The following is a 115,343-nucleotide window of genomic DNA, read 5'->3' as shown; positions in this document are numbered from 1 at the left end:
ATCAAGCAACAACTGAACTTAATTGCTTGATAAGTATATATCTTCTTTATTTAGTACATAAATTGGGATTAGTTTTCGACTACTAGCGACGATTTTTTTTGTATGCGCGTTAATTACACGTGTATTTACAACAACAGCATCACTGCGATAAATTAATGTACCCGCTAATACATGGCTCGCCATTTGCTCTTCGCTAAGCTTTTCAATATCGCGCGAAAAAGCAAAATCACCACGGCTATTTACATCTATTGTTTGGGTTGTTTTAAAATCAACCACGCCATAACCAAACTTTTGTAACTGATGAATTAACGTTTCTGAAATTTGATTACCCAATTGATTACTTTTAGTAAGCGATGAATCAAGATCGACCAAGGTAGTAACGGCAATATTAATATTGGTGTCGGTATCACTTTCAAATTCAAGCGTATCAACCAAATCAAGTGCCATTTGCTCTACATAATTAACAAGCGTTTTATGGTGCTTAAGTGGTGTAAATTGCTGAGACGAGTCGTATTCACTTTGTGATTGTATTACTTGAGTGTTATAAACAGCATTAAGCTCATTATAACTACCGTTCACAGTGTAGTCGGTTCGCGAATCAGTATCTTCGTTATGCTCATTATTTTGTATCATTGAGCAGCCTGTTAATCCAATGAAAGTAATAAATCCAACGGTAGCATTTAGTTTATACGACATAATTAGCCTCACTTGCTCGCTTGTTTCAGCATTATTCCATCAGTGCGGTAATTACTATTAAGTGCATCAACAACTGACTGTGGGATAAAACCTTGTGCAGTGCCTACTACGGCTTTGCTTTGCAGTCCAATAATACGTGCGTTTACAAGAACTCCTCCTTGACTACTTACTAATGTGCCAGCGAGTACGTATTTAAAGTTTTGATCTTGGTTAAGCTCTAAATAATCTCGACTAAATACAAAGTCTCCTTCAGGTGTAACACGCATGTAGTCGGTTGTTTTAAAGTCAACAACAGGTATGCCAAAATTATGTAGCTCGTGCATGAAACTTTCAGCTATTTGATTTCCCAGTAAACTACTATCACTGTAGTCATCATCTAAAAATACAAAGCTTGAAACGGCTAATGGGGTTTTTGCGTTTACATATTGTAGGTTCTCAACCATGTCTTGCATTATTCCGCGTACATAATGGTTGATGTTTTTTCGCATTGGTGGAGTTGATTTTGCACGACTATTTTGTAAAACTAGCTTCGATTGAAATAAATTATCATTCGATACTGGTTCTGCAACACTGCGTTGATAGTTTGTCGATTGTGCTGTTTGGTTATCACTTCGAACCGAGGCTTCATTTGCACCTGTATTCATACCGTTTAGTATATGCGAACAGCCAAAGCCCAAAGGTAAGCAGAGGGTAATTAATAGATTTCTCATTTTGTGCTCCTGGTTAATATTCGCTGCGGTATAAATAACCGTCGCGTTGCTGTATTTTTTCATTAGCCCACATTACATTAATTGGGATCTCTGTACTGCCTGCAGACAAGATTTGTTTATTGTTAATATTTATCAAGCGTGCATTTACAATATAAGCGTGTTGCTGACGGGTTACCGTACCAGTAATAATCAAGTCAATATTCTGACGATCGCGCAATTTATTTAAATCACGACTAAGTATACTGTCGGCATTTTCTAATAAGTTTAAGTTATTCCCCAGTCTATACTCAACAATGTTATAGCCCAAAAGAGTCATTTGAGTTAAGAGGCTTTCTTGTATTTGTTGGCTTAAACCGGCACCTTGCTCTGACATTAGTTTTGAGTCGATCTTATCTGCAAGAAAAAAACTACTTACACCAATGCGCGCATTTCTGCTGAGCGGCCTTTGAAGGCTATTAAGCTGGGCTGTTAAATTATTAACGTAGTCGTTTACTGTATAAGGTGCCATAGCTGCTTTAGGAGCATTAGTACTGATACTCGGCTCTGGCTGAGGTATTAAACTACAAGCCGCTAGATTTACAAATAATATGGGCAATAACAGGCGCATAGTTGCCATCCTCTTTAAAATATACAAGGGTTAAAGCAATAATTATGCCTAAAGGACGCTAACTGTAAGGTTATTGAACGTAATAGCTAACAGCTTATGCTACTTGCTACTTTATTAGAGCTAAATAGTCACTTTTTACATCCATTTATGTTGATATAAATACCTAACTTTAATCGATAAAAAGTTATGCTATTAATCCTTACGGTTTCTACATTTATCTAAGTGGATGAGTGTAATGGCATAATTCTTTGATGTTTTCTCTTTTAATTCGACTGTTTTATTTTGCAATGTATTTTTAAGGCGATAATTTGCAAAGTAAATAATGCAGAGTGGTTTTTTAATATGCTTTTGTTATTGTCCATAGCATCATTAACACGACGATTCTGAACCTTATTTAATCATTTTAAATTTTGGCTCATTGCATTAATTTACTTTCAGGCTTAGGTGGCTATTCTATTTTGTTAAGAGCTTTGAAACTTGTCTGCAGAAATTTCCTGCTAGCCTAAATCAGACTTTTAATAAGAATAAATTGCGCAGTTATGTGATTCGTTTTAATTTTTTGAGATGAATTACATACTAATAAAATAAGTACAGCAGCTAGCACCATCGATTTTAAAATTATTACCTTCCCTCAAATGACGTTATTTTAGGAGTTTATATATCCCCCTCTAAACGTATTGAATTATGAAGGTCGTATATTAAGGATAAACAGATTTTAAGCTTACTTTTGTTTTAACTACAGCTTTACAGGCTTATCGGTGTAGTTACTATACAATCGAGTTTATACAGCTTGAATACGCCACAGTCTGCTTTGGCATTTTTAAAATTTTTATAAGAGCCAAGCTTTAACCTGTAAAAAATTTTGCCGTTTATTTTTACGGTTTCTACATTAGTCAATATTTTATCTCTAAACAACGGCGCAGCTTTAGTATTTAGCTCTTGCCATGCTTTAATCACTCTTTGCTCTGAGTCAACCGAAGCTACTTGCAAAGCAAATACATGTTTAGGTGTATTTAATTTTACCGCTTGTTTTTTATTACTGTAATTTTGTTTAACTTGTTGGCGTGATTTAACATTACGTGTGTTTCGTGGTGAGCGTACAGACTTGCTGCTATACCCTTGATTAGACTGCGCAATAGCTTTGCTGTTTATAATATCAATATGATTTACGAGGTAAGTTATTTCTTTTTCTAACCTTAAAATTCGCTCTATGCCTTCGCGTGCTTGTTGCCACTGCATTGTAGCATCTTTTAGCTGTGCAAGTTCAAGGGCTGTAATCGATACGTAATCAGGCGAGTTACTTTGAGGTTGCTCATCAATGGTTTTAATTTTTGGCGTAACACTACATGCAGTGCTAAATAAAAGCATTAGCGAGCAGAGTAAAAGCCTAGTGTAATTTTTTTCGTATATACACATGTATTAGTTGTCCTGAAAGCAGTATTTTTAGACTACATTTCAGTTAAACATTCTCACAAGAAAGCGTTTAACTTTATTTAGCTGTGAGCTATAAAACTTAGCTCTTAGTATGGCTATCAGTGCTTCGTAAAGCACTATATTCATACTCAGCATCTTCCTTGAGAATATTATTTCATAAAAAGTAAATTAACATAAACTTTACAACATAAATAACAATATGTCTGTATTGACTTAAAAACTTTTATTTTAGAGCTATTCCTTTTCTTATTTTTATCCTAATAAAACTCATAAAAAAGGCGCCGATATCGGCGCCTTTCATGTTTTAAGTTAACTGTTAAATCAGTTTTTTAATAAATGATTTTAATTCATCGGCAAATTCATCGCGACGAAGTGCAAATTCAATCGTTGCTTGTAAGTAACCAATTTTACTTCCACAATCGTGGCTACGGCCTTTTATAGCGTATGCATCTACTTTTTCGTGTTCCATTAACATCGCAATTGCGTCAGTTAATTGAATTTCGTCGCCTGCACCTTGCGGAGTTTTTGCAAGTAACGGCCAGATATTTTCGCTTAATACGTATCGACCCACTACAGCTAAGTTTGATGGAGCTTCATCTACTGGCGGCTTTTCTACCATATTAAGAATTGGCGAGCTTTCACCTTGCTTTAAGTCAACATCACCTAAATCAACCACACCAAACTGGTTCACTTGTGCCATTGGTACTGGTTCTACCATAATTTGGCTGTGCTTGGTTTTCTCAAAGTTAGCGATCATTTCTGCTAAGTTATCTTTTTTAAGATCGCTCTCTACATCATCAATAATTACATCTGGTAAAATAACTACAAACGGTTCGTTACCAATAATAGGCGCTGCACAACTAATAGCATGGCCTAAGCCTTTTGCTTCACCTTGGCGTACGTGAATAATGGTTACGTCTTTAGGGCAAATTGCTTGCACTTCGGCAAGTAGTTGCCGCTTAACACGCTTTTCTAAAGTAGCTTCTAGTTCAAAACTTGTATCGAAGTGATTTTCGATTGAATTTTTACTTGAGTGCGTTACTAACACTATTTCTTTAATTCCTGCAGCAACGGCTTCGTTTACTACATATTGAATTAAAGGACGGTCTACCACTGGCAGCATTTCTTTAGGAATTGCTTTAGTGGCTGGTAACATACGAGTACCAAGGCCCGCTACTGGGATCACTGCTTTCATTTTATGTTTTCCTTAATCTTTTATTATACTGAAAATGGATATTGAATCGCTTCATGGCATTGATAGCCTGTTACTTCAAAGTCGTCTCGTGTTACCCACGTTTCTATGTCTTCTAATGATTTAATTTTTGGATTAATTTTTAACTGAGGTGATTCAAATGGCTCACGCGTTAACTGCACGTCTCGCATCAGTTCAAGTTGGTTTTCGTAAATATGTGCATTAGCAATTTTATGATACGCCTTACCCGCTTTATGGCCGGTAATTTGAGCCACTAACGCAAGCAACACAAAACACTGAATTTGATTGAAATTAAGGCCAAGCGGTACATCACAGCTTCGCTGGTATGACGTTAAGTATAGCGTATCGCCAAGTAGCGAAAAAGTGTGCGTATGCATACACGGGCGCAAACAACCAAGCTCAAACTCACCTGGATTATAAAACGTGATTATTTCACCACGGTCATCAATGCCATTTTTTAAGTTATTAATAACTTTGGAAAGCTGATCAAGCGTTGAGCCATCTGGACGTTGCCAACCACGCCCTTGTACGCCATAAACACGCCCCATGTCATCCTCACCTTTACGGTTAGGGTTATTGAGCCATGCGTTGTTATCGTTCGCGTTGGCATCCCATGTTTTACAGCCAATTTCACGAAACTGCTCAGCGCTGTCGTAACCACGTAAATATCCTAGTAACTCAGCAATCGCTGCTTTGTAGTAACTTTTTCGCGTAGTGATCATCGGAAACTTATTATTAGCCACATCGTATTCTAAATCGGCATTAATAACGGTTAAACAACGCGTACCTGTACGTTTGTTTTCGACCCACTGACCTTCGTCAACAATACGCTGACATAATTTTAAATATTGTTTCATGCTTTTCTTATTATGCCTTAGCTGTTTTAACGTGTTGTGGTTGCTTATATGCCCAAATTAATAAACCTAAACCACCCACTATCATAGGAAGTGAAAGTATTTGTCCCATTGAAATAAAGTCGGCAAATAAACCGAGTTGTGCATCGGGTTGGCGGAAATATTCAATACAGAATCTAAACACGCCGTAACCTAATAAAAATACACCGGCTACGCTGCCTGCTGGACGTGGTTTTTTAATAAACCATTGCAGGATTAAAAACAGCACTAAGCCTTCAAAAAATGCTTCGTATAATTGCGATGGGTGACGCGCAAGCGGACCGCCCGTTGGAAATACCATTGCCCATGGCACGTCGGTAACTCGGCCCCATAACTCACCGTTTATAAAGTTACCAATACGTCCAGCTAAAAGCCCTACAGGAACAAGTGGTGCAACAAAGTCGCCCACTTGAAGCAGTGACTTTTTACGCGTCCACGAAAAAATTGCGACGGCGGTTATAACGCCAAGTGTGCCACCATGGAACGACATACCGCCCTGATCTATTCTAAATAAATACAGTGGGTTTTCTATAAAATAACTAAACTGGTAAAACAATACGTAGCCAATACGCCCACCTAGTATTACCCCTAACATACCGTAAAACAGTAAATCGCTTACTTGGTCTTTAGTCCAACTCGAATTTGGCTTTGACGCTTGACGATTAGCAAACCACATCGCAAATGCAAAACCTATTAAGTACATTAAGCCATACCAACGTACGCTTAGCGGTCCAACAGAAAAAATAATTGGATCAATTTGAGGAAACTCAAGTGCCATAAAAAATAAACCTTTAGCTAAAAACCATTTTAATTGCGATAACTACAAGCAGCACCGCGAAAACTTTCTTAATTGTATTAACAGGTAAATAGTGAGTTGCTTTGGCGCCAATGGGCGCAACAAACCACGAGGTAATAACAATCCCAAATAATGCAGGTAAATAAACAAACCCGGCAAAACCATGCTCTAAATCGGTAACATGCCAGCCTGCGCTGATGTAACCAATAGAGCCAAATAATGCAATAACAATTCCGCACGCTGCCGCGCAGCCAATTGCTTTTTTTATATCAACCGAAAAATAATTAAGCATCGGTACTATTAAAGCTCCGCCGCCAATCCCTATTAAACCTGATAACCCGCCCATTATTGCAGAAACGCCCCCTAAAATAGGACCTGCCGGCAACGGTTTTTCTGACATCGGTTTATTACGCGCGGAGAGCACCATTCTTGCTGCAATAAATACAACACTTATAGCAAACACTGTACGTAATATTTGTTCAGGGATTAAACTTGCTGCAAAGCCACTAATAAGTGCACCTAAAGCCACACCCGACATAACCCACGGGGCGATTGCCCAAGGCACATTATCATTTTTATGATGAGCCAGCGCTGAAGACGTTGAAGTAAATAAAATAGAAGCGAGTGAGGTTGCAATAGCAATTACTAATACATGATCAGCCGACGTTACATTAAATGAGAGTAGCAGAGTGGTTAGTACTGGAACGATAATTAAACCGCCGCCAATGCCTAGTAACCCAGCTAAAAACCCAACAATACAGCCTAGTAGTGCGCAGCTTGCGACTAACAAACCTAAGTCATACATAGTAATCTCAAATACCCTTTTAAGGTTTATATATTAAAGGATTATAAAACTAATAGCATCTGTGTATTGCAATTAATTAGGTGTACAAGCTTATTTTGGGGTGTAAAACAAATCACCTAATTTATGCTCTAGCATAAAGCTTCGCGTTAAACGTAGTACTTGTTTGGCTGTGGATTGCGCTAAACATTCACTTAGTAGTTGTTCCATGTCACTGACATTTAAACGCCTAAGTACCCACTTCACTTTATTAAGCGATGATAAATTCATACTCAGGCGTCTGTAACCCATGGCAATAAGTAAAATAGCCCCTTCAGGATCGCCGCCTAGTTCACCACACAAACTAAATGGCAGTTCATATTGCTCACATTCGTGCGCCACTTTATTTAGTACTCTTAGTACACCTGGGTGATAAGGGTTAAAAAGTTCGGCTACACGTGCGTTAGCCCTGTCTACTGCTAATAAATACTGTGTTAAATCGTTACTGCCTACTGAGCAAAAATCAACTTTTTTTGACCACTCTGGAAGCATAAATACACTTGAAGGTACTTCCAGCATTATTCCTATGTCGGGTCTTTCTATGGTTTGCTCTGGGTATTTTTCACTTAACTCAAAATAAGCCTGTTCAAATAACGCAAGTGACTCATCAACTTCTTCAGTGCCACTGATCATAGGGAGCATTATTTTTAAATTACCCAAACCAATATTTGCTTTAAGCATCGCTTTTAGTTGATCTAAAAATAACTCTGGATGATCAAGGCTTATACGAATACCACGCCAACCTAAAAATGGGTTTTCTTCGGTAATATTAAAGTAATCAAGTACCTTATCGCCCCCAATATCCAATGTACGCATAACCACAGGATTAGGATGATAGCTAGTTAGTACTTCTCGGTACCAATTTTCTTGCTCTGATTGCGAAGGAAACTGACCCTTTTGCATAAACCACGCTTCGGTTCGATAAAGCCCCACACCGTCACAAATATGCGCGCTACTTTGCTCGGTATTAAGCTCAAGGCCTGCGTTTAATAATAAGCTAACATGTTCACCGTCAAGCGTAATTGATTCTGAGTCTTGCTCAGCTAAAAAGCGGTTATTTAGTAGGTTATCTTGATGCTGTAACTCTGTGTATTCGTCCATCAGCATTTGTGAAGGCGATATATATAAACGCCCAGCAAATGCATCTAAAATCATCGGTTTGCCATTAAACTGCAGTAGAGGTAAATCCTCTATACCCCAAATGGCAGGGATCCCCATCGCACGCGTTAATATAGAAGCATGGCTATTTGCAGAGCCATTTACGCTTACAACGCCTGTTAAGTGACCTTTTGGCACCTCAGCAAGCATGGCGGGCGTTAAGGTATTAGCAATTAAAATAGTGTTGGGCGGATAATTTTTAACAGCGTGCTCGGTATTTACAAGGTGGTGTAATACGCGAAGGCCAATGTCTTTAACGTCAACAGCACGCTCTTTTATATAAGGGTCTTGCATTGCATTAAATTGAGATATTAAACGCTCTATTACAATTTTTAGGGCGCTTTTAGCACACCAGCCTTCTTGTAATTGCATTTCAACATTATGCCCTAAACTTTTAGCATCAAGCAGTTGTTGGTACACATCAAATACCGCAAGAGCTTCGTGCGGAATAGAATCGCTTAGCGTCATCGATAGGGTATTAAATTCTTTTCGCGTTGCAGCTACAGCTTGAGTAAACAAACGGCGCTGCTCAGTGACGTCACTGTCTTTTAAAAGCTCAATAGATTTAAAATCAAGTTTTGGTAATACAACAAATGCTTGTCCTATACCTATTCCTGGCGCACTCGATACACCTTTTAAGACAGACGTTTGATGAGATGACTCATCTTGGCGTAGTATTTCTTTAATTTCAGCATGCGCTAACTGTGAAGCAAGTTGAGCAGAAAGCGTTATTAAAAACGACTCTTCGTCTTGGCTAAATACACGTGCCATTTTTTGTTGGACAACAATAACGCCCAGTACTTTTTTTTGATGAACAACGGGTACAGATAAAAAAGCGTTGTAGCCTTCTTCGTTTACTTCGGGGGAGAGCTTAAAACGAGGATGCGATTTAGCAAATGCAATATTAATAGGTTCTTCGCGTTGCGCTACTAGGCCAACTAAACCTTCGGTAAAACCAATTCTAAACTTACCTACCGCATCGGGGTTTAGCCCTTCGGTTGCCATAAGTACAAAATTGTCCTGGCTGTAATCTGCAAAATAAATGGAGCAGCACTGGGTTTTCATGGCATCTTTAACCATTTGCACAAAGCACACTAATGCGCTGTCTAAATTCGCTTGTCGCGATACAGACTCCGCAATAGATCTCAGTGTAGCCAGCATGTCCTGCTCCTTTATTTTATTCTGAATTAACTACCTTTTACTTCGCCAATGATCTTTATGTTGTTCTCTCTTATTAAAAGGCATGGCGAAAGGAGCAAACTCTTTCATTACACGTCGATAAACATCCCGTTTAAACGATACAACCTGTCTTACAGGATACCAATAACTTACCCAGCGCCAATCATCAAACTCTGGATGATGGGTTTTAAGTAAATTTACATCTTCGTCTTTACAGCGTAATTTTAGTAAAAACCATTTTTGTTTTTGCCCAATACACACCGGACTAGAGTCTCGGCGGATTAATCGTTTGGGTAATTTATAGCGTAACCAATGTTTTGAGCTTGCGACTATTTCTACATCTTCTGGTCGCAACCCTACTTCTTCGTGTAATTCACGGTACATGGTTTGTTCTGCAGTTTCGCCATCATCAACACCACCTTGGGGAAATTGCCAAGAGTGTTGACCATAACGTCTGGCCCAAAAAACCTGTCCCTGATTATTGCAAATCACAATTCCGACATTGGCACGAAAACCTTCGGCATCAATCACCTTAGTGCCTCATTTGTAAGTCGATTTTTAATGATTGTTCCACATTAGCCGCAATACGGCAAATACTATTATACCCAAGCCAATTAGTGAGCTAAGTTTGAGCTTTTAGTATGTTGATAAATTAATAGAGAATAGGTAAATATTTAGAAAATAACTCAGCAAAGCTATTGCGGTTCTTGTTTTCCTCTAGTTACTCACAGTTTGTGCATAACTTTTGTAAAACACGCTCATTTTGCAAACAAATCCACAATATTAGATCTTAAAACTTAGCTTCTCCACAGATTCTGTGGATAAACATGTTCATATAGTTGTATTTATCCTTACAACTTTTAAATGGCTTAATCAAAACTGAACGTGCACATTTAAAAAAACCTGCAGAGTCAGTAACTTAAAGTAAAGTAGCTTAATTTCAATATGTGCAAAATTAACACAAACAACAAGCGAGTAAAAAACGTACAACCCTAAAGATATCCACGGCTTAGCCTATTTGCTATCATGGCTATGGTATTTATACAACCGAAATTAAGAATATGCGACCTACAAAACCACACTCAATAAACGACTTAATGCAACGCGTTAACAGTATTGCCGGATTAACGCTAGGACAACTTGCTAATAAGTATAATTTTAAAACGCCAGATGATTTACTACGTGAAAAAGGCTGGACTGGGCAACTCATTGAATACGTACTAGGCGCTACTGCAGGCTCAAAACCCCTCCCCGATTTTGAAGATTTAGGAATTGAGCTAAAAACACTGCCTATTTCTTATAAAGGTAGGCCACTGGAAACTACGTTTGTATCGGTTACACCTTTAATGAACGTGACAGGAATGACGTGGCATACCAGCTCTGTGCGTAAAAAACTAAATCATGTTTTATGGCTGCCAATTTTAAGCGAACGTGATATTGCGCCGTTTGACAGAACCATCGGCAGCGGCTTTTTCTGGCAGCCCTCACCTGAACAAGACGCTTTGTTACAACGCGACTGGGAAGAGCAAATGGAGCTAATTGCGCTAGGTAGAGTCGACGAAATATCAGGCCATTTAGGCGATGCTATGCAAATACGCCCCAAAGCTGCTCATAGTAAAATAGTCACTGATGCTATTGGCCCAAATGGGCAAATAATTAAAACTCTACCCCGTGGTTTTTATTTAAAAACCAGTTTTACAGGTGATATTTTAAAGCAGCAGTTTCAGCTATGAGTACGTAAGAAGTTAAAGTATGAATAAAGCGTTATACTTTTGTGTTCCACTCTTTAGTGCTGCGTACATCAACAAGCTTAAAGCCTAAAACTTATTTTCATCTCTTTGGAAAAAGTATCAGGCATAAAAAATCCCCGCATAGGCGAGGATTTTATCATCTAAATTAAAAGTTAGATTCTATATTAAATAGAATTACTGACCTTTAACTTCTTTAAGACCGTTGTACGGTGCTTTATCACCTAATTGCTCTTCAATACGTAGCAATTGGTTGTACTTTGCAACACGGTCAGAACGGCTCAATGAACCTGTTTTGATTTGACCTGCGGCCGTACCCACTGCTAAATCAGCAATTGTTGAATCTTCAGTTTCACCAGAACGGTGAGAAATAACAACAGTAAAACCAGCATCTTTAGCCATTTTGATTGCAGCTAAAGTTTCAGTTAAAGAACCGATTTGGTTAAACTTAATTAAGATTGAGTTAGCAATACCGTTGTCGATACCACGTTTTAAAATCTTAGTGTTAGTTACGAATAAGTCATCACCTACTAATTGGATTTTATCACCCATTAGTTTAGTTTGGTGTGCAAAGCCATCCCAATCTGACTCATCAAGACCATCTTCGATAGAAACGATTGGGTACTGATTAGTAAGATCTTGTAAGAAGAAGTTAAATTCTTCAGAAGTGAATTTTTTACCTTCACCTTTAAGATCGTAGATGTTTGCTTCTTTATCGTAAAACTCAGATGCAGCACAATCCATCGCTAAAGTAATATCTTTACCTAGCTCGTAACCTGCGTTTGCAACAGCTACTTTAATTGCAGCAAGAGCCGCTTCGTTAGATGCAAGGTTTGGTGCAAAACCACCTTCATCGCCAACCGCGGTTGAATGACCATCAGCTTTAAGTACTTTAGCAAGGCTATGGAATACTTCAGCACCCATACGTAGGCCTTCGCGGAAGTTTTTAGCGCCAACAGGTTGGATCATGAATTCTTGAATATCTACAGAGTTATCTGCATGTTCACCACCATTGATGATGTTCATCATTGGAAGTGGCATAGAGTAAACACCTGGCGTGCCGTTTAAGTCAGCGATATGTTCATAAAGCTCAACTTTTTTAGACTGTGCAGCTGCTTTCGCAGTTGCTAGTGATACAGCTAAGATTGCGTTTGCACCTAATTTTTCTTTATTTTCGGTACCGTCTAAATCTAGCATCACTTTATCTACAGCGCTTTGATCTAATGCACTTTGGCCTTTTAAAGCATCAGCAATTTCGTTATTGATATAACCAACTGCTTTTAATACACCTTTACCTAAGTAACGTGATTTATCACCGTCGCGTAACTCTAATGCTTCACGAGTACCGGTAGATGCGCCTGAAGGTGCTGCTGCACGACCCCAAGAGCCATCTGCTAAATGTACGTCTGCTTCAACAGTTGGGTTACCACGCGAGTCCATAATTTCGCGACCGATTACTTTTACGATTTCTGACATCTTGATTCCTCTATATTCCCAAAATGGTGAGTTCAGCTAACTTTACTACGTTTTATATAGCTTAGTCAGCCCTTAAAACAAAAAAGCCGTGCAATATGCACGGCTTTTAAAATTACGAATTCGCTTTTTGGTGGATATGCGCGGCTGCTACAAACCCTTCAAACAACGGATGACCATCACGAGGAGTTGACGTGAATTCCGGGTGGAACTGCGCGGCAATAAACCATGGGTGATCTTTATTTTCGATAATTTCTACCAGTTTTTTATCTTCTGATAAACCAGTAAAGCTTAAGCCTGCTTTTTCAAGTATTTCTACAAAGTTATTATTTACTTCGTAGCGATGACGATGACGTTCAACAATTTCGTCGCTGCCATATACTTCGCGTACTTTAGAACCTGGCGTTAAATGACATTTTTGTGCGCCTAAACGCATAGTGCCACCTAAATCAGATTTTTCGCTACGTGTTTCAACATTACCTTCAGCATCTAGCCATTCAGTAATTAAGCCAACTACTGGTGCTTCTGAATTTGCATTAAACTCTGTAGAGTTTGCATCCGTTAAACCTGCAACATTACGTGCATATTCAATTAATGCTACTTGCATACCTAAACAAATACCTAGGTATGGTACTTTATTTTCACGTGCGTATTTAGCCGCTAAGATTTTACCCTCAACACCACGTCCGCCAAATCCACCTGGTACTAAAATAGCATCTAAGTGTGAAAGTAATTCAACACCTTTGTTTTCTAAATCTTGTGAATCTACGTATTGAATATTAATTGTTAAACGGTTTTTAAGGCCCGCATGCTTTAATGCTTCGTTAACCGATTTGTACGCATCTGGTAATTCAGTGTATTTACCAACCATACCAATTGTCACTTCACCCGTTGGGTTAGACTCTTGGTAAAGCACCTGTTCCCACTCAGCTAAATCAGCTTCAGGTGGATCTAAGTGAAAACGACGACATACGAAGTTATCTAATTCTTGCGTTTTTAATAACGCAGGAATTTTATAAATGCTGTCTACATCTGGTAGTGAAATAACCGCTTTTTCTTCTACGTTTGTGAATAATGAGATTTTTGCACGCTCATTATTAGGTAGTTTACGGTCTGAACGACAAATAAGAATATCTGGCTGAATACCTACTGAGCGTAACTCTTTAACAGAGTGCTGAGTTGGTTTTGTTTTAACTTCACCTGCAGGGCCTAAAAATGGCACTAACGTTAAGTGAATAAATAGCGCGCGTTCGCGGCCAATTTCAGTTCCCATCTGACGAATTGCTTCAATAAACGGTTGTGATTCTATATCACCTACAGTGCCGCCAATTTCTACAATAGCAATATCATAACCTTCAGCACCGTCGTATACACGTTGCTTAATATCGTTAGTGATATGTGGAATAACCTGAATAGTAGCGCCTAGGTATTCACCACGGCGCTCACGACGTAATACGTCTTCATATACACGGCCTTGTGTGAAGTTATTACGACTAGTCATTTTGGTACGAATAAAACGCTCGTAGTGACCTAAATCAAGGTCAGTTTCTGCGCCGTCTTCTGTAACGTAAACTTCACCGTGTTGAATTGGGCTCATTGTGCCTGGGTCAACGTTGATGTAAGGATCCAGCTTTAAAATGGTAACATTTAAACCACGGGCTTCTAAAATAGCGGCCAGTGAAGCTGCGGCAATACCTTTACCCAACGAAGAAACAACTCCGCCAGTAACGAAGATAAATTTTGTACTCATGCGAACCCTAGAATATCAGGAATTAAAAGGAATATAACACCCAAAGAAGAACCTAAGGGTATATCATCAAGACGGGGCGAAATTGTACCAAAACACTGCTTATCAATCCAGCTAAAATTAGCTAATACGCGCACAAAAAATGTGCACTATTTAACATTAAGCCTATTTTACTTTTTTAATCGCATCCCATGCGCTGTCCATTTCTTCAAAGGTGGCTGTATCTAAGCTTTTGCCTTGCGCGTGCAAATAAGCGTGCACCTTCTCAAAACGCGCTGAAAACTTATCATTAGCGCTACGAAGCAGTTGCTCGGGGTCTCGTTTAACATGGCGTACAACATTAACAGTGGCAAAAAGTAAGTCGCCGAGCTCTTCCGCTGTATGATCAGATAACGGGTCTTGCTCAATCGCTTCTTTTACTTCAAGCACTTCTTCGCTCACTTTATCAAGTGCACCATGATACGTTGGCCAATCAAAACCAAGTGCGGCAACCCGTTGTTGAATTTTTTTGGCTTTACTTAAGCTTGGCATATTGGCAGGAATATCTTGCCAAAAAGAAGGTGATTCTGTTTGCGCTCTAGCACTGCGTTCTTGTGCTTTGATTGTTTGCCATTGCTGCGATAGCTGCTTATCTGTTAGCTCTTTTTTATCGCCAAATACATGCGGATGACGACGGGTAAGCTTATGGTTTAATTGCTCTACTACATCATTAAAATCAAATAGATTTTGCTCTTGTGCAAGCTGCGCATAAAAAATAATTTGAAATAACAAATCACCCAATTCACCTTTAAGCTCATCTAAGTTGCCTGACTCAATACATTCGGCAACTTCGTATGCTTCTTCTAGTGTATGCGGCACAATAGATTTAAAATCTTGTTTGAGATCCCACGGGCAACCGCCCTTGGGATCTCGCAGTGTTTTCATTATGCTAAGAAGTTGTGTAAGCGCTGCATTATCATTCATGATTAATGACCACGCTTGGCATCGTGTACACCTTCAATTTGGTGTAACTTAGAAAGAACACGGTTAGTACCCGATAAGTCATGTACTTCTATTTGCATCGTAAATATAGCTAACTGATTATCTTCAACCGTATTTACGTTCATGTTTAAAACATTTACTTTTTCGTTAGCAAGTACTGAGCTTATATCGCGTATTAGCCCTGAACGATCGGTTGCTTCTATTTTAATACTTAGTGCGTACGAGCCGTTAATATCTTCAGACCAACTTACCGAAATAACACGCTCTGGATGCTGATTTTTTAAGTTATTAAACGAATCACAGTCTTCCTTATGAACACCTATTCCTCGACCTTGCGTTATATAACCTATTATTTCATCGCCAGGTACAGGGCGACAGCATTTGGCGACATGGCTCATTAAGCTACCAACGCCATCAACCACTATGCCGTTTTTATCACCGGTTACTTTGCTAGGTGCTTTAATACGAATAACTGGCTCATCTTCTGTCCGATCACTTACAAAGTTAAGCATTTGATTGAGGCGTACATCGCCCGCACCAATTGCAACCATTAAGTCATCAAGCTCTTTAAAATTAAAACGCTTGATTGCTGGCTCTAAATCTTTGTATGTTAAATTGAGCTTTTGTAGTTCGCTGTCGAGAATTTCTTTCCCCGCACTTAAGTTTTTGTCGCGGTCTAGCTGTTTAAACCAGTGATGAATTTTGGCTCTAGCGCGCGATGACTTGATATACCCTAATGACGGGTTTAACCAATCACGACTTGGATTTGGTTGTTTTTGGGTTAGTATTTCTACCTGATCCCCCGTTGTAAGTTGATGCGTAAACGGCACTATTTTGCCAAATATTTTTGCACCAATACAACGATGCCCCACATTTGAGTGAATGTAGTAAGCAAAATCAAGCGGTGTAGCGCCAAGGGGTAAATCAATAATATCGCCGCTTGGGGTAAATATGTATACGCGGTCTTCTACTACTTGGTTTTTAAGCTCTTCTGCTAAATCGCCACCATCAACTACTTCTTCTTGCCATTGGAGTAACTTACGTAGCCAGCTAATTTTTTGCTCATAACCCGAGCCGCGCCCTGGTAATGCACCTTCTTTGTACATCCAGTGTGCAGCCACACCCAACTCAGCATCTTGATGCATGTCGCTAGTACGAATTTGTATTTCTACTGTTTTACCTTCAGGCCCAAATACCACGGTATGAATTGACTGATAGCCATTTTGTTTTGGGGTTGCTACATAGTCGTCAAACTCTTTATTAAGATGACGCCAATTGGTGTGCACAATGCCCAGCGCGCCATAACAATCTTGCAGGCGTTCAACGACGATACGCATTGCACGAATATCAAAAAGCTGATCAAACTCGTAGTTTTTTTGCTGCATTTTTTTATAAATGCTGTAAATGTGCTTAGGGCGGCCATAAACTTGGGCTTCAATGCCCGCTTCACTTAAACGGGTTTTTACTTGTTCAACCATATCTTCCATATAGGCTTCGCGCGTAAGGCGTTTGTCGTCAAGTTGTTTGGCTATGCTTTTATAGGTACCTGGGTGCAAATATCTAAACGATAAATCTTCCAGTTCCCATTTTAATTGCCCTATTCCTAATCTGTTTGCCAGTGGTGCAAAAATATCAGCAGTTTCTTTAGCGGCAATAACGCGGTCTTCTTCATCCGCATTTTTTACATTACGTAGATGACATACCTGCTCGGCAAGCTTAATGACCACGGCGCGCACGTCTTCGACCATGGTTAATAACATTTTTCGAATATTATCAACTTGCATAGTACCTTTACCTTGATGAGATAAAGTACTAATAGTGGCCATTTGTGCAACCCCAGTTAACAGCATGGCTATGTTACTACCAAGCTGCTCTTCTATGGTTTCAAGTGATATTAAATCGTTTAAAAAATACGGGGTTAAATACGCAGTAGCTAACGATTCGGGGTCGAGATTTAGCTCAGCTAAAATTTCAACCATTTCGATTGCAGTAGTTTGCCTGCTTTCATTATCACATTTTACGCAGAGCGCTTGCGCTTTAGTAAGTAGCTCTGTTTTTTCTTCAGACAAGGCAAGAAATGAAAGCCGAGTGCTAAAATCTGTTGTCTCATCTTGCTGATGTGATTGTCGTGTAGCTACCATAATGCGTTCTACCTCCGTTGAAATAACGCCATAGTTTCAATATGCCCTGTATGAGGGAACATATTCATTAGCCCAATTTTATTAAGATCAAAGCCAGCTTGTGAAATAATTGCGCTGTCACGGGCTAAAGTAACAGGGTCACAAGAGACATATAAAATAGTTTTAAACTGCTTTAAAGGTAATTGCTCTAATACAGCCATTGCACCAGTCCTAGATGGATCGAGTACAAGTACATCTAAGTTTTTACTAAACCATGGGGCGCTCTGTATGCTTTGCGTTAAATCAAAGCAATGAAACTGCGCATTGGTAATAGAGTTAGTTTGCGCATTTTGAGCAGCCATTGCAACCGCTGAAGTTACACCTTCTACGCCAATTACAGATTTTGCTTGTTTTGCCAGCACTAATGAGAAATTACCAATGCCACAAAATAAATCCAATAAATTTTCATCACCTTTTAAATCAAGCCAATTTGCGGCTTGCTTTAACATAGCTTCGTTAACTTGCGCATTTACCTGAATAAAATTACCTAAACCAAATTCAAATTTTAGATCAAACTCTTTAAGATAATAAAACGGCATGGCTAAGTGTGAATGCTCAATTACATCGCTCTCGCTTTGCCATACAACTTCAAACTGTTGGCTTTTTGTTATGTGCTCAACCAAAGCCTTTGTATCATCGTTAATTGCTTTAGTGTGACGAATAACAACAAAGTTTTTCTCATCACTTTGGCATAACTGTAAATGGCTTATACTGTGCAGCGCTTTGTGTTGATTAATTAAACCATCAAAAAGTGTAAAAACATCCGAAAATACTTCATCAAGTACTGCACATTTATTAATACTCACAATATTTTTTGAACCACTTGCTCTATAACCCACACGCATTTTTTTAGCCGCTTTATCAAACATAACGGCTATTCGGGCGCTGCGCCTGTAATGCACAGACTTACTTAATAATGGAGCTTGCCAGTTTAAGCTGTTTAATTTAGCAAACTTACTAAATAACTGAGTAACTGCAGTTTGTTTTTCTACAACTTGTTGGCTTACTTCTAAATGCTGTAATTGGCAGCCACCACACTGATTATAGTGCTCACAAAAAGCGTCTACTCTTGATTCACTCGCTTTAATAACTTTAATTACTTTTGCACTGCTGTGTTTAGCTTTATCTTCGACGAGCATTGCTTTAACTGTTTCATTTGGTAATGCACCGCTTACAAAACATACTTTATTATTATGCTTCGCAATGCCACGCCCTTGATGATCCATTCCCGCTATATTTAATTCTAATATTTGTTGCTTAAGCGGTTTTTTTTTCGCTTTAAAAATTTGCGCCATTAGGCATTACCTTCAGTTTATTTATGAAGCACCTATATTTAGATGCTTTAGAATGCGTGTTGAACCGTATATACTCAAATCATACTAATAACGATAAAACGCTCCCATTATGACCAAATTAGGCTTACGCGATTCTGTTTTAACACTGACCCTGATCCCAACGGTGATCATAGGATTACTACTTGGTGGCTATTTTACAATAAATCGTTACATTGAGCTTGATGAAATTTTATATCAGCAAGGTACTACTATTTCTGAGCCCCTTGCTATTGCGCTTGAGCAACCCATGCTCGAAAAAAACAAACAGCTATTGAATCGCCTTATAAGCTACACACATAACAAACACTCCCCTACAATTAAGTCGATTGCAATTTTTGATAAAAATAACGCGCTATTAATGACGAGTAATTATCACCGCTCATTTGAAAAGTTAATTAATCAAAAAACGCTCATAAATTTAAAAACGACCCATGTGCAAAAGTCAGATGAGCTTGTTACATTCTTCACCCCCATTATTAACCATACAAGTCACGACTCTAAATGGGATCCATCGGCTTTTCAGTCATCTCTGGGCACCGTTATTATTCAGCTAAACAAAGACCAAGCGGTTATAGGGCAGCAACGTGCTTTATTAATTAGCGGTATTGTAATTATTTTATCATTGGTGTTTGCAGCAATTTTAGCTTTAAGGTTAAGCCGCATGTTTATGACGCCGCTTAATAAGTTAGTACTTGCAACCGACAAGTTAGTCGAAGGTAAAAGAAGTACTGGCCTTAACGACAACATGATAGGTGAATTTGAGCTATTGCGAGAAGGCTTAAATACCATTGCTCACACTATGGTGATGCAAAAAGATGAAATGCAAAAAAATATTGACCAAGCAACTAGCGACTACCGCGAAACACTAGAGCAATACGAAACTTCAAATATAGAGCTCTCATTTGCAAAAAAAGAAGCTCAAGATGCTAACCGCGTAAAATCAGACTTTTTAGCTAAAATGAGTCACGAACTTCGTACTCCGTTAAATGGTGTTATTGGATTTACACGCCAGCTTTATAAAACACCACTAAACAAGCATCAAAAAGATTATCTCGACACTATTATGCTATCAGCAAATAGTTTAATGACTATTATTAGCGACATTCTAGATTTCTCCAAACTAGAAGCGGGTGCAATGGAACTTGAGTCGATTCAGTTTCAACTTCGTGATGCTGTAAATGAAGTGATGACGCTACTCGCTCCTAGCGCACACGATAAGCAATTAGAGCTATCCATTTACATTAACCAACAAGTACCAGATGACTTAACGGGCGATCCCACTCGCTTTAAACAAGTGCTGATAAACCTATTAAGTAATGCGATTAAATTTACTGAAAAAGGCTCAATTAAGGTCGACATAAGCCATCGGTTACTCGATGACGAACGTACTTCTTTACTTGTGTCAGTAACAGATACTGGCGTGGGTATACCTATGGATAAGCAAGACTCTTTATTTACTCCATTTGGGCAAGCAGACTCAAGCATTACACGTAAGTTTGGTGGTACAGGTCTTGGCCTCATTATTACCAAGCATATTGTTGAAGCGATGAATGGCCGCATAACATTAAACTCTGCACCAGGTAACGGTACCTGTTTTACATTCAATAGTGTGTTTAGTTTGCCCAATCATGTATTTACTAACGACTTACCTACGAAATCGCTCATTGGTAAACGTATTTTATATTTAGAGCCACACGAGCATACACATCACGCTGTACTTTCGTTATTGACTCAGTGGGAATCAAGCGTGACGGCATGTTTTAACGAGACTAGCTTTTTAGACGCTATAAAAAATACTGAACATAAATATGATGTTTGCTTAATTGGCCATATGGCATCAGTTGATGATATGCAGCAACTAAAAAGCTATGTAAAAGCCGTGCGTGAATCTACTGATTACTTATATTTAATGCTAAATACTGTATCGCACAATATGCGAGAAGCCTTTATAGGCAGCGGTGCTGATGCGTGTTTAAGTAAACCACTTAATCACCGTAAATTATGTGAAGTACTTGCCGCACCTTATAGGCTTGACCACCCTACTCATAATATTGAACAAAACGATCAAGCTTTGCTACCGTTAAAAGTATTGGTTGTTGATGATAACGATGCCAACTTAAAGCTTCTCCATACTTTATTAAGTGAACAGATTGAAGTAATAGAAACGGCACATAATGGTTCACAAGCATACAGCTTAAGTAAAAGTCATAAATACGACATAATTTTTATGGATATTCAGATGCCAATTATGGACGGTATAACCGCATGCAAGCTTATACAAGAATCATCACTTAATGAAGATACACCAATTATAGCTGTAACGGCACACGCCCTTCAAAGCGAAAAAGAGCAACTACTAAAAGATGGCTTTAAAGGCTATTTAACTAAGCCTATTGATGAAGATATGCTTAAACAAATTATTAGCGATCATAGTCCACAGAACCCGGTTAATCGCGATAAAGCTAAAACAGATACACCACAAAGTCCTGCACCATTTCAAAGTAGTCGAATTGATTGGGCGCAAGCCCTGCAGCGTGCTGGCGGAAAGAGCGAGTTAGCGCTAGAGATGCTTAATATGCTACTTCTAAGCGTCCCTGAAACTCTTACATTGCTTGCAAAAGCGATAGAGAGCAATGATTGTCAGCAAGTCTTAAGTATTGTCCACAAGTTTCATGGCGCATGTTGCTACACTGGTGTACCTAAACTTAAATCACTCGCAGAAACAATTGAAACATCACTTAAAAATAAATGCTTGTTAGAGAATATTGAACCTGAATTATTTGAGTTACAGGACGAGCTTGAAAACTTACTTGCTGATGCAAGCGTAACTGAGCTACAAAGATAAGCTTTGAATTTTAGATACAAAAAAACGCGGCATTTACCGCGTTTTTTTATTAAGCTTTTTAAATACTTATGTAGATTCGTATTACATTCTTGCTTCAATCATTAATCGTTTCATATCGCGTACGGCTTTATCGAGTCCATCTATCGCTGCACGAGCAATAATAGCGTGGCCAATATTTAACTCATAAATCTCAGGCATTGCGGCAATGGGTTTAACGTTATGGTAATGAAGACCATGGCCAGCGTTAACAATCAAACCTAAGCTTGCTGCGTATTTAACACCTTCACGAATATGCTCTAACTCTTTGTGTAAATCAGTATCATTTGTTGCATCAGCATATGCGCCTGTGTGTATTTCTACATAAGGAGCACCACATTCTTTAGCTGCATCTAATTGTGCTTTATCTGCATCAATAAATAGCGATACTTTAATACCCACGTCGGTAAGCGTTTTTGTTGCGGCTTTAATTTTATCTATATTACCCGCTACATCTAAGCCGCCCTCGGTGGTTAACTCTTCGCGCTTTTCAGGTACTAAACACACGTACTCGGGTTTTACTTCAAGCGCTATCTGTATCATTTCATCGGTAACAGCGGTTTCAAGATTCATGCGAGTTTGGATAGTTTTAGCCATCACATAAACGTCGCGATCTTGAATATGGCGTCTGTCTTCACGTAAGTGAATCGTAATACCGTCTGCGCCTGCATGCTCTGCTACACTGGCTGCATGGGCTGGATCTGGGTAACTTGTTCCACGCGCTTGACGAAGTGTTGCAATATGATCTACGTTTACACCCAAAAGAATATCTTTCATTTTCTTACCTGTAAAATTACGTTTATTGAGAGGCCATAAATAGCTCACGGCTTTTTAATGGTTTACTACCTAATAAGGGTTTTAATAAATAGCGACTTAATTGCTTTGCCATATATAGCACATCACTTTGGCTAAAGTCATGATTTGCTATGGCGTTGAGTTGTTTGCCACTAAATCCAGAACGCGTATCTTCTTGTACTAAAAAACCAAGTTCGGGGAAATAACTATACGTCTGCTTTTCATCTATTGGTTCACCACTGGCATCAAAACTAAAATCCACGCCATAACCGAGTAATTCCAATAATTGAAATTCGTACGAGCGAAGCACTTCTTGTAAATTGGCTCCGCTGTTTAGGTTTCCTAGGTGGGATTTATATAGCTCAAATACTTGTTCAATTGGCTCATTAACAGGAACGATGCGGTTAGTCAGTTCGTTCAAATAAAAACCACAATAAAGCTCATCACCTTTTAAAAAGTGCGGGTTACCATGCAGTTCAAACTTATTGATATATTTTAAATCGTACTTGCCACTGTAATTAACAAGGAGTGCCTGGAACGGCTGAAGTTGTGCTTTATGTTTAGTGGCCTGGCGACCACTAATTCGGGCCAGCATTCTTAACTGACCAACGCCTTCTACAAGCATATCTAACATTACCTGGGAGTCACTATACGGACGCCTATGTAATAAATACGCGGTGTAGAAGTCGCTATCCATTCACTAAGCTACTGCTTGGTTTAGTCTTCACTGTAACCTAAGCTTCTTAGTGCACGTTCATCATCAGCCCAACCCGACTTAACTTTAACCCAAAGCTCTAAAAATACTTTGTTATCAAGCATTTCTTCTATGTCTTTACGAGCTTCACGGCCAATGGTTTTTAGCTTTTCGCCTTTATTACCAATAACCATGCGTTTTTGTGTTTCGCGCTCAACAAGAATTAACCCATTGATGTGCCAAATACCGTTGTCTTGCCATTTAAACTGCTCAATTTCAACAGTCACAGAATACGGTAGTTCTTCACCCATAAAACGCATTAGCTTTTCACGGATAACTTCAGCTGCCATAAAGCGCATCGAACGGTCAGTTACATAATCTTCAGGAAAGTAAAATTCGCAAGGAGGTAAGCGTTTAGTTACTTCTGCTTTGATTAAATCAACGTTTTTACCTTGCGTTGCTGATACTGGCATAATTCCAACAAAATCAAACTTGTCACTTAACCACTTCATATGAGGCAATACAAGATCACGGTCTTTAACTTGGTCAATTTTATTAATAACTAATAATACAGGCTTACCACTTTGCGATACTTTATTAAGTACCATATCGTCATCTGCATTCCAATGAGTGCCTTCAACGACAAAAATAATAAGCTCTACATCGCCGATAGAACTAGACGCTGCTCGATTCATTAAACGGTTAATAGCACGCTTTTCTTCAACGTGTAGACCCGGTGTATCTATGTATACTGCTTGGTGTTTATCTACAGTATGAATACCCATAATACGATGACGTGTAGTTTGTGGTTTACGTGAGGTAATACTCACTTTTTGCTCAATAATCTCATTAAGCAAAGTCGATTTACCTACGTTTGGTCGACCGACAATCGCCACCATTCCACAAAATGTATCTACATCACGTTCATGAGGCTGTATTAAGGTATCAAGGTTCATTTTTAAGTATCTTCAATGCTTTTTCGGCAGCTTTTTGTTCGGCCTTACGGCGCGAACTACCAACAGAAATTATGCTATCCATTCCATCAACAATACATTCAACCGTGAATGTTTGATTGTGTGCTTGGCCTTTAGTATCAACTACTGTGTAGCCCGGTAACGATAATTTACGGGCTTGCAAATACTCTTGCAGCAGGGTTTTAGGATCTTTCTGGTTAAGCCCTGGTGAAATAGCATCCAAGCGTGATTGGTACCACGCCAATATAAGATCGCCACAACTGTCGATACCTGAATCTAAAAATGCAGCGCCTATAATAGCTTCTACTGCATCAGCAAGCGTTGACTCGCGACGAAAACCGCCACTTTTAAGCTCGCCCGGCCCTAAGCGTAAATAATCGCCTAAACCAAATTCAAGACCAAACTCGGCAAGTGTTTGACCACGCACAAGTGTTGAACGCATGCGGCTTAAATCGCCTTCACGCGCTTTAGGAAATTTGGCATAAAGTGCATTGGCAATCACAAAGCTTAAAATCGAGTCGCCTAAAAATTCTAGTCGCTCATTATGTTGACCTTTGTGGCTGCGGTGCGTCATTGCTTGTTCAAGTAAACCTTGATCAGCGAATTCATAGCCAATTTTTTTATATAATTCTGTTACATTTTTTTTCATCGTTACTGAATATTACCTAGGCGTTCAAAGCGAACACCAGTTGGAACCCATCCTGGTAAAATATCATCAGGGCCATTCTCAAATTCAAAACTCATCCATATAAAGACAGCTTTACCCACCAAGTTTTCTTTTGGTACAAAGCCCCAAAAGCGACCATCTTGGCTGTTGTCGCGGTTATCACCCATCATAAAATAATGTTCAGCAGGAACAGTCCATTCATCAGAAGGCGTGCCCGGTTGCTGATAGTAACGCCCTTTTCTTTCAGGCGCTTGTGGGTTGATTAATATATCATGCGTAACTGTTGTTAAATTTTCATTAACACGAGCTAGAGGCATTGGGCCTTGTTTAAATTCGTTATCATTAATTAGTTTAAAATCAATTTTATTGAATTCATTACATAAAAGCTCACCCTGTTGGGTTTCGCCTTCTTTACAGTTTGGCTGAATATATAAACGTTTATCACGATAAACAATTTTATCGCCTGGTAAACCAATCGTACGTTTAATATAGTCAACACTTTCATCTAAAGGGTATTTAAAAACAACAATATCACCACGCTCTGGCTCACCTACGTCAACTAACTGAGTACGCCAAACTGGGTCTTTTATTCCATATGAATACTTTTGTACTAAAATAAAGTCACCCACTAACAGTGTAGGCATCATTGAACCAGATGGAATTTGAAACGGTTCAAAAATAAATGATCTAAAAATAGTAATTGCTGCAATCATCGGGAAAATCGACTTTGCGGTTTCCGTTATTACTGGCTCTGGTGCAATTAATGCCGCAGTTTCTTCATCTAACGGAGCTCCAGCAGACGTTTGCGCTATCGCTAAGCGCTCCTGTCTTTTAGGTGCATACATTAAGTGATCTATTAACCATATTAAGCCTGAGCCTAAGGTTAATAGCACCAATAAAACTGAAAAATAACCAGCCATTTATAATCCTTTGTTTTTATTTACCAACTTTTAAAATAGCTAAAAACGCTTCTTGAGGCACTTCAACATTACCTACTTGCTTCATACGTTTTTTACCATCTTTTTGCTTTTTAAGTAGCTTTTTCTTACGACTCACATCGCCACCGTAACACTTAGCAATTACGTTTTTACGTAACTGTTTTACCGTAGTACGTGCAATAACGTGTTGTCCAATAGCTGCTTGAATCGCAATATCAAACATTTGACGAGGAATAAGCTCTTTTAATGCATCAGCTAATTGACGACCACGAGACTGTGCACCGTCTCTGTGAACAATAATCGCAAGTGCGTCAACACGCTCACTATTGATTAAAATATCAACACGCACCATATCTGATGTTTGAAAGTGTTTAAAGTTATAATCAAGCGATGCAAAACCACGGCTTGTTGATTTTAATTTATCAAAAAAGTCCATTACCACTTCAGCCATAGGTAGCTCGTACGTAACAGCTACTTGCTTTCCGTGATAGGTCATTTTTGTTTGGCTACCGCGTTTTTCAATACACAAAGTAATAACATTACCTAAGTATTCTTGTGGTACCAAAATATTAGCTTCAACAATCGGCTCACGAATTTCTAAAATATCGTTTACTGCAGGTAAATCAGACGGGTTATCAATCTGGAATGTACCTTCTTTAGTAACTATCTCATAGATTACCGTAGGTGCCGTTGTAATTAAATCAATATCGTATTCACGCTCTAAACGCTCTTGAATGATTTCCATGTGTAGCATACCTAAAAAGCCACAGCGGAAACCAAAACCTAATGCAGTTGAATTCTCTGGTTCAAAGAATAACGACGCATCGTTTAAGCTTAATTTATTAAGCGCATCACGGAATGATTCATACTCATCTGATGCAATTGGGAACATACCTGCATAAACCTGAGGCTTAATTTTTTGAAAACCAGGTAAACGAAGTGGAGCCGCATTTTTTTGATGAGTTATAGTATCGCCTACTGGCGCACCATGTATCTCTTTGATGCCAGCAATAACAAACCCTACTTCACCTGTTCTTAAAATACCGGTGTTAGTTTGCTTAGGTGTAAACACACCCACTTGGTCGGCTGTATGTATATGCTCATTCGACATTATTTTTATTTTGTCGCCAGTGCGTAATTCACCGTGCTTAATACGCACTAATGATACAACGCCTTGGTATGGGTCAAACCAAGAATCGATAATAAGTGCTTGTAGAGGTCCATCTGTATCGCCTACTGGCGGCGGAACATCTCTAACAATCATTTCAAGAACTTCGGCAATACCTACACCCGTTTTAGCGCTACATTGCACTGCATCAAGGGCATCAATACCAATAATTTCTTCAATTTCTTCTGCAACGCGCAAAGGATCCGCTTGCGGTAAATCGATTTTGTTAAGTACTGGAATTACTTCTAATTCCATTTCAATAGCAGTGTAACAGTTAGCTAATGTTTGTGCTTCAACGCCTTGGCCTGCATCAACAACGAGTAGTGCACCTTCACATGCAGCTAAAGAACGCGATACTTCATACGTAAAATCAACGTGTCCTGGAGTATCAATGAAATTAAGTTGATAAGTTTCGCCATCGTTCGCTTTATAATTCAACGTTACACTTTGCGCTTTAATGGTAATACCACGTTCGCGCTCAATATCCATTGAATCCAAAACTTGTTTTTGCATTTCACGGTCGGTTAAACCGCCACAAACTTGGATCAAACGATCTGAAAGGGTCGATTTACCATGGTCAATATGGGCGATGATCGAAAAATTACGGATATGCTTCATAAACTGGATTCTATACTTCTATTTTAATGGACTAAATATGAATACCTAAGTGACTTGAAAATACTTGCTGTAGGATGCCATAAGCTCAATTTGTGAATTACAAAATTTACTCACGCTTTTTAATATTGATTAAAACCATTTTATTTATTGAATAACAATAAGTTAAACTTATTTAACTTAAATAATTCAGCTAGATAAAATAATTTAAAAAACCACTATTCCCTGTATTTCCAAGTTACTTTGGTATAAAACGGCAATTTTACATTTAATTGGCGTCAATCACCATCTATTTGAGTTAAAGGGATACTAATTGGGTGAATTTTTATAACTTTTATATCGTGCTTTAGCGATTTCACGCGAGTTTTAGCTATAAAGAAACCAGTAACACCACCTAAAGCTGCAGCTAAAATTTGCCAACCTTCACAAGCCATAAATAATTGCGCTGCAATCAGTGCAAAAACCAGACTTAAAAGCAGTGGTAGCATGTATACCGCAAATGCATGCTTAACGACGTGACTATCATCAAGTGACAAGGTTACCTTTTGTCCTACTTCAACAGAGGATTCAAATTTATAAGGGAAGGTTTTTTTTGCAGTGCCAAACAGCTTACCAAACACTTGTGAGCCGCAACGACCATTGCAGCCTTCACAAGCTTGTTTTTGTTGTGCTTCTAAATGAGCAATGTGGCCATCGAGGGCCACAACAGTGAGGGTTTGTTCAATCATAACAATCCTTACGAATCGTTTATAATGCGCGGGTAACTGACTCAGCAATCGCTTTTGCGGTCATACTCGGTACATTACCAACAACCGATACATCAAAATTACCGCCATTATGCACATATACTGTCGTTGCACCAGAGGTTAGTGCACCACTTAAACGCTTACCCGGCAATGGACGCTGAATAAATACCGAAATTTCAACAAAACCATCAGAGAACAAGTAATAGTCTGTTAATTCGTTATTTAAATCGAGCTTATGTCTGTCTGATTTTAGTAATTCAAAGCCATCCGGTAACCAACTAATTTGCCAGTTAGTAGCTGTACTGTCTTCGTTTATAAGTGCATCGTTTGGTAAAGGCGTTGGAAAGTTTCGATTGAGCACTTCAAGTAACATACCTGCTGGCTGCTCTGTCACACTAATGTGAGTAAGCTGTAACTGCTCTAAGGCCTCACCTTCATGGTTAACGTACGCGGCTTTTAGTAACAACGACGACTCCATATCCAGCCAAATCCAATAATTATATTTATACTCGTCTTTAGATTCTATGCGAACTAGTTGTGCAGCACGCCCTGCAATACGACCTTTCCCACCTAGTACAAAATCATAGTGCGCGCTTAAGCGATCTATATCTTTAAAAAGTACTTCAGGGATTGGACCCGCTATTGAATCTGTTTTTAGGGAGTATGGTTCTGACTGAGGTTCAAAATAAGTAACTTGGTTGTCAATACGGACCATTTCAAGCCCAGCACCGTTAAGTAAACTTAAATGCTCAAGTTCTGTGTCACCTTGTAAAGCATGCACCCATCGGTAGGGCTCCATTGTTTTACCTTTGACAACCACAAACGAAGCGTCAAAATTACGGGTGTGAACGGCATTAGCCATTTTTAGTAATAAATCTTTGGCAGGATTTGTGTCGTTGGCAAATGCATTAAAGCTTACTACCAACGACAGAACAAAAGTGATTACTTTCATTTAATTAGTTTTTTTCCTCAGACGCTTTGGTATTAGTTTGCGCTGTTTCTAAAGAATTCGCAACTCGTGCTTGGCGTTGATGCTCAAGAACTAATGCACCAATGCGTTGTTGCTGTAATTCACGTAAACCTTGCTCTGCATTTTCAAGCGCAGGCTCAGATGAGTAACTTACTGGCGATGCCATACCTGTCAGCGGTGTGGTTTGTAGTAATGGAATTTCGCTTTGTTGCTCGTTGTTACTTTGAGGAAGCGTATTAACTCCCACAATAGCAAACATTGCCACACTGGCTGCAATTGCTAGTTGGGCAACTGGCTTGCGCCAATTAAAAGCCACTACATTATCTTGTACTGTTTCAGTGATTGCTTGGGGCTGTGTTTTTGACTGACTAAAGTCAGCATAAACAGGCTCGCTTTCTAGTGCTAATGCAACGCGATCGCTAATATCAATATGTATGTCGTTATTATTTTTTTGAGCACGCATCGCATCACCAATTAACGCATAACGGCCAAACGTAGTTACATCTTGCTCTGCAATTTTTGCATCAGTCAGATGTTGCTCGCCATCAAGTAATGCCGATAACGCTTCGTTATCTAACTTGTTAAGGTGTGCTTTTGTCATACTAAGACTCGCCTATTAATGGGTTTAATTTGTTATCTATTGCTTCACGGGCGCGAAATATACGCGAACGCACAGTCCCGACCGGGCAATCCATTACCACTGCTATTTCTTCATAGCTCATCCCTTCGATTTCTCTAAGGGTGATTGCGGTTTTAAGATCTTCAGGCAAACTATCAATCGTATTAAAAATAACAGCGCGTACTTCTTCGCTTAAAAGTAGGTTTTCAGGAGATGCATTAGATCGCATTGAATCTGCACAATCATAAAACTCGGCATCTTCAGCGTCTATATCATTTGCTGGCGGCTTACGCCCCTGGGCTACTAAATAATTTTTAGCACAATTAACGGCAATACGGTATAACCACGTGTAAAAGGCGCTGTCACCTCTAAAGTTTGGAAGTGCACGGTAAGCTTTAATAAAAGCCTCTTGTGCTACATCAGCAATATCGCCTTGGTTTGATACATAACGTGAGATCAAACCTGCAATTTTGTTTTGATACTTCTTTACTAATAGGTTGAAGGCGTTTTTATCTCCTTGCTGGACCCTTTTTACTAGCACTAAATCTAATTCCTGCTCGCTCATTCGAGCCGGTACTCCTATGTCTGATTTTTGCTTGTTATTCATATTGTCGTCATTGTTCACAAATACTCTGACCTCTTTATGAATAAAAAGTTCTGCTTAATATTATTTTTTTATAAAATAGATGATAAATAACGGCGCTAAGCCTTTAAAATCACTACGTAGTAGTATGACAAATATGGTACAACTACAGATATTAAAAACAAATATTGCTCTATACGAGCATTGTAACCGCAAAGTACCTCTGACATGAACCAAAATAAACATCACATTGCAGATGTCGCTATTATAGGTAGCGGCGCAGCAGGCTTATCACTTGCATTATCTCTAGCTAATTATTGTAACGTTACCGTGATCAGTAAAGGAGCGCTTACAGAAGGTTCTACTTTATATGCTCAAGGTGGTATAGCAGCTGTATTTGATAAACAAAACGACAGCATAGAATCTCATGTTGAAGATACACTCGATGCGGGCGGCGGTTTATGCGATAGAGACGCTGTTCATTATACTGCCAGCAATGCTCACGATTGCCTACAGTGGTTAATCGACCAAGGTGTTCCCTTTGATATGGAGTTTGATAGCAAAGGAAAAGAGCGTTTTCATTTAACACGTGAAGGCGGTCACAGCCATCGTCGTATTTTGCATGCAGCCGATGCTACTGGCAAAGCTGTGCAAACCACGCTTATTAGCAAAGTTAAAATTCATAAGAATATAACGCTCTTAGAGCAATACAATGCTATTGATTTAATTACAGATAAAAGCGCAGGAAAAACAGGCTCACACATTGAAGGTATGTATGTGTGGAACAAAAAAGCTAAAAAGGTAGAAACCATTTCAGCTAAATTTGTTGCTCTTGCCACTGGTGGCGCAAGCAAAGTGTATTTGTATACTTCTAATCCAGATGTATCAAGTGGTGATGGCATTGCAATGGCATGGCGCGCAGGCTGTAAAGTTGCCAATATGGAATTTAATCAATTTCATCCAACAAGCCTTTATCATCCAGAGCTACAAAACTTTTTAATTACAGAAGCCATGCGCGGTGAAGGAGCTTATTTAAAACGACCTGATGGCACTCGTTTTATGAAAGACTTTGACAGCCGTGAAGAACTCGCTCCACGCGATATAGTGGCGCGCGCAATCGATTTTGAAATGAAGCGTTTAGGTGCTAATTGTGTTTATTTAGATATTAGCCACAAAGATAAAGACTTTATTATTGAGCACTTTCCTACTATTTACGCAAAATGCCTAAGTGTAGGGCTTGATATAACAAAAGAAGCAATCCCAGTTGTACCTGCTGCGCATTACACTTGTGGTGGCGTAATGACCGACTTTAACGGTAAAACAGATCTCGATAACTTGTATGCTGTTGGCGAAGTCGCTTACACAGGCCTACATGGTGCAAACCGTATGGCAAGTAATTCATTATTAGAATGTATTGTATTTGCCCACGCTGCAGCTAAAGATATTTTAAGTAAAATTGAACATGCACCAGAGCCAATGGCTCTACCTCATTGGGATGAAAGTCGTGTTAGTAACTCTGATGAAGAAATTGTTATTACCCATAATTGGCATGAACTACGTTTATTTATGTGGGATTATGTAGGTATTGTACGCTCTACTAAACGCTTAGAACGTGCACTGCATAGGGTTGAGTTGCTGCAGCAAGAAATACACGATTATTATGCAAACTTTAGAGTAAGTAATAACTTGCTTGAGCTTCGTAACTTAGTACAGGTGTCAGAACTCATTATTAGAAGTGCAATGGAGCGAAAAGAAAGCAGAGGCCTACATTATACTATTGATTACCCTGAACAAAATGAAAATCCAACACCGACTATTTTGACTCCAAAACGCAATTAACCGCGCTTAAAGTAGCGCGTTTTAGACGCGCATAGCTTTGTTCATTAACACCATTGGCTGAAATTATAAGCCAATGGTTGTTACTAAAACCTTTAATATGTAGCCATATATTATTGCCATAAAAACGGCTTTTTTTACTAATTTCACCCTGAATTTTTAAACCTTCACCCTCAAACCTAAATAACTTGGGTTCTAGAATTATAACGCCATGGTTTGGATGAATTACCAACACTTTTTGCCACACCAAAAAGCCAGCAAATATATTAATTATCAAACAAAAAAGCATAGCTAGTAGCGAATCTAAAAATAAACATAATATTAAACTGAGCATGCAAAAAAAGACCACAATAGGTTTGTGGTCAGCGTTATTATTAGTAACTGTAAACCTATACACGAACTCGGTCTAAGATCAGCGAAACCATACCGTTTAACTGCTCATCTTTACATTCTTGATGACCCATAAACCATGCAAATAAGTCAGGGTCTTCTTCTGTTAGCAAACGCTGAAAAATAGCCTGTTGCTCTGCGCTTAAAGAGTCGTATGCTTCTTCAACAAACGGCATAAACAAAACATCAAGCTCTAACATGCCACGACGGCAAGCCCAACGAATACGTGCTTTACTATGAATTTCAACCATTTTAAACCTCATACTTAATTGACTCGAGTTTAACAAACACAAGCCTATTTAGCAGCTATTAATCTCTCATTAAAGAATAAACCCGCACCAATAAGCGCTTGTCTGTACCATACGTAACAACTGCGTTATTATGTCACTTCATTTATATTGCAAAGAAGGTTTTTATGTCGAGCGTTTATGCATGTCCGTTATCTCATCAACTTATTAGCCTCTGCGGTGCTGATAAATTATCTTATTTACACGGGCAAATCACTCAAGATCTAAATAAATTAACCAGCAGTAATTATTTGTGGGCTGGCCATTGCAGCGCTAAAGGTAAACTTTGGGGCGTATTTAAATTATTTTCTTATCAAGACAGCTACTACCTTACAGGCAGCGAAAACGAAGTAGAAAAATCGTTAGCTGAGCTAAAAAAGTATGCCGTATTTGCAAAAGTTGACATTAGTGCATGTTCAAAGCGATTAATTGGTCTCATTGGTGATGATTTATCGGATGTACTCGCACAACTTGATATTAACTTTGAAGGTGATGCGAGCGCGTGTGACTTTGAAAGCGGTAAAGCACTAAAATTAGCTGATAACCGTGTTTTATTGATGGTCGATAGCCAGTTTAGTATGCCTGATGACGTATCTACACTTGATAACGAAGCTCCTTGGCAACAAGCATCTATGCTTGCAGGTGAACCTCAGTTAAGTGCAGATGCAATTGGCGAGTATGTTCCTCAAATGGTAAACCTACATGCTATTGACGGTATAAGCTTTAAAAAAGGGTGTTATACCGGTCAAGAAACTGTGGCTCGCATGAAGTACCTAGGTAAAAATAAGCGTGCAATGTATATAGTCTCAGGTCAAAGCGAAGGGATACTTTCAGAGCCCGATTTAGAAACCCAATTAGGCGAAAATTGGCGCCGTGCGGGTAAACTTATTGCACAAAGCTTTAATGAACAAACAAATAAATTAACAGGCCTCGTTGTGTTGCCAAACGATACTGATGTAACTCAGGTACTTCGTGCAAAACACACACCTCAGGTGGAGCTAAGCATTCTGCCTCTACCCTACTCTCTTGAAGATGAATAAATAGGAATGACTATGATCGTTGCGGCAAACAAAGTGGTAAAAATGCATTATTCGGTAATGGATAATGATGGCAATAGCATTGATAACTCGTTCGGTGGTGAGCCACTACACTTTATCATTGGCACAGGCTACTTAATTTCAGGCCTAGAAAATGCTTTGCAAGGTAAACAACCAGGCGACACACTTAGCGTAAAAGTTGAACCTGATGAAGGTTATGGCGAACGCCACGATAACCTAATGCAAGCTGTACCTAAGTCGATGTTTGAAGGTATGGAAATTGAAGTCGGCATGCAATTTCGTGCATCAACAGATGATGGTGACCAATCAGTAATGATCATCGATATCCAAGATGAAGAAGTTATTGTAGATGGTAACAACCCACTTGCAGGCATAACACTTAACTTTGATGTAGAAATACTAGAAGTACGTGATGCAACCGAAGAAGAACTCACTCATGGTCATATACATGGTGAAGGTGGGTGTGGTCACGACCACTAATACACTGTTAAACCAAGTAAAAAAGCGCCTAGGGCGCTTTTTTTATATCATATTGTTGCGCTTAACCGTTTCAGTTTTTGCCTTACTAGGCAGCGCGATTGATACATTCTTTTCTTTTAGAGCGGCTAGTAAACCTTTTTGATCGTTTGTGCCAACTCGATATAAAGTGCCATCTTTAAGCGTTAGCTGTATTGCACTAAAGCCAGATACTGTATACACCCAACCATCGTGAGTAATTCGCATACCAATACCGTGCCTGTAAGAGTTTTGAACTGCCTTAGCTTCTATTACTTCGCCAAGCTCAATGCTTTGCCCTGCAACGCCAGGACCAAACGCCCAGCTAATTTTTTTATCATCTACTTTTACTGTTAGACCATGGAACAAAAAGCCCACCAGCACTAAAATCCCAGCAAATATCATTAAAGGTCCATCAGCGCCTAACAAGTTCCATGCAAGCGCTACAAAACCGCCTATCCACGCTAATACAAAAAAGATAAACACCGCATACTGTTTATGCTGATACATAATATTCTCTAAATTAAATAAATACTTAAAAGCTGTACACCAATGTAGCACTCAGCTCCGAGTCAAACTTGAGTTTATCATCTTCGGGTTTTGAATTATAACGATACATGTAGGCAAATTTAAGCGATACGGCACCAATCACTTGACTAATAAGCGCCGTTTCCGATTTTAAGCGAGAATTAAGCCCTGAAAGCGACTGCTCTATACTCACATCTTGATTAAAACGAGTACGCTTGGAAACCAAACGTTCCCACTGCATTGCAACACGTACTAAATAACCAGTTTTATTAACTTCATCTTCGCTCACATCCGAATCTTCATCGGCTACTGAACGGTACAAACCAGGTCCTATATCAATGTCTACTTTGTTTTTAGAGCCTTGATATACACGCGCACCATAGCCTGTCGCCACCGTACTTTTGAAATCAAGTCCACTAAATTCATCTTCTTCGTAATCACCGTAAATAAAAAATGAGGAGTTTTTAACACCTACTTTATAGTTACCTTGTGCTGAAACGAAGATACGGTTTGCAGTGACATCTGTTTCATCTGTTTCATCATTATGATCACGCTTGTAAAGGGAGTCTATTTTGAATTGATTCCGCCAATTTTCAAAGTCTTGATATAAATTCCCTTTGAGCTTAAAGCTAGTTGAATTGGTATTCCCTTTGCTTAGAATAAAGCCAAATTCAGTGTCACCGTAGAACATGTCACCTTGATGTAACTCATGAATTTCTTCCTCAGAGAGCTTGCCATATTCATGAAAATCCTCAAAGGGATCAACCGCCCAACAAGGGCTACTAATCATCACAAGAATTAAAAATAAATACTTAAGCACAGCACTCTCTCTGATACACAGTTACAAAAACAAGTAAAATATATTTACTCTGTTTCTTTCCATAAGATATGACAAAACGGAGCATCTTTATCAAGGCTAATCAAAATCTTAGCAAACAAAACATCATCATTTTCGAATTCTAAACCAACCAACACCTGAATAAAATGCTCTGGCTCTATCTCAAGGGCTACAAAGTCTTGCCACTGTTCATCTGGCTCGTCTTCTTCAATGAAGCCTAGGTCTTCTCTAAACTCATTAAAGTCTTCAACATCTTTTTCACTCAAGTTATTTGGCGCTAACTCTAAAAAAATATCATAAGCTTGGTGAGTAGCTTCTTCTACCGTATATAAACGTGGACCCGACATATGTGCTTAACCTTAAGCTTTTAAGTTGCGCTATATTATCAAATATCATCATCATTTTGATAAAAAAAAGCTTAAAACACTGACTTTTTTGTAACCGAGTCATGCTTTATTCAGTATATAACTGAAACGACGAGCAACAACTAAACTAATCTACTGAATATAAAGATTAATTTTTATTTTTTGGTTGAAAATAACAACGTGAAATATTTTTATCATCTTAGGTTCTAATTGTTCAGCTTTTTATCATCTAAAACCAATCCTTTAAGACTACGGCTTTAGCAATAAATTCCATTTATTTAAAAAATACCGTAACTTTACTTAATTCTTATAACAACATAAGCTCAATAAACAGGTCAGAGGAGTGTGTAATGATAAAACTAGAAAAACAAAATGGCATTGCAACCGTCACGCTTAGCAGAGCAAAAAAACAAAATGCATTAAGCTTTGAAATGTTTGTAGAGCTACATAAAGCCATTAAAAATATAAAAAGAGATCGCAGTATTCGTGCTGTGGTAATAAAAGGCGATGGCGAGCATTTTTGTGTAGGTCTTGATATATCCGCAGTAATGGCTACACCAATGAACATAGCAAAATTATTGTTTAAGTGGTTACCTGGTAATCAAAATTTAGCGCAAAAAGCAGTATTAGGCTGGCAGTCACTGAGTGTGCCCGTTATTGCACAAATTGATGGCAACTGTTTAGGGGGTGGTTTGCAAATAGCTTTAGGGGCAGATTACAGGGTTGTTCATATTGATGCCAAACTTGCCATTATGGAAGCGCGTTGGGGATTGTGCCCCGATATGGGAGCGAATGTAATGATGAGCAGTTTAGTTAAGCGCGACCAAGCACTTTGGCTTGCAAGCCACGCAAACCAAATCACAGCACAACAAGCAAATGAGCTAGGTTTGGTTACTCAGCTTACCGATGATACTCAGCAAGCAACGCAAAACATGCTCGATACATTACTTGAGCGTTCACCAGATACGCTTGCTGCTATTAAACGTGTTACACAACTTAGCTATAAACCAAACCAACGAAAAATACTCGCTAAAGAAACCTTCAGCCAAATTCGCTTATTGCTAAACCCAAACACTAAAAAAGCAATTGCTAAAGCAAAAGGAAAAGCGGATATAACCTACGCAAATATAAAGCACTGGTAGGCTATTGCACAATGCATAAAAGAGTTTGATTTGTTAAAGTTAAGCTCTTATCTTTTCTGTGAGCCAATTTGATGAAATATCTGCTCAGTAGCGCTATTATTTTACTATGTTTAGCCTGCGCTAAACTCATTATGCACTTTATTGGTGGAAGCTTTCCTGCACCGTTACTCGCTATGGTTATTTTATTAGTTTTACTCTTATCGGGTATTGTAAAAGAGCAACATGTAAAACCATGCGCCTCCCCTATTTTAAATATTATGCCTATATTTTTCATTCCTGCGGGTGTGGGATTTATTGAACATCTCGGCCTTATAAAGTCGCACTGGGCATTTTTAGCCTCAGTTGTGGTGCTAGTCCCTATAACTACCTTGTTGCTTGTTAGCAGTGTAATTGCGTACTTTAAGGGAAGAGAAAATAATGACTGATTTTACTTTTTCCGCTATTTCAGAGCTACAGCCTAATTTATGGTGGCTAAGTATTCCTTTTATTATTGTATTGTTTTTAGCACTAAGGGCCGTAAACCAAAGTATAAAAAACAGCGTATTTAAATCGCTCACTAACCCCGTATTTTTAAGTATTAGTATTATCGCTTTATTACTAATTAACCTAAATCTGCCTTATACGCAATTTGCCTCGCACAGCAAATTATTAAGCTGGTTATTAGAGCCCGCGATTGTGGCTTTAGCACTTCCTTTATATCAGCAGTTTACACACGTACGAAAAAATCTATTACTCATAGTCGCAACATGTAGCTTAGGTATTGTTAACGCAACCGTTGTGGCATTTTTGCTAAGCATATTATTTAATGCGCCTGTGCAGCTAAGTGCATCTGTTGCCGCACTCAGTGTCACAACCCCAATATCTTTAATTGTTACTGACTCATTAGGGGGGATTAGCTCTCTTGCTGCGGCTTTAGTTATTTTTATTGGTTTACTAGGCGCTTTATTTGGCTTTATGCTTTTTAAACTCATTAATATTTTTAATCACGAATCTCAAGGTGTTGCCATGGGCACAGCTTGTCATGCAATTGGGACTGCTGCTGCTATTGCTGAGCATCCAAAAGTAGGCGCTTACTCCTCAGTTGCAATGGCGCTAAGTGCTTTATTAACAGCAATTATAGTGCCGCTGTTATATCCATTTTTAGTCAACATTTTGCTATAGTTGGAAAAATACAACATAGCCCTAACATAGAGCGCTTTATGATCAGTTCTGAAATCGAACAGTTTGAAAAATATTACACCATGCTTACTGAGTATATGGTTACCTACAGTATGCAAATTGTTGGCGCTATTTTTATCGTCCTCATTGGTTTGTGGATAGCACAAAAGCTTGCCAAATTTGTAGCCGCGTTAATGACCCGCCATAACGTTGACATTACGCTTACTAACTTTGTCAGTAGCGTGGTAAAAGTACTGCTAATTGTAATGGTTATAATTATTGCACTTGGCAAAATAGGTATCAGCGTTACGCCATTTGTAGCAGCCATTGGTGCTGCGTCTTTAGGTGCAGGTTTAGCATTGCAAGGAATGCTCTCTAACTATGGTGCAGGCCTTGCGATTATAGCCACTCGACCTTTTGTTGTTGGTGATACTATTGAAGTTAAAAATGTAAGCGGCCAAGTTAAAACTATTGAGCTTGGCTACACTATTTTAATCAATGAAGAAAAAGTAGAAATTACCATTCCAAATAAGCACATAGTAGGTGAAATACTTCATAACTCATTTAGTTACTCATTGGTCAAAGGTGAAATAGATATAGCCTATAATGCTTGCTCTGATAACGCGATTAGTCTCATTGAGGACGTACTTAAAGCACATGAATTAGTTGCACAAAATCCGTTATCACAAGTGGGTATTGAACGTTTTGCCGATAGCGGTGTTACAATAAGCTACCGATATTGGGTGCCTACTACTAAAATTATCGAAACTAAGCTGGCTATTAACGGTGGTGTTTATAAAGCAATTAATAATGCTGATATTGAAATCCCATTCCCTCAACGCGTAGTTACCATAAATAAAAGCGATATAGAGTCATAAAACTCAGTGGGTAACTCAATATTGAATTACCCACATCAATAAACCACTTTTACTGCGTAAAAACTCTTTATCTGTTTGTTATTTTATCTGTAATATAAAGACTTGGTTAAAAAAGTCGGCAAATCACTCGCTTTAATTACATAATAACAATAATGAGCAATTATGAATCGCAGCCCTTTTTATTTAGGTGATTGGCAAGTCAACCCCCTGTCAAAGACTCTTCAGCGTGCAGAAAAAACTAAACAGTTAGAACCAAAAGCCATGGATGTATTAGTCCATTTGTGCTTACAAAAAGGCGAAATTGTTACGAGTGACGAGCTATTAGATCAATGCTGGAAAAATGTTGAGGTAGGCGATAACCCGCTGCATAAAACAATTACGCAGTTACGAAAAGCCCTTGGTGATAAAGCAAGTGAGCCCACCTACATAGAAACTATTCGCAAACGTGGTTACCGCGTTATTGCAAAACTAGAGTTTCCTCTAGCTGAAGACATAAAAACAACTGAAAACACATGGCAAGGAGGCTCTCCTTTTTTAGGATTAAGCGCCTACAACCCAAGCGATACACACCTATTTTTTGGCCGCAATCAATCTATAGAAACGTTACTCAATAGAATATCGAGCCAAGTTAAATTTGGTCGCGCGTTTTGTTTAATACTGGGTCCAAGTGGCACAGGTAAATCATCACTTGTTAATGCGGGTATATTGCCTAAATTACTTGATGAGCGAGGCTATAATGGCATTGGGGTTATTTCTTATAGCCAACTCGACTTTGCAGATGTTCATAAAAATAGACTTTTTTTAGATTTAGCTTCTACATTGCTTGATTGGGATATAAACGGCCTTCCTGTGTTTGAAGGATTAAGCGCGCAAACACTGGCAGAGCAACTAGAATTGACAATCGATGGCGTAATCAACTCCATACAAATTGCACTTAGCAAAGCCTCTACACAACTTAAAACACCACAGTTATTTTTATTTATTGACCGCTTAGAAGTACTGCTTTCTTCTCTTTTATTTAGTAGCGAAACACGCAGCCATTTTTTATCGGTTATTGAGCGCTTAGCAACCTCTAAAACAGTGATTGTATTTAGTGCGTGCCGTAACGACTTTTATCCTTTAGTGGTTGAACAACCCAGCCTAATGGCAGGTAAACCTCATGGTGCGCATTACGATTTAGCACCGCCAAACCGCCAAGAGCTTCAACAAATTATTCGCCTGCCAGCGTTAACCGCTAATTTAACGTTCTCGAATGACCCACAAACCCAAACACCACTGGATGAAATACTTTGTGCCGATACAGCCAATAACCCCGATGCACTGCCCATGCTGCAATACACATTGCAAGAGCTGTACTTGCAGCGCAGTGATAATAACGAGCTGCTGCACAGTGTTTATACAAAACTAGGTGGTATTGAGGGCGCAATCGGTAAAAAAGCAGAAGATGTATTTATCAGCCTAAACAGCGAGCAACAGCAACAACTTAATAGCGTGTTATCGCAATTAGTGACCCTAAATCCTGATGGTAAAACCATTACGAGCCGAGCAGCACGTTGGCAAACATTAAATAATAAAAGCCAAAAAGAATTTGTGCAGGCCATGGTAGAAAGCCGTTTATTTGTATCACACTTACAAAATGGCGAAGCCTGTTTTAGTCTTGCTCACGAGGCACTATTACGCCAATGGCCTCGTGCAAAAAACTGGATTAATGACCATAAAGATGCAATAGCAATAAAAAGCCGCTTACAACACCAAGCACAAAACTGGATTAATGAAGGTAAAAGTAATGCTTACCTTTTGGCGCCGGGTAAACCACTGCAAGAAGTTATTTCACTACTCAACGATAATGTATTCGAGCTTGACGATAACGAACATGCACTTATTAAAAGATCCATTAAAAGCACTAAAACTAAAACAAACATAAAACGTGGCACAATATTTTTACTCTGTTTACTCACATTTATTGCGTTATTAATGAGTTTCACCAGTTTTAAAGCACAACAGCAGGCACAGCAAAAGCGACTTGAAGCAGAAAGCCTGCTTGGTTTTATGGTCGGTGATTTTGCCGATAAATTACGTAGCGTAAAGCGAATGGACTTACTTGACGGTATTAGTAATAAAGCACTTGAGTATTTTACTAATCAAACTGACGAATCAGGTTCACTTTTTAGCTTTAGCGATGATAAAGCACAATTTAACAACCGTCTTCAGTACGCACAAACTCTTGAAGCAATGGGAGAGGTAGCCTATTCACGCGGTAAAACCGACGAAGCCTTCACCGCCTTTGAAAATGCCCGCACCCGCCTTGAGGCATTATTAAAAATCCAGCCAAACAACTTAGAGCTACTCACGCTTGCGGGTGCCAATGCCTTTTGGTTAGGGCAGCTTAGTTACGATAAAAGTGATTACGCCGCCACTGAGCCATTATTTAAAAAGTACCACTCTTATAGCGAAAAAATGTATTCATTAGCACCCAATGATTTTAACTCGATTATGGAATTGTCATATTCACATAATTCACTGGGTTCTTTATACACAGAGAAATTTGACTATATAGCCGCGAAAAAAAGCTTTACAGAGTCACTTATGCTTAAGAATAGGGCCATTGAACTAAAACCGAATAGTAAAAATTTATTACGTGATAAAGCAGATACAATCAGTTGGCTTGCAAAAACTGAAGGTAACTTAGGTAACTTTAATGTCGCAATGAATATGCTGGAAAATGCAGTTTCTGTGGTGAAAGAAATGACTAATCACTACCCTGATGACGCCAGTCTTTTTTATATGTCAGCAAATATACATATGCAACAAAGTTATTTACTAAGTTATTTACCTGATAAAAAAATGGCCTATTTAAAAGCTCGCTTTGCGAATGAAATTATAAATGAGGCTTTAAAGCAAGATCCGGAAAATAATGAATTTCAACATATGTATTATCGCTCATTAGCGCAATTGATAATGTTGTCTTATGACAAAAAGATTGATTCAAGGACAGAAAAAATTATTAGCTTCTTAAAATCACAAGGTCTTAATAGTATCAATTCTATCAATACACAAATTAGTCTAATTCACTATTTTATTGACAGAAACTTCCCCCTTAAAGCGCAAGAGTTATTAACGACCCTTGAGAATGATGGCGAATATAAACGGTACATAACCAATAAAATGAAAAATAGAGATAACTTAGCCCCCATAAATATAAACCTATTCAAAGCTAAATTAGCTGCGACCAGTGAACAACGAGAGCAATTTTGCTTAAATGTGCTTAAAGCTATTACTAAAACAGTAAAAATAAACCAAAGTATTCACGTAAAGTACCCGCAGGTACAAGCGTATACCTGCTTAAACCGAGCAAACGAAATACCAACAATAACAGCAAGCCTGTTAAAACTAGGCATTACTGACTTTAAACTATAAAACTAAATACAAAGGAAATTACATGACTACAACTATAAACAAAGTCGACATTCAAGTGCATATTGAGTTTAACGATAAAAAAGAGGCTATTTTTAGCTACACAGAAAATGGCAAAGCCGTTGATGGCGGCGGTACAGTAAGAACCGAAACTGCAGGTACTTACACTTTAACTCCTGCTGCAGTTGGGCTAGGCTTTTTTTTCACAGGAGCTACAGTTACTGATAAAATAGGAACATGTGCCCAAGACTTCAGTTATGCACTTAGTGATAACCACCAAGCAATCACTATCATCGATACAGCAAAAAACTCAGGCACTGCGTGTTTAATATTTAACGTTGAATGTAATGATAAACCTTATTCAAGCCCTGACCCACAAGTTATAAATAAAAAAAATTAATCAACAACGATTAATTATTGATTTTAAATTGCACTGGGCTGATTTATTCCTGTGCAATTTATTTAAACCCAAAAAATAAACAATAAGTAACAACAGCTTAGAAAGGAAGGTTACCGAAAGGTTTAAAAAACATAAATTAAATAAACTGCTAGACATAAAGTTTCATTAACAATAAAAATGAGCAACACCATGTCTAACAATAATGAAAATAGCAGAGCAAACAACACCGACAACGCTGTATCTGCATTAATGAGCAGCATTTCTAATACCGTTAACAATGAAAAAATAAGCGCAATTATTAATGTCACTAATGTGATGGCCGATGCTATTTTTATTGTTAATGCAGATGGAGTGTTTGAATCAGTAAATCCCGTTGCAGCTCGTTTTTTTAATGTTACGTCTGACTCGTTAATAGGTAAAAAATGGCAAGATTGTTTACAAGAACAGTATCGCGATGACTATCAATACATGTTTGAAAGTTGGAAAAACAACTATCAAACACCACTCAATCATGGCCCGAAAGAAGTTAAAATAATAAAAAACAATGGTAACTGTTTAGATATAGAGCTCTCAATTTCTTGTATACCCGCATCAACTACAAACAATATCCCTCTATTTATTTGTATTATGCATGATATTTCTAGGCATGTTAAAAAGTATAAAGTACTCGAAAACATAGCCAAAATAGATCACCTTACAGGCGTCGCTAATCGCTGCACTTTAGAAAAGGCGATTATTAAAAATTGGCAAGAATGCATAGTAGACAAACAGCCTTTGAGTTTTATCTTGATCGATATTGATTTTTTTAAACTGTTTAATGATAATTTTGGTCATGTAAAGGGTGATAAATGTTTGCAAAAAGTAGCTCAAACAATTGAAGACTGCCTCCCCTCAAAAGATAGTTTAGTAGCACGCTATGGTGGTGAGGAGTTTGCTGTTGTATTACCCCGCTCACATGTCTCAAATGCAGAAATGATCGCAAAACGTATTCAAGAAAAAATACTCAACATTAATTTTAGAGATATTGGTTTGCCAGCGAATGTAAAGATAAGTGTAAGCCAGGGTTTAGCGTGTGAATACGATAATCAGTACAGAACATCTGAGGCATTAATATGCGCGGCTGATACGGCTTTATATAGAGCGAAGTCGGAAGGTCGTAATAAATTATGTATAAGGTGATGTACTAACTATTTGGTATAGCCTTTATCTACTAAAATAAAAAACCGCAATTGCGGTTTTTTATTACTTAAGAAAAGCTTAAATGTCGATTAGCAGCCCTTCGTCTTTTTTAATCTTTTCGATCACCATATAAGTATGATGAGTGCCCACGCCGGGAATATCGACTAAGTCGCCAAGAACTTGTCTATATTCTTCCATATTAGAAACGCGGATTTTTAATAAATAATCATAACCGCCTGCCACCATGTCGCATTCAACGACTTGTTGTATTCTTAGTATATGCTCTCTAAATACCTTAAATACTGCTGTATTTGAAGCAACAAGCGACACTTGAACATGTGCTACTAAGCTTTGATTAAGCTTTGCTTCGCTAAGCTTAGCGTAGTAGCCTTCGATATAGCCTTCTTGCTCTAATCGTTTTACACGATCAAGACACGGGCTTGCACTCAAATTAACCTGTTTTGCGAGGTTAACATTTGAAATTCTGCCGTTCTTTTGTAGAACGTCTAGTATGGCTAAATCAATACGATCTAGCATGCGTAATCTATTTGGAATTGTCATAACAGAATTTTATGCGGATAAGTTAAATTTATGCCCTGTAAATTATCGTAAAACGCGAAATTTAACCAGCATATTCTGCTGAAATTTAATTAGAATGCACTCACAATATCACTGGTAATTTATTGGTAATTAATTTTACTTTAATTCTTAACACTCCTGAGGGTTGCTTATGTTATTCAACGGCGATTTAACAACGATTTGTCCTATTAGACAAAGAATCCGTGACTTCTACCGCATAGATGAAAATGCGGTTATTGATCATATTTTACCGCTTGCAGAAGTAGGCGTAAAAGCACGAAGTCGTGCCTGGGAAAGAGCCCGCCAGATTGTTTTAAACATTCGTAAAGAGCAAGATGGGCAAGGCGGTGTTGATGCGCTTTTAAATGAATTTTCACTCTCTAGTGAAGAAGGCGTTGTATTAATGTGTTTGGCCGAAGCGCTGCTTCGCGTACCAGACAAAGCAACTCAAGATGTACTGATTCGTGACAAGTTAGCGAAAGGTGATTGGAGCTCTCATTTAGGCAGCAGCGATTCTTTATTCGTAAACGCGTCTTCTTGGGGATTATTAGTTACCGGTAAAATGGTTAACTACACAGACAAAACGAAAGAACAACAGTTCGGCATGCTTAAAAAGACCATTGGTCGTTTAGGTGAGCCAGTTATTCGTAAGTCTGTAAATTTTGCTATGAAAATTATGGGTAAGCAATTCGTTATGGGTCGTACCATTGACGAAGCAATTGAACGTGCTGCCGATACAGAGCAAAAAGGTTATGTATATTCTTACGATATGCTAGGCGAAGGCGCGCGCACAATGAAAGATGCGAAGCGTTACTTTGACAGCTACATGAATGCAATTCATGCTATTGGTAAAGCGGCAAACGGCCGTGGCCCTGTAAAGAGCCCTGGTATTTCAGTGAAGCTTTCTGCTATTCACCCGCGTTATGAGTTCACTCATAAAGACCGCGTGATGGAAGAAATTGTACCAAAGCTAAAAGAACTTGCGCTTGCTGCTAAGAAATACGATATCGGCTTTACCGTTGATGCTGAAGAAGCTGACCGTTTAGATATTTCATTAGATGTCATTGAAGCGGTATTTAGTGATGAAGATCTTGGTGATTGGCAAGGATTTGGCTTAGCGGTTCAAGCGTACCAAAAACGCGCTATTTTTGTAATTGAATGGCTAACAGACCTTGCAACCCGTGTTGGTCGTAAAATGATGGTACGTTTAGTTAAGGGCGCGTACTGGGATACTGAAATCAAAACCACACAACAAGATGGTTTAGAGCATTTCCCTGTATTTACTCGTAAAGCAACAACCGATGTTTCTTACAAAGCATGTGCAATTAAAATGCTTGAAGCGCGCGACGTACTTTATCCACAATTTGCAACGCACAACGCTTACACTGCCGCGACTATTTTAGAAGTAGCGAAAGGCGACAACACCGGTTTTGAATTTCAACGTTTGCACGGTATGGGTGAATCATTATTCGACCAAATCGTTAACGAAGAAAAAATTCAATGTCGTGTATATGCACCGGTTGGTCAACACGAAGACCTACTTGCTTACCTTGTTCGTCGTTTGTTAGAAAATGGTGCTAACTCATCATTTGTAAACGCGATTGTAGATACAACAAAACCTGTTGAATCATTACTACCAGACCCTGTAGAAACACTGCAAGGCCTGCGTAACAAGTACAATACGCAAATCAAAATGCCAATTGATTTATACGGTGAAGAACGTGCTAACTCTAAAGGCATGGATTTAACCGATATTAATGTTATTACCCCTTTCAAAGAGAATCTTGAAACATGGTTTAATGAGCACTTAATTGAGCAAAGCCAAGTACCAGAAGGCTCATTGGCTGTTAAAAACCCAGCAAATCACAAAGAAATCATCGGCCACGTTAAGTTACAAACTGGCGAAGAGATGAAAGTATTACTGGCTAACGCTGAAGCGGCACTTGAATCATGGTCACAAACACCAGTAAAAGAGCGAGCTAATTTACTGCGTCGCGTTGCTGACATTTTAGAGCGTCATCATGATGAACTAGTCGCTATCTGTATTAAAGAAGCGGGTAAAGTAGCGCAAGATGGTATTGATGAAGTACGTGAAGCGGTTGATTTTTGTCGTTACTACGCAGCGCGCGCTGAAGAGTTATCTAAAGATGAGCGTTTTGAAGCCCGTGGCGTTATTTTATGTATTAGTCCGTGGAACTTCCCGCTTGCAATATTCTTAGGTCAAGTTGCTGCAGCCATTGTTACAGGTAACACTGTAATTGCTAAGCCTGCTGAGCAAACAAGCTTAATCGCAATTCGTGCTATTGAACTAATGCTCTCTGTTGGTTTACCTGAGCATGTTGTTCAGCCTGTTATTGCTCGCGGTTCTGAAGTAGGCAAAACAATTGTTCCTGATGAGCGTATTCAAGCAGTTATGTTTACAGGCTCTACTGAAACAGGCACATTAATTTCTCAAACACTTGCTGCACGTAACGATATTCAAGTACCGTTAATTGCAGAAACAGGTGGCCAAAACTGTATGATTGTTGACTCAACTGCCCTTCCTGAGCAAGTAGTTGACGATGTGATCAGTTCTGGTTTTCAAAGTGCTGGGCAACGTTGTTCCGCTCTTCGTGTGTTATTCATTCAAGATGACGTAGCGGATGGCATTATCGAAATGCTTAAAGGTGCTCTAGCTGAGTTGCACATTGGCGATCCATCGTTACTATCAACTGATGTTGGTCCTGTAATTGATGAAAAAGCACTTAAAAACTTAAACGAACACGTTGAGTACTTAAAAGGTAATTCTATACTTCATTACGAATGTAAAATTCCTGATAATACGCAAAATGGCGCATACTTTTTTGCTCCTCGTTTATACGAAATTAAAGACTTATCAGTACTTAAGCGTGAAGTATTTGGCCCATGCGTTCATATTGTTCGCTTTAAATCGAATGACATTGATAACGTAATTGACCAAATTAATAACACTGGTTACGGCCTGACAATGGGTGTTCATTCACGTATTGAAGAGCGTTGTGAGTACCTAGCTAAAATGTCACGTGCCGGTAACGTTTACATTAACCGTAACATGATTGGTGCTATTGTTGGTGTGCAACCATTTGGTGGCCGTGGTTTATCAGGTACTGGCCCTAAAGCCGGTGGCCCTAACTACCTACAACGTTTAGTGAAAGAAAAAGCATCTCCAGATAACGTACAAATGACTAACCTAACGCCTGACGAACTTGATTTACACCACTACAGCGGTGCAAATGAACAAGTTAAAAAGCTAATGGCTAACTCAATGCGCGATGAAAAAATTTGGCGTGCAACACCATTAAACGACCGTGTTTCGGCTGTACGTCAGTTGCTTGCTAAAATCGCGACGGTAGAAATTATCGACGACTTAGCAGACGATTTAGCATTAACACTATCAGAAGCACGTGCTCAGCTTAACCGCCTTGAAAAACACATGCGTAAGTTTACTACCCTGCCAGGGCCAACGGGTGAGTCTAATACACTTCATCTAGAAGCACGTGGTTGTGTAGTGTGTTATGCAGATAAGAGCACATCATTCAACTTCTGGGCACTGTCTATCATTACCGCTATTGCCGCAGGTAACACGGTAATTACAGTGGCATCTGAGTTGTTTTATGATGAAGCTGTTGCCTTTAAAGATAAGTTTATCTCTACAGGTGTTGCTGAAGGTGTTTTCCAAGTAGCTAAACCTAATCAGTTACAAGCTATTTTGGCTCACCCTCATTTAGCAGGTGCGGTAGTTGCAGCTCGCTCGTCTCGCTTAGGCTACTTTAGCCAGCAGCTTGCACAGCGTAAAGGTGCAATTTTACCAGTAATTAGCTCTGAGTATTACGATACGTTAATCAAGCGTCTTATTACTGAAAAAACAATCAGTATTGATACAACGGCATCTGGTGGTAACACATCACTAATGACACTTGTTGAAGACGATGAATAAGCGTTCTAATACTTTCTAGCTTGTTTTTTATAAAAGGCACTGAAAAAGTGCCTTTTTTATTAGATAAAAATGAATATATTTGTTAATTTAAAGGGAGATTAGTAACAGAAGTCGAAAAAATTGAAAACTATTTCTATCTCAAAGCTACTTCCGGGTATGTTTGTGCAAAGCGTTACGAAGCAAACCGGCTCCATTAAGGTCACAAATCAAGGCTGGGTTAAAACGCCGGAGAGTATCGATAAGCTTAAAAGGGCAGGAATTTTAGAGGTAATAATAGATCCTAGTAAAACTCTCGTCGATACAGTCTTTGAAAAAGATCCAATCACGATACCTCTAAAAAAAATAAAACGTGATCCTTGGCAAAAAACATTGAGTAGCGAGCAAGAAATGGGTAAAGCAAAAAAGCTTTACGATGAAGCAAAAACACTGCAACTAAAAGCATTTAAAGATATTGAAGCAGGTCGCAATATAAATATAGCTCCTTTTAGAGAACTAGCTGGTGGCTTTATGGAGTCTGTCTTTAGAAATCAAGATGCACTAGCATGCCTTACACAAATGCGTCAAAAAGATGCTTATCTCCTAGAGCACTCAATTAATGTTTCGATTTTAATGAGTATTTTTGCAAAGCATTTAGGTATAGAAAAAGACATTATTATTGAGCTAACAACAGGTGCTCTTTTGCACGATATTGGTAAAATAAAAATCCCTGATGAAGTACTTAATAAACCAGGTCGTTTTACTGAAGCTGAATTTGAAGTAATGAAAAAGCACTCTCTTTTTAGTAAGGAGATTTTAGAAGAAGCCGGCTTAACAGGTGTTGCTGTTGATATAGCGGGTATGCATCATGAAAGATTAGATGGTAAAGGTTACCCGTTTGGTAAGAAAGGCGACGAGATAAGTCAGTACGTACGTATGGCGTCAATTGTAGATGTGTATGATGCACTTACAGCTGAGCGCGTCTATAAAGCGGGTATGGAACCAATTAGAGCATTCAAAATATTAAAAGATGGCTGTCCTGATAGTTTTGACCCAGTTCTACTCACCAAATTTATTCAATGTATTGGTATTCATCCTGTAGGGACGTTAGTTAAACTGTCTAGTCAAAAAGTAGGGTTAGTGACTGAAAGCAACCCATCCAAGCCGTTAAAACCAGTGGTTAAAACATTCTATAGCGCTAAACATAGCCGTTACACGCAAATTCAGAACATTGATTTATCAAGCAAGAAAACTTTAGACACGCTTGAATCAGCTATTAAACCCAAAGAATATAATATTGATTTAGAGCGCTTTTATAAAAATTCTATTTTATCTTAGATATACTAAGCTACTTCGTTAAGCATAATTAATTGCAGAATGAAGTAGCTTAATTACTTTCTATTCAGGCCAGTCTTGTAGCGCTTTTAAGCTAAACTCATAGCCATCAAAATCAAGTACACTTTGCTCAGGTGTAATTTCTCTTACGGTTAGAGCCCCTATACTTTCCCCTTCATGTAACTCTCGGCCGTTTAACTTGATCCAACGTTTGTCAGCACTCGATGAGTAAATATGAGCCTGATATTTAATGCTAGGCAACATTGATTGCAAACCATCAGGCAGTAACTCTACAGGCTCAACACGTGATGATGTTTTTGATGCGTGGGTAACTTCATAATCTTGGTTTTTTTCGACGTCTTGTATAGCTTGCGCAAACGCATTTTTAAGCGTTGTAGGCACCGCTTCAAGTTCAGGGTCGCTCACTTGTTGGGCCTGACTACTGCCATTAATTGGCTTACCCAGCACCTTATATTTACTCATATCTAGTTGAGCAGATGATGTATTTTGATTTTGCCCAAATACCGAAGCGTTCTGCGCATCATTTGAACTGTAATTACTTTGTGGGTTAAATACTGGCTGATTATAATTTTGAACTGGCATTACTTGTTGCATGCTCTGCTGTTGATTATAACCTGCTGTACTCGCCCCCTGACTTGATGGCATAGGAATATATTGCCCGTTAGGGGTTAATAGCATTTGCTGCACACCAGTAGGCGTTTGCACGTGCACAAATTGCCCTTCAATCGTGGCTGTATTTGTTGAAGCTGCTTTGGCTGGTTCTAACTTAGCTATTTGTGTTTTTTCAACTTCATTATCTATCTGCTTAATTTCTTTTTTAGGTGCTGAATTTTCGCTCTCAGCCACCTTAATTGCAGCTGATTGTGATACCTTTAATAAATTGGTACTTTGAATCCACTTACCCGTAGTAAAGCCACCAGCTACTGCAATAAAAGCACCTAAACTAGTACCAAAAACTAATGCTAATCGTCTATAACGCTTAAGTGCTTGCTGCTGTTTTAACTGCTCTGATTGCAAGTCGTACTGTTCAGCACTCATATCTGATTGCTGCGACTGCTTTAGCGCATCTAATAAATAAGACATAACTTACCTAACTATAAAATAAATGAAAGCCCAATACCTATGGCAAATAAAGTAGCGAAAGCAAAGCTGTATGATACAAATGATATTCCTTTGCTAGTCTCATTAGCTGGCGCTACAAAATCCATGGGTAGTGATTCATGTGCTGATTTTTTTATTATATCGCTATCAACTATTAGCTGCTGCTTTGCAAAGGTGCCTACCAAAGCACGCTCACAGACCAAGTTCATTAAACGTGGTACACCACCGGTTAATTGATGAACAGCTTGCATGGCATCCATCGAAAAAATGCCTTTATCACACCCTGCAACATGCAACCGATGCTTTATATAGGCAACTGTTTGACCCTGCGTAAGTGGTAATAAATGGTAACGAGCTGTTATTCTTTGGGCAAGTTGCCTCAGCTCATTGCGCTTTAAAAGTTCTTGTAGCTCCGGTTGGCCAACCAATACTATTTGTAATAACTTTTTATGATCGGTTTCTATATTGGTTAGCAAACGCAATTGCTCAAGCACATTAGGAGCAAGTAATTGCGCTTCATCAATAATAAGTATTGTATGCCCACCCGATTTATTATTAGTCTCTAAATGCTTTTTTATAATATCGGTAAGACTTTTAAGCGTCGCATTATTAGTATCGTAACTAATGTTGAGCTCATCACAAATACTGGCTAATAACTCCAGCTCTGAAAGTGCTGGGTTATGTATCATCGCTACTTGCGTATTTTCAGGCAATTGTTCTAACATGCTGCGGGTAATTGTTGTTTTACCTGTGCCTACTTCACCTGTTAATAATACAAAACCACCGTCTTCACCTAATCCGTAGGTAAGGTGTGCTAAGGCTTCTTTATGTCGTTCACTTAAAAATAAGTAATGAGGGTTGGGCGAAATTGAAAAAGGTTTTTCATTCAGGCCAAAATAGCTTAAATACACCGTGATGTTCCTTCATAATTAAATCACGGCCTATAATGGCAAAAAAACGTGCTAAGTGACAACGTTGTAAGCGCTTTATTATTGAAATAACGTAAATTTATGTAAAACAAAAAAATGCAGCGGTTTTAAGGCTGCACTTTTGTATATCAAATTTTTTGATGTACTTTATTTTTCGTAGCGTACTAACCGTAAATACACATTACTGGTTTTGGCATGCAAGCTATTTAGCCCACTATCAAATTGATAAACCCACGCCGAGTTCATAGTGCTCACACCCGATGTATTTGACCAATAGTTTTGAAGCTTAGTACCAAAAAACACCTCTTCATTAATGCTCGGCTCGGTGCAACTGTGCTCTAGAATACTCGCTAATTCTTTAATGTTAGGCATTTGCCAATCATCGTAATCTGCGGTTGTATCATTTTTAGCACCGCGAAGCGCTTCTTGCCAAGTAAGAGAAGGTGTAGAACCTTCACAAAGCTGGGTCTCTGTATTATAAGTTTGCCCATAACTACAGCGTTGCCACATTAGGCCAGTTTCGCTATCAGAAACTGTGCCATCTGTATTTATAGTAAATCTATCTGTCGGTGTTGTGGTATCTGCACCGTCGTAGCACGTTTGCGCCGCTGCAATATTAAAGCTCAAGCTTATAGTTGCTAGTGCATAGAGTAATTTTAATTTCATTATTTTCTCCTAACGACTTCTAACTAAACGTACATAAGCGGTCTTTTCTTTTGGGTAAGCAAGGTCGTTACCATCACTCATATCTATAATATACGCTTGCGATAAACTTGTACCATCGGCTGCAGTTTGCGAGGTCCAGTACGGTAATTTAACGCCTGTTATTGCGCCATACTCAGGTATATTAGGGAAAAAGTTTTCATCTATTAATACTCTTTGCCCTTGTTTTCCGTAATCAATTAGACCTAGTAGTTCATTGTAGGTAGGTATTCGCCAATTTGTACCGCCACAAAAATCAAGCGCGTTGACGTCATTGATGTAAGTTTGTAAACCACAGTCTGTATCACTAGGGCAGGTTGTATTTGCTCCACCAGTAGTTATAATTTCTGATGTTGTATCGCCTAAATCCCAAATATAATGATTTTGCCCATCTCGTAAAACTGTACTTGGTACTATGCCCGACACCGCACTTTTCACTTCCCAAACTAAGCCTGTTAGATTGTCGCGAATACAACTAAAATTTGAGCTTTCATCTGCAACTTCATCTGCAAATTGATTAAGTTTAGTGTAATCAAATGCTAAATTCCCTTTACCTACTTTGTCTAAACGGTTTGCATAGCTATCGCGCCCAAGCTCGGCATCTTGCGCTGGAAAATCATCGCTTTCACAGTTAATGCGTTGTGTATTGCTATAACACTCACCAACACCACTATCGTTTATAAGGCCAAGCGCTTTAGGTGATACATCAACAAATAAAGAGTCTGTATCGGTACGTCCTTTTGAATCAGTTACCGTTACCTCAAAGCTTAATGTGGTCTCTGTATCTACATCAGAGGCAATAAATGTCGTTGTACATTGGTTGCTATTACCTAGTGCTTCGCCATTACCGGTAAGTTGTTGCCATTTACACTGATAGGTATCGGTAACCGTTTCGCTATTTGTTGCATCAAGCGTTACTTGTTCAAACTCTTCAATATTTTGATCAGCACCTGCGTTTGCATCCACTAACTCATTTGTTTTGTTAAGCGTCATTGAATATTGCGTACTCGCTTCACCGCCTTCATCATCGGTAACGGTTAGCTGCCAAGATAAATTTACGTTACTTTCAAGTAATGGATGAGAAAAGCTAAGCGTTGACTCATTAAAGCTCGTAATATCTAAATCAGGACCTGATAGCAATTGCCACAAGTAACTATCAATTTGGCCATTATCGTCAGGATCGCTCGACTCAAGGCCGCTCAAAGTCACCGTATCTTTGTAAACAGAAGGAAGTATTTCAGGAGATATTTGTGTAACAACAGCAACAGGAAGTTGGTTATTAGAGCTCACTGAAATAGAAATATCGTCACTAACAACACTACTACCTGTACTTTGATAGCTCACTCTTAAGATTATTTCACTATCAGTTTTTACATCAGGTGCGGTAAGTGTTTGCTCAGCGCCCTCAAGTGGAAAGCCATCTAAGCTTGGGCCGCTAACTTGCTGCCATGAAAACGTACCATCAGCGGGAGAACCTTGTGCTGTGATGGTAAATTCAGTTTTTTCGATAATTTGTAAATCGATTCCAGCATTAACAGAGGTTTCTACAACTGTATTATCGCTATCGCCGCCACCGCCTCCACACGCACTTAGCAAGCCACAAGAAATGAGAGGGATTAAAGTAAACGCTTTCATACGCAGCACCTTTTTATGTCAAATAATTACTATAGCGTAATCACAGGCAATAAATATGCCATTAAAATACTACATATAAGCATCTTGGTGGATACGTACAAACAGCTTTGTACCTATCTTACTATAATCAATTTTATACTCACGCCCATCTAAAGCTTGAATAAACAATAATTGCTTTTCCTCTCCAAACACGTCGGCGCTAGTTACATGAACCACCTCTAAATAGCGTTCTTTTGCATCTCGGCGGTTCTTAGGAAGTTCTTCTTTAAAAGGCTCTAAACCGTGCTGCGTTACTTTAATTTTGGGATGGATTTCAGAATTTATGATGACTAAATCGTATTTTCTATCTTTATGTATTATGGTGTTTCTGCCACTTTTTAAAAAGGCTCTGTCTTGGCTCATTTTCTTTCCTACGGTCGCAGCTTAATTATTAATTTGCGACGCTATAAACTGACGAGGCTCGCGCTTCCACTTATTTAAGTTAGCACTAAATGCCCAAATATCTCTATCTAATACACTGGCAGGTAATAATAAATCGTAACCTGTTAGCAGTTGAAGGTGCTTAGTTCTGTTAGCAAACATGGCTATAAGACCAGTATAGCTAACCCCTTTATGGGATGTATATTGTGTATCTTCTATTAACCATTCTGATGGGCAACTGCCATTTTTGCAATGTTTTTGAACAACTTGCATAAATAAATTACGCTGCTCTATTAAAAGTTTCCCTGCAATTCTTGGTGCAAAATTTGTTAAAAACTCATCTATGTCATTTACTTTAACACCCACCGCATTAAGCTCTAAGTAATCAAGGCCATCTTCTACTTTTGGTATACCGCTGTGATGGAAGTTACTACGAGACATGCTCCAAGCACCATATTTATGGCAATAAACAAGCTCCGACTCACTTATCAAAAGGCTATAATACGGCTCTTGAGTTTTTAAATATCCAATAAAAATAGCGGCAATACACAAACTCACTAAAAACACTTCAAGGATGCTAATCTCACCTGGCCTTAGTAAATTAAACAACATAATAAACACTAAGCCTATAGCACCGACTGCAAGCACCTCAACTGCGTTTCGCGCACCTTGTGCCCGAAATTTAATTACATTGTTAGATTTATCCATATTGGTAAAACACCATATAAAAAACAAACATTATAATGGCCCAAATTATGATCTTTCTTGTTGTTATACATAAGTTACAGGTCGTTTTAAATTTCATACATTACCGCTTTATCCTCAACAAAATAGGAACAATGAATAAATCTTATTTACTTTTACGCTTAACGCACAAATTTATGAGACACATAACCGCCTTTTCTCGGTCTTATTTCGTACAATACATATAATTAATTTTCAGGTATGAAAACGATGCACTCAAGACAATCAGGTAAAGCTCTTTTTCCATTTATTATTACATTACTACTAATATTTAGCGTTTATTTATATTTACCCGCTAGCCACGGCGAACAAGCCGATTCATCACAAATGTCTACCCAAGTTATGGCTCATACTGTTACCTCTCAGGAAAACGCAGTGATGATAGAAGCCATTGGTAGCGCACGTGCAAACCAAGCTATTTATATAAAAAGTGCACAAAATGATTATGTCACCGATATATATTTTAAAGATGGCGACCTAGTCAGTAAAGGACAAAAACTAGTACAGCTACAAAGCCAACAAGAGCAGCTTGCAGTTAAAGAGCTTGGTATTAATTTACGTGAAGAAAAACGTCAGTTAGATCGCCTAACCGAACTTTCACGTTCGCAATCAACGGCAAAGTCATTACTTGAAGAGCAGCTATCTCGCGTAGATGCAACAGAGGCTCAACTAGAAAGCGCTAAAACCAAATTAAATGAAATGACTATTACCGCGCCATTTTCGGGCCTGTTAGGTAAGCGTGAAATATCAGTTGGCGCCTACGTAAGCAACACAACAATAATAACCACACTTGATGATATTAGTATTATTAAAGTTGACTTTAAAGTGCCTGAAAAATATTTAGCACAATTAAATATGGGTATGAAGGTGCTTACCCAAAACGACGCCTACCCAGGGCAGACATTTACTGGCAAGGTAACGCATATTAGCTCGCGTATTGATTCGGTAACACGCAGTGTTGAAGTAACTGCAAGTTTTGCTAATAAATCAGGCTTATTACGCCCTGGTATGTTACTAAATACAGCGCTTGAGCTTAGTAGTAACCAAGCTTTAATGGTGCCAGAAAAAGCTGTTATCCCTTTACAAGACAAACACTTTGTTTTTCAAATTCAAGACGGAGTAGCCAATAAAATTGAAGTGCATGTTGCTGGCAGAAATAATGGCTGGGTTGCTATTGACGAAGGTTTAACCGATGGCGAGCAAATTATTACTGAAGGGCTAATTAAAATTCGCTCTGGTAGTAAAGTAAGCGTAAAGGGGTAATACGTGAAAATTACAGATACTAGCGTTAAACGCCCCGTTTTTGCCATTGTAATTAACTTACTCCTCCTTACTTTTGGATTGGTCGCATTTACTATGCTGCCACTTCGTGAGTACCCTGATATTGAAACGCCGATTGTAAATATCAGCACTGAATACACAGGTGCTTCTGCCGAAATTATAGAAACAAAAATAACGCAAATAATAGAAAACCGTATTTCGGGTATTGAAGGTATTAAAAGTATTAACTCATCGAGTCGTAATGGACGTTCAAACATTACTATTGAATTTGATATTAACCGCGACATAGATGCGGCATCTAACGATGTACGCGAACGTGTGGCACGTGCACTAGACAGCTTGCCAGATCAAGTACGCCCGCCTGAAGTGTCTAAATCAAATAGTGATGAAAGCCCAATCGTATGGTTTGTATTAAACAGCGAAACAATGGACTCATTACAGCTCTCTGATTACGCGCACCGCTTTATTGTTGACCGCTTAGCCGTAGTAGATGGAGTATCTAACGTACGTATTGGCGGTGAGCGACAGTACGCTATGAAAATTTGGCTAAACCGCCAAGCAATGGCTGCTCGTGGTATTACCTCCAGCGACATTGAAGATACACTGCGTACAGAAAACGTTGAACTACCCGCCGGTGAAATAGAATCAATAGACCGTGACTTTACAGTGCGTACTGCGCGTAGTTACAAAGATCAGCGTGATTTTAAAAACCTAGTAATTAAACGTGGTGATGAAGGTTATTTAATACGTTTAGGTGAAGTTGCCGATGTACAATTAGAAGCTGCCGATGACGAAAGCTTATTTCGTGGTAATGGCCGTAATATGATTGGTTTAGGTGTTGTAAAGCAAGCTAAAGCAAACACGCTTACCGTAGTAGATAATGCACGCAGCGAGCTTGAAAAAATCAAACGTAATTTACCTGAAGGTACCACGATTGAAGAAAGCTACGATTCGTCTGTATTCATTAAAGAATCAATTAGTGAAGTTTACAGTACGCTAGCCATTTCTATGGGCCTAGTAGTACTCGTTATATTTTTGTTTTTAGGCAGCATAAGAGCAACCCTTATTCCAGCAGTAACAGTACCAGTTGCACTGGTTGGTAGCTTTATGTTTTTATTAGCAATGGGTTACTCAATCAACTTACTAACGTTACTTGCCTTAGTGCTGGCCATTGGTTTAGTGGTAGATGATGCCATTGTAATGCTTGAAAACATTCACCGTCGCATTGAACTAGGTGAACCACCGTTACTCGCGGCATTTAGAGGCGCGCGTGAAGTAGGTTTTGCCATTGTAGCAACCACTCTTGTACTTATATCTGTATTTGTACCACTGGTATTTATGGATGGCCGTATAGGCGCATTATTTACCGAGTTTGCTATGGCGGTAAGTGCTGCTGTATTTTTCTCAAGTGTTACCGCACTTACACTCGCACCAGCACTGTGCTCTAAAGTACTTAAAGTATCAGACAAACCAAATAAGTTTAGCCAATGGATGGATCGTCAATTTACTAAAATTGAAGTAAGTTACCGTAATTCACTCTCAACTAACATAACTCGTAAATGGGGTTTAATGGTTAGCTTATTATTAGCTGGTTTTGTTAGTTACTCGCTGTTTTTACAAGTCCCTTCTGAACTAACGCCAAAAGAAGACCGTGGTACCTTCTTTATTATGATGAGTGGCCCAGAAGGTGCAAGTTACGAAAATAACGCCGCTAATATGGCAAAAATTGAAGAGCGCTTAACGCCTTACTCTGAATCAGGTGAACTAAGTCGCGTACTCGTTCGCGTACCTGGCTGGGGTGGCAGCGGCGGTGTTGCAATTGTGGGAATGGCCGATTGGGATAAACGTAAACGCTCAACGTGGGAAGTAATGGACGAAATAAGCGGTAAAATGCAAGAAGTTACCGATGTTCGTGCATTTGCTATTATGCGCCGTGGTATTGGTGGTGGTGGCTCATCTCGCCCAATTGAGTTTGTACTTCAAGGTAATGATTACGCGCAACTTGCCGACTGGCGCGACCGTATTATAAAGCGTGCAGAACTAAACCCTGGCCTTGTCAGAATCGACCACGATTATAAAGAAACCTTCCCACAGTTTTTAGTGAGCATAGATAAAAACAAAGCCGCTGATTTAGGTGTGTCTGTGTCTGATGTAGGCACAACCCTTGAAACAATGCTGGGCCAGCGCCGTGTTACAACATTTATTGACCGTGGTGAAGAATACGATGTGATTTTAAAAGGGACTAAAGAAGACTTTACTAACCCTACTGACATTTCAAATATATACCTTAAATCACGCAGTGGTGAACTAGTCCCACTTGATAGCCTTATCAGCTTAAAAGAGGAAGCAACCGCATCGCGCTTAAACCGTTATAACCGTATGCGCGCAATTACATTAAGCGCCAACTTAGCTGACGGTTACACACTTGAGCAAGCGCTTAACTTTTTAAACGAAGTGGCTGCTGAAGAAAACGATATAGATGGCGCAGTAGATTACAAAGGTGAATCGCAGCTTTATTACGAAGGCGCATCAGCGATGACCTACGTATTTATACTTGCACTAACCGTTACCTTCTTGGTGCTTGCTGCACAGTTTGAAAGCTTTATGCACCCGTTTGTAATTATGCTTACTGTACCACTTGGTTTAATGGGCGCTATGTTCGGGCTTTGGGCTACAGGCCTTACGCTCAATATTTACAGCCAAATAGGTATTGTTATGCTCATAGGGTTAAGCGCTAAAAATGGTATTTTAATTGTAGAGTTTACTAACCAATTACGCGATAAAGGTGTTGAATTTAGTGAAGCAATACTACAAGCGGCTACCCAGCGTCTTCGTCCGATAATAATGACCTCACTAACAACTGTTATGAGTGCAGTACCTTTAGTGCTTGCCTCAGGCCCTGGTGCAGAAAGCAGAATGGTAATTGGTGTAGTTGTGTTTACAGGCGTTATTGTATCTACCCTGCTGACTCTTTTTGTTGTACCTGCTGCGTATTATGCTCTATCTAAAAATACACAGTCACCTGAGTTTTTACAACAAAAGCTAGATAAACAAGCAGCAGATAAACCTTTCGAAGAGATCTAATCTCTTTATTGCGCCGTAACCTTGTTGTTGCGGCGCATACAATTTATGCTCGCCTTTAGACTCCATATACATTTTAGGAATATTTATGAGCTCAACAACGCAAGTAGCCACATTTGGTGGCGGCTGTTTTTGGTGTATAGATGCAGCATTTAGACGTGTAAATGGCGTATTAGATGTGAGTTCTGGCTATACTGGTGGCGAAACTGACGCCCCAACCTATAATTCTGTATGCTCTGGCACAACTGGGCACGCTGAGGTTGTTAAAATTGAATTTGATACTACTGTAGTTAGCTTTGAAACACTTTTAGCAATGTTTTTCACTTTACATGATGCAACACAGCTAAATAAACAAGGTAACGATATAGGCACACAATATAGAAGCGTTGTTTACTATCACGATGAAGCCCAACTAAAGCAAACCAATGAAATGATAGCCCAACTGCAAAGCCATGTGAGTGAACCTATTGTGACAGAAGTGAGCCCTGCTACTGCGTATTATCCGGCAGAGCATTACCATCAAAATTACTATAACGAAAACCCACAGCAAGGTTACTGTAGTATTTTAATAGCACCTAAATTACACAAGTTTGAAACCGTATTTAAAGAGTTTTTAACTGAGTAACTAAATTTAGTCACATAAACAAAAGCCCGATTTAAATCGGGCTTTTGTATTTTCAGCTTAATTTAATAACCTTTATCTATTAAAGGAATTAAAGACGACTAAAACTGGTAGCTTGCGCCTGCAAAAAAGCGACGCTCTGGAGTGTTGTAGTAGTACACTTCACCGGTTGTAGAATCTATGTTTGAGTCAACCGCGTTATATTCTTTATCAAATAAATTTTCTACACGAATCGAAACTTCAATGTTTTCATTTACTTGATAATTACCGGCTAAGTTCCACAGAGTGTATGAGCTTAAACGCGTTACAGTGCCTCCTCTTTCAGCGCCTTGTCTGTCACTGCGGTATTGCATATCTAAGCTTGCATCAAATGCACCAAACTGTTTTGCAAGCTCCCAGTTAAATGTACGTTTAGCAACGTTTTGCAACTCTGCACCTGTTTCTTTATTTTCTGCGCTTAAATAAGCAAAATTAAGATTACTATCAAAACCAAAAAGCTGCTGTGAAAGAGCAAACTCAACCCCTTCATAGCGCGCTTCATTTAAGTTGATAGGAAAAAAGCTAGAGTCTGAAGAAATTTTATCTTCAATATCATTTCTAAAAATAGCAACATCAACACTTGCTACCTCAAAACCTACATTTAAGCCAATCTCTCGGTTTAATGATTTTTCAGGCTCTAAACCCGGATTAGATGAAGGGGGGAAACCTGGAAAGGCTGGAAAATATAAATCATTAAATGTAGGGGCTTTAAAGCCAGTGCTTTGACTTATTCTAAACGTTGCATCTTCAGATAAATGATAACCTGCAGCCGCAGTATAGGTTGTTTCATCACCAAATTGCTCGTCATCATCTTGGCGAACAGTTAAGTTAGCTAATACTTTTTCAGTGTTGTAATAAGCACCTACAAACACAGCTAACACGTCACGTTTTTGTATATCATACTGCGTTGAACTGTGGGATACATCGTCGTTGTACCAGTTAACACCACCGCTAATATTAAGCACTTCTGACAAGTTATATTGACCGGTATAATCTAATTGCACACGTTTGGTTATAAAATCACTTATACCAAATGCTGAGGTGTCGTGTGAATCATCCGTTACAATAGCAATATCAATACTGTGCGTTTGATTGGTATAATTTTTATTCCACCCAGCAGAAAGCTGATAGTTTTTAAAATCGCCTGTTTCTATAGTACTAGTGGCTGGGCTGAAGCTAGTGTCGTAATCTACATAGCCTTCGCTGTATTGACCTAATAACTTGAAGTCGCCGTAATGCACATCGGAGTAATTTACTTTAAAACCAAGGTTTTTATTTTCATAGCCATCTTCATCTGGTGCTACGCCTTGCAATACATCAAAACCATCTGTTTTTTCAAAGCCTGCATTAAATGCTGTTGTTATATCACCTGATTTTACAGAGCCTGCCACTTGATAGTCTTGATAAGAGTCAGAGCCAAACGTCGCGCTCACAGATAAGCTATCTGACTCACGCGTTATAATATTAATTACACCAGCGAGTGCATCAGAGCCATAAATAGCTGCACGTGAGCCTTTAATAATTTCAATGCGTTCAATACTATTTAGAGGGACATTACTTAATGTTTTTTCACCAAGTGTTGCAGAGCCTGTACGCACGCCATCAATCAAAATTAACGTATCACCCGATCCCGTACCACGAAGTGACACACCTGTACTTTGGCCAAAGCCACCGTTTGGGTTAACCTGAAAACCAACTTGCTTGCTTAATAATGTAGGTAAATCGCGTACGTTGCTTGCTTCTATTTCTGCACGGTCAATCACATTTACACTTGCTAATACATCATTGATTGACTGCTCAAACTTATTAGCTGTAACGGTTATTTTTTCAATTGATTGTTCTGCGCCAGACACAGAAAATGAAAGCGCAGCAGAAATTGCAACGCCTAGAGCTGTTTTGTTTAACATGAAGTCCCCTACCTTTGCCCACCGCAAAGATTTTAGTAAGTAAGATTGCATCAAGGCCGGTCTCCGGACTCAGTAAGCATGTAAAAACAGGCAGTACTTTACCGTTGCGGGGGCAGTGTTGGGGTTGTAGTCATCATGAAAACGCACCAACTTCCCGATTATCTTGTTGTTAGTTTCAATACCTTAAAACCAATGCCTACGCATTAAACAAGCACCTTGAAAATATGCGGCTATTGTGAGTATTTTGTTTACAAATGTCAATGGACGTCTATACAGCTAAAACAGTTTAACCATACGTGTTACTCAATATTAACTGGGAAATAGCCATCTTCAACTAATACATTAATATCAACTGCTTTTGGCAAACTAGGCTGTGCAAATAGAGTTAGCACAAATAGCAAAAATAATTGATAGGCTTTCATTTAATACTTTGTATAAAAATTACATGTAGTAAATATAGTAACTTAAATACTAAAAAGCGGATCAATCGAAGAAAGACTTAAGGAGGAAATATATAAAGCGGCTTTAATTAGCAGTAAAAAATTAAAGCACGCTTTATTACAAAGCTTAAAGAGCTTTATTAGTCGCGGAAATTTTTAAACTGAAAAGGCTGACCTAATTCAGCACTGCGTACTACTTGCATTGCTTCTTGTAAGTCGTCACGTTTTTTACCCGTAACACGTACTTCTTCGCCTTGAATAGCCGCTTGAACTTTAACTTTTGAGTCTTTGATGGCTTTAACTACTTTTTTAGCCATATCTTTCTCAATGCCTTGCTTAAGGCCTACATTACGAAAAACATTTTTACCCGCTCGCGTAATATCTTGAAGTTCTAAGCTTGATACATCCATACCACGCTTTGATATTTTATTCGCTAAAATATCAAACAATTGCATAACTTGTGAATCAGCTTCAGCTTTAAGCTTAATTGTTTTGTCATTTAGCTCTATAGATGCGTCAACACCTCTAAAATCAAAGCGAGTTTCTAGTTCACGATTTGCATTATCAACCGCGTTTTTAGCTTCGTTCATTTCTACTTCAGATACAATATCAAATGAAGGCATTGGTTTGCTCCTAACTATTTAATCTTAATTTTATGAGGCAATTATAACGCTAAAATTATAAATCTTTACATTTTTCTGCATCTTGTTCAGGTGCGATACTAAATTAGTTTGATATACTTGCGCCTCTTTTTTAAGCGATTTTAGGATTTGTCGTGACAAGGCGTGTTTATCAAGCAATTTTTTTAATCAGCATAGTAGCTTTTACCTTTTTATTTGCTAAAGAAGTAAAAGGTAGTGTTGTAAATTTATTTCCTCATGTTGATAAAGTAGCCCACTTTGGGATTTTTTTTGTGCTCGCCATCATAATGGACAGAGCATTTAAAATTCCTTTATACGCTCAAATACTTTTATTAGCAGGTTATGGCGCCTCAATAGAAATAATGCAAGACGCACTCCCCTATAGACAAGCATCACTTGGTGATTTTTTTGCTGATTTTGCAGGTGCTGCAAGCTACTTTATATTAAGAGTTATTTTTACTCCTCGAAAAAAGAACCCATATGGCTAATATTTTAATCGTTGGCGATGGCGCTATTGGCTTATTACTAAGCCACTTTTTAAGCGCATCGCATAATGTCAGTGTTTTAACTCGCAAAAGCCCAACAAACACCCGCTTTTACAGTAGAGGTAAGGGCGCATCTAAAAAAATTAATGCACGCTTTGTTTCATTAAATCAGCTAGATAAAGTAACTGAATTTGATGTGGTTTTATTTACTGTTAAAGCCTTTCAAGTACTTGATGCGTTTTCACAAATAAAGCCTTTTTTACCAAGTCATTGCTCGGTTGTACTATCGCACAACGGAATGGGGAATGTTGACGAGGTAAATAACCAACTAAGCGATCATCAAGCACTCTATTTTTTAACTACCAGCATAGCGGGTTTTAAATCAAACCAATATATTGTGCAACATACTGGTGAAGGGCAAAGCATTATTGGCGGCTGCAATGAGTTGGCACTTAAAAATAGTGTACCAATGGCAGATATTTTCAAAGTAATACCCAGCCTAAAGTTTACTAATAACATTCAGCAGCTTCGTTTTGAAAAACTACTCGTTAATATTGCTATTAATCCATTAAGCGCTTTAAGTAATGTAAAAAATGGTGAATTACGCGCGCCTAAGTACAACGCTATAATTTTTAATGCACTCACCGAAGCGTGCAATATAGCAAAGGTACAAGGGCTTAATATCCCATTGATTAAAGCGCTCAATACCGCTTATAAAATAATGGAATTAACGTCTGACAATTACTCTTCAATGCAGCAAGACGTAGCGCATAGCAGAGAAACTGAAATATCAGCTATATGTGGCTATATTAACCAGCAAGGTAAACTTCACGGTATTCCAACACCTTACAACGATGAACTACTTGCTAAAATTCAGGCAAAAAAAAGCGTGGTATAAACCACGCTTATATAAATTCTTAATCTTACGACGACAAACCTTTATGGGCGATAAACTTTTACAGTTTCAAAGCCTTGCTCATGCAACATAAGTGCTTGTAGCTGGCTCATTACGCCTCTGTCGCAATATAAATAGTAGTCAGTGTCTTTTGGTAAGTCACCAAACTTAGTTGCTAAGCGGAAAAATGGTAAATGCACCACTTTAACACCGTCGATTTCTAAAGGCGCTGCTTCTTCTTCCTCAGGAGAGCGAATATCAACTACCACAGAGCCTACAGGTAAATCAGCAACTGATTCAGCTTCTTTAAGTTCTTGCTTAGCTTCTACGTCAATATCACGCACATCCATTATACGTGCGTTGTTTACAACGGTATCTAGCACATCAAAGTCGAACTTTTCTTCCTCACCAAGAATAACGTCTATTTTGGCTTTAACCGTTGGTTTTTTAGAAATAACGCCACAGTATTCAGGCATTGTTTCTGCCATTTCGGCCGTACCAATTTGGCGAGCAATATTAATAATTTCTTGCTTATCGTGTTGAATAAGCGGGCGTAAAATAAGCGTTTCAGTAACGCGGTCAATCACGCTTAAATTCGCTAATGTTTGACTAGATACTTGGCCAATACTTTCACCAGTGACAAGTGCTTGAATGTTTAACTTTTCGGCAACCACACTCCCTGCGCGCATCATCATACGTTTAAGTACAACACCCATTTGGCTGTTTTCAACGTTTTCTAAAATTTCAGCAACTACAGGTTCAAAATCAACGGTTACAAATTTAACTTTATGTGTAGAGCTGTATTTTTTCCATAAATAGTAACTTGCTTGTTTAACGCCAATTTCGTGCGCTGCGCCACCTAGATTAAAGAATAAAAAGTGAGTACGTGCGCCTTTACGGATCATTTGGTAACTTGCTACACCAGAGTCAAAGCCTCCCGACATAAGCGAAAGCACATCTTCTTGGGTTGGTAGCGGAAAGCCAGCCATACCAAAATGTGTATGAGAAACAATGTAAGCTTTATCGTCTTTTACTTCTAAGCGTATTGTTACTTCTGGGCGGCTAAGTTTAACGCTTGCGCCTTCAATATGTTGATTCAACCCACCACCAACATAACGCTCTAAATCAGTTGAGGTAAAGTCGTGTTGCCCTATGCGCTTAGCACGAACACAAAAGGTTTTACCTATAATTGTATGCCCAACTAACGCTATTGTTCTTTGGTAAATATCATCAAGCGTTTCGAATTGTGTTTCGGTTACTTCAATAAATTGAACGATGCCAGGAATGCGTTTTAGGCTGTCGATAAAATCAAGGCGAACTTGTGCATCTTCAAGCTTTGTAACAACTGAAATATTATCCCAGTTATTTCTTACTTGTACTTTTTCGTCAAGACGTCGCAATACAATTTTAATGTTATTTTCTAACACTTTAGTAAAGCGTTTACGGACCGAACGGCTTTTAATGGCTATTTCAGGATGTAGTTTGACGATAAATTTAAGCATAGTTCACTCTTAGACTGCGGGAATTCGCGCTCCCAGGCATTTGGCGCGCGATTATAGCAAAAAATTCAGCGTCTAGGAAACAGCCAAAAAGCAACGGCTAAACAACAGTTGGGGCTTGTTGCGCTAATTCGGTATATTTTTCTCGCAACAAATTCATTTTATCAATGCTTTTATCGGTACTGTACGCTCTAAATAACGTGAGCACTTTTAAAATACCATGATAGATATCTTGCTCAGCAAGCGTACCGCTTGGCCTACGGGCTTTAATATAAGGCGTCCAAAAACTAACGGTTAGCTTAAGTGTATGTGCTAAATCAATGACATCTTGCTCATCAATAGCAATCATTTCACTATCGCGAAGCCCTAAAATAATTTTACGAACTTGCTCTAATAACTCCAGTTGAAAATCAATGTAAGCTTGTTTTAAATCAGCATCTCTAGAGAGAATATCACCGAGATTATCGTAAAAAAAATGATATCGCCACATCAATTCAAATAACGAATCTAAGTAAGCGGTTAAATGACTAAATGCATCATCTTCTTTATTAATGGGTTTAAAGTGAGTATTTAAATGATCGCGATACAACGCAAAAATATGACGGATAATGTCTTCTTTATTTTTAAAGTGATAATAAAGGTTACCCGGGCTCATCCCTAAGTTTGATGCAATATGGTTTGTTGATATTGCACGCTCACCATTTTCGTTAAACAACAAAATACTGGTGTGTATTATTTTATCCTTGGTATTCATATGCTAATACTCAAATTATCTATAGGCTACATTACACTCAAAAGAGGTAAACAGTATAAACAAATATGAATCATTAAAACACTCCCACCATGGACTGACCTGTTTAAATAAAACAAACATTTGCATACTTTTTAGCTAGGCTGCTTTGTATCACAAACACTGTTAAACTAACGCTAAAATAATAAATAGTGAACATTATGAAAGTTACTGCAATTTACCCTGGTACATTCGACCCGCTAACAAATGGGCATACAGACCTTATTCAACGTGCTGCTAAAATGTTTGATACTGTATTAGTTGCGGTTGCTAATAACCCAAGTAAAAAGCCCTGCTTTAATCTTGAAGAGCGAGTTGAATTGGCCAACACTATTTTAAGCCACTTAGATAATGTTAAGGTAATTGGTTTTTCTGGCTTATTGGCAGACCTTGCACGCGATCACAATGCGAATGTGCTTATTCGCGGTATTAGAGCGGTATCTGATTTTGACTACGAGTTTCAATTAGCAAATATGAACCGTCGCCTAAATCCAGACTTAGAAAGCGTATTTTTAACACCCGCAGAGCGAAATTCATTTATTTCATCCACTCTCGTTAAAGAAGTAGCTCGTCATAATGGTGACGTAAGCGAGTTTGTAGACCCTGTAATAGTTAAAGCTCTAAAAACTAAATTAGGCTGTGACGGCCAGTAGCTATTTATTTCATTAGCGCATAACTCGTATGCGCTAATTTGGCTTTGGTATAGATGATCTCTTTAATTTTTTAATTAACCAAACCACCTTCAGTAAGTCTTTATTGATAATTAATATGAGTGCCATCGTAATATCAATAATAGGCATAAGAAAACCATACAGCATCCACAGTCACCAAAAGTCCCAATTGCCATAAAGAGTATTATCAATATACATGCCCATAAACAGTGAGGCATTAATACCAAGACCTACTATAAGGTAATAAAAGCAGTACGGTACATTACGTCCTAAAAAAATACGCCACATATGAATAACTACAATTGTTAGTACATCAAATATAAAAACTTTAGATGTGGGGCCGCAGTAGTTATGTCCATAAATAAACTAAATGTATACGAAACCATCATAATAAAAGAAAGGTGAACTCGGCTTTTATCTTGCTTATTAATAGCAGCTGATAAAGTGAACAAAAAAGCAAAAACAAAAAGCCATGTAATAAATATTCCAAAATATTCGTTTACTGAATTTAATTGCCAAAATAGCTCTTCCATTTTACTAAGCCTTCATTGTTGCATGTGCTTTTTAAGACGACTCAAGTAATGTTTTAACCTAATTAAACCCAATAGATCCTTATTAGTAGCAAGAACCAAAACCATTATTAAATCAGAAGTAATTTGTCCAATTACGTATAATGCCCAGAACCACCAATAGTCTAAATTACCTAAAATAATGCTATCGTAATGCATGCCATAGAAAACGAATGCATTAAAACTTAACCCTGTAATAAGGTAATAAAACGCAATAGGTATAGTTTTACTAAAAAAAATTCGCCACAAAATCAAAAATACAATGGTCACTACATCAAATAAAAAAAGAGTTAGGTGAGGTGTTTCACTCTGTGGGTCCATAAAAATACTTGATGTATAAGATATCATCATAATGAAAGCTAATTGAGCACAGCCTTTATCGTGTTTGTTAATACTTGCGGATAAGTTATATAAGAAAGCGAGTACAAAGAACCATGTCGTAAAAATAGTTATATAGTCATATAAACCAGCCAGCTTCCATAAAAAATCAAGCATTGGGTGACCTTGTAGATTTTATAGTTATAAGGGGGCTTAGTTTTATTAAGCTTAAAAAATTTTTATTAAGCATCAGCGAGAGCATCATTAAAATATCTATTAAACTCCCTCCAATAGAATAAAAACTCCAATACCACCACTCATCTAAATGATAAAGGATATATAAATCGTAATACATTATTGATGCTAGGAGGCTGTTAGTAGCTAATCCAACTAAAATAAAATAGGCACTTGAGCAATTTTTAATTAGACCCAACTTCATAAAAATAATTATTGTTGTGATGGTTAGAAAGTCATATAGAATCCAACCCAAATATGGATTGCTCAATATTATAAAGTATCCACTCAAAAAATATGAACACAGCATAATGGTTGATGTAATGAGAAGGGATTTATTTTTAATGTTGATACTAGATACTAAGCAATACAAAAAGGCCATTAAAAAACCCCATTGTGTAAAAGCACTTACATAATCCATTAGGGCTTCAGTAAAGTACATAAAACTAGGTTGCTTTATGTGTATCGTTTGACTTGAAGTAGCTGAGAATTTTGTTCTTTAATTTGTGAAGACCGAGAAAGTCTCTATCAACAATTAATGCGACTATCATAATAAAATCAACGATATTAACTGTGAATGTATAAACATCCCAGAAAAACCAGGGTTCATTAGTTTCATTTATAAATATATCACCGTACATCAGCAAACTAAAAATTGAATTTATTATTAGTCCTAAAGTTATATACATCATAGACGGTGACGTTTTCTTTAATAGTTTGTATGCTAAAAACAAAGCAGTAACCGTGGCGTAATCATAAAGAGCCCAGTCAAGATAAACGGTGCTTTCAAGTGACAACCAATTAAAAAAATAGTCTGATACAGTATAAGAAACCATCATAATAAAAGAACTGAGTAATAATGTTGTTTCTCTTTTTAGACCTATCGAGTAAATAAATACGTTAAAAAAGAAGGCCATCAAAAACCCCCACATAGTAAAGGCCGATAAAGAGAAAAAGCCAAAGAACTCAGTTAAAAGCATTCATAACCTTTTATTATTTAGGTTTTATAGGAACTATAATTCCACCACGCTGTAATTCATTACTCGCAGCACTCATAGCTTCTTGAGAGAAGCTTACTGTATCAGATTGCAGGGTTTTAGGGCTAGCAGTTTGTTCCATTGCAGGCTTTAATTGTTGTGTTTTGTTGTATGCTTGCATTTGTAATTGGCTATTAGCTGAAACTTGCATGTGATTGATCCTTGTAAAAAATTTTAATTATATTTGGTGCAATTTTTAACCACATTATTATGTGGATAAATGCATCACCTGTTTAAAGTAGTGATAGCTATTTTACTATTTTCTTTACCATCTACTTTATTGTCCACTTTAACAAAGCAACCAATGTGCCAACTTTTTTTGACACCTTAAAACTCACTCAAAACATATTTATATAATCAAACCAAACAACTCCGACCAGTTTACTGCAGGCATAAAAAAACGCACAGGGGTAACCGTACGTTTTTTATATCCAGGGATTTTAAGCTACGTATTTACACGGGATCTCCGCACGTGTACTTAACTTCAAAATATATTCCATTGCTACTTCGTCACAATTTTCTTTACGAAGGCAAAGTTCACAATCTTTCATTACCTTTTCAGGTAGGCTCTCTTTAGAGCAAAATATAAAACGCTGCTTTTCGAAAAAGTCCGGAACACGTGTTAATACTATTACCCGATTTAGCGCCAATTTTTTGGCTTTAACTAATAAGTGCTCAACTAGCTGTCTACCCTGTCCTGAAACAGCGCTTTGTGGGTCTATACCCAATGAGCGTATTTCAGCAAGGCCAGTGTCGTATATATACAACGACGCACACCCAGTTACTCTGCCGTTAATTTCAGTTACAGCAAACTCATTTATTGAATGCACCATATCACTTTTAGCACGCGGTAGGTTTTCGCCTACAGTTGCCCAGTGCTGAACCAATTTAGCTATTGATTCAACATCATCTAAGTTGGCATCACGAACTGTTATTTGCTGTTTTTTTTTCGCTTCTTTTATTGCATTTGTTACTTGTTCAATAGATGTACCGCCAAGTGCTTGACGCGCTTTTATACAGGCGTCAATTTCAAGTACCGGATATACATCGTCTTCAAACACGTCGCTTACCGATTTGTACTGCGCAAGCGAAAGATCTTCAAGTGTTTTACCTTCACTAATAGCAAGCTGAACAAGCACACCTACAATGTGATGCCCTTCTCTAAATGGCACACCTTTAGCAACTAAGTAATCTGCAAGCTCTGTTGCATTAGCATGGCCACCTTTAGCAGCAGCAAGAGTTCGATCGCCTCTTACTTTAACGCCCTTAATACAGGCTTGTGCCATATGAATACAGGCAAGCCATGTTGGCATCGCATCGAATATGCCCTCTTTGTCTTCTTGCATATCTTTATTGTAGGCAAGTGGCAGCGCCTTTAACGTCATCATCATCGCGCTAAACGCACCAAACACACGCCCGGTTTTACCACGAATAAGCTCAAGTGCATCAGGGTTTTTCTTCTGAGGCATGAGCGATGAGCCCGACGTTACATTATCAGCAAGCTCAATAAAACCCGCTTCACCAGAGTTGTAAAATATTAAATCTTCAGACATACGTGATAGATGAATCATCGAAATAGACGCACAACTTAATAGCTCTACAACAAAGTCACGATCAGACACGCCATCAAGGCTATTTTTAGTAGCGCCTGTAAAGCCTAAGCCTTGTGCAAGTGCTTGGCGATCAATGGGATAAGCTGTGCCGGCTAATGCGCCACTTCCAAGTGGACAAAAGTTCATGCGTGCTTTTGCATCTTGTAGGCGGCTTTCATCACGCTCTAGCATTTCTACGTAAGCCATACACCAATGGCTAAATAATACGGGTTGAGCACGCTGTAAATGAGTATAACCAGGTAAAATTGTACCCAGTTCTCGCTCAGCTAAAGATACAAACTCACCTTTAAGCTGCTCAATTGCTTTTAAAATATGTTCGGCTGTATCTCTACACCATAATCTAAAGTCTGTTGCTACTTGGTCATTACGGCTTCTGCCTGTATGTAATTTTTTAGCTAAATCACCTACTTTTTCGATTAAAGCAGCTTCAACATGCGAATGAATATCCTCTGCGCCGGAAGTAGCTACTGCGAGTGGATCAGCTTTTACTTCTTCAAGTAACTCATATAATGCCGCAACAAGCTCTTTGTGCTCATCATTCGATAACACATTTACTTGTTCAAGCGCGCCAGCCCATGCCACAGAGCCAATAATATCTTGCTCCGCTAACTGATAATCGAAGGGAAGAGAGTCGTTAAATTGCTTAAACGCCTCATCTGGACCCGTAGAAAAACGTCCGCCCCATAATGCCATGAAATCTCTCCAAACCCTGTAGTGCCCCTTTTACAGGGGCTATAAATAATTTACTTTTTAGCGAGTGCTGAAATTCTGCTTGAAAGCGAGAATAAACGAATAAAGCCTTCAGCGTGTGATTGGTCATACACATCGTCTTCGCCAAATGTAGCGAATGCTTCGCTGTATAGGCTATTTGGTGACTGCTTTTGAACTGCAGTTACTTGGCCTTTGTATAGCTTAAGTACCACTTCACCTGTTGCCACTTTAGAAAGTGCTTCAGCACCGGCTAAAATAGAATCTTTAAGAGGTGTAAACCAACGACCGTCGTATACTAAATGTGAAAACTCACCACCGAGTACTTCTTTCCATTTGCGACTTGCTTTATCAAGCACTAGCTCGTCAATGGCTTGAAGGGCCGCCATAATTACAGTGCCGCCTGGGGTTTCATAACAACCGCGCGACTTCATGCCGACTAAACGGTTTTCTACAATATCAACACGTCCAACACCATGAGGCGATGCAATATCATTTAGTTTAACTAAACAGTCATATGGCTTAAGTTCTACGCCATTTACAGCAACCACTTCGCCTTCAACAACTTTTAAAGTTACTAGCTCTGATTTATCTGGTGCTTGCTCTGGAGAGTTAGTCCAAGTCCATACTTGTTCAGTCGGTTGACACCATGGGTCTTCAAGCTCGCCACCTTCGTGCGAAATATGCCATGCGTTAGCATCACGGCTATAAATTTTTGTAGCCGATGCTGAGCACGGAATATCGCGCTCTGCTAAGTAGTCAAGTAATGATTCACGACTGGATAAATCCCACTCACGCCATGGCGCAATTACTTTTAAATCAGGTGCAAGGGCCGCAAAACATGATTCAAAACGAACTTGGTCGTTACCTTTACCAGTACAACCATGAGAAAGTGCGTCAGCACCTACTTTACGTGCAATTTCAACTTGTGCTTTAGCAATAATTGGGCGCGCCATAGACGTACCTAATAAATAAGTACCTTCGTAAATTGAGCCAGTTTTAAGCGTTGGGTAAATGTAATCACTTACCATTTCATCTTTTAAGTCAACTACGTAACATTCAGATGCACCCGAGGCAATTGCTTTAGCTTCTACGCCTTCAAGCTCTTCTGCGCCTTGGCCTACATCGGCAACAAACGCGATTACTTCACAGCCGTAGTTTTCTTTTAACCATGGCACGATAGCCGACGTATCAAGACCACCAGAATAGGCTAAAACGACTTTTTTAATTGAACTCATAGGTGTTCCTTAACAAAATTTGGATTTAGTAATGTAACTAGCAGAGCATTTTGCGCATGCATGCGATTCTCTGCTTGTTGAATAATTTTAGATGCTGGACCATCCATTACCTCAGAGGTAATTTCAAATTCACGATGTGCCGGTTGGCAATGTAATACCGTAGTCGCACCTGTTTGATCTAGCAATGCCTGATTTAATTGATAAGGCATGTATTTTTCTTTTACTTGCTCAAGCGGCGTTGTATCGCCCATTGATACCCATGTATCTGCGTATACAACGTTTGCACCAACCGCAGCTTCAACACGGTCGCTTACCATAACTGATGCGCCATTCATTGCTGCAATTTGCTCAGCTTTTTTAAGTATTTGTGAATCTGGTGAACACCCTTTTGGTGTTACTGCAACAAAGTCAGTACCTAGCGTTGCGGCAAGTAACATCAATGAATGAGTCACGTTATTGCCCTCGCCTAAATAAGCCACTTTAAGCTCACTTACATCGCCATGTACTTCTTGAAGCGTTAAAAAATCAGCCAGTGCTTGGCACGGGTGATATAAATCACACAAGCTATTAACTACCGGTACCGATGAATATTCGCCTAATGTAGTTAATGTGCTGTGCTGATTTACACGCGCCACAATACCATCAGCCCATGTAGAAATATTAAGTGCAAAATCTTTAATTGATTCGCGTGCACCCATAGCGCCATTTTGCTGATCTAAATAAACAGCATGGCCGCCAAGGCGGTTAATACCTATATCAAACGATAAACGTGTACGTAAACTTTGCTTTTCAAACAATGTCACGATTGATTTACCCGATAATACTTTGCTGTATTTTTCTGGCTTTGCTTTTATATCTTGCGCTAACTTTAATAAATTAAGTGCGCCTTCTTGGTCTAACTCTAAACCCGTTAAAAAATTCTCAAACATAATAAACCTATGGTGTAATCTTTGTTCCGACATGCTCGCCTTGTAGCAGAGCCGTTAAATTTTCTGGCTTTTGCCAGCTGGAAATATACACACCGCGTCGTAAATGTTGGGCAGCGTGAAGGCTGGTCTTAACTTTGACCTCCATCCCGCCCACAATTACTCCATCTGTAATTAAAGTATCAATGTGTTTTGTGTCAAGTTGATGTAACGGTTGTTTATTTGCGTCAAGTACCGCTTCTACATCCGTCATGAAAATTAGTTCTGCATTTAAATTACTGGCAATAGCTGCCGCTGCTTCATCTGCATTTACGTTGTACCACACACCTTGTTCGTCAAAACCAATCGAGCTAACTATTGGTAAACGCCCAATTCTAAGTAAGTCGTTAATAATAGAATCGTCGTTACTTTTGCACTTACCTACTAGGCAAAGCGCTTTTAATTTTTGAGCTGCAGTAACACCTGCTTCAAAAAGGCTTAAGCCAACTGGTTTATGCCCTGCGCTTATAGCTTGAGTCATTAATTGTTTATTAGCGCAACCTGCAAGCGCACCCACTATATAAGGCATTTGCTCTGCAGGGCTAATACGTAAACCTTGGTGTTTAGCACTAGCAAAACCCGCTTGCTTTAGCCATGTATCTACTAAAGAACCACCACCGTGAACAATGACAAACTCATCATTTTTTTGCTCACTTAGCACATCAAATAATGCTTTTGCTGCATTTTCTGTATTAAGTACTGCCCCACCGAGTTTAATAACCCACGTTTTTTTACTCATTTAAAACGCTCCTTTTAAGCCGGTAGTGTGCTCTAAATTCATAGAAATATTAATACACTGCAAAGCCTGCCCAGCCGCGCCTTTTAATAAGTTATCAATGGCAGACATTACAATTAACTGTGTGCCTTGTTGTTGCCAACCAATATCAACAAATGGCTGCTTAGCTACACCTTTAATTGACGGTATTTTATCGCCTAGCAAACGAATTAATGGCTCGTTAGCAAGTACTTGATAAGCCGCTGTAACGTTTTCCTTGGTAACGCCTGGCTTAAGCTGTACATAAATAGTTTCTAAAATACCACGCGGGAAATTACCTAAATGCGGTGTAAATAAAACTTTGTGGCCAAGGTGTTGTTCAATTTCAGGACCGTGGCGGTGGTTAAACAAACCATAAGGAGTAAGCGATACCTCACAAAAATGTGTTCCTACACTCGCTTTTCGCCCGGCACCCGTAACACCCGATACTGCATTAATAATAATACTTTCGCTGCTCAATAAGCCTGCTTGTTTAAGCGGTTTAAGTGCGTTAAGCGCAGCAGTTGGGTAACAGCCTGCAACAGCAATTAGCTTTGCATTGGCGATAGCATCATGGTTCCACTCAGCTAGGCCGTAAGCGGCTTCATTTAAAAGCTCTGGATGTTGATGTTCAAAACCATAGTAAGTAACGTAGTCGTCATTGCTTGCTAGGCGATAGCCACCTGATAAATCAAATACCTTTTTACCCATAGCTAAAAATTGCGGCGCTAAATCAACACTTACTTTGTGATCGGTACATAAGCATACGTAATCAGCATCACTTTGAATGTCATCAAAAGCTGATACGCTAAGAGGAAGTAAAGGGCAGTCTAGTAAGCCAAGGTGCTCTGGATATAAATCACTTAGTAATTTATTTTTATCTAAGCTACCCTCAGATACATAACAGCCTGTTAAAGTTAAGTTTGGATGCTTAGCAACTAAACTTGCTAACTCTGCGCCGCTATAACCGCTTGCGCCAATAATCACTACATTCATTTGTTACTCGTTATCTTAAAATTAGTTACTACTTACTTATAATGTTCGCTTAAACTAGCTTAGATGCTAATTAAGTCTTTTTTATTAATGAATTTTGATTATCGTCGCATTATTTTCATAGCGTTACTTTAATATATTTATGCTTAAAAAGTGAATTGATATTCATCATAAATACTTTTATATTGTTATGCAATTAAATTGAATACTTATTTTGGATTTTTTTATGCCTTTACCTTCGTTTATTTCCATGTACCAACAATTGATTGCAGCCCCTTCTATTAGTGCTATTGAAGACAACCTGTGTATGAGCAATAAAAACGTAATCGAACTCCTAGCCAGTTGGTGCGAAACACTCGGTTTTACGTGTGAAATTATAGAATTAGAAGGAGGTAAAGGGCGCTATAATTTATTAGCAAAACGCGGAGAAGCTGATGGCGGACTAATGCTAGCTGGTCATACCGACACAGTGCCTTTTGATGACAGTCGTTGGAATCATAATCCGTTTAAACTTACCGAACTCGACAATAAATTGTATGGATTAGGAAGTATTGATATGAAAGGCTTTTTTGCCTTTGTATTGCAAGCGATCAGTGAACTTGATGAAAAGCAGCAAACTCAACCTATTTTAATACTCGCCACTGCTGACGAAGAAACAACAATGGCAGGTGCACAACAAATATGTAAACACCCCAATTTAAAACCTGCACGCTGTATAATAGGCGAACCTACTGATATGACTCCAGTATTTATGCACAAGGGCCATATGAGTACAGCAATAAGAGTAGTTGGTCGCTCAGGTCACAGCTCAGATCCCGAACGTGGTCTTAACGCCATTGAAGTAATGCATAAAGTGATTACAAAATTGATGATCTTAAAAGAACAATTAAAGCATAAGTATTCAATAAACCATTTCGAAATACCCTACCCAACATTAAACTTAGGTAATATTCATGGCGGCGATAACGCGAATAGAATTTGTGGTTGCTGTGAAATGCACATAGATATGCGCCCATTACCGGGTTTAAGCATTAAAGAGCTACAAGCATTAGTACACGATGCAACAAAAGAAATTAATGATCAATACCCTAACGCTGTGAGTGTTATTGATTTACACGAGCCCATTCCGGCATTTAGTGGCAGCACCGACAGTGCTTTAGTAAAAATGGCTGAAAAAATAGCGGGTCAAAAAGCGGTCGCGGTAAATTACTGTACTGAAGCGCCATTTATCCAGCAACTCGGTTGTGAAACGATTGTAATGGGCCCTGGCTCAATTAACCAAGCGCATCAACCTGACGAGTTTTTAGCAATGGAAAAAATAAAACCATCACAACAAATAATCACCGATATTATTAAAGCCAATTGCTTTAGTTATCAGAGTCACTAGCTGCTTATAACAACACAAATAATAAAGGCGCCAATTGGCGCCTTTATTATATGATTAAATACTGATATTTAATCACCTTTAACTTCTAAATTAATAAACTTAACTAGCTCTTCTGGTTGCCCTACTAGCATCATAACTTGTTGATTAATTTCCATCATGGTTTTACCTTCAGGTAACTTTGCAGATACACTAAATGAATTTAAACCTTTAGCAAAGCTAGTTAAAGCTGCGGCTATGTCTTCAGTAACAGGCGCTTGCTGCAACTGTTGCTCTAGTGTCATTTCCATCTGCTCAAGCGTCATACCTTGCTTTTCAAGCTCGCTTGATAATAAATCTTTTAGCTTACCTTGGTTATTTAAAACAAAGCTAACATTACGTGGCTCTAACTTACTCATTGCTTGCATAACAAGTGTTTGCTGCTGTAACTCTTGCTCGTAAGTAAGTGGCTGGTTACCCGCTTCTTGCTGTGCTTTACTAATCGCTAATGAAGCATCCATTAATGCTTTTGAATTAGCCAAGCCCATATCCATGTTAAAACTAACAATGTCTTTTGCATCAAGCTTAACGACTACATCACTATTGCCAGACTCTTCATCGTAATCAAGTGATGAATGTAAGTCGTAACTTGCCGACGCTAGCATTTCGTTTGTGTCAGCAGGTAATTTTGAAACAAAATCTTTGTCAAACTGAAAGCTTTTTACATCAAACGATGTATGTGGTGATATTTTATCTGGCTCATAACCAGTTATTTCAATGCTTTGAATATTTGCAACATTGTCACCCTCAGGGCTTATTACTTCCATGTTTGTTATTTCTACGCTTTTTGAAATAACACTTGCCGATAAACCAGCATATTTAAATGTAGCGCCAGTTTGCTCGCTTACTAGAGCAAGTTGCTTATCGACTTCTGCACGCACTTCTTGTGTAGCTACATAATTTGCATAGCTCACGCCACCAACGCCCGCAGCTACAATTGCTGCAACTATTACTAACTTTTTCATGTTATTTCCTTATTCTATTCTTTGTGTAAACCGAGTTTTCTTAAGAGTAACATTACATATTAACACCCGTAAGTGTTAATTAATTAAACTAAGTAACTCATGTACTGTTTTAACTGGCGTAATTTTAGCGCCAAGCCCTTCCATTGATTTATGATAATTACGAAATGGAATATATATTTCTGTAAAACCATGCTGAGCGGCTTCTTTAACACGTGGTACACCACTGTCGATTGGGCGTACATCGCCGTTTAAACTCAGCTCACCCATAATACAAGTGGTTCGCGGTACAACAAACTCATTTAAGCTGCTAAGTAGCGCGGTAACCAATGCTAAATCAATACACGTTTCTGTTTCATCAATTCTTAGGCCGCCAACAATATTAAAAAAAGTATCGTGAAATATTTTAATTTTAGTGTGTTTGCGTAATATACCGGTCAGCATTTTTATACGATTCATGTTTAAACCAACACAAACACGCTGCGGAAACTCAGCCTCGGTTTCGGTAGTTAAACATTGAATCTCAAGTAATAAATTACGGTTACCTTTACGAATACAGGTAATTGTAGAGCCTGGTGAATCAGTTGTAGACCCCGATAAGAATATTTCGCTCGGGTTATCAACACTTAACATCCCACGTTCGCACATTTTAAAAATACCAACTGTATCAATATCGCCAAAGCGGTTTTTATTTGCCCTAAGGGTACGAATTTGCCCATCGTTGGTATCTATATGTAGCAGTGCATCTACAATGTGTACCAATGTTTGCGGGCCCGCTATTTCGTTATTTTTATTTACGTGAGCAATAATGAACATGGTTACATCGTTTTGCTTACAATATTGAGTTAATGCTTGAGCGGCACTTTTTACTTGCGAAGGCGAGCCTGGGCTACCATTTGCCGTTTCGGTTACAACGGCTTGAATCGAGTCGATTACAGCAAACTTAATTTTATTCTTTTCGAGCTCTTCAATAATAGTCTCAACGCTCGTTTCTGAAAGTAAATAAAGCTCGTCAGGGTTATAGTTTAATTTTAAACGGTTAACCCTGTTTTTAAACTGCGATAAAGACTCCTCTGCCGTACAGTAAAGTGACGGCATACGTTGTGACATTCTTGCCACTAAGTCAGATAGCAAGGTTGTTTTACCCGCACCTGGGTCACCCGAAATTATATTAACAGAGCCGGTAGTTACACCGCCGCTTAGCACGCGGTCGAGCTCGCCTATTTCAGTTAGCTGTTTTTCAGCTTCTGATGTAGCAATATCATTGATTTTTTTAGAACCACCACCAGCACCGCCAGCATACCCGCCTACACTTGCTCGAACTGATGTTTTTTTACTTTGCCCTGCTGAAGGTTTAAATTCTGCTAATGTGTTCCACGCACCGCAGCGGCATTGACCCTGCCAACGTGGGTAGTTCATGCCACATTCGGTACACACAAACTCTATTTTTGCCGCTTTAGTCATTTATAACCTTATCTACGATTCTTTAATTTTAAAAACATTTACTGTTAATAACTTATTTTGCCACTTCAAACATTTATTTAGCAACAAACTCTTGCCTGCATAAAAATCTAGCAACATATCATTCGTATACAAATGCTGTTTTCTTTTTCCCTCTAATTTAGGGCATACTTATTGCTTTGAAGATAATTTAAAGTAATTTGCCAATAAAATGGCATATAACACATAATAGCAAAAGCTAAATAGCAATTACTCGACTAATCGTACTTATGTCAATAAAAAGGTACTGTTTATGTTTATTAATTCTCAGATAAATTAGCTTCTCAGTATACCTACTTTTCAATTAGACGGTGATGGCTTTATAAATGGCTGATGACATAATGCTCAAACACGAAGACCTCGTGAACGAGTTAAAAACATATTTAGGCAAGACTAAATTTGACCAGATTTTCAAATCAAAAACCGCTGGTTTAACTAAACCTGAGCAGTTTTTAATGAAAATGGAAATATCACGCTTATCTCAGCCAGTGGCACGCTTTATTGACTTACGTGGCGCGGTTAATGGGACTGTAAAACCCTACGAGCACAATGGTAAGCAACACTTCATGGATGATGCAGCTATTGAAGTATTTGAAAAGGCACTAAAGCAATATGGTGGATACACTTTGGCTGTTTACGAAGCCGTACTAAATACAAAAAACCATAACCGTAATATTCAAAGTAAAGAGCAGCAGCAAGCACAAGACAGCTTATTAAGTATCAATGTAGTAAAATTTGCCTCTTACGAAAGCCGTTGTGAAGAACGGATGAATTACTCAATAAAAGTAACAATTGAGTATAATGATAAAAAAGATATATCCGCAAGTACCTCAGATATTTCTTTAAGCGGCTGTAAAGTAAAGCTAGCTAAAGAGCATATTATAAAAAAAGGTCAACTTATAGCAATGCGTCTAGTTGGTCTTGAACAAGATTTTGAATTAGGTTTAAAAAATGGAATTCAGTATGAAATTGTTGCTATTGAGAACAGATCACCTGAATTTAACCATGTTAGATTAAAGCGTACCTATATAGAAAAAAATGATGTATTCGATAACTTTTTAAACAGTTTTATCAATGGCAATAAACGCCGTTATAAAGTAAATCTAGATAACACACTAGATGCTGTGGTTTCTAAAGGTTACGAACAGTTTTATATTCCACGCGTAACATCGCTATATGTCTTTTTAAGTGAAAAAGATGAACAACTTTATCCTAGCCTTAATTTAACCACGGAAAACAACATTTTTATTCAACGCTACTTTACTGATGAAAGAAATGTGTCACGTTTATACAGCGTGCTAAACCACAAGCGTGTTAAAAAAATACTTGCTCAGCCTACGGCTATAAAAGAAGATTACCTTTATACATTTACCCATACTGTACATGGGAAAATTTATTATTACTCAGCGACCCGTAATGAGCTTAATAATAATGCTGAGTTAAAAAAATTATTTTTAGGCCTAGGAAGCCAAAAAGAAAATTGGCAGTGCTTTAAAATTCAAATTATGCCAAGTCACCCTGCTGATGCATATATTCCTTTATCACTGCCCGATAGCGTAAACGCAAACATTGCAAAACTAAATAGCCCCCCGATCCCACGCGTTGGAGGTCTTATAAAAAACGTTAAATATTTAGTTATTTTAACAAATATTGGTAATACTGTTGAAAAACAAAATTATCAAAGAACCGATTATGATAAGTCACTCGTTAACCAACTAAAGTTATTTGGCCATACAAAACACAAAGATCCTCCACATTTAGATACAGTCGCCCTTGAGTATATAAACTTACGCTCACAAAAACGCTACCTTCACCGAACGCCTGTAGTAATGAGTATTAATGGAGTGACTATTCTCGGTCATACTCGAGATTTTTCAGTAATGGGTTTGCATTTAGAGTGCGAAAAATCTACCACATTTAGTAAAGGTGATATTGCGTTAATCTCATTTCCTGAACTACAAAAAATAACAAAAAGCTACAATCTAAAAGAGTTAAAATACGAAGTTATGGCCGTTGGGAAAACGCTCGTCACATTAAATTTAAAAGTAAATCAGGAAGAAAACGCCGAGCATATTGGGGTTGACTTTTTCACACAACTAATTGAAAAAAATAAAGGTAAGTTAAAGTCATCTGAAGAAGAACCTAAGTTTGAAGGGATCTCTACAGCTTTAAGAAATATGGTGACAAAAAGCATTTGCCAATTTCCTTTGTATCTAAATAAAGAAGCTGCTCATTTTAAGGTTGGTGCTGTAGGTTTTGGCTTATACGCAAGTCCACTCCATACAATTTTGCAAAATTTTGGCTTACTAAACAATAAAACAGACTTATCAAGTATATTAAGTAAAGAAGACATTATTAACGTTATTACCCCCAATATAAAAGATCGCAGTCGAAAAGATCCACCTTTACCATTCACCCTTATTCTTAACTTCAACCCTCGCATAGGCAACATTGAAGATGCAATTACAAGCCAATGTATATTCGGTGAAGATTACCAAAAAGGCTTTATACAGATAAAAAATGGTATAAAGTCTGAACTTATTTTCGTTATGCGTTTGTTTATGTCGCGCACAGGTCGCCCCGATACTGACTATCTTTCAAATGAGCTAAAATACGTAAGCCAATATGCAATGCATAAAGCAAAAGATTTAGAAGAGGCATTATGGGCAGTTGCGGGCGTGGGTGACATAGTAGATATAACAGAAGAAGCTTTAAGCCATTTAGAACTTGAAAAAGAGCAAGTTGAACAAATGGGCCGCCGTAAACTAATCTGGTTAAACCGCTTGCGCTAAGCGGTTTAACTCTATTTGTATTATGGTGTTGGCTCTTTTACTAACGGAATAGCCAGCATGTACAATAATTGCAATAGTGACCCCTCACAAATAGCGGCTTGCGCTTGCTCAACTACTTTTGGCTTACCATGTACAGCAACTCCAAGACCAGCTTGAGCCATCATTACTAAATCGTTTGCGCCATCACCTATAGCTACTGTTTGTGTTTTTTCAAGTCCTAGCTTTTGCTGAAGTGACTCTAAAAAAACCGCTTTTTGCTGCGCATCTACAATTGTACCCAGTACCTTACCTGTTAACTTATCGTCTTGAAATTCTAGTACATTAGCGTGCACCTCATCTAAATTAATAAGCACTTGAACGCGCTCTGCAAAAGGTACAAAACCACCCGATGCAATTGCTAAATACCAATTATGTTGCTTTAAAATTTGGCACAGTGCTTTAATACCAGGCATTAAAGGCAATACACCTTTTAGCTCTTCAATTAAGCTTTTTTCAATACCCGCAAGCTTGGCTACGCGCTGATTTAAACTCTCGCTAAAATCAAGTTTACCCGCCATTGCAAGTGCGGTTACAGAAGCAACTTCATCGTATACATCCGCAAGACGCGCTATTTCATCAATGCATTCAATCGTAATCGCGGTTGAATCCATGTCCATAACCAATAAACCAGGCTCATATAAATTAGGCGGTGTAGCAACTTGCACTAATTGGCAATCAAGCGTATTTGAAAACTCTTGTAACACGAGCGGGTTTATAGCTTGATCGCAGTTTTGCGCGTAAAAACATAGTGCTGGAGCTAACCCTAAATCTGGTTGGTATTGGCACATGGCAGTTACTGTTTGGTTATGCATCGCTAAAAAGTCGATGATATTGATAATATGTTTTTCTTCAAAATCACCTGCAAACGCGATGCTAAATAACCCCAATGCTTTGTTTGGGATATGATCGAGAGGGGTAAATACACCTCCACTATAACTAAACCATGTATTTAGAGTTAAGCGTTGTAATGGTTGCTCAGCAGTTGGCTGTGCCATGTTGATTTGCGACATGGGATCTCCGTGTTTGTTTTTATTTTCCTGATTGTTGGCATATCAAAATGGGTATTCTTAACACTAAATTCGCCATCAGGTGGGGTTTAAGGTTATAGTTAATGTAGTTGTAACATCAAATCAAAATGCTGTCAGCAGCATAAACGGTGACTATGAAAAATAACCATATTAAAAACCCTATATCCGCATCTCAAAGAAAGCGACTCATTCGCTTAGTACTTGCGGCTGGCTGTTTTGTATTATTAAGCTGGGTAGGTGTTAATAGTAGTTTTCAGAGTCATCAGTTACTTTATGATAGTGCAGACAACACCGCAAAAAGCCTCACTCAATTTATGGCTTTGAATGTAAAAACGCCGCTTATTGAAAAAAACAAACCACAACTCAATGCCATTTGTAATGACATAAGCAAAGATGAGTTTGTGCTTTCGGCGACTATTTACGATCAACAGGGTATTTTATTAGCCAGTAGCGATAATTGGCAGTCGCACCATGTTTATGGTCAGCTTTCTGACTCTACGCCAGGGATAAGCAAGTTAAAAACGCCTTTTATGGAGCCGGTAATAAGCGACGATGACCGCCCTATTGGCTTTGTTTCCGTGACTTATTTAACTCGCGCCGCGATAGCTAAAAGCCATAACCATTTTCATGATTTAGGTAGGCAGGTTTTATTAATGCTAGTGATTGCCTGTATTTTTACGTGGCAATTAGGCCGAGGGTTAAAACGCTGGCAGGTAAATCGCTATATGCAAAAAACATCTGAGCAAGAATCATAAAGCTGTTTGGCAAGTACATCTCTATCACTGTATGGTTTTAAATCACATAACGCGTTAAAAACATTAGGTATATGCAATGGCGTGTTAGCCTCCCCTTGGTAGCCACTTAACGGCATTGAAGGTGAGTCGGTTTCAAGCACTAAGTGCTCTGGCTCAATAGCAGCAATAACAGCACGGGTTTTAGCTGCACGTTCATAGGTAATAACACCACCTACGCCAAGCTTAAAGCCCTGTTTGATATAACACTTTGCTTGTTGGATTGAACCTGAAAATGCATGAATCACTCCCCCATTTTTTGGCTTACAACGTTTAAACGATTGCGAAATTAAATCATGGCTTTGTCTGTGATGCACAATGAGCGGTAAATTAAGCTCATTAGAAAGCGCTATTTGCTGTTCAAATAAATACGTTTGTTTAGGAAGGTTTTCAATACTTCGATCAAGCCCGCATTCTCCAATAGCTACCAACTGATGTTTATTTGTAGTTGCGAACTCAAAAAGCGCTTCCATGTGCGATTCTTCATGTTGATCTAAAAAGTAAGGATGCAGCCCTGCGGCTATTTTTATACTTGGGTAGGTTTTTTTAAGCTCAATGAGGGCATGCGATTGAGCAAGCGTAATACCAGGCACAACAAACTGATTAACTCCCTTTGCTACACACTCGTTTATGAGAGATTCACGATTTGAATCAAACTCACTAAAGTCGAGGTGGCAATGAGAGTCAATAAATTGCACGGTTACTTACTCATCTATTTATTAAGGATTTAAGCGTGTAATTTGCCAGCTGTTATCCGCTTGGCGCTGATACATAAAGCGGTCGTGCAGGCGATGTGCTCCGCCTTGCCAAAACTCAATTTTAGTAGGTACAACACAATACCCCCCCCAAAAATCAGGAAGTGGAATTTCACCTTTAGCAAACTTGTTTTTCATATTGGCAAAGGTTTCCATCAACACTTTACGCGATGATATAGGACGACTTTGCGCTGATGCCCACGCTGCTAATTGGCTTTCTTTAGGGCGCGATAAAAAGTACTTTGCCACAGCAGAGGTAGGTAATGGTTTAGCCTCGCCATACACAATAACTTGGCGCTCCATGTGATGCCACGGAAAGTGCAAAGAAATTTTGTTATTGCCTTTAAGCTCTTGGGCTTTACGCGAGCCTGTATTGGTAAAAAACACAAAACCATCATCATCCAAATGCTTTAAAAGCACAATACGTTGTGAAGGCTGACCGCTTTCATCAACAGTTGCTACAACCATTGCTGTTGGATCGGGTAACTGGCTTGCTACAGCATGCTCAAGCCAAGTTTCAAACTGCTTAAACGGATCATCTTGCAAGTTATCTTCGCTTAGTGCGTCTTGCAGGTATTCACGACGGATATCTTCGAGTTTCATAACAAGTCCTTTAAATAAAGCCTAGAAAAGAGCTTTGAGTAGCGAGCTTAAAACATTAGATGTTGAGTAATAACAAATATTAAGATTCAGGTATATCAATAGCAAGAAGCATAGAGTCTCAAGTGTATCGTTGGGTTTCGTTTCACTCAACCCAACCTACAATGTAAAACATTACATCTGCAAGTGTAGGAGTGCTAGCAAGGCGGTAGAACTATTTATGCCAAGGAGCATACATTTAGTATGTGACTTAGGCTAAATAGTTTTACCAACGCAGCTAAAGCGAACTACACAACTCAGATATCTGCAAGTGTAGAAGTGCTGACAAGGCGGAGTGCTTTTTTATGCCAAGGAGCATACGCTCTTGTATGTGACTTAGGCTAAAAAAGCACGACAACGCAATCAAAGCGAACTACACGCAGCAGACGGTGATTACATTTGCTCCATGACTTCAATGCCTAGTAAATCCAATCCCGTTTCTAATGTTTTAGAAACCAAATTACACAACACTAAACGGCTATCACGTACGCTTGGCTCTACGCCTTCTTTAAGTACTGGGCAGGCTTCGTAAAATGTCATGTATAAACTTGCTAGCTCATATAAGTAACCACATAATACGTGCGGTGTTGCTTCATTGATCATTAAATCAAGTACTTCTTCAAGCTGTAGTAGCTTAAGTGCGAGTGCTTTTTCTTGGGGTTCAATAATTGCTACGTCTGAATTTAACGTAGCAGCATCAACACCTGATTTACGGAAAATACTGCGAACGCGCGTATAAGCATATTGTAAGTAAGGGGCTGTTGCGCCTTCAAAGCTTAACATGCTGTCCCAGTTAAATATGTAATCGCTGGTACGGTGCTTAGAAAGGTCAGCGTATTTAACTGCGCCAATACCTACTTTACGGGCAATTTCGCTGCGCTCGCTATCACTTAAATCAGACTCGCGTTCAGCTAATTTAGTTGCTGCGCGGTTAATTGACTCTTCTAATAAGTCAGCAAGTTTTACGGTGCCGCCAGTACGTGTTTTAAATGGTTTGTTATCGGCGCCCATCATGGTGCCAAACGGGCAAAACTCGTAGCTTGTTTCGTCTCGTAATAAACCAGCTTTACGCGCTGTTAGCTCTACTTGAGTAAAATGTAGGTTTTGACGCGCATCAACAAAAATTAAGATACGATCAGCACCTAATTTATTTGAACGATAATCACATGCAGCTAAATCGGTTGTTGCATATAAAAAGCCACCGCCAGATTTTTGCACAATAAACGCTGAAGGCTCGCCATCTTTATTAGCTAGCTCATCTAAAAATACAACTTGTGCGCCTTGCGACTCTACTGCAATATTTTTATCCTTAAGTAGGCTAATAATATCGTTAAGTTCTGCGTTGTATGCGCTTTCAGCCATAATATCGGCTTGGGTAAGCGTTACATTTAAACGTTTGTATACTTCTTCAGAGTGCTTAACTGAGGTGGCTATAAATAGTTTCCAAAGTTTTTCACAGTGTGCGTCGCCGCCTTGTAGTTTAACAACGTAATTACGGGCTTTATCTGCAAAGCCTTCTTCGTCATCAAAACGTTTTTTAGCATCGCGGTAAAAGGTTTCTAAATCAGCAAGTGCTACAGTATCTAAGTCAACACCTTGGCTAATTTGATCCTCTAAATGCGCGATTAACATACCAAATTGCGTGCCCCAATCACCCATGTGATTTTGGCGAACTACCGTGTCACCTCTAAATTCAAGCGCACGTACAATTGAGTCACCAATAATGGTTGAACGTAAATGGCCTACGTGCATTTCTTTAGCAAGATTTGGCGATGAATAATCAACAACTACTTTTTGCGGGTTAGCATGCTCGTTTACAGCAAGTTTTGCATCGCTATTAGCTGCTTTAACGCTTTGCGCTAAAAACTCTGGCTTTAAGTGAATATTAATAAAACCAGGGCCTGCGATTTCAGTTTTTTCTGCGATATCCCTTACATCAAGGTTATCTATAATTTTTTGCGCAAGCTCTCGTGGGTTGCTTTTCATTTTTTTAGCTGCGCCCATTGCTGCATTAATTTGGTAATCACCAAACTGTGGGCGTGTGCTTTGCGTTACTGCTGGGTTTGTGTCTTCAGGTAAGCCTGCGCCAGCCATAGCTGCAATAGCTTTTTCAATTAAAATAGTACGAATATTCATGTTTTTACCTTTATAAGCCCACCAAAGCAGGCTTTCTTTTAATTCTTTGAATGAGTTCTAGTTTTCGCGTGTATGGTTAAACGTTACTTCTGGGTAGCGCTCTACCGATAAGTTAAGGTTTACACGGCTCGGCGCTATGTAAGTTAAGTTATCGCCACCATCAAGTGCTAAATTGCTTTCGCACTTACGTTTAAATTCTTCAAACTTTTTAACATCGCTGCTTTCTACCCAGCGTGCTGTATTTACGTTTATACCTTCGTAAATAGCATCTACGTTATATTCAGCTTTTAAACGTGCTACAACCACATCAAACTGAAGTACACCTACTGCGCCCACAATTAAATCGTTGTTTATAAGCGGTCTAAATACCTGCACAGCACCCTCTTCAGAAAGCTGTACTAAGCCTTTTAATAATTGCTTTTGCTTAAGCGGATCGCGAAGACGAATACGGCGGAACAACTCAGGGGCAAAGTTTGGAATACCACTAAATTTAAGTTTTTCGCCTTGTGTGAACGTATCACCAATTTGAATGGTACCGTGGTTATGCAAACCAATAATATCGCCAGCGTAAGCATCTTCTGCACGCTCACGATCGCCCGCCATAAAGGTTACCGCATCAGAAATACTTACTTGTTTGCCAATTCGCACATGGTTCATCTTCATGCCTTGGCTGTACTTACCCGATACAATACGCATAAATGCAATACGGTCTCGGTGTTTAGGGTCCATGTTGGCCTGAATTTTAAATACAAAACCAGTAAAGTTTTCTTCTGTTGCAACAATAAGTCTGTCTTCGGTTTCACGAGGCAGTGGCGTTGGTGCCCATTTAGTTAAACCATCTAAAACATGGTCAACACCAAAGTTGCCCAGTGCGGTACCGTAATAAACAGGCGAAAGCTCACCAGCTAAAAACAGATCTAAATCAAATTCGTTTGATGCGCCAATAACAAGTTCAAGTTCATCGCGTAATTGCGCAGCTAAATCTTCGCCAATAGCAATATCTAACTCTGGATTATCAAGCCCTTTAATGGTACGAACTTCTTGAATTTTATGACCCTGACCTGTTTTGTATAAAACAGCTTCGTCATTATGAATGTGATAAACACCTTTAAACTCTTTACCACAGCCAATTGGCCACGTGATAGGTGCACAGGCAATATTAAGCTCTGTTTCAACTTCGTCCAATACTTCCATTGGGTCGCGAATATCACGGTCACACTTATTCATAAACGTAACAATAGGTGTAGTACGTAGGCGTGTAACTTCCATAAGCTTACGCGTACGATCCTCTACACCTTTTGCCGCATCAATAACCATTAAGCACGAATCTACCGCTGTTAATGTGCGGTAAGTATCTTCGGAGAAGTCTTCGTGTCCTGGCGTATCAAGTAAATTAACAAGCGCATTGTTATACGGAAACTGCATTACCGAGGTAGTAACTGATATACCACGCTCTTTTTCCATTTCCATCCAGTCAGATTTTGCATGCTGGTTAGAGCCACGACCTTTTACAGTACCGGCTCTTTGAATAGCTTGTCCGAACAACAATACTTTTTCGGTGATAGTTGTTTTACCAGCATCCGGGTGAGAGATGATAGCAAAAGTCCTTCGCTTGCTGATTTCATTGATAATAGTTTGGTCTGCCATTAATAAATTCTTTTAGTTTGATGCGGGGTTGAATGCATTTAAATAAGCGCTTGCGAGTAAACCCGTAATGTTGATCGTAATTAGCTACTATTTACGCTGATTTTAACGTTATAAACAGCTGATAATAAAACGCCAATAGCTAATTTTTTAATAATGGCAATTGTAACAGGAGTCGGTATAAAAGTGTGCTATCTAACTTAAAAATATCTTAGCTTTGTAATGAAGAGATATGAAGAGAAATATTTGAAATATGGTCAGCAATTAAATTACAGACCATTTTATAATTGCTTAAGCGATGATTCGTTGCTTTTTAAGCTTATTTTCACCGAGGAATTTATATAAGTATTTTATTTCAAAACCTTAGATAAATTAGACTTACCAGTTAGCACGTACTCGACTCTAAACTAATAATTACTTAGCGCTCACCTAACACTTCAAAATCGTCACTTTTTAACTTTGCTTTTCCATCGGCTGCAACAACCCAATGCTCGCGATGAACAACACCGTGTGCTTGATTCATTGTCCATTTGGCTGATAAAACATAACCATCATCACCAAGCTTTTCCCATGTTACATCAGTGTATTGCACATTTTTAAAGCCTTGATCCATGATCCCTTGCCAAAAGCTTTCTATCGCAGCCTCTCCATTAAACACACCAAATGGGCGTGCATGCATTTCACAATCAGAAAAATACTGTTGCGCGCAGCCTTTTGCATCTTGGCTATTAAATGCATGCTGCCAATCCGCTATCCCTTGTTTGCATTTTTGAAGTACTAATTCGCTATTCATAGATCACCTGTAGTTAATAAATTACGCTTATATTAGTCATATCTTTTAATACTAAAAACAAAGATAATAAAAAATATAGTTTAGAAAAACAGAACAATAAACATGAGTAAATTTAAACAAATGTCGGTGTTTGCAAATATTATTGAGGCAGGTTCTATATCCGCCGCAGCTGATAAAATTAATGTTTCTAAATCGGTAGTAAGCCAGCATTTAAAAGCGCTAGAACTAGAGCTTGGGGTAACCCTTTTAAAACGCACAACGCGTAGGCAAGCATTAACGCCAACCGGCGAGCTGTTTTACATACAATGTAAAGAATTAAATAATATCGCGACTACGGCATGGGATACCGTAAAAACTCAACAAGCAGAGCCTACTGGTAATATAAAGATAACCGCCCCGAATGCATTAATGGAAACGCTTATTACCCCTGTTATTGCTAACTTAATGACTCAATACCCCAAATTAACGCCAGAGCTTGTAAGTGCCGATCAGCATATAGATTTTTTAGATCATAATATTGATCTCGCAATTCGAGTAGGTCCCTCAAAAGACAGCGCCCTAAAACAAAAGCGCATAGGTAGCTTTACCGACAGGCTGTGTATAAAAACGGGAATAACTAAAAACCCTAAACAACTAGAGTCTGAAATATTAAATAAAACACCTTACATCGCTAACACTTGGCAAGGGTTAAATATAGATCACACTTTTAAAAATGAACATGGGAAAGCACTTCACCTCAGTACCCAAGCTCGCTGCCTTGCAAACTCGTTCCATAGTTGTTTATCGCTTATAAAAGCAGGTGCTGGAATGGGTCTGGTACCTGATTTTTACTTAAACTTGGTAAAGCCTTCACTTGAGGTAATTAACCCCGATTACTCACTTAGTAGTAAAAGTATTTATGCATTAACGCCCTACACGCGCAACATACCAATCTCTGTAAAAATATGCATTGATGAAATAGCAAAGCACTTAAACAAACTTACAACTTAGTTTAATAAGCGTTACAGCACTTTTTTAAATATATTAAGCATAAAAAATCACTTTTATATGTATAAATATTGTAAATTTCACTCAAGTACTAAAATACTATTTTAAAAACACATAACTTATTAAATTTAAATAACTTAACTATACAAATAAGCAGCTATTTTTAGCCAAATACCACACAATTAGTGGTTACATTTCAGCCATCAAGACCGCTATAAGCTTGTTTAATAAAGTCGTAACGCATATTATTGATAGATTGCATGGAGGATAAGTAGTTTGGTCATGAAAACCAGTAAGTTAAGTATTAGATTATTATGGTATATAACACCCCTTGTTATTCTACCGTTGCTATTTTTAGGCGGCTTTACGCTCACCAATGTAACTAATTCAACACAAAAACAAGCTGATTTAATAATGAGCCGTTTTGTTGAACAGCAACAGCAGAAAATATTTAACTACATCGACTCTTTTCACTCTACTGCAAAGCTACTTTCAACATCTCCGGTACTTAGCGACTTTTTAACAAACGATATTCGTGCAAACGGTAACTACACGCGAAAACTTGGCGCACTTATGGATGTATTTGCCAGCTATAGTGAAGCCTACCCGGATATAATTAGTATTAACTTAGTCTCAGCTAGTGGGAAAAGCGATGCCTACTACTCTAACAATTTAACTACAGCACCTAAAAGCTACCCATTTTTTAATCAAATATTGCAAAGTAATTTAAGTAAACAGCAGTTTATGATTCAAAAAGATGATGGCACTACGAGTTTATATTTTATTCAACGAATTTATAGCGTTGATTACTACTTAAAACGACCACAGCAGCTTGGGTTTATTGTAATGCATGTAGAGCCTTCAATACTTAACTCCAGTATTTTAGAAGCCCCGTATAACAACACACTTAATTTAATGCTGACCAAAGACGGTAAGATTTTATTTAGCTCTGACTACAACATGCGTGGCCAATACATAAGCGAGTACGAACTTAATCAAGTTCACGACCTCGCTGATATCGGTATGCTTTCGACTATTGAGCTCTCAAGCATAGATAAAATTGAGCGTATGATTTTTGCAGTACAAATGCCCGGGGGATATTATTACGTATCGACCATTCCCAAAGGGGTGCTTTATCAATCAGGTAAAGCCATAAGTTTAATAACAGGCTTAATCGTTATTATTTCGGTGATCACTCTGCCTATATTAATTTTTGTAGTGGTACGTAATTTATTACTTAACCCAATTGAGTTACTAGGTGCTGCGAGTCATCGTGTGGGTGACGGTGATTTATCGGTGCACTTACCAGCTCATACAAATGATGAAGTAGGTGTTTTATTTAACGACTTTAACCACATGGTTAATCAAATAAGGCACTACCAACGACAGCTTGAAGAATACAAACACCATCTTGAAGATAAAGTAGAAAGCCGTACCCAAGCACTTGAAGCTATGAACAGCCAACTTGAGTTAGCTATTGGCCAAGCTGAGCAAGCTAATCAGCTTAAGAGTCGTTTTTTAGCTAACATGAGTCACGAAATACGCACGCCGCTCACGGCTATTATGGGCTTTACAGAGCAGTTGTTACACAACGATAAAGTAACAAACGATAAGCAACACCTAAGCACTATTTTACGTAATTCAAAACACTTACTAGAGCTAATAAATAACATACTCGATTTATCAAAAATCGAAGCTGAAAAGCTAGCGGTTGATTTGTCAGCGTTAAACGTAGTGCAGCTTGTGCACGACATTGAATCAATTATTCAACCACTGGCACAAGAAAAACAATTAACCTTTAATATAGACTATCAACTGCCGTTACCTCGCACCATTTATAGTGATGTGACCCGCTTAAAACAAATACTTATAAACATTGCTAATAACGCGGTTAAATTTACCGAAAATGGCAGCGTATCTATTTGTGTACATTATTTACAAGCGAGTCAAAAACTTGAGTTTGTAATCAAAGATACCGGTATTGGTATGTCTGAGCATCAAATAGAACGTGTATTTAAACCATTTGAACAAGCAGATGCCACAACCACACGTCGTTTTGGTGGTACAGGTCTTGGGTTGTGTATTTCTAAAAACTTAGCACTGTTACTTGGTGGCGATGTAACTCTTGAAAGTGAAGTGGGTGTTGGTAGCCGCGTTACAATTAGGGTGGCATGTCAGTTATCAGATGATCAACCAATGCTTGAGTTTTTAACACAAGAAAGTCAGTTAATACCAGAAAAAGACCCTCTCTTATCGTTTGCGACCAATAGCTTTGACGCCAATATATTAGTGGCTGAGGACAACCCAGATAACCAACTATTAATTAAATTACTACTGCAAACCTGGGGCCTTGAACCCGATATTGCTAACAATGGCGCACAAGCCGTAGAAATGGCGCTCGTAAACGACTACCAGCTTATTATTATGGATATGCAAATGCCTGTAATGGGCGGCTTAGAAGCGACTAAAATGCTACGCCATGCAGCATACGATGGCCCTATTATTGCCCTTACTGCCAATGTAATGAACCATGACATAGGCACCTACCTAGAAGCGGGTTGTGATAAAGCACTGGCTAAACCCATTGATAAAGATGCACTCGAAAAAGTACTTGTAAGCTATTTACATCTTGAAAAAGACAATCAAAATAAATGGGATAGCTTATTAAAGAGCGAGAAGTTTCAGCAAATAGCTGATAACTATTTAGCGAACTTACCTACATATTTAGAAGACGTTAAAGCTCTGCAACACTCTGATGACTGGGAAGCACTAAGAAGTATAGCGCACAGTGTTAAAGGAAGTTCTGGATGCTTTAACTTTGATGAAATTTACCATAGCGCAGCAGCACTTGAAGAGAACTTAAAAAGTAACAATAAAGTACCAAGAGACGAGCTGGTAAATGATTTAATAGCAGCCATTGAGCAAGCAATTAGCGACAAGGAATCCTAAAAAACAAACTAGCAAAGCGGTACAAATGCAGTGTTTTAGCGGCTCTGTGCTTTAAATACTAATTATCGGCTTTAATTATGAAAAGTTTAAACCTAACGCCATACCCATTAAAATGGCGTCTTCAAAGCCATTTTTAGCAGGGTTATCACTTGGGTAGTAGTTTTTACGCACTGACATCTCAGTAAAACCTGCGTTCTCGTACAGCGCAATAGCACGCGTATTTGATTCGCGTACTTCTAAAAATAGGTTTTCTGCATCTTGCTGCTCACCGTATTCAATAAACTGAGCTAACAACTGCCTTGCAATGCCTTTACCCTGATGACTTGGTGTTACACAAATATCCATAAGTGTAAAATCAGGCCCTGCTTTTTCACCAATATAAAAACCAATCATGTTAGCCTCATCAAATGCGGCAACATTAAAATAGCGCCCGCCTATGCATGAACTCATTGTATTTAAAGTCCACGGATGGCTATGACACGCTGTTTCGACGGCCATTAATTGAGGTATTGCAGTTTCATCTACTGATTTAAAGTTTATCAAGGTGTTCACTCATTAAAGCCCATAAAGCACGCTTCTCAGAGGCGTTGAGCTGTGGGGATGGCAATGTAAGCTTATTGTCGTTTAATTGCATCTCACTGCCCTGTACAACGCTATTTATAATAATAGGCTCTGCACTGAGTTTAATGTCTGCAAGTAATTGCTCATTGAGCGTTAAAGGACTAGCTATCGTACTTTGTGATAAAGTATTAGCTTGATCATTTATTTCTGGACAATAATGCTGATTGAGTTCAAGATTTTCTATATCAAAAATAGCTGCGTAACGTGGATGCATAACAACTCAGTAGATTAGACATTTGAACAATATAAGAAGTAATAAAAACGATGTAAAGAAGAAATGGCAGGGGCGGAGAGATTCGAACTCCCAACCATCGGTTTTGGAGACCGCTGTTCTACCAATTGGAACTACGCCCCTGCAATGACGACGAATTATAGAGAAGTTTCGCCAAAGGTAAAGAGAAAAATCACTCTTTTAGTTCAACTGCTTTTTAAATAAACAAAACGGCGAATTAGCATGCTAATTCGCCGTTTTTTAATCACTTAAAATTAGTTAATTAAAACTAAAATTAATTATTCCCATTCGATAGTTGCAGGTGGCTTACCTGAAATATCGTAAACAACACGAGAAATACCATCTATTTCGTTAATGATACGGTTTGAAACCACACCTAAAAACTCATAAGGTAAATGTGACCAGCGCGCAGTCATAAAGTCGATTGTTTCAACACAACGAAGTGATACAACCCAATCATACTTACGTGCATCGCCCATAACCCCTACCGATTTAACCGGTAAGAATACAGTAAACGCTTGGCTTACTTTATGGTAAAGCTCAGCTTTGTGAAGCTCTTCGATGAAAATCGCATCAGCGCGGCGTAATAAATCACAGTATTCTTTTTTGATTTCGCCAAGTACACGCACACCTAGGCCTGGTCCAGGGAAAGGATGACGATAAAGCATGTCGTACGGTAAACCTAGCTCTAGGCCAATTTTACGTACTTCGTCTTTAAATAACTCACGTAATGGCTCAACAAGACCCATTTTCATGTCATCAGGTAACCCGCCCACATTGTGGTGAGATTTAATAACATGCGCTTTACCAGTTGCAGATGCCGCTGATTCAATTACGTCTGGGTAGATTGTACCTTGCGCTAACCATTTTGCATTTTTAAGCTTTTTAGCTTGTTCATCAAATACATTAATAAATGTGTGGCCAATGGCTTTACGCTTATCTTCTGGGTCTGACTTACCTGCAAGGTCATTTAAAAACTGCTCTTCAGCTTCAACTTTAACAATGTTTAAACCAAATTTATTACCAAACATGTCCATTACTTGCTGGCCTTCGTTTAAACGAAGTAAACCATTATCAACAAATACACATGTTAGCCTTTCGCCAATTGCACGGTGAATAAGCATAGCCACTACCGATGAATCAACACCGCCAGAAAGACCTAAAATAACTTCGTCATCGCCAACGGTTTCTTTAATACGCTCGATAGCATCATCGATAATTTTTGCTGCAGTCCACAATTTTTCACAGCCACAAATATCAATAGCAAAACGCTCTAATAAGCGCTGACCTTGATGCGTGTGCGTTACTTCTGGGTGAAACTGTACGCCATAAAAACGTTTTTCTTCGTTAGACATTGCAGCATGTGGGCAAGTAGATGTTTTAGCTGTTGTTGCAAAACCAGCTGGAATATCCATTACTTTGTCGCCATGACTCATCCATACGTCGAGTATGCCGTTGCCACCATCGGTAATATGATCTTCAATTGCATCAAACAATGCACAATTACCTACTTTTTCAACTTGTGCGTAACCAAACTCTTTTTTATCAGAGCTGTGTACACTACCACCTAGTTGAGCAGCCATTGTTTGCATGCCATAACAAATGCCTAACACAGGCACGCCTGCATTAAATACGTACTCTGGAGCGCGCGGGCTGTTTTCAAGTGTTGTTGATTCTGGGCCACCAGAAAGAATAATACCTTGTGGGTTGAACTCGCGGATTTGCTCTTCAGTCACATCCCATGCCCATAGCTCACAGTAAACACCAATTTCGCGGATACGGCGCGCGATTAATTGCGTGTATTGTGAACCAAAGTCTAAAATGAGAATTCGTGAATCGTGAATATCTTTGCTCATGGAGTATCTCGTAAAGTCTGATGCTAAATGTCATTTGTTAATGTAAACGACTAAAAAGAGGGCTTGCAAAGCAAGCCCAGTATATTAAATTAATTACGCTGCTTAACCTAAGCGGTAATTTGGTGCTTCTTTAGTGATTTGCACATCGTGTACGTGCGATTCACCCATACCCGCTGAAGTAACGCGTACAAATTGTGGTTTTGTATTTAGCTCTTCAATTGTGGCACAACCCGTTAAACCCATAGCACTACGCAGGCCACCTACTTGCTGATGAATAATCGTTGCAATTGGACCTTTGTAAGCTACGCGACCTTCAATACCTTCAGGTACTAACTTGTCTGCTTCGTTTGATTTTTGGAAGTAACGATCTGATGAACCTTCTTTTTGATCCATCGCGCCCAATGAGCCCATACCACGGTAAGACTTGTAGTAACGACCTTGGTATAATTCAACTTCACCTGGTGCTTCTTCTGTACCAGCGAGAAGAGAACCCACCATTACACACGATGCACCAGCAACAAGTGCCTTAACAATATCGCCAGAAAAACGAATGCCGCCATCAGCAATTACAGGAATGTCGCGACCTTTTAAGCCTTCAACAGCATCTGAAATAGCGGTAATTTGTGGAACGCCACAACCGGTAACAATACGTGTAGTACAGATAGAACCTGGGCCTATACCTACTTTAACTGCGTCGGCGCCAGCGTCTGCAAGTGCAATCGCACCTTCTGCTGTAGCTATGTTACCGGCAATAATTTGTAAGTCTGGGTACTCTTTGCGAGTTTTAGTAACACGGTCAATAACACCTTGAGAATGACCATGCGATGTATCGATAAGTAAAACATCAATACCCGCTTCTACTAATGCAGCAATACGCTCATCAGTACCAGCACCAACACTTACAGCAGCACCTACACGTAAACGACCTTGGTCGTCTTTACATGCGTCTGGTTTGTCTTGGGCTTTTTGGTAATCTTTTACTGTGATCATGCCTTTAAGTTTAAAAGCGTCATCAACAACAAGGATTTTTTCAATGCGGTGTTCGTGCATTAAGCCTAAAATTTCTTCGCGAGCTGCGCCTTCTTTAACGGTAACAAGCTTTTCTTTTTTAGTCATAACGGTAGAAACAGGCTGTTCAAGCTTAGTTTCAAAACGCATGTCACGGCTAGTTACAATACCAACAAGTACATTGTCGCTATCGGTAACTGGAAAGCCTGAAAAACCTTTTTCGTGTGAAAGCTCAATTGCGTCTGCTATTGTCAAATCGGCAGTCACCGTTACAGGGTATGAAACAATACCTGCTTCGTAGGTTTTAACTTTACGTACGTTTTTCGCTTGTTCTTCAATAGTCATGTTTTTATGAATAAAACCAAGACCACCTTCTTGCGCAAGGGCAATAGCTAAACGAGCTTCTGTAACAGTATCCATAGATGCTGAAATAAGCGGCAAGTTAAGTTTGATACCACGCGTTAAGCGAGTTGAAATATTTGCCGTGTGTGGCAAAACAGTAGAATGACCAGGTACTAAAAGTACGTCATCAAAGGTAAGAGCTTCTTTAGCGATTCTAAGCATTTTGGCAACTTCTCACATGTGGATCTAAGATAAGGAATTGCGGCCAAATTTTAACAGCGTTGTTGCCATGAGTAAATAATATTTAGCAAATATTTATGATAAAGTAGTGCAATAAATAGTTTTAGGTTGTTTTTTATGTTTTCGAAGCCTTCGCAGGCGGTTTACACCGTTTCACGCCTTAATAGAGAAATTCGCACAATCCTTGAGCAAGGTTTTGCATCTTTAGTGCTCACGGGCGAAATTTCTAACTTTATTACCCCTGCATCTGGACATTGGTACTTTTCGTTAAAGGACGATAAAGCACAAATTAAAGCCGCAATGTGGCGAGGCAATAATCGCAACCAAAGCTACCGCCCTGCCAATGGCGCACAAGTAACAGTAAAAGCGCGCGTATCACTTTATGAGCCACGCGGTGATTACCAGCTTATTGTTGAACATATGGAACCTGCAGGCGAAGGTCAGCTAAAGCAAGAATTCGATGCACTTAAAATGCGCTTAGCCGCCGAAGGCTTATTTAGCTCTGTTCACAAACAGCCATTACCCCAAAATATAAACCGTATTGGTGTTGTTACTTCAGCGACCGGCGCTGCTATAAAAGATATTTTAACGATACTTAAACGCCGTGCGCCGCAATTAGAAGTCATTATTTACCCTGCCATGGTGCAAGGTAAAGAAGCGCATGTGCATTTAATTAATCAAATAGAGTTGGCCAATGCTCGTGACGAGGTAGACGTACTTATTTTAGGACGTGGTGGCGGATCACTTGAAGATTTATGGTGTTTTAACCATGAACAGCTTGCGCGTGCTATTTATCAAAGTGAATTACCCATAGTAAGTGCGGTAGGTCACGAAATAGACACAACCATTAGCGACTACGTTGCTGATGTTCGTGCAGCTACTCCATCAGCAGCAGCTGAGATTGTAAGCCCAAATACGCAAGAGTTACACAACAAAGTAACGCAATTAGTTAATCGCTTGTCTAACGCGTTTAAACACGATATTGCTGACAAACGCGCACTAGCAACGCAGCTACAACATCGCCTTAATTTGTGTCATCCGCGTAACCAACTTAATCAAAAATCACAACGATTGGACGAGCTAAGTATTGCACTGCAACAAGCTATGCGTAACCGTTTATATCAGCAAGAGCGCACGCTTAATAATTTAACACCGCGTTTAATGCGCCAATCACCCGATAAAAAACTCGCGACAGCAAGCCATCAACTTTCGCAATTACAAGCTAGGCTAAACCAAGCTATACAGCATCAGTTACAGCAAGCTAATAATAGCTTAGCATTGCAAGCAAGTAGGTTAGATTCGGTAAGTCCGCTTAATGTTTTAGCGCGCGGTTATAGCATCACTAAAACACAGCAAGGGAAAGTAGTTAAATCTGTGGATCAAATTAAAAATGGCGATGTTTTAATTACAGAGCTCGTTGATGGCTCTATAGAATCGCAGGTCATACCTATTACTTAACTGATACAGTTTAAAGCTCGGTACTTAGCAAGAATTTAAGCTCGCTATCGCTAGATGTAGAGGTAGTGCTTTTAAATTGCTGCCAAAACTCTTGTTTCATCAACTTGTCGCTTAGCTCTCGCCATTGAGCACTATCAAATGCATCATTGTCAGCGGGTGCGGCAAGTTCAAATTCGCATATCGTTGTTTTACATTTTGCACTAACAACATCAGGCATAATTACCAAATCAGCTGTTAATAAAAAATCTTGTAATGCCATTTCAGTACGATAAGCCCATTCTTCGTCACGCGTTTGCTTTTCAAATTGTTCACGTAAAATTTGCTCAAAGTCTGATGGCCCCCTCATTTGCTTTAAAACGCTTTTAAGCGTCGCTTTCTGTTCGGCGAGTTGTTGCTTGAGTTGCACAACTTGCTCCTCAAGAGGTAAGTCATCAAGCTCTTCAGTTTCAGCCGTAATTGGGGAAGTATTATCACTTTGATCAAAACTAGCGACTTGCTCAGTAACGGCAGGTTTAACATCATCTACAGTTACTTCATTACTTTTTGTTTGCTCAGCATTAGGCTTTTGCTGGTTTGCATAACCTTGCTGTAAATCAGTAGCCTCTGAATCACTTGAAGCTAAATTAAAATAGATCCAAGTTAAACCTACACCTGCAATAAACCCAATCCCTAGAGCCAATAAACTATTCTTGTTCATGTTAATTCCTTTTAGTTTAATTACTTATAGCATTGCGCTCGTGTGTGATTCGTTTTCAGGCTCAGGATTTGCTAAAAAGTTTTGGTTCATACTTTGCGCCGGACAAGGACAATCCGGTCGACCAATAATTTTAGCAGGTACACCAACCGCAGTCGTATGCGCAGGTACATTACTTAGCACAACAGAGCCTGCACCAATACGTGCGCCCTCGCCTACTTCAATATTACCCAATACTTTAGCACCAGCACCAATTAATACACCCGCTCTAATTTTAGGGTGACGATCGCCCTGCTCATTACCTGTACCACCAAGCGTTACCGATTGCAGTATTGAAACGTTATCTTCAATTACCGCTGTTTCACCAATAACAATACCTGTTGCGTGGTCAAACATAATGCCTTTGCCCACTTTACACGCTGGGTGAATATCTACTCCAAACACTTCAGATGTACGGCTTTGAATAAAACGCGCTAACTCTCTGCGATTTTGTTGCCATAAACAATTGGCCAAACGGTGCGCCTGAATAGCATGAAAACCTTTTAGATTTAACATCACGGTAAGATGCGTTTCCGCAGCGGGATCGCGATCTTTAACTGCTTTAATATCCTCAGCTACAAAAGACAGCATACGGTCACATTTTACAAATGCTTGGTCGAACAGCTCACGAATAGTAAATGCAGATACCACCGCATCAGCTAATTTATTAGCAACAATAAAGCTCAATGCCGAACCTAAACAATCATGATTCAAAATGCATGAATAAACATGACTTGCTAATAATGGTTCACGTGTTACTACATCGTTCGCTTCGTCGCGAAGCTGTTGCCAAATTGCATAACGCATAATACTGCACTGCCTTAAGTTGATATAAAATAGCCTTTTCCCAAGTCTAACGGATTTAGCCACAAAGGTGTTAATCCCTTAGTTATTTGTTCTGGTTATTAGGTATAACTGTTTATTGAGTTCGATTATTAAATAATAAAAATGCCTCAGAGTTTTAAAGCACTGGGGCATTTTTTATACGTTTTAAACAGTTTAAAAACCGCTTAAATTATTGAAATACTTTATCGACTTTCATTACTTCAATATTTTTAGCAGGAATTGCTAATTTATAATCAGCAATTACTTTATCCTCAGCAACCAGCTCAGCAGGTTTATTGGTGTTATAAACCATTGGCGATGTTTGCTGCGATGCTAAACGTTTTTGCATATCAGCGCCGTCTGCGGTTATAAACACATATTGAACATTGTCAGTTTGTAAGTTTTCTTTAATAACACGATTTATATCAGCAACACTTAGCGTTTTAAGTTTGTTAGTTACGTAACTTACAAAGCTATCTGTGTTGTAAAATTCGCTATCAAGTGCGTAACCTAGTTGGCGATTTTGACTTGCGACCATTTGCGGCACAAAGTTAATTAAAAAGTTACGCGTTGCTTCAAAGTCATCTTCGCTCATACCATTTTTAATTAGCTTATCTAGCTCAAATAAAGCCGTACGAGTTGCAAAGTGCGCATCGTTATTAGAGCGAAGTGGGCGTAACCACACTTGAAATATTTGCTCAGAGCGCCCTAAATTTGCATCAGGTTTAGTTTGAAACATACCACGTGGAAAGTATTCAATGTATGCGTAATCGCCATAGTTCATGCCGCGAGTTTCACGAATGCGCTCATACAAAAAGCTGTTAGAACTACGGTGCTCACCAAAGTACGAACGCACAAGCCAAAGGGCTGTCCAGTCTTCGCTGCTTCTTATTGTATCAATAGGAAAACCAAACGATACCGCAGTCGATTGTGCCGATTTTTCTACAATCGTTGCATGATGACCTTTAAGCACTGGCGCATCAGGAATACTTAAACGGCTTTGCTCACCTTTTGGTAGCGTTGCAAAATCGCTCATCATTTTAGCTTTAAGTTTTACTGGCACTGCCCCAATTAAGCCAACCGTGAGTTTAGATTGCGTAAGCTCGCTATTATAAAACGCTTTAACATCATCCAGCGTCAATGCTTCTAAATCCGAAATATCACCGTAGTTGTAGCTTTCGTAAGGGTGATTTTTGTAAAGCGCACTATATAGCACTTCTTTACCTAGCTCTTCATCGTTAGATGCTTTTAAGCCAGATTTAATGCCGTCGATCATTTCTTTTTTGAGGCGTTTAAAGTCATCCTCTCTAAAGCCTGGGTTTAGTAATTGATCGCTCACAAGTGCATACCACTGCACCGCATTATCTTTATGAATACGCCCTTGGAACGACAGCATTTCTTTATCTATTTGATAACCAAAGCTACCCGCAAGTGGATAAAGTGCTTTTTGAATATCTTTATAGCTTGACGCCTGCGAACCACCTTGTGCAAGCATAGCTGCAGTTAACGCAGCAACGCCTTTTTTACCTTGAGGGTCGGCAGCCGCACCGGTATTGAATAAAAAGTTAACATCAATTAATGGCGAGCTATTCGTTTTATCAAGTACTTTAAATACAGGTGCCGCAGGTGCTTGTTCAAGCTTTGCAGTAAGCGCATTTAAATCAACTTCTTGCTCAAACCCTGGGGCTTTATCAAGTGCCGACATCGTTAATGTGGTACGTGCGTTATCAGTAAAGTATTTATTAGCAACGGCTTTAATATCTGCGCTGGTAATGTTATCTGCCGATTTATACAGCTGGTTTATAACCTCAGGATCGCGCTCAAAATGCATGTAACTGGCAAGGGTTGAAGCAATCGCTTGCGACGAATCAAGGCCATTAATAAAGCTGTATTTAAGGTTTGATTTTAAATCATTCAGCTTTTGCTCATCAACAAGCTCTGTACGTGCTTTTGCATAAGTGCGGTTAATAGCATCGCGCGCAGTGGCTAAATCGTCTGCGTTTTCTACCTTAACAAATACGTGTAATAAACCCGGATCTTTAGTCTCTGGGTTATAGGTAAACATTTGGCTCGCTATTTGTTTGTCGACCACTAGCTCTTGATATAAATCTGAATTATTTGAAAAATAAAGTTGTGAGATTAAATCAAGTGCTGCTCTGTCTTTTTTAGCAGGCTCCCACGCAGCGCCTTTGTACGATACAAGTAACCAATGCCCTGGTAGCGCTTCATCTTGCTGGTGCAAATATTTTGGTGCTTGTTGCACAGGCTCTGCTTTAATGTCAGCAACGTAGTTACCTTTTTTCCAGCTGCCCCAATGCTTTTTAACCATTGCCATTGTTTCTTCTGGCTCTACATCGCCCACAATTACCAGCGATACATACTCAGGCTTGTAAAATTTAGCAAAAAACTCTTTACCGTACGCCATTTGATCGGGCATGGCTTCTATGTCTTTAAAAAAGCCCATAGTGGTGTGTTTATACGTGTGCTTATCAAACGCTTCTTCGCGTACAGCGCTTAATAATTTACGAACTGGGCTCGCGTTGTTTTTTAAGTACTCACCTTTTACCGTTTGTGCTTCGGTTCTAAATTGCTCTTCGGTGTAGGTTAAGTTTTGAAAAATATCAGCTTCAAGCTCAAGTACTTTATCAAGATGCTGCTTTGAAAAGTTTAAATGGTAATTTGTGTAATCGTTTGTTGTATACGCGCGGTTATCAACCCCTGAATTTTTTAATATGTCTGAATACACATCTTCAGGGTATTTTTGTGAGCCTTTAAACATCATGTGTTCAAAAAAGTGAGCAAAGCCTGTTTTGCCCTCTTCAACTTCGTTACGCGATCCAACCGATACCGGTATTTGCAGCGACACGACATCGGGGTAATCGGTTTTAACAACCATTACGCGTAAGCCGTTTTCTAGTTCTTCAATTAAGTAATCTTGTGAAAAAACACGATCATCAGCTTTATTTACTTGTTCTTGTTGTGCTGTTGTTTGCGTGCTTTGGTTTTGCTGCATGGCGCAACCTGTTAACGCAAGCGATACCGCTAAGCTGGTTGCTAATAATTTAAATTTCATTGTTGTCCCTTTTTAAATTGAGCAAATTTATTGTTAGGTTATTAATACGATTATGCCTTAAAGCGAGTAAATGTAAGAGCCTTAGCCCATTTTTTATGTAAACAACTGTGTCAATCAGCCAGTTTATTAAATTATCAGTATGAATATTCCTCACCTAAGTTGAAAAACTTTCATTAAATAAATCTATCTAGACGTCTAAATGGCTGCTATATTAAATCCATCAACACGCACTTGGCTGGAATGAGGATTATGGCTTTATCATTAAAAGAGAAAATAGAGGACACCAAACAAGGTGTTTACCTTATTGGTACTACGCCGCCTAAAATTGGCACCGATAAAGCGCAATTAAAAACCATTGCAGAAAAGCTATTGGGTCGCTTACACGAAATTGAATACGACGGCGTAATAATTTACGACATTCAAGACGAAAGCAGCCGTACAAACCAAGCGCGCCCATTTGCGTTTAAACAAACCGTTGATCCGCGTGAATATAGCCATTTAATTCGTAATTTATCTGCACAAGATGTAATTACTTATAAAAGTGTGGCACAGCGTGGCGTAGGTGAATTTAAAGATTGGTTAAGTGAAACTAAAAACGACTACGATTTACAAAATGTAGTTTTAGTAGGTAGCCCGTCATCGGTAGGCGATATAAAGTTAAGCCTGCCTGATGCATATAAAGCATTGGCTGAGCAATCAGATGATTTCTTTTTAGGTGGCGTTACTATTGCTGAGCGCCATTCAAGCAAACGAAATGAGCATGAACGATTAATAGAAAAAACAGCACAAGGTTGTCAGTTTTTTATATCGCAAGCTGTTTACGACGCACAAGCTACTATAGAGTTAATCACTAGCTACGCGCGTACATGTAAAGCACAAGGTATTACACCACAACGTATTATATTAACGTTTACCCCGTGCGGCGGCGAAAAAACCTTAGACTTTATGAAGTGGTTGGGTATTTCAGTGCCAGAAGCTACAAAATGGCGCATGCTTGATGCAGACAATACCCTAAGCGAATCAGTGCGTATTTGCCGCGAAAACCTCGACTTAATAATTAAAAGCTGTGCACACCTAGACGTGCCACTGGGCTTAAATATTGAAAGCTTAACAAACCGTAAAGAAGAAATTGACGCGTCAATTAACTTATATCGTTTATTAAAGGCCATTATGGAATTAAATCTAGCTGAAAAACTAATAGCTTAAAGGCTAGGTTAGAGCTAATTAACACCCTTCTTGGCAAGCCTCATGGCTTGCTTTTTTATGGGCAAAGATTAGGGTCTGTTGATCTTTGCGGATTAAAATTTGTTCAAACTAGGGACTATTTAATCACGGCGCGAAATTTGTAACCTAGCGGGCTAAGTAAAAATCGAGCAACAAAGAGTAAATAGCCCCTAGGAAGAACCCTTTGGGCAGCGCCTGTTTGGCATTAATGCTACGTTATCGCCTATTTATGGGGAATAACCACACTGCATAGGCTCTGCCTTGCCTAAATACCAAACAGACTGCTGCAAATTTAACTTTGAAAGGTCAACAGACCCTAAGTAAACTGCTTTTGTTATTACGCTTTTTTGGCTAGCTTATACGCTTGTTTATTTTTATACATTGCGTGGTCTGCATCATTTAATAGCGCTTCAAAGGGCTGCTTTTGTTTATTAGTAAAACTATAACCAATACTAAGCGATAATTCGCAAATCTCCTCTTTGAGTAAGGCTTTTGAGTACTCAGAAGATATTTTATCCATGATGTAGTTAATCTTACTTTTATCGCTTACTTGCATTACTGCAACAAACTCATCGCCACCTAAGCGCCCTACTATATCAGCATCTCTTAAATGCGTTTTTAGCGTATCTGCCAATATAATTAAGGCTTTGTCGCCCACTTCATGTCCGCAGGTGTCGTTTAATTTTTTAAAGTCGTTTATATCGATAAACAAACAACACACGTCAAAGCCTAAACGTAGCGCTAAGTTAAGTTTTTGCTGGGCTAATAAGTTAAGTGCTCGGCGATTATAAATATTCGTTAATGAGTCTAACATGGCTATTTCGCGCATTTGCTCATAGCTATACACAAGCGCTAAGTCGTCTTCAATTAAATCGCGTAGTTGCTCTATGAGTTCAAAGTATTCATCGGTGTAACTTGTTATTTTGGTGTCTTTTAAGCACAGCGTGCCAAACACTTCGCCTTCAGGCCAATGAATAGGTAAACCCAGATAGGATTCAACACCATCTTCAACGACTTCTGGTAGGGTGTTCCATGCATTATTATTACTTGCATCATTAACATATAAAATATTGTTAGTTTCGGCGACGTGCCGACAAAAAAGAGGAGTTTGAGGGGGAAGTATCGGGTTGTTCTCAAAGCTAGAGCCGCCTTCGTTACTTCTAATAACAACGCGATAGCCTTTGCTTGTTGCCTGAACTATATAACCCGACGGGGCTGAAAAAAGCCCCGTTATAAGGTCGATTGTTTTTTGCCATTTATGCAAAGATATTTGGCCATCAATACCAGAAAATGCCCATTTATCAGTTTCAAACATTAACTTTACCTCGGCTATTTAGTAGCTCCAGTATAGGCAAAAAAGCAAAGTAAAAGCTATTATTTACGACGTCTACTTGGCTCTCTTTTGCCAGTGATGCGTTTTTTATCGCGATCTTTTCGCGACTTATTGGTGTTTTTACGGTTATCTTTTGGCTTTTTATTCGGATCAGGCTCGTAGCCTTCTAACCATTGCGGCGTTAAACGCGTATCGAGTAGTACTTCAATTTCTTCTAGTAGCCATTGCTCGTCAATACTTACCAGCGACATAGCAAGTCCTTGTTCACCAGCACGACCTGTACGGCCAATACGGTGCACGTAATCTTCTGCTATGTATGGTAGCTCAAAGTTAATTACGTATCTAAGTGTAGAAATGTCTAAACCACGCGCAGCGACATCGGTTGCAACAAGTACGCGGGTAATACCTTCTTTAAAGTTTTGCAGTGCTCGGTCGCGTGCACCTTGCGATTTATCGCCATGGATTGATTCGGTTTTTAAACCGTCTTTACACATTTCTTTAGCTAGCTGATCAGCCATTTGTTTTGTACGCGTAAAAATAAGCACTTGGCGCCAGTTTTTCATGCCAATCATATGCGATACAAGTTCGCGCTTACGATCCTCGTCTACCGAGTAAATAACTTGCTCTACTTCAACCGCGGCTGAGTTACGTTTATCAACTTCAATTAGCTCTGGATTTTTAAGTAGCTTTTTACTTAGCTCAAATACGCTGTCATCAAATGTAGCCGAAAAGAGTAGAGTTTGGCGATCGCCCGGGATATGTCGCAATATACGTTTAATTTCATCAATAAAACCCATATCAAGCATGCGATCGGCTTCGTCAAATACAAGCGAATCTACACTTGAAAGTATAACGCTGCCTTTAACTATATGATCGAGCAAACGACCTGGTGTTGCCACTATAACTTGCGCTGTTTTAAGCGCTTTTATTTGTGGGCCTATACTTGCTCCACCATAAGCTAAAGCGCCATTGATATTAGTGCCTTGTGCGTACTTTTCAAAGCTAGCAAATACTTGCTGAGCAAGCTCTCGTGTTGGCGTTAAAATCACAATGCGGGCAAGGCCTTGCTCATCTTTTTTAGGGGTATTTAAAAGCTTATGTAACAGCGGTAAAACAAACGCAGCAGTTTTACCCGTGCCTGTTTGCGCGCTGCCCATTACATCACTTCCGGCTAAAATAGGCGGAATAGTTTTAATCTGAATTGCGGTAGGCGTAGTGTAATTATTTTGCTCAATCGCTGTTAATAATAACGGGTCGAGATTAAGTGATGAGAACGTAGTGGCAGACATAGGCTTAGCTTTAAAATAACAAAGAGCGCTATTGTACGCATATTACTGTACTGCGTAAATTAACCAATCCAGAAAAGTATCCAATCCCTCGGCTAATCTAGCTGTACTCTTAAAACCAATAAAAAAGGCGCTAAATAACAACGTATTTAGCGCCTTTTTATAATTTTATATAGCTTTAAGCGGGTTTTAACGTCGCTTTACGTTCGTTGTAAAACGCGATTAAATCGTCAACTGTTGCTTGGCAATATTCACGAATACCCGAAACTACCATGTGCTTTTCACCAAAACCGACTTTCTCGCCGTTTTCGAGTAAATTAAAGCGCAAAGTAATTTTTCCGCGTTTACCTGCATACTCAAAACTTGGTTCAGCAAATTCAAGCGTAGGTGCTTTAATATCAAGGTTATCAAGATTAATAATCATTGATTCGTAAATAACCATAGGGCGAGCAGGGTTTATCATTACCTCTTGTTTACCCATTAATGGAATAATTACGTGTGGAAACGCAGCACCTGAAAACTCAACATAGTTTTTTATTAGGCTGTTTGTAAGTGTTGGGCATTGGCTGGTTTTACCGTCGCGCTTTACCTTTAAGATAACTTTGTCGCCATTGGTGACATCAAACTCGTCAGCTCCCTCAGGAAAATTAAGTTTGGTGTTTTCATCAACCATTCCGGCAAAGGTAAATTCCATTCGCTCACTTATGCCATAGCGATCTAACACTAAAGAAAAAAGTAAGTCTCCTGGCGCGCAAAACTTTTTAGCATCTTTGTCATGAAGTGGATTGTAGTCATCGGCAACACATTTTGCGAAACGACAACCTTGCTCACGAGAGATAGAAACGTAATCAGCATGTTGCTGAAAATAAGGACTTAACATAGTTTTTTCACTGCTTAAACTGCTTATAACCTATCTATACTACCAGAAAAAAAATACTGAGAGGTCGAATCTGTTAGATTAGTTGCTAAATAAAACAGAGCAATAAAAAACAATGACTTTTTATTTGTTAGCGCTGTCGGTTATATGTGTTTTTCCGTACTGCAAAGTATCAATAATGCGGCCCCCCCTTTGGCACTACTTACTAGCTTTAAGTGTAATAACTAAATTGGACTAACTAAATTGGACTGACTAAATTGGACTGACTAAATTGGACAGCCAATCTAATTGAACAAATAAAACTGTGCTATGAAATTTACTTTTTCAGCTCAAAATTTATCTTTTACTATTGGGTTATTTTATTTCACCCATAAAATAATCCATTATCACTCTTAAACCTATAAATAACTAAATTGGACAGCCACTCTAATTGAACAAATAAAACTGGGCTATTTTTATTTCACCCATAAAATAATCCATTATCACTCTTAAACCTAAGTTACACGCATGAAAATGGCTGCATGGTGAACAACTAAATTTGACAGCCACTCTAATTGAACAAATAAAACTGTGCTATTAAATTTACTTTTTCAGCTAAAATTCAACAACTAAATTTGACAGCCACTCTAATTGAACAAATAAAACTGTGCTATTAAATTTACTTTTTCAGCTAAAATTTATCTTTTACTATTGGGTTATTTTTATTTCACCCATAAAATAATCCATTATCACTCTTAAACCTAAGTTACACGCATGAAAATGGCTGCATGGTGCAGTTGTGATTTATTACTGAATAGTTTTACTGAGTAGTTTAAGCTTTATGCCAATAGCTTTTCGCAGTTACTGATATTCGCTCGCCGCTTTCGGTTTAAGTTTTCACAATAACTTTCTTGTGAGACTGGCCTGCCCACTGCGCCATGAAATACGCGCGTAAATTGGGTTGTAAGCTTTAACCAGTTTTCTGGAGATATATTCACCCTTTCGAGTAAAGGCAAGTGTGTACTCTCAATATACCCTCGCTTATCTTCTCGTATACAACGTCCTGTTAGCTCAACAAGTTCAAGGTACGATTTAAGCTCAAAGGGTAGCCCTTTTGGCATTATTTGACGTGGCATGCCAGCAAAGCGCTGCAGTTGTTTTGGTTGCTTGCCTTCCTTTGCATATGTTATGCGTTGTTTGATGCTAGTATGCTCTGATTCTTCTGGGGTATTAGCCATTTTGGCTCTGATGGGGTTTAAGTCTACATACGCCATGCAGGCCGCCAATGCGGCTTCATCTAATAATGCTTGTGAACTAAATCGTCCCTCCCAAAACCTGCCAGTGCAGTTATCTTCTTTATTTGCCCTGCGCGCAATGTCTTCATTTAACACCCGCATAAACCAACTAATACTTGATAAGCGCTCTCGATATTCCTTTACCGTTTGATTAAAAAAGATAAGTTCAGCTTTACTTAGCTTTTCACCTTGTATGTACTTTTGCGTAAGTACGGTGCCTTTGCACAGCTTGTGCCAGCGAATAACAATCGCTTTATCATTCAGCCGATTCGCTTTTTTATCATCAACATACAGGACTAAATGGGTGTGGTTACTCATAACAGCATAAGCACAGACGTCAATACAAAATATCTTAGCTAACTCAAGCAGTTTGTCTTCAACCCACCCTCTGCGGTGCTCGTAAGATTGACCAGTAAAGTGGTCTTCACCGCACAAAAAAGCACGGCGTACGCAACGTGATATACAGTGGTAGTACTTTGTATCAACCAAACTTACTTGACGCTTTCTTGCGATTGCCATAAGACACCCTGCTTTTTTTTGCACTAAAAAAAAGCCTAGTACTTAGTTTCACAAAGTGCAAAATTTAGAGTGGGTGATGAGATGGACGCTCCCCAAAACGGCGTCAATGCGCCAAACTGGTAATTGAACTCACTCAGTTAAAGGGAACGTCCATCATGAAAATTAGCACATTATCAATTGATTTGGCAAAAAATGTATTCCAAGTCGCTGGTTTTAATTCCAACCATAAAAGAGAATGCAATAAACGCTTAAACAGACCTAAACTCAACGCCTTCATGGCGAATACCCCACCGTGCCGCGTGGTGATGGAAGCGTGTTATTCTTCCCACTATTGGGGAAGAGTATTTTCGTCTTACGGTCATACCGTTGACCTTATTCCAGCACAACACGTTACCCCCTTTGTTCGCGGTAATAAAAACGACAGTAACGATGCGCTTGCTATTTATGAGGCAAGCTTACGCCCTAATATTAAATTCGTTCCTATTAAAACCGAAGCTCAGCAAGAAATACTCATGCTCCATAAAATACGCGAACGGCTGCTACAAAATCGCATTGCTGCCACCAACCAGTTACGCGGTTTATTAGTCGATTTTGGGTATGTATTTCCTGTCGGTATGAAGGCGTTTGAGCAAGGGATAATTACGTTAGAAAGTGATTCTGAGCTTCGCCCTCAGCTGCGCATAATGGTGAGTGATATTTACACTGAGTACAAAACCCTTGTTAAACGCATTAAAGCCATTGAAGCGATGCTTACTGCACACGTTGAGCGGGATACAAACGCTAAAATACTTCACTCTATTCCTGGCGTGGGTGTGCTCAATGCCTCAGCTTATGCAGCGTCAATCGGAAACGGTCAGGCATTTAAAAATGCAAAAGAGCTGGGCGTCTGGCTAGGATTAACTCCAAAACAATACGCGTCAGGCGATAAAAGTAAAATGTCTGGCATTACTAAGCGTGGTAACAGTTACCTGCGAAAACAACTTATTCATGGTGCTCGCGCCATTATCGCCAGAAGCCACCATAAAACAGATGCGTTAAGTTTGTGGATAAACCAGTTACGCGAGAAAAAACACTTTAATTGTGTGGTGGTCGCCACCGCACACAGATTGGCGCGACTGATGTGGACATTGCTGACCAAGCAAACTCTCTACTCACCTCAGTTTGTGCAAAATACACAAAAGGATGCTTAATTATGCGTATTTTACACACCAATCACACCCGAGTTTACGACTTAAGACAGCCTGGTTATGACATAGGTTTTAAAACCTGAGTGGGTGTTTGGGCACTTAAGTCGTAACATACGCTTATCCTGTATGTACTTCACTTATAATGAAACAAAAAGCGCACGCTAACCAAGGTTAACCAGATAAAGACACGAGATTTAATCTCGCTTGGGTGAATATATTTTAGGTCCCTTGGTACGAAGCTCATTAGGAGCATGGCGCATGATAATCATGACACCATAGCTCGAATATATGTCAGTACCTTTGCTTTTCAGCAAGCTTGTGACGCATCATTACTGTGAAATGGGATACATGATAATAAAATAAAGGCATCAATTTTGATGTTTATACATTAGCTCGTCTTGACTTCAAGGGAGCGTCCATATATGTCTTGTTTATTTATTTCATGTTTTAACTGCATGAATATATGGATGAAAAACAAACCCTACAATTGATAGACCGCCAGTTAAATAGGCAAAAAGCCCAAGTAAACTTTGAAATGCAGTCAATGCATCTAGAGATGATTCTGAAAGCTTATTTTTGTATAAAGCCAATTTGCACTCTTTATAAGACTTCATATCGAATTTGCAATCAAGATCTTCAATTTTTATTTCTTTTTTAAGCTCGTGCTCAACAGTATATCTATATTTATGAGAATCTGCTTCTATGGGTAAAGCCAAAGTAGTTACGCTCATAAGAGATCCTAAATATAATGTAGCAACTACAAAAAATGCTTTAAAAAATCCTTTATATCCATCTTTACTAGTTATTTCTGTAATTGCAAAGTCAAAAAATTTCACCGTTCCATCCTTAAAATATAACAATTTTGTATACGACATTTGTCGTTTTATAAACCGACAAATGTCCATATATTACGTTGCACCTACTTTAGCTACAAAGCAACTCTATGTAAACAAATATTTAACATCGAACCGGCTTTTATAATTGTAGAAATATACCAAAATGGTAGAGATCAGTAATATTGGACAAAACAACAATCACTGTCTGTATTTACAGCATTTATTAACCTAGTCAACCAACTAAATTGATAACAAAAGACTATGTTAATAATAACAAGTACTGCTTTGGCAATTGCTTTTTATAGGCTCACCAAGATCAAATTTTAATTTCATATACTAAAGTACTGACTAGCTACTTATCGCTCATTACTGTCTGTTTAATAAAATAAGCCTGTTCATTAAATCTATAAACACACACCAACGATGACAGTACCAATTAGTGAAAATATAATGGTTTATTAATACAAAATTGCACGTTATTGTTTAGTGCTTAACACTAAAAATGATAAATAACTGGCTTTTTATATTCTAGCATTGTCAATATTATGCGTTTTTTCTCGCCGCAATATTTTTATAATGCGACAGCCCCTTTGGCACTGCTTGATGGTTCTAAGTGTTATAAGCGCTTATGCTGAAGGTTATATAAATTTATATGCACTGCTGAGTACTGGGCTTTATGTTGCTTTATATCACTGTGCGATAAATACAAAGCGGGCAATAATACGCGCTATATTAAGCACTGTTTTTGTTATTACCTCATTGGCATTAGCACTTCATTGGGTTCCTGGTTTTAACAATCTCCCTATTGTTATAAATGAGCGTATTACCAGCGATGCGATTACTTTTACCCTTTATGCTAATTTTGATAAAGCTATGGCTGGGTTATTTCTTTGTGCTTACTTTATTTCGAACTTAGATTCAAGTAAAAAACCTTTAAAAACAGCTCCTAAAAAAATTTAGAGTGGATGTCTAGTTTATTTTCCTTCTCTCGATTGTAAAGAAAGTATTGGCAAGTAGAAGTAAGCCAAATGGCGCAATAATAGAAAGAAAGTCTTTAAGCCCCCAGTCATTTGAACCAAGCTTCTCAAATTCTTCTTTATACTTTTGAAGCTCAGAAATACGTTCTAACTCCATTTTTGCTTCTACCATCTTTACGTCACCATTATCCATTGAAAACACCATACTCCTGAAACACA

98 protein-coding genes, 1 tRNA gene, 3 pseudogenes and 1 riboswitch are annotated in these 115,343 nt (G+C 38.8%); of the genes and pseudogenes, 29 read left to right on the top strand and 73 right to left on the bottom strand.

The window, feature by feature from the left end; translation table 11 throughout:
• Window positions 1-18 precede the first annotated feature (18 nt).
• The 10 genes and pseudogenes from PX700_RS08240 to rppH all read right to left on the bottom strand — a co-directional run bounded on the left by PX700_RS08240 (window position 19) and on the right by rppH (window position 10,058).
• On the bottom strand, window positions 19-696 hold the full coding sequence (locus PX700_RS08240) for a FlgO family outer membrane protein (protein ID WP_166377254.1): 678 nt from the start codon (window positions 694-696) through the stop codon (window positions 19-21).
• Window positions 697-704: 8 nt separating this feature from the next.
• Window positions 705-1,406 carry a FlgO family outer membrane protein gene (locus tag PX700_RS08235; protein ID WP_479520457.1) on the bottom strand — a complete coding sequence of 234 codons (702 nt, stop codon included), beginning with the start codon at window positions 1,404-1,406 and terminating at the stop codon, window positions 705-707.
• A 13-nt stretch (window positions 1,407-1,419) separates the two neighbouring features.
• Window positions 1,420-2,013 carry a FlgO family outer membrane protein gene (locus PX700_RS08230; protein ID WP_479520456.1) on the bottom strand — a complete coding sequence of 198 codons (594 nt, stop codon included), beginning with the start codon at window positions 2,011-2,013 and terminating at the stop codon, window positions 1,420-1,422.
• A gap of 736 nt (window positions 2,014-2,749) precedes the next feature.
• Window positions 2,750-3,429 (bottom strand): annotated as a pseudogene (locus PX700_RS08225) (SPOR domain-containing protein).
• 334 nt (window positions 3,430-3,763) lie between these two features.
• A complete protein-coding gene (galU, locus tag PX700_RS08220) occupies window positions 3,764-4,642 on the bottom strand; it encodes a UTP--glucose-1-phosphate uridylyltransferase GalU (RefSeq protein ID WP_479520455.1) in 879 nt (292 codons plus the stop codon).
• A gap of 23 nt (window positions 4,643-4,665) precedes the next feature.
• Window positions 4,666-5,517, bottom strand: a complete 852-nt coding sequence (locus PX700_RS08215) for a thymidylate synthase (protein ID WP_007583124.1) — start codon at window positions 5,515-5,517, stop codon at window positions 4,666-4,668.
• 10 nt (window positions 5,518-5,527) lie between these two features.
• Window positions 5,528-6,331, bottom strand: a complete 804-nt coding sequence (gene lgt / locus PX700_RS08210; protein WP_479520454.1) for a prolipoprotein diacylglyceryl transferase — start codon at window positions 6,329-6,331, stop codon at window positions 5,528-5,530.
• A 13-nt stretch (window positions 6,332-6,344) separates the two neighbouring features.
• The gene (locus tag PX700_RS08205) at window positions 6,345-7,154 is read right to left on the bottom strand and encodes a sulfite exporter TauE/SafE family protein (RefSeq protein WP_007583120.1); all 810 of its coding nucleotides are present in this window, start codon (window positions 7,152-7,154) and stop codon (window positions 6,345-6,347) included.
• Between the two features lie 90 nt (window positions 7,155-7,244).
• The gene (gene ptsP / locus PX700_RS08200; protein ID WP_076923556.1) at window positions 7,245-9,509 is read right to left on the bottom strand and encodes a phosphoenolpyruvate--protein phosphotransferase; all 2,265 of its coding nucleotides are present in this window, start codon (window positions 9,507-9,509) and stop codon (window positions 7,245-7,247) included.
• Window positions 9,510-9,539: 30 nt separating this feature from the next.
• On the bottom strand, window positions 9,540-10,058 hold the full coding sequence (gene rppH, locus PX700_RS08195; RefSeq protein ID WP_002958704.1) for an RNA pyrophosphohydrolase: 519 nt from the start codon (window positions 10,056-10,058) through the stop codon (window positions 9,540-9,542).
• A 530-nt stretch (window positions 10,059-10,588) separates the two neighbouring features.
• Here rppH and mutH point away from each other — a divergent pair.
• On the top strand, window positions 10,589-11,260 hold the full coding sequence (gene mutH / locus PX700_RS08190; RefSeq protein ID WP_182753783.1) for a DNA mismatch repair endonuclease MutH: 672 nt from the start codon (window positions 10,589-10,591) through the stop codon (window positions 11,258-11,260).
• Between the two features lie 192 nt (window positions 11,261-11,452).
• Here mutH and eno read toward each other — a convergent pair whose 3' ends face one another.
• The 5 genes from eno to rlmD form a co-directional block, all read right to left on the bottom strand.
• Window positions 11,453-12,751 (bottom strand): phosphopyruvate hydratase, encoded by a 1,299-nt coding sequence (gene eno, locus PX700_RS08185; protein WP_024589994.1) that lies wholly within the window; start codon window positions 12,749-12,751, stop codon window positions 11,453-11,455.
• 112 nt (window positions 12,752-12,863) lie between these two features.
• Complete coding sequence (locus PX700_RS08180) at window positions 12,864-14,498, bottom strand: CTP synthase (protein WP_010553216.1); 1,635 nt, start codon at window positions 14,496-14,498, stop codon at window positions 12,864-12,866.
• A gap of 162 nt (window positions 14,499-14,660) precedes the next feature.
• Window positions 14,661-15,458, bottom strand: a complete 798-nt coding sequence (gene mazG / locus PX700_RS08175) for a nucleoside triphosphate pyrophosphohydrolase (protein WP_479520453.1) — start codon at window positions 15,456-15,458, stop codon at window positions 14,661-14,663.
• A 2-nt stretch (window positions 15,459-15,460) separates the two neighbouring features.
• A complete protein-coding gene (gene relA, locus PX700_RS08170; protein ID WP_166377262.1) occupies window positions 15,461-17,617 on the bottom strand; it encodes a GTP diphosphokinase in 2,157 nt (718 codons plus the stop codon).
• Between the two features lie 8 nt (window positions 17,618-17,625).
• Window positions 17,626-18,951 carry a 23S rRNA (uracil(1939)-C(5))-methyltransferase RlmD gene (rlmD, locus tag PX700_RS08165; RefSeq protein ID WP_479520452.1) on the bottom strand — a complete coding sequence of 442 codons (1,326 nt, stop codon included), beginning with the start codon at window positions 18,949-18,951 and terminating at the stop codon, window positions 17,626-17,628.
• Between the two features lie 109 nt (window positions 18,952-19,060).
• On the opposite strand from rlmD, the gene barA reads away from it, so the two are divergent.
• Window positions 19,061-21,835 (top strand): two-component sensor histidine kinase BarA, encoded by a 2,775-nt coding sequence (barA, locus tag PX700_RS08160; RefSeq protein ID WP_166377265.1) that lies wholly within the window; start codon window positions 19,061-19,063, stop codon window positions 21,833-21,835.
• Window positions 21,836-21,916: 81 nt separating this feature from the next.
• Here barA and pdxJ read toward each other — a convergent pair whose 3' ends face one another.
• The 10 genes from pdxJ to rpoE all read right to left on the bottom strand — a co-directional run bounded on the left by pdxJ (window position 21,917) and on the right by rpoE (window position 30,622).
• A complete protein-coding gene (gene pdxJ, locus PX700_RS08155) occupies window positions 21,917-22,648 on the bottom strand; it encodes a pyridoxine 5'-phosphate synthase (RefSeq protein WP_010553212.1) in 732 nt (243 codons plus the stop codon).
• 22 nt (window positions 22,649-22,670) lie between these two features.
• Window positions 22,671-23,363: a DNA repair protein RecO gene (recO, locus tag PX700_RS08150; RefSeq protein WP_007581733.1), complete on the bottom strand. Its 693-nt coding sequence runs from the start codon at window positions 23,361-23,363 to the stop codon at window positions 22,671-22,673.
• Between the two features lie 20 nt (window positions 23,364-23,383).
• A complete protein-coding gene (gene era / locus PX700_RS08145; RefSeq protein ID WP_007581730.1) occupies window positions 23,384-24,316 on the bottom strand; it encodes a GTPase Era in 933 nt (310 codons plus the stop codon).
• On the bottom strand, window positions 24,306-24,983 hold the full coding sequence (gene rnc, locus PX700_RS08140) for a ribonuclease III (protein ID WP_024598752.1): 678 nt from the start codon (window positions 24,981-24,983) through the stop codon (window positions 24,306-24,308). The genes era and rnc overlap by 11 nt, the downstream gene beginning before the upstream one ends.
• 2 nt (window positions 24,984-24,985) lie before the next feature.
• Complete coding sequence (lepB, locus tag PX700_RS08135) at window positions 24,986-25,921, bottom strand: signal peptidase I (protein ID WP_166377267.1); 936 nt, start codon at window positions 25,919-25,921, stop codon at window positions 24,986-24,988.
• A 16-nt stretch (window positions 25,922-25,937) separates the two neighbouring features.
• Window positions 25,938-27,725 carry a translation elongation factor 4 gene (gene lepA, locus PX700_RS08130; protein WP_007581724.1) on the bottom strand — a complete coding sequence of 596 codons (1,788 nt, stop codon included), beginning with the start codon at window positions 27,723-27,725 and terminating at the stop codon, window positions 25,938-25,940.
• A gap of 275 nt (window positions 27,726-28,000) precedes the next feature.
• Window positions 28,001-28,450 (bottom strand): SoxR reducing system RseC family protein, encoded by a 450-nt coding sequence (locus PX700_RS08125; RefSeq protein ID WP_024589999.1) that lies wholly within the window; start codon window positions 28,448-28,450, stop codon window positions 28,001-28,003.
• Window positions 28,451-28,469: 19 nt separating this feature from the next.
• Window positions 28,470-29,420 (bottom strand): MucB/RseB C-terminal domain-containing protein, encoded by a 951-nt coding sequence (locus tag PX700_RS08120; protein ID WP_007581719.1) that lies wholly within the window; start codon window positions 29,418-29,420, stop codon window positions 28,470-28,472.
• A gap of 4 nt (window positions 29,421-29,424) precedes the next feature.
• A complete protein-coding gene (locus tag PX700_RS08115; RefSeq protein WP_479520451.1) occupies window positions 29,425-30,039 on the bottom strand; it encodes a sigma-E factor negative regulatory protein in 615 nt (204 codons plus the stop codon).
• Window position 30,040: 1 nt separating this feature from the next.
• Window positions 30,041-30,622, bottom strand: a complete 582-nt coding sequence (gene rpoE, locus PX700_RS08110) for an RNA polymerase sigma factor RpoE (RefSeq protein ID WP_002958721.1) — start codon at window positions 30,620-30,622, stop codon at window positions 30,041-30,043.
• 246 nt (window positions 30,623-30,868) lie between these two features.
• Between rpoE and nadB the strand changes: the two genes are divergently transcribed.
• The gene (gene nadB, locus PX700_RS08105; protein ID WP_479520450.1) at window positions 30,869-32,479 is read left to right on the top strand and encodes an L-aspartate oxidase; all 1,611 of its coding nucleotides are present in this window, start codon (window positions 30,869-30,871) and stop codon (window positions 32,477-32,479) included.
• Here nadB and PX700_RS08100 read toward each other — a convergent pair.
• A complete protein-coding gene (locus tag PX700_RS08100; protein WP_479520449.1) occupies window positions 32,454-32,810 on the bottom strand; it encodes a hypothetical protein in 357 nt (118 codons plus the stop codon). The two genes, nadB and PX700_RS08100, sit on opposite strands and share 26 nt — an antisense overlap.
• Before the next feature lie 55 nt (window positions 32,811-32,865).
• Window positions 32,866-33,117, bottom strand: coding sequence for an FAD assembly factor SdhE (locus PX700_RS08095; RefSeq protein WP_007581709.1), 252 nt, complete (start codon window positions 33,115-33,117; stop codon window positions 32,866-32,868).
• A gap of 164 nt (window positions 33,118-33,281) precedes the next feature.
• Between PX700_RS08095 and ygfZ the strand changes: the two genes are divergently transcribed.
• On the top strand, window positions 33,282-34,193 hold the full coding sequence (gene ygfZ, locus PX700_RS08090; protein ID WP_010553210.1) for a CAF17-like 4Fe-4S cluster assembly/insertion protein YgfZ: 912 nt from the start codon (window positions 33,282-33,284) through the stop codon (window positions 34,191-34,193).
• Between the two features lie 12 nt (window positions 34,194-34,205).
• On the top strand, window positions 34,206-34,691 hold the full coding sequence (locus PX700_RS08085) for an FKBP-type peptidyl-prolyl cis-trans isomerase (protein ID WP_479520448.1): 486 nt from the start codon (window positions 34,206-34,208) through the stop codon (window positions 34,689-34,691).
• A 42-nt stretch (window positions 34,692-34,733) separates the two neighbouring features.
• Here PX700_RS08085 and PX700_RS08080 read toward each other — a convergent pair whose 3' ends face one another.
• The 3 genes from PX700_RS08080 to PX700_RS08070 are packed head-to-tail and all read right to left on the bottom strand — an operon-like array spanning window position 34,734 to window position 36,419.
• Window positions 34,734-35,216, bottom strand: coding sequence for a hypothetical protein (locus PX700_RS08080; protein ID WP_479520447.1), 483 nt, complete (start codon window positions 35,214-35,216; stop codon window positions 34,734-34,736).
• A 25-nt stretch (window positions 35,217-35,241) separates the two neighbouring features.
• Window positions 35,242-36,054: a DUF481 domain-containing protein gene (locus PX700_RS08075; protein WP_166377275.1), complete on the bottom strand. Its 813-nt coding sequence runs from the start codon at window positions 36,052-36,054 to the stop codon at window positions 35,242-35,244.
• A gap of 44 nt (window positions 36,055-36,098) precedes the next feature.
• Window positions 36,099-36,419: an HI1450 family dsDNA-mimic protein gene (locus PX700_RS08070; RefSeq protein ID WP_166377277.1), complete on the bottom strand. Its 321-nt coding sequence runs from the start codon at window positions 36,417-36,419 to the stop codon at window positions 36,099-36,101.
• Window positions 36,420-36,787: 368 nt separating this feature from the next.
• Between PX700_RS08070 and PX700_RS08065 the strand changes: the two genes are divergently transcribed.
• The 7 genes from PX700_RS08065 to PX700_RS08035 all read left to right on the top strand — a co-directional run bounded on the left by PX700_RS08065 (window position 36,788) and on the right by PX700_RS08035 (window position 44,608).
• Window positions 36,788-37,579 carry a crotonase/enoyl-CoA hydratase family protein gene (locus tag PX700_RS08065; RefSeq protein WP_479520446.1) on the top strand — a complete coding sequence of 264 codons (792 nt, stop codon included), beginning with the start codon at window positions 36,788-36,790 and terminating at the stop codon, window positions 37,577-37,579.
• A 71-nt stretch (window positions 37,580-37,650) separates the two neighbouring features.
• The gene (locus tag PX700_RS08060; protein ID WP_010553207.1) at window positions 37,651-38,004 is read left to right on the top strand and encodes a CidA/LrgA family protein; all 354 of its coding nucleotides are present in this window, start codon (window positions 37,651-37,653) and stop codon (window positions 38,002-38,004) included.
• Entirely contained in the window at window positions 37,997-38,740 is a 744-nt protein-coding gene (locus PX700_RS08055) for an LrgB family protein (protein WP_166377281.1), read from the top strand. The genes PX700_RS08060 and PX700_RS08055 overlap by 8 nt, the downstream gene beginning before the upstream one ends.
• A gap of 38 nt (window positions 38,741-38,778) precedes the next feature.
• Complete coding sequence (locus PX700_RS08050) at window positions 38,779-39,615, top strand: mechanosensitive ion channel family protein (RefSeq protein WP_479520445.1); 837 nt, start codon at window positions 38,779-38,781, stop codon at window positions 39,613-39,615.
• Window positions 39,616-39,777: 162 nt separating this feature from the next.
• Window positions 39,778-43,032: an nSTAND1 domain-containing NTPase gene (locus PX700_RS08045; RefSeq protein ID WP_479520444.1), complete on the top strand. Its 3,255-nt coding sequence runs from the start codon at window positions 39,778-39,780 to the stop codon at window positions 43,030-43,032.
• 22 nt (window positions 43,033-43,054) lie between these two features.
• Entirely contained in the window at window positions 43,055-43,429 is a 375-nt protein-coding gene (locus PX700_RS08040; protein ID WP_479520443.1) for a DP-EP family protein, read from the top strand.
• Between the two features lie 189 nt (window positions 43,430-43,618).
• Window positions 43,619-44,608, top strand: coding sequence for a sensor domain-containing diguanylate cyclase (locus tag PX700_RS08035; RefSeq protein ID WP_007581681.1), 990 nt, complete (start codon window positions 43,619-43,621; stop codon window positions 44,606-44,608).
• A 78-nt stretch (window positions 44,609-44,686) separates the two neighbouring features.
• Here PX700_RS08035 and PX700_RS08030 read toward each other — a convergent pair whose 3' ends face one another.
• Window positions 44,687-45,169, bottom strand: coding sequence for a winged helix-turn-helix transcriptional regulator (locus PX700_RS08030; protein WP_024590009.1), 483 nt, complete (start codon window positions 45,167-45,169; stop codon window positions 44,687-44,689).
• Between the two features lie 169 nt (window positions 45,170-45,338).
• Between PX700_RS08030 and putA the strand changes: the two genes are divergently transcribed.
• On the top strand, window positions 45,339-49,142 hold the full coding sequence (gene putA, locus PX700_RS08025) for a bifunctional proline dehydrogenase/L-glutamate gamma-semialdehyde dehydrogenase PutA (protein WP_479520442.1): 3,804 nt from the start codon (window positions 45,339-45,341) through the stop codon (window positions 49,140-49,142).
• 120 nt (window positions 49,143-49,262) lie between these two features.
• Window positions 49,263-50,456, top strand: a complete 1,194-nt coding sequence (locus PX700_RS08020; RefSeq protein WP_479520441.1) for an HD-GYP domain-containing protein — start codon at window positions 49,263-49,265, stop codon at window positions 50,454-50,456.
• Window positions 50,457-50,516: 60 nt separating this feature from the next.
• Here the strand turns inward: PX700_RS08020 and PX700_RS08015 are convergent, their stop codons facing one another.
• The 6 genes from PX700_RS08015 to PX700_RS07990 form a co-directional block, all read right to left on the bottom strand.
• A complete protein-coding gene (locus PX700_RS08015; RefSeq protein WP_479520440.1) occupies window positions 50,517-51,557 on the bottom strand; it encodes a general secretion pathway protein GspB in 1,041 nt (346 codons plus the stop codon).
• An 11-nt stretch (window positions 51,558-51,568) separates the two neighbouring features.
• The gene (locus tag PX700_RS08010) at window positions 51,569-52,486 is read right to left on the bottom strand and encodes an ExeA family protein (RefSeq protein WP_415636537.1); all 918 of its coding nucleotides are present in this window, start codon (window positions 52,484-52,486) and stop codon (window positions 51,569-51,571) included.
• Between the two features lie 165 nt (window positions 52,487-52,651).
• Entirely contained in the window at window positions 52,652-53,170 is a 519-nt protein-coding gene (locus tag PX700_RS08005; RefSeq protein WP_479520439.1) for an Lcl C-terminal domain-containing protein, read from the bottom strand.
• A 9-nt stretch (window positions 53,171-53,179) separates the two neighbouring features.
• Window positions 53,180-54,841 (bottom strand): Lcl C-terminal domain-containing protein, encoded by a 1,662-nt coding sequence (locus tag PX700_RS08000; protein ID WP_415636539.1) that lies wholly within the window; start codon window positions 54,839-54,841, stop codon window positions 53,180-53,182.
• Window positions 54,842-54,910: 69 nt separating this feature from the next.
• Window positions 54,911-55,243, bottom strand: coding sequence for a hypothetical protein (locus tag PX700_RS07995; RefSeq protein ID WP_415636540.1), 333 nt, complete (start codon window positions 55,241-55,243; stop codon window positions 54,911-54,913).
• Between the two features lie 21 nt (window positions 55,244-55,264).
• Window positions 55,265-55,969 carry a DUF2982 domain-containing protein gene (locus PX700_RS07990; RefSeq protein WP_415636541.1) on the bottom strand — a complete coding sequence of 235 codons (705 nt, stop codon included), beginning with the start codon at window positions 55,967-55,969 and terminating at the stop codon, window positions 55,265-55,267.
• Between the two features lie 246 nt (window positions 55,970-56,215).
• On the opposite strand from PX700_RS07990, the gene PX700_RS07985 reads away from it, so the two are divergent.
• The 3 genes from PX700_RS07985 (at window position 56,216) to msrA (ending at window position 60,992) form a co-directional block, all read left to right on the top strand.
• Complete coding sequence (locus PX700_RS07985; protein ID WP_479520438.1) at window positions 56,216-57,268, top strand: efflux RND transporter periplasmic adaptor subunit; 1,053 nt, start codon at window positions 56,216-56,218, stop codon at window positions 57,266-57,268.
• Window positions 57,269-57,271: 3 nt separating this feature from the next.
• On the top strand, window positions 57,272-60,370 hold the full coding sequence (locus PX700_RS07980; protein WP_479520437.1) for an efflux RND transporter permease subunit: 3,099 nt from the start codon (window positions 57,272-57,274) through the stop codon (window positions 60,368-60,370).
• An 85-nt stretch (window positions 60,371-60,455) separates the two neighbouring features.
• Window positions 60,456-60,992, top strand: coding sequence for a peptide-methionine (S)-S-oxide reductase MsrA (msrA, locus tag PX700_RS07975; RefSeq protein ID WP_415636544.1), 537 nt, complete (start codon window positions 60,456-60,458; stop codon window positions 60,990-60,992).
• 98 nt (window positions 60,993-61,090) lie between these two features.
• Here msrA and PX700_RS07970 read toward each other — a convergent pair whose 3' ends face one another.
• The 3 genes from PX700_RS07970 to PX700_RS07960 all read right to left on the bottom strand — a co-directional run bounded on the left by PX700_RS07970 (window position 61,091) and on the right by PX700_RS07960 (window position 63,998).
• Window positions 61,091-62,935 (bottom strand): TonB-dependent receptor domain-containing protein, encoded by a 1,845-nt coding sequence (locus tag PX700_RS07970; RefSeq protein WP_415636545.1) that lies wholly within the window; start codon window positions 62,933-62,935, stop codon window positions 61,091-61,093.
• Between the two features lie 37 nt (window positions 62,936-62,972).
• A riboswitch (cobalamin riboswitch) is annotated at window positions 62,973-63,136 on the bottom strand.
• 98 nt (window positions 63,137-63,234) lie between these two features.
• A complete protein-coding gene (locus PX700_RS07965) occupies window positions 63,235-63,357 on the bottom strand; it encodes a hypothetical protein (RefSeq protein ID WP_415636546.1) in 123 nt (40 codons plus the stop codon).
• A 158-nt stretch (window positions 63,358-63,515) separates the two neighbouring features.
• The gene (locus PX700_RS07960; protein ID WP_007377833.1) at window positions 63,516-63,998 is read right to left on the bottom strand and encodes a YajQ family cyclic di-GMP-binding protein; all 483 of its coding nucleotides are present in this window, start codon (window positions 63,996-63,998) and stop codon (window positions 63,516-63,518) included.
• Between the two features lie 152 nt (window positions 63,999-64,150).
• On the opposite strand from PX700_RS07960, the gene PX700_RS07955 reads away from it, so the two are divergent.
• Window positions 64,151-64,504 carry a VanZ family protein gene (locus tag PX700_RS07955; protein ID WP_415636547.1) on the top strand — a complete coding sequence of 118 codons (354 nt, stop codon included), beginning with the start codon at window positions 64,151-64,153 and terminating at the stop codon, window positions 64,502-64,504.
• Window positions 64,497-65,399: a ketopantoate reductase family protein gene (locus PX700_RS07950; protein ID WP_415636548.1), complete on the top strand. Its 903-nt coding sequence runs from the start codon at window positions 64,497-64,499 to the stop codon at window positions 65,397-65,399. Before PX700_RS07955 ends, PX700_RS07950 begins: the two co-directional genes overlap by 8 nt.
• Window positions 65,400-65,440: 41 nt before the next feature.
• On the opposite strand, the gene thiI is transcribed toward PX700_RS07950, so the two are convergent.
• Both thiI and PX700_RS07940 read right to left on the bottom strand, forming a co-directional pair.
• Window positions 65,441-66,898: a tRNA uracil 4-sulfurtransferase ThiI gene (gene thiI / locus PX700_RS07945; protein ID WP_415636549.1), complete on the bottom strand. Its 1,458-nt coding sequence runs from the start codon at window positions 66,896-66,898 to the stop codon at window positions 65,441-65,443.
• Between the two features lie 97 nt (window positions 66,899-66,995).
• On the bottom strand, window positions 66,996-67,649 hold the full coding sequence (locus PX700_RS07940; RefSeq protein ID WP_415636550.1) for a TetR/AcrR family transcriptional regulator: 654 nt from the start codon (window positions 67,647-67,649) through the stop codon (window positions 66,996-66,998).
• A 197-nt stretch (window positions 67,650-67,846) separates the two neighbouring features.
• On the opposite strand from PX700_RS07940, the gene coaD reads away from it, so the two are divergent.
• Window positions 67,847-68,338, top strand: a complete 492-nt coding sequence (gene coaD / locus PX700_RS07935; protein WP_166420886.1) for a pantetheine-phosphate adenylyltransferase — start codon at window positions 67,847-67,849, stop codon at window positions 68,336-68,338.
• Between the two features lie 33 nt (window positions 68,339-68,371).
• On the opposite strand, the pseudogene PX700_RS07930 reads toward coaD, so the two are convergent.
• The 9 genes and pseudogenes from PX700_RS07930 to argC all read right to left on the bottom strand — a co-directional run bounded on the left by PX700_RS07930 (window position 68,372) and on the right by argC (window position 76,788).
• Window positions 68,372-68,889: pseudogene (locus PX700_RS07930) on the bottom strand (hypothetical protein).
• Window positions 68,890-68,901: 12 nt separating this feature from the next.
• Window positions 68,902-69,420, bottom strand: a complete 519-nt coding sequence (locus PX700_RS07925) for a hypothetical protein (protein WP_479520436.1) — start codon at window positions 69,418-69,420, stop codon at window positions 68,902-68,904.
• Between the two features lie 503 nt (window positions 69,421-69,923).
• Window positions 69,924-70,457 (bottom strand): hypothetical protein, encoded by a 534-nt coding sequence (locus PX700_RS07920; protein WP_479520435.1) that lies wholly within the window; start codon window positions 70,455-70,457, stop codon window positions 69,924-69,926.
• A 13-nt stretch (window positions 70,458-70,470) separates the two neighbouring features.
• Complete coding sequence (locus PX700_RS07915; RefSeq protein ID WP_479520434.1) at window positions 70,471-70,665, bottom strand: hypothetical protein; 195 nt, start codon at window positions 70,663-70,665, stop codon at window positions 70,471-70,473.
• A gap of 289 nt (window positions 70,666-70,954) precedes the next feature.
• Window positions 70,955-72,820, bottom strand: coding sequence for an argininosuccinate lyase (argH, locus tag PX700_RS07910; RefSeq protein ID WP_479520433.1), 1,866 nt, complete (start codon window positions 72,818-72,820; stop codon window positions 70,955-70,957).
• Window positions 72,821-72,870: 50 nt separating this feature from the next.
• Window positions 72,871-74,073, bottom strand: coding sequence for an argininosuccinate synthase (locus PX700_RS07905; RefSeq protein WP_007581653.1), 1,203 nt, complete (start codon window positions 74,071-74,073; stop codon window positions 72,871-72,873).
• Window positions 74,070-75,002 (bottom strand): ornithine carbamoyltransferase, encoded by a 933-nt coding sequence (locus PX700_RS07900; protein ID WP_479520432.1) that lies wholly within the window; start codon window positions 75,000-75,002, stop codon window positions 74,070-74,072. Before PX700_RS07900 ends, PX700_RS07905 begins: the two co-directional genes overlap by 4 nt.
• A 7-nt stretch (window positions 75,003-75,009) precedes the next feature.
• Window positions 75,010-75,777, bottom strand: coding sequence for an acetylglutamate kinase (gene argB, locus PX700_RS07895; RefSeq protein ID WP_479520431.1), 768 nt, complete (start codon window positions 75,775-75,777; stop codon window positions 75,010-75,012).
• On the bottom strand, window positions 75,778-76,788 hold the full coding sequence (gene argC / locus PX700_RS07890; protein WP_197179864.1) for an N-acetyl-gamma-glutamyl-phosphate reductase: 1,011 nt from the start codon (window positions 76,786-76,788) through the stop codon (window positions 75,778-75,780).
• 223 nt (window positions 76,789-77,011) lie between these two features.
• On the opposite strand from argC, the gene argE reads away from it, so the two are divergent.
• On the top strand, window positions 77,012-78,172 hold the full coding sequence (gene argE, locus PX700_RS07885) for an acetylornithine deacetylase (RefSeq protein WP_479520430.1): 1,161 nt from the start codon (window positions 77,012-77,014) through the stop codon (window positions 78,170-78,172).
• Between the two features lie 68 nt (window positions 78,173-78,240).
• Here the strand turns inward: argE and PX700_RS07880 are convergent, their stop codons facing one another.
• Both PX700_RS07880 and radA read right to left on the bottom strand, forming a co-directional pair.
• A complete protein-coding gene (locus PX700_RS07880; RefSeq protein WP_024598619.1) occupies window positions 78,241-79,173 on the bottom strand; it encodes a hypothetical protein in 933 nt (310 codons plus the stop codon).
• 75 nt (window positions 79,174-79,248) lie between these two features.
• Window positions 79,249-80,634: a DNA repair protein RadA gene (gene radA / locus PX700_RS07875; protein WP_479520429.1), complete on the bottom strand. Its 1,386-nt coding sequence runs from the start codon at window positions 80,632-80,634 to the stop codon at window positions 79,249-79,251.
• A 362-nt stretch (window positions 80,635-80,996) separates the two neighbouring features.
• On the opposite strand from radA, the gene PX700_RS07870 reads away from it, so the two are divergent.
• On the top strand, window positions 80,997-83,462 hold the full coding sequence (locus tag PX700_RS07870) for a PilZ domain-containing protein (protein WP_479520428.1): 2,466 nt from the start codon (window positions 80,997-80,999) through the stop codon (window positions 83,460-83,462).
• Between the two features lie 20 nt (window positions 83,463-83,482).
• On the opposite strand, the gene serB is transcribed toward PX700_RS07870, so the two are convergent.
• The gene (gene serB / locus PX700_RS07865; protein ID WP_479520427.1) at window positions 83,483-84,511 is read right to left on the bottom strand and encodes a phosphoserine phosphatase SerB; all 1,029 of its coding nucleotides are present in this window, start codon (window positions 84,509-84,511) and stop codon (window positions 83,483-83,485) included.
• Window positions 84,512-84,663: 152 nt separating this feature from the next.
• Here serB and PX700_RS07860 point away from each other — a divergent pair, with 152 nt between their 5' ends.
• Window positions 84,664-85,284, top strand: coding sequence for an AhpA/YtjB family protein (locus PX700_RS07860; protein ID WP_479520426.1), 621 nt, complete (start codon window positions 84,664-84,666; stop codon window positions 85,282-85,284).
• Here the strand turns inward: PX700_RS07860 and PX700_RS07855 are convergent.
• From PX700_RS07855 to PX700_RS07835, 5 genes are all read right to left on the bottom strand, one after another.
• Complete coding sequence (locus PX700_RS07855) at window positions 85,251-86,018, bottom strand: TatD family hydrolase (protein WP_479520425.1); 768 nt, start codon at window positions 86,016-86,018, stop codon at window positions 85,251-85,253. The genes PX700_RS07860 and PX700_RS07855 overlap by 34 nt on opposite strands.
• A gap of 21 nt (window positions 86,019-86,039) precedes the next feature.
• Window positions 86,040-86,678, bottom strand: coding sequence for a pyridoxamine 5'-phosphate oxidase (gene pdxH, locus PX700_RS07850; protein WP_415636563.1), 639 nt, complete (start codon window positions 86,676-86,678; stop codon window positions 86,040-86,042).
• Between the two features lie 429 nt (window positions 86,679-87,107).
• Window positions 87,108-88,850 carry an arginine--tRNA ligase gene (argS, locus tag PX700_RS07845; protein ID WP_479520424.1) on the bottom strand — a complete coding sequence of 581 codons (1,743 nt, stop codon included), beginning with the start codon at window positions 88,848-88,850 and terminating at the stop codon, window positions 87,108-87,110.
• A gap of 57 nt (window positions 88,851-88,907) precedes the next feature.
• Window positions 88,908-90,497 (bottom strand): peptide chain release factor 3, encoded by a 1,590-nt coding sequence (gene prfC / locus PX700_RS07840; protein ID WP_479520423.1) that lies wholly within the window; start codon window positions 90,495-90,497, stop codon window positions 88,908-88,910.
• 415 nt (window positions 90,498-90,912) lie between these two features.
• Window positions 90,913-91,287, bottom strand: coding sequence for a Cif family virulence factor (locus PX700_RS07835; RefSeq protein WP_197179885.1), 375 nt, complete (start codon window positions 91,285-91,287; stop codon window positions 90,913-90,915).
• A gap of 102 nt (window positions 91,288-91,389) precedes the next feature.
• Here PX700_RS07835 and PX700_RS07830 point away from each other — a divergent pair, with 102 nt between their 5' ends.
• Window positions 91,390-92,277 (top strand): LysR family transcriptional regulator, encoded by an 888-nt coding sequence (locus tag PX700_RS07830; protein ID WP_479520422.1) that lies wholly within the window; start codon window positions 91,390-91,392, stop codon window positions 92,275-92,277.
• Window positions 92,278-92,556: 279 nt separating this feature from the next.
• Complete coding sequence (locus PX700_RS07825) at window positions 92,557-95,223, top strand: ATP-binding protein (protein ID WP_479520421.1); 2,667 nt, start codon at window positions 92,557-92,559, stop codon at window positions 95,221-95,223.
• A 75-nt stretch (window positions 95,224-95,298) separates the two neighbouring features.
• On the opposite strand, the gene rimI is transcribed toward PX700_RS07825, so the two are convergent.
• The 5 genes from rimI to guaB all read right to left on the bottom strand — a co-directional run bounded on the left by rimI (window position 95,299) and on the right by guaB (window position 99,504).
• Window positions 95,299-95,766 (bottom strand): ribosomal protein S18-alanine N-acetyltransferase, encoded by a 468-nt coding sequence (gene rimI, locus PX700_RS07820; protein ID WP_415636788.1) that lies wholly within the window; start codon window positions 95,764-95,766, stop codon window positions 95,299-95,301.
• Window positions 95,753-96,058, bottom strand: a complete 306-nt coding sequence (locus PX700_RS07815; RefSeq protein ID WP_415636568.1) for a hypothetical protein — start codon at window positions 96,056-96,058, stop codon at window positions 95,753-95,755. The genes rimI and PX700_RS07815 overlap by 14 nt, the downstream gene beginning before the upstream one ends.
• A 64-nt stretch (window positions 96,059-96,122) precedes the next feature.
• Window positions 96,123-96,199, bottom strand: a tRNA-Trp gene (locus PX700_RS07810).
• 155 nt (window positions 96,200-96,354) lie between these two features.
• Window positions 96,355-97,932 (bottom strand): glutamine-hydrolyzing GMP synthase, encoded by a 1,578-nt coding sequence (guaA, locus tag PX700_RS07805; protein WP_165727593.1) that lies wholly within the window; start codon window positions 97,930-97,932, stop codon window positions 96,355-96,357.
• 102 nt (window positions 97,933-98,034) lie between these two features.
• The gene (gene guaB / locus PX700_RS07800) at window positions 98,035-99,504 is read right to left on the bottom strand and encodes an IMP dehydrogenase (protein WP_165727594.1); all 1,470 of its coding nucleotides are present in this window, start codon (window positions 99,502-99,504) and stop codon (window positions 98,035-98,037) included.
• 135 nt (window positions 99,505-99,639) lie between these two features.
• Here guaB and xseA point away from each other — a divergent pair, with 135 nt between their 5' ends.
• The gene (gene xseA / locus PX700_RS07795) at window positions 99,640-100,980 is read left to right on the top strand and encodes an exodeoxyribonuclease VII large subunit (protein WP_479520420.1); all 1,341 of its coding nucleotides are present in this window, start codon (window positions 99,640-99,642) and stop codon (window positions 100,978-100,980) included.
• Between the two features lie 10 nt (window positions 100,981-100,990).
• Here xseA and PX700_RS07790 read toward each other — a convergent pair whose 3' ends face one another.
• From PX700_RS07790 to PX700_RS07780, 3 genes are all read right to left on the bottom strand, one after another.
• Window positions 100,991-101,677: a hypothetical protein gene (locus PX700_RS07790; RefSeq protein WP_479520419.1), complete on the bottom strand. Its 687-nt coding sequence runs from the start codon at window positions 101,675-101,677 to the stop codon at window positions 100,991-100,993.
• 24 nt (window positions 101,678-101,701) lie between these two features.
• Window positions 101,702-102,520, bottom strand: coding sequence for a serine O-acetyltransferase (gene cysE / locus PX700_RS07785; protein WP_479520418.1), 819 nt, complete (start codon window positions 102,518-102,520; stop codon window positions 101,702-101,704).
• A gap of 208 nt (window positions 102,521-102,728) precedes the next feature.
• A complete protein-coding gene (locus PX700_RS07780) occupies window positions 102,729-105,611 on the bottom strand; it encodes a M16 family metallopeptidase (protein ID WP_479520417.1) in 2,883 nt (960 codons plus the stop codon).
• A 249-nt stretch (window positions 105,612-105,860) separates the two neighbouring features.
• Here PX700_RS07780 and PX700_RS07775 point away from each other — a divergent pair, with 249 nt between their 5' ends.
• Complete coding sequence (locus tag PX700_RS07775) at window positions 105,861-106,817, top strand: methylenetetrahydrofolate reductase (protein WP_479520416.1); 957 nt, start codon at window positions 105,861-105,863, stop codon at window positions 106,815-106,817.
• Window positions 106,818-107,172: 355 nt separating this feature from the next.
• On the opposite strand, the gene PX700_RS07770 is transcribed toward PX700_RS07775, so the two are convergent.
• From PX700_RS07770 to PX700_RS07755, 4 genes are all read right to left on the bottom strand, one after another.
• Window positions 107,173-108,150, bottom strand: coding sequence for a sensor domain-containing diguanylate cyclase (locus PX700_RS07770; protein ID WP_479520415.1), 978 nt, complete (start codon window positions 108,148-108,150; stop codon window positions 107,173-107,175).
• A 59-nt stretch (window positions 108,151-108,209) separates the two neighbouring features.
• Complete coding sequence (locus tag PX700_RS07765) at window positions 108,210-109,457, bottom strand: DEAD/DEAH box helicase (RefSeq protein ID WP_479520414.1); 1,248 nt, start codon at window positions 109,455-109,457, stop codon at window positions 108,210-108,212.
• 175 nt (window positions 109,458-109,632) lie between these two features.
• On the bottom strand, window positions 109,633-110,334 hold the full coding sequence (locus tag PX700_RS07760) for a DUF3581 domain-containing protein (protein ID WP_415636579.1): 702 nt from the start codon (window positions 110,332-110,334) through the stop codon (window positions 109,633-109,635).
• An 815-nt stretch (window positions 110,335-111,149) separates the two neighbouring features.
• The gene (locus tag PX700_RS07755) at window positions 111,150-112,124 is read right to left on the bottom strand and encodes a transposase (RefSeq protein ID WP_415636580.1); all 975 of its coding nucleotides are present in this window, start codon (window positions 112,122-112,124) and stop codon (window positions 111,150-111,152) included.
• Between the two features lie 155 nt (window positions 112,125-112,279).
• Between PX700_RS07755 and PX700_RS07750 the strand changes: the two genes are divergently transcribed.
• Complete coding sequence (locus tag PX700_RS07750; RefSeq protein WP_415636581.1) at window positions 112,280-113,314, top strand: IS110 family RNA-guided transposase; 1,035 nt, start codon at window positions 112,280-112,282, stop codon at window positions 113,312-113,314.
• Window positions 113,315-113,751: 437 nt separating this feature from the next.
• Here PX700_RS07750 and PX700_RS07745 read toward each other — a convergent pair whose 3' ends face one another.
• Window positions 113,752-114,147: a hypothetical protein gene (locus tag PX700_RS07745; RefSeq protein ID WP_197192551.1), complete on the bottom strand. Its 396-nt coding sequence runs from the start codon at window positions 114,145-114,147 to the stop codon at window positions 113,752-113,754.
• Window positions 114,148-114,750: 603 nt separating this feature from the next.
• Between PX700_RS07745 and PX700_RS07740 the strand changes: the two genes are divergently transcribed.
• Window positions 114,751-115,107, top strand: coding sequence for a hypothetical protein (locus tag PX700_RS07740; RefSeq protein WP_415636582.1), 357 nt, complete (start codon window positions 114,751-114,753; stop codon window positions 115,105-115,107).
• 9 nt (window positions 115,108-115,116) lie between these two features.
• Here the strand turns inward: PX700_RS07740 and PX700_RS07735 are convergent.
• Window positions 115,117-115,343: pseudogene (locus PX700_RS07735) on the bottom strand (hypothetical protein); the annotation flags it as partial.

It is taken from the genome of Pseudoalteromonas sp. TP27 (assembly GCF_056470645.1).
Note: the sequence above shows the minus strand (reverse complement) of the source record. Positions and strands in the feature narration are given on the sequence as shown.

What these genes read in the sequence shown, in the direction of transcription:
- PX700_RS08240 (WP_166377254.1), bottom strand. Translation starts at nt 696, where the DNA reads ATGTCGTATAAACTAAATGCTACCGTTGGATTTATTACTTTCATTGGA.
- PX700_RS08235 (WP_479520457.1), bottom strand. Translation starts at nt 1,406, where the DNA reads ATGAGAAATCTATTAATTACCCTCTGCTTACCTTTGGGCTTTGGCTGT.
- PX700_RS08230 (WP_479520456.1), bottom strand. Translation starts at nt 2,013, where the DNA reads ATGCGCCTGTTATTGCCCATATTATTTGTAAATCTAGCGGCTTGTAGT.
- galU (WP_479520455.1), bottom strand. Translation starts at nt 4,642, where the DNA reads ATGAAAGCAGTGATCCCAGTAGCGGGCCTTGGTACTCGTATGTTACCA.
- PX700_RS08215 (WP_007583124.1), bottom strand. Translation starts at nt 5,517, where the DNA reads ATGAAACAATATTTAAAATTATGTCAGCGTATTGTTGACGAAGGTCAG.
- lgt (WP_479520454.1), bottom strand. Translation starts at nt 6,331, where the DNA reads ATGGCACTTGAGTTTCCTCAAATTGATCCAATTATTTTTTCTGTTGGA.
- PX700_RS08205 (WP_007583120.1), bottom strand. Translation starts at nt 7,154, where the DNA reads ATGTATGACTTAGGTTTGTTAGTCGCAAGCTGCGCACTACTAGGCTGT.
- ptsP (WP_076923556.1), bottom strand. Translation starts at nt 9,509, where the DNA reads ATGCTGGCTACACTGAGATCTATTGCGGAGTCTGTATCGCGACAAGCG.
- mutH (WP_182753783.1), top strand. Translation starts at nt 10,589, where the DNA reads ATGCGACCTACAAAACCACACTCAATAAACGACTTAATGCAACGCGTT.
- eno (WP_024589994.1), bottom strand. Translation starts at nt 12,751, where the DNA reads ATGTCAGAAATCGTAAAAGTAATCGGTCGCGAAATTATGGACTCGCGT.
- PX700_RS08180 (WP_010553216.1), bottom strand. Translation starts at nt 14,498, where the DNA reads ATGAGTACAAAATTTATCTTCGTTACTGGCGGAGTTGTTTCTTCGTTG.
- mazG (WP_479520453.1), bottom strand. Translation starts at nt 15,458, where the DNA reads ATGAATGATAATGCAGCGCTTACACAACTTCTTAGCATAATGAAAACA.
- relA (WP_166377262.1), bottom strand. Translation starts at nt 17,617, where the DNA reads ATGGTAGCTACACGACAATCACATCAGCAAGATGAGACAACAGATTTT.
- rlmD (WP_479520452.1), bottom strand. Translation starts at nt 18,951, where the DNA reads ATGGCGCAAATTTTTAAAGCGAAAAAAAAACCGCTTAAGCAACAAATA.
- barA (WP_166377265.1), top strand. Translation starts at nt 19,061, where the DNA reads ATGACCAAATTAGGCTTACGCGATTCTGTTTTAACACTGACCCTGATC.
- pdxJ (WP_010553212.1), bottom strand. Translation starts at nt 22,648, where the DNA reads ATGAAAGATATTCTTTTGGGTGTAAACGTAGATCATATTGCAACACTT.
- recO (WP_007581733.1), bottom strand. Translation starts at nt 23,363, where the DNA reads ATGGATAGCGACTTCTACACCGCGTATTTATTACATAGGCGTCCGTAT.
- era (WP_007581730.1), bottom strand. Translation starts at nt 24,316, where the DNA reads ATGAACCTTGATACCTTAATACAGCCTCATGAACGTGATGTAGATACA.
- rnc (WP_024598752.1), bottom strand. Translation starts at nt 24,983, where the DNA reads ATGAAAAAAAATGTAACAGAATTATATAAAAAAATTGGCTATGAATTC.
- lepB (WP_166377267.1), bottom strand. Translation starts at nt 25,921, where the DNA reads ATGGCTGGTTATTTTTCAGTTTTATTGGTGCTATTAACCTTAGGCTCA.
- lepA (WP_007581724.1), bottom strand. Translation starts at nt 27,725, where the DNA reads ATGAAGCATATCCGTAATTTTTCGATCATCGCCCATATTGACCATGGT.
- PX700_RS08125 (WP_024589999.1), bottom strand. Translation starts at nt 28,450, where the DNA reads ATGATTGAACAAACCCTCACTGTTGTGGCCCTCGATGGCCACATTGCT.
- PX700_RS08120 (WP_007581719.1), bottom strand. Translation starts at nt 29,420, where the DNA reads ATGAAAGTAATCACTTTTGTTCTGTCGTTGGTAGTAAGCTTTAATGCA.
- PX700_RS08115 (WP_479520451.1), bottom strand. Translation starts at nt 30,039, where the DNA reads ATGACAAAAGCACACCTTAACAAGTTAGATAACGAAGCGTTATCGGCA.
- rpoE (WP_002958721.1), bottom strand. Translation starts at nt 30,622, where the DNA reads ATGAGCGAGCAGGAATTAGATTTAGTGCTAGTAAAAAGGGTCCAGCAA.
- nadB (WP_479520450.1), top strand. Translation starts at nt 30,869, where the DNA reads ATGAACCAAAATAAACATCACATTGCAGATGTCGCTATTATAGGTAGC.
- PX700_RS08100 (WP_479520449.1), bottom strand. Translation starts at nt 32,810, where the DNA reads ATGCTCAGTTTAATATTATGTTTATTTTTAGATTCGCTACTAGCTATG.
- PX700_RS08095 (WP_007581709.1), bottom strand. Translation starts at nt 33,117, where the DNA reads ATGGTTGAAATTCATAGTAAAGCACGTATTCGTTGGGCTTGCCGTCGT.
- ygfZ (WP_010553210.1), top strand. Translation starts at nt 33,282, where the DNA reads ATGTCGAGCGTTTATGCATGTCCGTTATCTCATCAACTTATTAGCCTC.
- PX700_RS08085 (WP_479520448.1), top strand. Translation starts at nt 34,206, where the DNA reads ATGATCGTTGCGGCAAACAAAGTGGTAAAAATGCATTATTCGGTAATG.
- PX700_RS08080 (WP_479520447.1), bottom strand. Translation starts at nt 35,216, where the DNA reads ATGTATCAGCATAAACAGTATGCGGTGTTTATCTTTTTTGTATTAGCG.
- PX700_RS08070 (WP_166377277.1), bottom strand. Translation starts at nt 36,419, where the DNA reads ATGTCGGGTCCACGTTTATATACGGTAGAAGAAGCTACTCACCAAGCT.
- PX700_RS08065 (WP_479520446.1), top strand. Translation starts at nt 36,788, where the DNA reads ATGATAAAACTAGAAAAACAAAATGGCATTGCAACCGTCACGCTTAGC.
- PX700_RS08060 (WP_010553207.1), top strand. Translation starts at nt 37,651, where the DNA reads ATGAAATATCTGCTCAGTAGCGCTATTATTTTACTATGTTTAGCCTGC.
- PX700_RS08055 (WP_166377281.1), top strand. Translation starts at nt 37,997, where the DNA reads ATGACTGATTTTACTTTTTCCGCTATTTCAGAGCTACAGCCTAATTTA.
- PX700_RS08050 (WP_479520445.1), top strand. Translation starts at nt 38,779, where the DNA reads ATGATCAGTTCTGAAATCGAACAGTTTGAAAAATATTACACCATGCTT.
- PX700_RS08045 (WP_479520444.1), top strand. Translation starts at nt 39,778, where the DNA reads ATGAATCGCAGCCCTTTTTATTTAGGTGATTGGCAAGTCAACCCCCTG.
- PX700_RS08040 (WP_479520443.1), top strand. Translation starts at nt 43,055, where the DNA reads ATGACTACAACTATAAACAAAGTCGACATTCAAGTGCATATTGAGTTT.
- PX700_RS08035 (WP_007581681.1), top strand. Translation starts at nt 43,619, where the DNA reads ATGTCTAACAATAATGAAAATAGCAGAGCAAACAACACCGACAACGCT.
- PX700_RS08030 (WP_024590009.1), bottom strand. Translation starts at nt 45,169, where the DNA reads ATGACAATTCCAAATAGATTACGCATGCTAGATCGTATTGATTTAGCC.
- putA (WP_479520442.1), top strand. Translation starts at nt 45,339, where the DNA reads ATGTTATTCAACGGCGATTTAACAACGATTTGTCCTATTAGACAAAGA.
- PX700_RS08015 (WP_479520440.1), bottom strand. Translation starts at nt 51,557, where the DNA reads ATGTCTTATTTATTAGATGCGCTAAAGCAGTCGCAGCAATCAGATATG.
- PX700_RS08005 (WP_479520439.1), bottom strand. Translation starts at nt 53,170, where the DNA reads ATGAAATTAAAATTACTCTATGCACTAGCAACTATAAGCTTGAGCTTT.
- PX700_RS08000 (WP_415636539.1), bottom strand. Translation starts at nt 54,841, where the DNA reads ATGAAAGCGTTTACTTTAATCCCTCTCATTTCTTGTGGCTTGCTAAGT.
- PX700_RS07995 (WP_415636540.1), bottom strand. Translation starts at nt 55,243, where the DNA reads ATGAGCCAAGACAGAGCCTTTTTAAAAAGTGGCAGAAACACCATAATA.
- PX700_RS07990 (WP_415636541.1), bottom strand. Translation starts at nt 55,969, where the DNA reads ATGGATAAATCTAACAATGTAATTAAATTTCGGGCACAAGGTGCGCGA.
- PX700_RS07985 (WP_479520438.1), top strand. Translation starts at nt 56,216, where the DNA reads ATGCACTCAAGACAATCAGGTAAAGCTCTTTTTCCATTTATTATTACA.
- msrA (WP_415636544.1), top strand. Translation starts at nt 60,456, where the DNA reads ATGAGCTCAACAACGCAAGTAGCCACATTTGGTGGCGGCTGTTTTTGG.
- PX700_RS07970 (WP_415636545.1), bottom strand. Translation starts at nt 62,935, where the DNA reads ATGTTAAACAAAACAGCTCTAGGCGTTGCAATTTCTGCTGCGCTTTCA.
- PX700_RS07965 (WP_415636546.1), bottom strand. Translation starts at nt 63,357, where the DNA reads ATGAAAGCCTATCAATTATTTTTGCTATTTGTGCTAACTCTATTTGCA.
- PX700_RS07960 (WP_007377833.1), bottom strand. Translation starts at nt 63,998, where the DNA reads ATGCCTTCATTTGATATTGTATCTGAAGTAGAAATGAACGAAGCTAAA.
- PX700_RS07950 (WP_415636548.1), top strand. Translation starts at nt 64,497, where the DNA reads ATGGCTAATATTTTAATCGTTGGCGATGGCGCTATTGGCTTATTACTA.
- thiI (WP_415636549.1), bottom strand. Translation starts at nt 66,898, where the DNA reads ATGCTTAAATTTATCGTCAAACTACATCCTGAAATAGCCATTAAAAGC.
- PX700_RS07940 (WP_415636550.1), bottom strand. Translation starts at nt 67,649, where the DNA reads ATGAATACCAAGGATAAAATAATACACACCAGTATTTTGTTGTTTAAC.
- coaD (WP_166420886.1), top strand. Translation starts at nt 67,847, where the DNA reads ATGAAAGTTACTGCAATTTACCCTGGTACATTCGACCCGCTAACAAAT.
- PX700_RS07925 (WP_479520436.1), bottom strand. Translation starts at nt 69,420, where the DNA reads ATGCTTGATTTTTTATGGAAGCTGGCTGGTTTATATGACTATATAACT.
- PX700_RS07920 (WP_479520435.1), bottom strand. Translation starts at nt 70,457, where the DNA reads ATGCTTTTAACTGAGTTCTTTGGCTTTTTCTCTTTATCGGCCTTTACT.
- PX700_RS07915 (WP_479520434.1), bottom strand. Translation starts at nt 70,665, where the DNA reads ATGCAAGTTTCAGCTAATAGCCAATTACAAATGCAAGCATACAACAAA.
- argH (WP_479520433.1), bottom strand. Translation starts at nt 72,820, where the DNA reads ATGGCATTATGGGGCGGACGTTTTTCTACGGGTCCAGATGAGGCGTTT.
- PX700_RS07905 (WP_007581653.1), bottom strand. Translation starts at nt 74,073, where the DNA reads ATGAGTTCAATTAAAAAAGTCGTTTTAGCCTATTCTGGTGGTCTTGAT.
- PX700_RS07900 (WP_479520432.1), bottom strand. Translation starts at nt 75,002, where the DNA reads ATGTTTGAGAATTTTTTAACGGGTTTAGAGTTAGACCAAGAAGGCGCA.
- argB (WP_479520431.1), bottom strand. Translation starts at nt 75,777, where the DNA reads ATGAGTAAAAAAACGTGGGTTATTAAACTCGGTGGGGCAGTACTTAAT.
- argC (WP_197179864.1), bottom strand. Translation starts at nt 76,788, where the DNA reads ATGAATGTAGTGATTATTGGCGCAAGCGGTTATAGCGGCGCAGAGTTA.
- argE (WP_479520430.1), top strand. Translation starts at nt 77,012, where the DNA reads ATGCCTTTACCTTCGTTTATTTCCATGTACCAACAATTGATTGCAGCC.
- PX700_RS07880 (WP_024598619.1), bottom strand. Translation starts at nt 79,173, where the DNA reads ATGAAAAAGTTAGTAATAGTTGCAGCAATTGTAGCTGCGGGCGTTGGT.
- radA (WP_479520429.1), bottom strand. Translation starts at nt 80,634, where the DNA reads ATGACTAAAGCGGCAAAAATAGAGTTTGTGTGTACCGAATGTGGCATG.
- PX700_RS07870 (WP_479520428.1), top strand. Translation starts at nt 80,997, where the DNA reads ATGGCTGATGACATAATGCTCAAACACGAAGACCTCGTGAACGAGTTA.
- serB (WP_479520427.1), bottom strand. Translation starts at nt 84,511, where the DNA reads ATGTCGCAAATCAACATGGCACAGCCAACTGCTGAGCAACCATTACAA.
- PX700_RS07860 (WP_479520426.1), top strand. Translation starts at nt 84,664, where the DNA reads ATGAAAAATAACCATATTAAAAACCCTATATCCGCATCTCAAAGAAAG.
- pdxH (WP_415636563.1), bottom strand. Translation starts at nt 86,678, where the DNA reads ATGAAACTCGAAGATATCCGTCGTGAATACCTGCAAGACGCACTAAGC.
- argS (WP_479520424.1), bottom strand. Translation starts at nt 88,850, where the DNA reads ATGAATATTCGTACTATTTTAATTGAAAAAGCTATTGCAGCTATGGCT.
- prfC (WP_479520423.1), bottom strand. Translation starts at nt 90,497, where the DNA reads ATGGCAGACCAAACTATTATCAATGAAATCAGCAAGCGAAGGACTTTT.
- PX700_RS07835 (WP_197179885.1), bottom strand. Translation starts at nt 91,287, where the DNA reads ATGAATAGCGAATTAGTACTTCAAAAATGCAAACAAGGGATAGCGGAT.
- PX700_RS07830 (WP_479520422.1), top strand. Translation starts at nt 91,390, where the DNA reads ATGAGTAAATTTAAACAAATGTCGGTGTTTGCAAATATTATTGAGGCA.
- PX700_RS07825 (WP_479520421.1), top strand. Translation starts at nt 92,557, where the DNA reads ATGAAAACCAGTAAGTTAAGTATTAGATTATTATGGTATATAACACCC.
- PX700_RS07815 (WP_415636568.1), bottom strand. Translation starts at nt 96,058, where the DNA reads ATGCATCCACGTTACGCAGCTATTTTTGATATAGAAAATCTTGAACTC.
- guaA (WP_165727593.1), bottom strand. Translation starts at nt 97,932, where the DNA reads ATGAGCAAAGATATTCACGATTCACGAATTCTCATTTTAGACTTTGGT.
- guaB (WP_165727594.1), bottom strand. Translation starts at nt 99,504, where the DNA reads ATGCTTAGAATCGCTAAAGAAGCTCTTACCTTTGATGACGTACTTTTA.
- xseA (WP_479520420.1), top strand. Translation starts at nt 99,640, where the DNA reads ATGTTTTCGAAGCCTTCGCAGGCGGTTTACACCGTTTCACGCCTTAAT.
- PX700_RS07790 (WP_479520419.1), bottom strand. Translation starts at nt 101,677, where the DNA reads ATGAACAAGAATAGTTTATTGGCTCTAGGGATTGGGTTTATTGCAGGT.
- cysE (WP_479520418.1), bottom strand. Translation starts at nt 102,520, where the DNA reads ATGCGTTATGCAATTTGGCAACAGCTTCGCGACGAAGCGAACGATGTA.
- PX700_RS07780 (WP_479520417.1), bottom strand. Translation starts at nt 105,611, where the DNA reads ATGAAATTTAAATTATTAGCAACCAGCTTAGCGGTATCGCTTGCGTTA.
- PX700_RS07775 (WP_479520416.1), top strand. Translation starts at nt 105,861, where the DNA reads ATGGCTTTATCATTAAAAGAGAAAATAGAGGACACCAAACAAGGTGTT.
- PX700_RS07770 (WP_479520415.1), bottom strand. Translation starts at nt 108,150, where the DNA reads ATGTTTGAAACTGATAAATGGGCATTTTCTGGTATTGATGGCCAAATA.
- PX700_RS07765 (WP_479520414.1), bottom strand. Translation starts at nt 109,457, where the DNA reads ATGTCTGCCACTACGTTCTCATCACTTAATCTCGACCCGTTATTATTA.
- PX700_RS07760 (WP_415636579.1), bottom strand. Translation starts at nt 110,334, where the DNA reads ATGTTAAGTCCTTATTTTCAGCAACATGCTGATTACGTTTCTATCTCT.
- PX700_RS07755 (WP_415636580.1), bottom strand. Translation starts at nt 112,124, where the DNA reads ATGGCAATCGCAAGAAAGCGTCAAGTAAGTTTGGTTGATACAAAGTAC.
- PX700_RS07750 (WP_415636581.1), top strand. Translation starts at nt 112,280, where the DNA reads ATGAAAATTAGCACATTATCAATTGATTTGGCAAAAAATGTATTCCAA.
- PX700_RS07740 (WP_415636582.1), top strand. Translation starts at nt 114,751, where the DNA reads ATGGTTCTAAGTGTTATAAGCGCTTATGCTGAAGGTTATATAAATTTA.